Consider the following 103,583-nt stretch of genomic DNA (forward strand, 5'->3'; position numbering starts at 1 on the left):
CCGCCAACATGAAAGATCAGATGTCCCTCGCGGTGGGCATGCACATTGAATGGCCGATTGAGCTGATAAACCGTCGCGCGGCCGAAGCGAGCATGAAAGACGGCGAGCGCCCTACTCATCACTTCCTCACCGAAATGGTTCTTATTGTTCGTCAGCGTCGATCATTGTTTTGCAGAAAGCAAGAGACGCGACGACGCGGCCCGAGCCCGCTCGAGCCGCGTCGCTCTCTGCAGAAGGTCAGTACTTCTTACATTCGGGCACGGTGCGGCTCGGCAGGCCGATCTTGGCGAAGGTGGCGGCGTCGTATCCCAGCGTCTGGTTGACGTCGGGAATCACCTTCACGACCTTGCTGAACAGCGCGCCCTTGCCATCGTCGACGACCTCGGTGACGAAGTTGGTGCCGATCGCCTGGCGGTTGGCGTCGAGCTTGATCTTGCCGTTGGGAGCATCGATCTCGATCTTCGCCAGCGCCGCCTTTAGCTTGGCCTGATTGTTCGACAGATCGCCATTGACCTCGCGCAGCGCCAGGATCAACGCCATGGTCGAGCCATAGTAGTTGGTGGCAAGCAGCGACGGGCTCGGGAAGCGCTTCTCAGGCGGGAACGAGTCCTGATAGGCCTTCACGAACTTCTGCCAGCGCGGATCCTCCCAGGTATCGGCCTGCCCCGATGCCGCAATCGTACCGATCAGAGCGTTCTTGGCATTGCCCTTCGACGACAGGATGGTCTGGTCGATCATGATCGAGCCGCCCATCAGGTGCGCCTTGCCGCCGGCCTGTTGATACTGGTTGAGGAAGTTGACGGCATCGGCGCCGCCGAGACCGAGATAGATCGCATCGACATCATCGGGCAGCGCCGCGATCACCGACGCGAAATCCTTGGTGCCGAGCGGCACCCATTGCCGGCTGGAGATCTTGCCGCCCAGGCCGCAGAACTCCAGCGCCAGGCCGAACACCTGGGTATAGATGAAGGAATAGTCCTCGCCGACGGTCGCGATCTTGCGATAGCCCTTGGTCTCATAGGCATATTTGCCGAGGCCGACCTGCCATTGGGCGCCATCCATGTTGAAACGGAAGAAGTTCGGCGCGGGATCGACATAGGTCGTCTCCTGCGCACCGGACGCCGCGTTGACGAATGTCAGTTCCGGGTGCGTCTTGGCGAAGTTCTTGACCGCGATGCCCTCGTCGCCCGACAGCGGCGACAGCAGTATCTGCACCCTATCCTGCTCGATCAGCTTGCGCACGGCACGGACGGCCGAGTCCGGCGTGGCATCAGTCGACGCGACGACGAACTCCAGCTCCTTGTCGCCGACCTTCTTGCCGAGCACGTTCAGCGCGGTGACATGGCCGCGCATCCCGTCCTCGCCGAGCACGGTATAGGTGCCCTCCAGCGTCGCCGTGACGCCGACCTTGATCTTTTCCTGCGCGAATGCCGTGCCGGACAGCAAAAGCGCCGTGAACACGGCGATACCTACACTTCGCATGTGCATCGAACTCCTCCCTTGTCGCCCATTGCTGGGGCACACGAGCGTGTGCCGGCCACTGTTTTGTTGGCCATGTTGGCAGCGGACCTTCCCGACGCCTCGCGTGATCTCTGACGAGCGACGGTGAGCCCCCATCGACCGCGGAGGCTAGCGGATGAGCCGAGGCCGGGCGCAACCCGCCCGGCCTCGGCCTTGACGACGAGTCTCATTTTCCATGATGCGACGCGATAAGCCTGTGATGCACTCCGCGTGCATCGCGGTCCCGTCAGGGCTTCGGCGGCGTGGCAGCGGCCTGGCCGCGCTGGCAGAGCACGGGCAACTCAACTGCCTCGGCCCGGCTCCCTTGGGATCGTCTTGGAGTTCAACCGACGCGATCGTACGGCCACCCGAGACCGCCGGATGCGCCGCTTCCGAAATTCCAATCCGCACATGGCAATATCGATGCTTTCGTTCGGATGCCGTAGACGGCGTCCGTGGAACGCGAGCCATTTCTCGACCTGGCGCACGACCACGCGGCCGAGTCCCAGTCGCCGCACCAACTCGTCGCGCGTATGCAGCGAGGCGATGTCGACGATGTAATCGAGCCGTTCCGACATGGTCCGGCCGACGAGCCGCGCGTATTCACTCGACACTAGCAAGGTTACGACCCGCTCAGGCAGATGCGGCTCACCCATTTCCAATCCTGCACTCCACCGTGCCCGCCGGCCGACACGAGATGTCGGTCATCCAGCAGTTGCAGGCACGGCGCCCCCCGATGACAATTCGACCGTGACACGCCAGGGACGGCCAGGTCGTCGCAAAGATGCCCTTTCGGCCTCAATCCACGACGTCGCGCGCGGCGCGCTCGTCGCGGCTCCGCATTCGGCTTTCCATCACGAGTACACGCGCTCGGCCCGGTCATGCGAGGACGCTGCGTCCTGTTCTCTCGCCGTTGTCGACACGAGCGACTTCGTGATCTCCTGAGCCCGCATCGGCAGCACCGAGAGCAGCGTATCGCTGAGGCCGTGCGAGGTTTCGGCGCAGCCCTGCACATAGACGTGTGGACGAAACGCGGGACTTGTCTGCAGACGATAGTCGCGATCAAGCGACGCCGACTCGATGTAGCGGCTGATCGGATCGAGACACCCCGGGATCGGAGATCGCTCGTAGCCGGTGGCGAGCACGACGGCATCGTATGCCGCTCGGCGGCGGACCTCCTCGTCCTTGTTATTGAACTCGAGCACCACCCCGTCCGGGGAGGCATGAGCTGCGACTATCTCGCTGCGCGGATGAAGCGCCAGCTTCCGAGCTCCGGCAACGCGCTGCTGATACGTCATCCGGTAGAGCTGATCGAGCAGGTCGGGGTCGACCACCGCATAATTAGTATTGCGGAAGCTGCGGACGATTGTCTCGCGCTGCCCGTCGGACCGCGAATGGAAATAATCGGTGTAGTCCGGGTTGAAGATCTCGTTTACGAACGGGCTGCTGTCGGCCGGCTTGAGCGCATGCCCGCGGAAGACCAGATCGATCTGGGCGCCCGGAATCCGCTCGCTGAGATCGAGGGTGACCTCAGCCGCACTTTGCCCGCCGCCGATGACCGCCACCCGCGGCGAGCGGCCGTCCGATCCTGCCGCAAGCGTCGAGCCGAGATAGCCGCTGGTGTGCACGACCCGCGGATCCATCGCGACCGCTCGAAATACGGACGGGATGTGCGGCACGCCGCCGACGGCGGCCACGAGGTGCCGAGTGACGCGTGACCGTTCTTTCCCGTCAAGCAGGCGCGTGAGCACGCGAAGCGCGGTGACGGACTGACCGGCGTGCACGGGCTCGACAGCCTCGACTGTCTCTCCATATGCGACCACGGTGCTGAACTGGCCGGCGACCCATCGGAGGTAGTCGTTGAACTCGATCCGGCTCGGATAGAACGTCTTGCAGTTGGTGAAGTCGAGCAGCCGGCCGGATTTGTGAAGGTAGTTGACGAAGGTGAACGGACTGGTCGGATCGCGAAGCGATACCAGGTCCTTGAGGAAGGAGATCTGCATGCTGCTGCCGGGCAGCAGCATCCCGCCGTGCCACTTGAAGTCCTGCTGCCTTTCCACGAACAGGGACCGGCATTTCAAGCTTTTCTGCCTGGCGCAATCGTCGAGTGCAATCGCCAGTGCGAGGTTCGATGGCCCGAAGCCAACGCCGACGACATCATATTCAGGGGCAGGATGATACGACATGAGTGATGCTCCGTCCGCGCTAGGCTTCTATGGGTGCTTCCTTGGGCGCCGGCTGCCACAGCCGGTCGCCGAAGAAGCGCTCGCGCAGCAACATGACCAGGGTTGCCCGCTTGTGTGGGAAGTCGAAGTTCTTGATCCGCGCAAAGCCCGCCAGATCCAGGTTACGCAGCTGCTGGGAATGCGCCGCCGCCGGCTCGCCGACGATGCGCTCGGTGCGGCAATCGTCGAGGAACATGTAGTGCATGAGCGAGGGAAGCCAGGCCGTGATGAAGCGGCGGCCCCGGAAGCCGTCCTCGCCGACGATCACGTGCCAGCCGCGATCATAGTCCGCCGCCTCATAGAACGGCGCGATGCGATTTTCCTTTGCCCAATAGAGCTCGAAATAGCCGAAAGGCTGATCACCGAAGGAGCCGATCAGCGGCACCATGTGCGGGTCCGACATGATCCGCGACAGATACTGCCGGTGCTTGTCGATGTCCCCCGCCTCGTTCCAGAACGAGTCCACCCGCGGGTCGTTGAGCCAGCGGTGCACCAGCGGGAGATCGTGAGCGATGTCGACGACGCGAAAACTAATGACGTCGGACAGCCAGGGAATGAAACGGGCGTAGACGGTGCCGACCGGCTTGGGCGGTCGCCGTGGATGGCGCCTGCCATCGGTCATCGTGTAGGATAGTGGAAACGGCGGACATGCGGCGTCCGTCAGCCAGTTCTCGCGTCGCTGCATCACCATGTCCGGACGCAGCGTCAACCTGCCGTCGGTGACCACCGCAAGGCCGTCTCTCGCCAAGGCCGATGCTGCTGCCGGGTTGTCGTCGAGCGCAAGGACGAGCCTCTCCAGCGACGGCGTCCAGCCGAAGACCGCTTCGGCCATTGCCGCGACTCCGCGCGACACCCGGCGAAAATCACGGGGTTCGTCGCCCACAGTCAGCCGCATCAGCTCGCCGTCTGACCGGAACGACAACAGCGCCGCGCCATCCGCGATCACCTTTATCCCGTCATCGTCGCGCACGACCGACATTGTCGCGTCAATTGCGACGGGAAATGTCCTGGCGCTGCCTGCAGCGCTCGCGGTCGCGCTCATGCGAAACCCTCCCCCTTCATTGATCTGCACGGGCGTCATCCCTGTCCACTCCCGTTCAGGATGTAGATCGGCCGGCACGACGAAAACAAGAAGGTCCGAGGCACCGCGTTTAGATTAACTACAAAGCTGCGCATCACGGCTTCGTTGCCTCAAATGACTCAATGGACTCCTGCAGAGCCGGCGTGAGCGAGCGTTGCCTTCGTGCCGGCTCGCGGCGCTCGGAGGGGTCGCCCACGTCAATATTCCCGTTGCGCAGGCGCACGATCCGATCGGCGCAGTGGAAGTAGCGATCGTCGTGTGAGATCACGATGATCGTCTTGCCGAGGCGTTTGAGGTCGGCGAGCAGCTCGGTGTAGAAGATTTGACGGAACGCCGGATCCTGATCGGCCGCCCATTCGTCGAACACCAGCACGGGCCGTCCCTCGATCCAGGCATTGATCAAGGCGAGCCGCTTGCGCTGGCCTGTCGACAGGTCGGTGGTGGAGAATGCGCCGCCTTCGATGGAGACTTTGTGCGCAAGCTCGAGGCGGTCGAGATAGCGCTGTGCGATCTCAGATCGCTGATTGCTCTGCTGTGCAAGGGTGTCGAACAGGAAATAGTCCGAGAACACGGTGGTGAAGAGCTGCCGGTAGTCGTCGCGGGTCTCGCTGACGACAGGACTGCCGTCGCGCAGCAGCACGCCCCGGTCGGGCACATAGAGTCCGAGCAGCAGCTTGATCAGCGTCGTCTTACCGCTGCCGTTCTCACCGACGATGAAGACGATCTCGCCGCGGCGTATGCGAAGGTCGATCGGTCCGATGGCAAAGGGCCGTTCGGATGAGGACGCCGGGAATGCGTAGGAGACTCCGCGCAACTCGATCGATTCAATCTGGTCGGCAGTCCGACCGGCCGGATCATCAAGCAGTTCCGCCTCTTCGGTGGTGAAACGGTCCGACAATTCGGCGATCCGACGCATCGCGACCTGGGCGCGGCCGAGCGACGGCAGCATACCGATCAACTGGTCGATCGGTCCGCGCATGAACAGCAGCACCAGAACGAAGCCGCTGGACACCGAGGCCGGGCTGTCGGGCCACAGCAGCGGACGCAGCACGAGCGTGGTCCCGATCACCAGAAACAGGAGAACCGTCCCGAGCGCACGCGCCGTCACGAGCAGATTGATGGCCTTGATCTGGACGTCGCCGATCCGGTCGACGGTCTGCCCGATCAGATCGACATGGACGTGGCGCCGGCGCGGGCGGTGCAGCCGCAACTCCTTGGCGCCGTCGGAGATCGCGCGGTAATGCTTCTGCAGGTCGTCTTCGTATTGGCGCGCGAGATTGAAGCCCGTCATTCCGCGCTTGCGAGCGAGATAGTGGACGAACGATCCGAGCGCGATCAAGGCTGCCGTGACCAGGAACAGCGGCCACGAGAGCACCGCCAGGTAGATCAGGCAGCCGGCGACGATGACGCCGGACACCAGGAAGGCCGGAAAGAAGAACGCGAAATCGCTGATGGCGTCGACATCCCTGGTCAGGACCGGGATGAGGCGGTGCGACCGATAGGATTCGAGCTGGTCGATCGGCGCCATCAGGATCTTGGCGGCCAGCGACTTGCGCAGCGAGGCGACGATCCGCTGTCCGACGACGTTGGCGCTGATGTCCGAGCCGACGGAGCCGACCACGATCAGGACACAGAGACCCGCGAACGAGGCGACCAGCCCACCAATGTCGCCTGGCCCTGCGTAAAGGCCGCGGTTCACCACGGCGAGCAGACCCGCAACGCTGGCGCCGCCGAGGAGACCGAGCAGGATGGCTGCGACGAGCAGCAACCAATAAGGCCGCAGCAGGCTTCCGACGTTGGCAAGTCCTGGATTGGATGACGTCATCATCGGTCGCCAGCTCCCATTCCCATGCCGAAGACGGTAGCGAGCTTATCGCCGATGTCGGCGCGGGCCCGCAGAGCGTCCGGCACGACGTTGCCCATGCGCAGGAACTCGTGGATCATGCCGGGATAGACCTTCAGATCCACGGCGACCCCGGCCGCGCGCAAGCCTTCAGCATAGGCCCGCCCCTCGTCGGCCAGCGGATCGAACTCGGCGAGCACGATCAGCGCAGGCGCGACGCGCGTGAGATCGGATGCCGCCAGCGGCGCAAATCGCCAGTCGTGGCGATCGGCGTCCTGGGGGAGATAGTGGTCGAAGAACCAGTCCACGGTCTCGCGCTCGAGCAGATAGCCCGAGCCGTATCTTTCGTAGGAATCCGAGATCTGCTGCGGGCTGAGGCCGGGATAAGCGAGGACCTGAAGAGCAGGCTGCGGCAAGGCCCGGTCATCGCGCGCGGCGATCGCCAGGGCTGCAGCGAGCGTGCCGCCCGCACTGTCGCCACCGACCGCGACACGCCGCGGGTCCAGACCAAGCGCAGGCCCCTCGCGCCCGATCCAGGCGAGCGCATCCACGCAGTCCTCGAACGCGGTCGGAAACCGATGCTCCGGCGCCAGCCGGTAGCCGATCGACAGCACCGCCGCGCCGCTGTCATCGGCAAGACCCCGGCACAGCGGCTGGTGCGAGTCGAGGCTGCCGACGACGAAGCCGCCGCCATGCATGTAGAGCAGCACGGGCATCGGATCGGCGACGTCCAACGGCCGCGGCGCATAGAGCCGCGCGGCGATCTCCGTCCCGTCGCGCATGGGCAGCACAAGCTGTCTCTCGCATGCGAGCGGCGGCGGATCGATATCCAGCAACGGCGAGGAGGCGTCGAAATCGGCACGCGCCTGCGCCGGCGTGAGTTGCCGAAACGGAATGCGCGCGCCGGATTCCGTTCCGAGCTGAATCATCTCGAGCAGCGCGGCGATATCAGGATGAAGGCTCATGATCACCTCATTCAGCCGGTTCGGGCTGCAGATCCGGCGATGTCTGCGCCGCCCGGACGGGCTCCAGCCACGCGCCGAGCGCCGCCAGGAAGGATTCGTTGCTAAGGATCGAGAAGTGGTCGTCGCCGGCCACGCCACAATCCGCCGCGTGCGGCAGCCGCGCCGCGAGCCGATCGCGCTGTCGAAGCCGGCCGGACGTCCACCAGCAGCCGGGCGCTGCAACGAGATCGGCCGGCCATTCGGCCGCCCGAGCCAGTTGCGCGAGGTGGCGCCCGACCCTGAAGGCCGCGACGATGTCGTCGACGCCGAGAAGACCGTCGCGCGGCTGCAGCGGCGCCATGCCGATTGCATCGGCGACCAGGCGCCGGATCACCTCGTCCGTCACCGGCACATCGCCGGAACGAATCGCCGTCACCTGCGACGTGATGGCTGAAGGCTGCACGCCCGGCGCCGTGACCGACAGCAGCGTCAGCAAGTCGTCCGTCCAATGCCGCCCGGGCGACGGCTGCTCGTCACCATGCGGAACGAAGCTGTCGATCAGCGCCAGGCGCTCGACCCGCTCACCGCGCCGTTCCAGTTCGGCGGCCACCAGGCATGCGACCAGCCCGCCGAGCGACCAGCCGATCAGATGATAGGGTCCTTTGCTTTGCGTCCGCACGATCTCATCGACATAGTCAGCGGACATCGCCGCCAGCGACTGGTCGATGAAGGATGGTTCGATCAGCGTCCGGCACTGCAGTCCGATCAGTTGCCTCTGTCCCTCCAGACGGCGCGCCAGCGGCGCATAGTCGAACACCGTGCCGAATCCGCCGTGAAGGCAGAACACCCGCGGCGTGCCATCGACCAGCGAACTCAGGGGCAGCAGCGCCGACGGCCGCGTGGATGATGCTGCGGGGGTGCCGAGCAAGGCGCGAATGGTCGGCCTCTGCAGGAGATCGCGCAGCTTGATCTCGCCATCGAGGACCGGGTCGCAGCGAAGTCGCGCGATCACCTTGAGGCTGAGAATCGAATTGCCGCCGAGTTCGAAGAAGTTGTCGGTGACGCCCACTTGCGCGACGCCGAGAACCTCCGCCCACAGCTTCGCCATCGCGACTTCGGCAGCGCTTTCCGGCGCGATGAACGCGGCCACGGTAGCGGTATCCGGCGCGGGCAACGCCTTGCGATCGACCTTGCCGCTCGACAGCGTCGGCAGGCGCTCGAGCACGATGATGCGGGATGGAACCATGTAGGCCGGCAAAGTCCGGCGCAGCGCGGCAGTCAGCGCCGCGGACAGCCGCTCGGCCGCAGCAGCGGTGGCGTCGCATGGCGCTCGCGGCGCCACATAGGCCACCAGCTGATTGCCCCCCGCCCCCACCACGGCGAGCACGGCAGCCTGCGCGACTGCTGGGTCGCTCAGCAGAGCCGATTGGATTTCGCCAAGCTCGATCCGGAAGCCGCTGACCTTGACCTGATCGTCGCTGCGTCCGAGATATTCGATCGTGCCGCTCGCATCCCATCGCGCCAGGTCGCCAGTGCGGTAGAGACGTGCGCCCTCGTTCGTCGAAAATGGATCCGGCACGAAGCGTTCCGCCGTCATGCCTGGCTTTGCGTGGTACCCGCGCGCGAGCCCGAACCCGCCGATGTAGAGCTCGCCGGCGGCGCCCGCTGGAACGAGATTCAGGAAGGCATCGAGGATGTAGGCCGTGCGGCGGCCGACGGGACTGCCGATCGGCGCATAGGCCTTGTCACACTCCGCGCTGCCGTCGACCTTCCAGACGAGCGGTGTCACGACGGTCTCGGTCGGACCATATCCGTTGATCAGGATCTGCGGCTTCAGCGTCCGCCTGACCTTGTCGAAGCCGGCCTTCGGCATGGCCTCGCCACCGAACGAATACAGCCTCACCGGCGGCGGATTGCCAGTCTGCTCCACCCATTCGGCGACCTGCTGGAGATAGGCCGGCGGCAGGCCGATGTGCGTGATGCGCTGGGCATGAAGCGTCGCAACGGTCTGCTCGGGGGTCCATAGCTCAGCATCGCGCATGACCAGCCTTGCGCCCTGCGACAGCACCGTGAGCCAGCGCTCATGTGCGCCGTCGAACGCCAGCGACAGGAAATGCAGCTCGCTTGCGTGCTCATCGAGCTCGTAGAGCGAAGCGGTCGCCCTGCAATGCATCGCGAGCGGGCCATGCGCAACCGCAACGCCCTTCGGCCGCCCGGTCGATCCTGACGTGTAGATCACATAAGCGAGGTTCTCCGGATGCAGATGAGGATCCGGCGCATGATGCGGACCGGCTTCGAAATCAAACGAGGCGAGATCGATGGCCCGAACGCCGGCGATGGCGGCGACGTGACGCGAGCCGGACAGCAGGACCGTGATGCAGGCGTCACGCATCACAAAGTCAATGCGGTCCGGCGGCAGCTCGGGATCGAGCGGCACATAGGCTCCGCCGGCCTTCAGCACGGCGAGCAGCGCGGCCATCGTGGCGTCGTTGCGCTCGACGACGACCCCGACTCGCTGGTCCGGCCCGAGCCCGGCCTCGATGAGATGGTGCGCGAGCCGATTGGCGCGACGATCGAGCTCGCCGTAGGAGACGTTGCTGCCGCCGATCGTGAGAGCGACACGCTCAGGATTGCGCTGTGCATGACCGCCGATCATTTCGTGCACGAGCGGACGCGTCGCGGCAGACGCCGCCCGACCATTGCAGACACGTGCTCGCTGCACGTCCTGAGCAGCCGCCGCATCGATCGCGCCGAGCGGGGCATCCGGACTTCGCATCATGACCGCAAGCAGATGTTCGAACTGTGCCCTCACCTGCTCCGCCTGATCCGGCGTGAAGTGACTCGGCATATAGGTGAATTCGACCTGCAGCGTATCCTCGACCAAGACGGACAGATCCATCGGATAGTTGGTGACGTCGACATTGCGCAGCTCGCCGAATTGAAGCGAGCCGTCACCTTGCAGCAGGCCACGCTCGACCGGATAGTTCTCGAACACGATGATGCTGTCGAACATGGTTTCGCCGGCACGCCCGGCCCAGCTCTGGATGTCGTAGAGCGGCGTCTGCTCGAAGTTGCGCATCGCGGCGTTACGGTCCTGCATGGCGCGCAGCCAGTCACCGATCAGAACATCCGGCGGGGGCGCCTCGATCATCGGCAGCGTATTGATGAACAGGCCGATCATCTGCTCGGCGCCGTCGAGACCGGGCGGACGGCCAGCGACGGTGACGCCGAACGTGATGGTCTGCTGGCCGGTGTAGCGCTGCAGCAGCAGCGCCCAGACGCCCTGGATGAGCGTGTTCAGCGTGATGCGCTCGTGCCGTGCGAACGCCTTCAATTCCGCGGTCGCATCCTTGTCGAGCCGCGTGCAACAGCGGCGATGTCCGTGCGCATCGTGGCGCCGCGCGCCGAAGGCATCGGCCAGTTGCGTCGGCTGGTCGAAGGCCGTGAGTTGTCCTCGCCAGAAGTGCTCGGCCGCCTGCGCGTCCTGGGCCAGAAGCCAGGCAACATAGTCGCGATAGTGCGCCGAACGAGCCGTGAGCGCCCGCCCGGCATAGCGCTGCAGGATTTCGGCGATGAAGCGGGCCGAGCTCCAGCCATCCATCAGGATGTGGTGGTAAGTCCAGATCAGGCGATGGCGATCGTGGTCGAGCCGCAACAGGCGGACACGCTGCAGCGGCGGTACCGCGAGATCGAACTCGGCGTCACGCTCTGCGGCCAGGGCCGCTGACAGCCGCGCCTCATCGACGGCCTGTCCGCGCCAGTCTTCCGTCGTGAACGGCACGCTCGCCTCGCGATGGACCGCCTGCAGCGGTGCGCCGGACAGCTCGCGCCAGAGGAAACCGGTGCGCAACATCGGATGACAAGCAGAGACCTCCTGCCACGCGCTGCGCAGCCGCTCGACGTCCAGCCCTCGGATCTCGACGCTGACCTGGTTGACATAGACGCCGCTGCCGGCATCGCGCAGGCTGTGAAACAGCATGCCCTGCTGCATCGGCGAGAGCGGATAGACGTCCTCGATGCGGTCCCAGTCGACACCAAGTCGCGCGAGCTCCTCGCTCGTCAGCCCCGACAATGCGCCGCGCGCGAGGGTGACCGCGGGCTGGTCGTTCCGCGCCACCAGGCAGGCCGGCGCGAGCAGCTCGATCGTCTGCAGCCGGAACACGTCTCTCGGCTCCAGCTCGAGACCGGCGCGGCGTGCGCGACTGACCATCTGCAGCGAGATGATCGAGTCGCCGCCGAGCTCGAAGAAGTTGTCGGTGACGCCGACATCCACCTGGTGCAGCAGCTCGGCCCAGATCGCAGCGAGTGCGGCCTCGGTCGGATTGCGTGGCGCGATGCGCTGCGCCTTAGCGGACCGCGTGTCAGGCAGCGGCAGCGCCTTGCGATCGATCTTGCCATTGGGAGTCAGCGGCAGTTGTGGCAGCACCATCACACGCGACGGCACCATGTAGTCCGGAAGCAAGGAGATGAGCTGCGCGCGCAGCTCAGCACCATCGAGCGCATCGTCGCTGCTGACGTAGCCGACCAGTTGCCGACTACTGCCGAGTTCCTGCGCCACCACGACGCTGTCGCGCACGCCGGGTTGTGATCGCAACCGCGCCTCGATCTCGCCGAGCTCGATGCGGTGGCCGCGGATCTTCACCTGGTGATCGGCGCGGCCGACATAATCGAGCAATCCGTCGGGCCGCCACCGCGCCAGATCGCCGGTCCGGTACAGCCGCGCACCGGGATCGCCGAATGGGTCGGGAATGAAGCGCTCGGCGCTGAGCGCCGGACGGCTCCAATAGCCACGGGCCAGGCCCTCGCCACCGATGAAGAGTTCGCCTGTCACGCCGACGGGCGCGCGATTGAGACCGCCGTCAAGCACATGGAGCGTCGTGCTGCTGATCGGGCCGCCCAGGACGGGTGCGGGATCGCGCGCATCGAGCCGATGGCGCGCCGACCACACCGTGGTTTCCGTCGGTCCAAACAGGTTCCAGACCTCGTCTCCGAGCGCGAGCAGCCGGAGCGCCAGGTCGGGAGCCAGCGCCTCGCCGCCGCTCAGCAACCGGCAGCCCCGAGGCAGCCATCCGTGCGAACCGTCGTCGTGATCGAGCAGCATGCGCCAGCTCGACGGCGTCGCCTGGATCATGGTCACGCCCTGCCGGGCCACGATCGCCTTCAAGGCCGCCGGATCATGGGCCGAGGCGCGATCCGCCAGCACGATCCGAGCGCCACGCGTCAGCGGCAGCCAGAGCTCGAGCACCGCGATGTCGAACGACAGCGAGGTCAAACCGAGCACGCGGTCATCGCGCGCAATGCCGGGCTGCTCAGCCATCGTCGCCAGGAAATTCGTCACGGCGCCATGGCGCACCATCACGCCCTTGGGCAGGCCGGTCGAACCGGAGGTGTAGATGACGTAAGCGAGGTTTTCAGGATGGATGGCGACGTCGAGATTGCCTGCGTCGACCGTTTCTTCTCTAGCCACCTCGTCCAGCAGCCAAGCCTGGGCGTGGCCGCCTGCCAGCACCGGCGCGAGCCCGTCGTGGAGCGTCGCTTGCGTCAGCAACAGCTTCGCGCCGCTGTCGCCCAGCATGTGCGCTAGACGCTCGGCCGGATAGTCCGGATCGAGCGGCAGATAGGCTCCGCCTGTCTTGAGCACCGCGAGCAGCGCCACCATCATCGTGACACCGCGCTCGAGCGCCAGCCCCACCACCACATCGGGACCTACGCCATGCTCCCTGAGCCTGTGGCCGAGCCGGTTCGCGCGCGCGTTCAGCGCGCCATAGCTGATCGTCTCCTCATTGTGCACGAGCGCGATCGCATCGGGCGCGCGCTCTGCTTGCGCCTCGAACTGAGCGACGACGCTCGCTGTCGTCACGGCCCCCGCCGAATCGTTGACCCGCGCCAGCAGCGCGAGGTCTGCGGAATCATCGGCCGCAATGCAGCCGACCGCCTGCTCGGCATCGCGAGTGATGGCCGCGAGCAGTTGCACGAACGCCATCTGCAGCCGACGGATCTCGACTTCGTCGAAATGTTGCTGCTGGAAATTGAACACCAACCGCAGCTCTCTTTCGAGACCGACGCTCACGAACAGCGGATAGTTGCTCGTTTCGAGGATCCTCGTCCGGCTGACGCTCAGGCGGCCATCCTTGGTCTTCAAGGCCTCGTCGACCGGATAGTTCTCGAACACGAGAATGCTGTCGAACAGCGGACGCCCTGCCCGGCCCACGATCCGCTGGATGTCGGCCAGCGGCATCCAGCCGTGATCCCGCAAGGCGAGATTGCGATCCTGCAGGTCGCGCAACCACGCGCCGATCCGCTGCTGCGGATTCTCGGCGTCGACCACCGGCAAGGTGTTGATGAACAGGCCGACCATCTCCTCGGCGCCGGCGAGCCCGGCGGGTCGGTCGGACACCGTCACGCCGAAGCAGACCGTGTCCTGGCCGGTGAATCGACGGAGCAATTGCGCCCATGCCGCCTGCATCACCGTGTTCAGCGTGACCCGCTCGCGGGTCGCGAAACGTTGCAGTCGCTCGCTGAGATCGACGTCCACCGCCATGGTGAGCGAGCCATGGCCCACGCGCCCGTCGACCGCAGGCTGCGCCAGCAGGCTCGGCTCGTCGAGCCCGGCCAACGCCGCTCGCCAGAACTCGGCCGCAGCACCATGGTCCTGCGCCTGCAGCCAGGCGATGTAGTCGCGGTAGCGCGGCGGCTGTCCCTGCAGCGCCGCCTGCTCCTCGTGCTGCATCACCTCGGCGATGAAGCGGGCCGAACTCCAGCCGTCCATCAGGATATGATGATGAGTCCAGATCAGCCAGTGCGCATCGTCGGCGATCCGGATCAGCCTCACGCGCTGCAGCGGCGGCCGCGAGAGATCAAAGCCGTCGACGCGCTCGCGGTCTGCAACCGTCGTGAGCGCAGCATCCAAGGCGGCCGGAGCAAGCCCAGCCGCGCGCTCCCGCCAGTCCTCCTCGACGAAGGAAACGTCGGCGTCACGATGCACGATCTGCTGCGGCGTTCCTGACAATTCACGCCACAAGAAGCCGGTGCGAAGCACGGCATGACGATGGCTGACAGCCTGCCATGCGGCCCGCAGCTTGCCGGCGTCGAGACCGCGGATCTCGGCCGCGACCTGATTGACGTAGACCCCGGTGCCGTCGTCGTGCAGTGCGTGGAACAACATGCCCTGTTGCATCGGCGACAACGGATAGATGTCCTCGACCTCGCGCCAATCCAGCGTCAGCGCCTCGAGCTCGGCCTGGCTCAGCTTCGACAGCGGCACATCGGATGGCGTCACGCCGTGGACGCCGCTCGTGCAGTGATCGACCAGCTCACGAAGCGCCGCCTCGAAACAGCCTGCGACGCGGGTCACGGTCTCGCGTCGATAGCGCTTCCTGCTGAAGCCGAACGATAGCTCCAGACGACCGTCGAGCACCCTCGCATTGATGGCGATATGGTGGCGCAACGGGCTCGATGCCGCACGCGACGGGCCGGCGCTCTCGGGCGCGATCGAGAACAGCGCAGTCTCGTCCGTGCTGCCATCGACCTGACCGAGATAGTTGAACCCGATGCGCGGCTGCGCTCCCGTCGTCAGCGTCGCACGCTGGGCATCAGAACCCAGATAGCGCAGGACGCCGTAACCAAGTCCCCGGCTGGGGACTGACCGCAGCATCTCCTTGGTCGTCTTGATCAGCACCGCGGGTGGCTGCGATCCAGCTATCAGATGTACCGGAAACGCAGTCGTGAACCAGCCGATGGTTCGCGACAGATCGAGCCCGCCGCCCAGATCCTCGCGGCCGTGGCCTTCGAGCTCGACCGTCATGATTTCGCGGCCCGACCACCGCCACACCGCGCGCGCGAGCGCCGACAGCAGCAGATCATTGACCTGGGTTCTGTACGCGCCGTGCGCCGTACCCAGCAGACGCGCGGTCAGCTCGGCGTCGATCGCAAGCGGCACGTCGTCGGCGTCGGCGATCGTATCCCGATCCGCATGATCAGAATCGCATGGCACGTCGTCCGCCCGCCGGAGCCCTGACCAGTAGTCCAGCTCGGCAACCAGCGCATCCGAGGCCGCGTGTGCGCGTAGCGCTGCGCCCCATTGGGCGTAGGCGTGCGTCTTGGCCGGCAGTGTCGCCTCTTGCCCGCGCATGAGCTGCTCGTAGGCAGCCGCGAGATCCTCCAGCAGCACGCGCCACGACACGCCGTCGATCACGAGGTGATGGATCACCATCAGGAGGCGCTGCTCGCCCTCCGGCAGATCCATGCCGACCATCCGCACCAGACGACCATGCGCGAGCGAGAGGCTCGCCTGGACCTCTGCGGCGAGCGCGGTGACCGCCTCGCCGTCGGCGAGCTCGCACGACCGCAACAGGTCCGAGACAGCCGGCCCCGGCCCGTGCTCGGCGCGCCAGACACCGTCGATGCGTTCGAAGCGCAGTCGCAGTGCGTCGTGATGCGCGACGACGGCCACCGCTGCGCGTTGCAACACGTCCCAGTCGAGCCGCCGCCGCGGCCGCAGCAGCAAAGCCTGATTCCAGTGATCAGGGGCGTCCAGTTCCTGCTCGAAGAAGCGGAGCTGAATCGGCAGCAACAGAAGTGGCCCGGCGATGCGCCCCTGCTCTGCCGTCGTCTCCGGCCGGACGATCACCCGCGCGTCGCGCGCCAGGGCTTCCAACGTCTGGTGCTTGAAGACGTCTCGCGGCTCGATCAGAAGGCCGGCCCGCCGCGCACGACTGACCATCTGCAGCGAGATGATGGAATCGCCACCGAGCTCGAAGAAATTGTCGGTCATCCCGACATCCGGCTGATGCAGCAGCTCGGCCCAGATGGTGGCCAACGCAGCCTCGGCCGGCGTCCGCGGCGCAATCCGCATCGCTGCAACGGGCGCCTCCGGCGCCGGCAGCGCGTTGCGATCGACCTTGCCATTCACCATCAGAGGCAGGCGGTCGAGGACCATGATCCGCGCCGGCACCATGTGGTCCGGCAGCGTTGCGGACAGGGCCTCACGCAGCGTCGCAGCATCGAGCATGCCGTCGCCGCAGACATAGCCGACCAGCTGCCGGCCCACGCCGAAATCCCTGGCGATCACAACGGCCGCGCTGACCGAGGGCTGCTGCAGGAGTCGCGCTTCGATCTCGCCGAGCTCGATGCGGAAGCCGCGAACCTTCACCTGGTGATCGGCCCGGCCGACATAGTCGATGGCGCCGTCGCTGCGCCAGCGCGCCAGATCGCCGCTTCGATAGAGCCGCGCGCCGGGAGGTCCGAAAGGATCGGGAATGAAGCGCTCGGCCGTCAGCGCCGCGCGCCCGAGATAGCCGCGCGCCAGCCCGTCTCCGCCGATATGGAGCTCGCCCGTCGTTCCCTCGGCGACCGGATTGAGATCGGCATCGACAACGCGCAGGATCGTGCCCGGGATCGGGAATCCGATCGGCACGCCCGATCCGCTCGGCCCGCGACAGTTCCAGAAGCTGGCATTGATGAGCGCTTCGGTCGGCCCATACCGATTGTCGAACCGGATCGCCGGGAACACCGAATAGACTTGGTCCTTCAGCTGGACCGGCAGGGCCTCGCCACCGGAGAACAGGCGCTTCAAGGTCACGCACCGCTGAACCTCCGGCTCAGCCACGAATTGCGCGAGCATCTGCGGCACGAAATGCAGCGTGGTCACGCCATGCGCAGTGACCGCATCGATCAGCCGCTTCGGCTCGCGATGTGCGCCTGGCGCTGCAATCGCAAGCCGCGCGCCGACGATCAGCGGCCACAGGATTTCCCACACCGCGACGTCGAAGCTGAACGGCGTCTTCTGCAACAGCGTTTCGCTGGGATCGAGCCCGTACTCCTTCTGCATCCATCCTAGCCGTGCCGCCAGGGCGCCGCGCGTGCAGGCCACGCCCTTGGGCACGCCGGTCGAGCCGGACGTGTAGATCACATAGGCGAGGCTCTCGGCATGAACCGGAATCCGAACATCGGAGCCATCAGTGGCGCGCAAACCGCGACCCTCACGGGCGCCGTCGACCACGAGCAGCTCGGCGCCCACCCCTGCCGTGATCTCGATCAGCCGATCGCGCAGTTGCGCCTGCGTCAGCACCAGCCGGGCGCCACTGTCGCACAGCATCGCGGCGAGCCGCTTGGCGGGATAGTCCGGATCGAGCGGCAGGTAGCCGGCGCCGGCTTTCATAACGGCCAGCACAGCCACGACCAGGTCGGCGCTGCGCTCGAATGCCAAGCCGACCGGAGCATCCAGAGCGACGCCGGCCTGCCTGATCTGTCGCGCCAGGCAGTTCGCCCGCGCATTCAGTTCGGCGTAGCTGATCCTCTCCTGATCGGAGATCACGGCAATGGCCGCAGGCGACCGTGCGACCTGCTGCTCGATCTGCGTCACGACGTCGACGAAGTCGTCATTCACCGTCCGCGCGACGGGTCCCGAGCCCCAGCCGAGCACTCGATGCAAAGCGGCGGCGTCCAATCCATGCAGCTCTGCGACCGGTCGGCTGCTGTCGTCGGCAATGCGCGCGAGCAGACCGGCGAAAGCTGCCTGTATCCGCTCGATCTGCGCCTGGTCGAACCGGCTGCGATCGTAACGGAATCCAAGCCGGATGCCCCTGTCCGTCACGAACACCGCGACCGTGAGCGCATAGTTCGTGATCGAGATCTGCTCGGCGCGGCTGGCACGCGGCCCCTCGCCGGCCTGATCGCGCAGCGCCGCGTCGACCGGATAGTTCTCGAACACGAAGATGGAGTCGAACAGCGGCCGGCCGGCGCGGCCCGCAAGACGCTGGATCTCGTGCAGCGGCATCCAGCCATGCTCGCGCAGGTCGACGTTGCGATCCTGCAAACCGCGCAGCCAATCACCGACCGACGTCTGAGGTCTCGCATCCTCGAACACGGGCACGGTGTTGATGAACAGGCCGACGGTCTCCTCCACGCCCGCGATCTCAGGCGGCCGGCCGGAGATCGTGGCGCCGAAGCAGACGACATCCTGGCCGGTCAAGCGCCGCAGCAGCTGTCCCCAGGCCGCTTGCAGAACCGTGTTCAGGGTCACCCGCTCGCGCCGCGCCACGACCTGCAGCCGCTCCGTCGTCGCCGCATCGATGACGAGATCGATCGAGCCATGGCCGTCGGCAGGCGCGGGCGGCCCGCCCAGCGCATCGGCAAGCAGGCTCGGCTCGCCGACCGTCGAGAGCGAGCGTGCCCAGAACGCACTCGACGCATCGCGATCCTGCTGCTGCAGCCAGGCAATGTAGTCGCGATAGCGGCCGCGTGGGGCGGACAGCGACGCGCCACCGACATGCTGCATGATCTCGCCGATGAGCCTTGCCGCGCTCCAGCCGTCGAGCAGGATGTGATGATGTGTCCAGATCAGGCGGTGCACACCGCCGCCGAGATCGATGAGACGGACCCGCTGCAATGGCGGACGCGACAGGTCGAAGCCGGCCCGCCATTCGGCTGCGGCCACATCGGCCAGCGCCGCGTCACGCGCGGCCTGATCCATCGAGTCCACACGGTCGCGCCAGTCCTCCTCGACGAAGGGGACAGGAACCTGCCGATGGACGACCTGCTGCGGCGCGCCCGACAATTCTCTCCACACGAACACTGTCCGCAGCACCGCGTGTCTCGCCGTCACCGCCTGCCACGCCGCGCGCAATCGCGCCGCGTCCGCACCGCTGATGTCGACGGCGATCTGGCTGACATAGTTGCCGCTGTCACCATCGCGCAGCGCGTGGAACAGCATGCCCTGCTGCATCGGCGACAGCGGATAGATATCCTCGATATCGCGCCAATCGCGCGACGCTCCGAGCAGGTCGAGCTCCGGCTGGCTGAGGCCTGAGAGCGGAACGTCCGACGGCGTGAGGCCGTATACGCCGCTCGTGCAATGCGCGACGAGTTCGCGCAGGGCCGCGGAATAGCACGCGGCCAGCCGCTCGATCGTCGCGCGGCGATAGCGTCGGCGGCCGAAGCTGAATGTCAACCTCAGCCGACCATCAAGCACTTGACCGTTGATGCTGAGCCAGCGCCCGAGCGGCGCGCTGGCGCTGCGTGACGGCCCCGCGCTTTCCGGCGCGAGCGCGAAGGCAAGGTCGGAGCCGGCGCCGAACTGGCCGAGATAGTTGAAGACGATCCGCGGCTCGGCTCCGCCCGTCAGGGCGGCGCGCTGCTCGGGGCTGCCGCAATAGCGCAGCACGCCGTAGCCGAGCCCGCGCGCCGGGATGGCCCGCAACTCCTCCTTGATCGATCTGATCAGCGTGGCGTTATCGCCAGCACAGCCGGCGAGTCGAACGGGAAACGCGGTCGTGAACCAGCCGACCGTCCGCGACAGGTCGAAGCCCTCGAAAATGTCTTCCCGGCCGTGACCTTCGAGCTCGACCAGACATTCATCGAGCCCGCCCCAGCGGTTGACGGCGCGGGCCAGCGCCGCCAGCAGCAGGTCATTGACCTGGGTCCTGTAGGCAGCGGGCGCCTGCTTGAGCAGTTGCCCGGTCATGTCGGCATCGAAGGACACGACGACATCCTCGCCATCGGCGACGCGATCGGTCTCGCCGCGATCATCGTCGCATGGCACGTCGCCGGCGGCGGTCCGCTGTCTCCAATAGTCGAGCTGACCAGCCAGCTCCTCGCTGGCGGCGTAGTCTTCGAGACTGATGCCCCATGACGCCATGGACCGGCTCTTGGAAGGCAGAGCAATCGCGGCCGCGCCCTGCGCCACCTGTCGATACGCCGAGGCGATGTCCTCGAGCAGCACGCGCCAGGACACGCCATCGACGACGAGATGATGCACGACGATGAGAAGCCTCTGGCTGCCGTCGGCAACGTCCATGCCGACGAGCCGCAGCAACGGTCCCTGCAGAGACAGGCTTGCCTGCGCGGTCGCGCCAGCCGAGGTGATCTCAGCCGCATCGGCGACGGTGCGGATCCAGAGCAGATCGGCGCTCGCCGGCATCGCGCCGTATCTCGCCTGCCACTCTCCGTCGCTTTGCCGGAATTGCAGCCGCAGGGCATCGTGATGCGCCACCACGGCCTCGACCGCCTGCGCCATCACCCGCCAGTCGAGCCGCGCCGACGGCACGAGCATCAACGCCTGATTCCAGTGATGCCGTTCGCCGGCGTCCTCGGCAAAGAAGCGGCGCTGGATCGGCAACAGCGGCACCGGATCGCCATCACGCGCAAGCGGCTCAGCGGATGCAACGACGGCCCGATCGCGACGCGCGACCCGCGCCAGCTCCTGCAGCGTCTGATGCCGGAACAGATCGCGAGGCTCGATCGACAGGCCACGCTGGCGCGCGCGTCCGACCACCTGCAGCGAGATGATGGAATCGCCGCCGAGCTCGAAGAAATTGTCGGTCAGGCCCACCCGCGAATGGCCAAGCAATTCGGCCCAGATCGCCGCCAGCTCCAATTCCGCGGGGGACTGCGGCACGACGTAGTCGGTCTCGGCAGATAATTGCTCGGGCGTCGGCAAGGCGTCGCGATCGACCTTGCCATGAGCGGTGAGCGGCATCTGCGGCATCAGCACGATCCGCGCCGGAACCATGTAGTCCGGCAGCGCCTCCGAGAGCGCCGCCCGCAGCCCGGTCTCGTCGAGGCCGTCCCCGCCGCAGACATAGCCGACGAGCTGCTGGCGTCCGCCGATCTCGCGTGCCACCACCACCGCCGACTGAACACCCGCCTGCCGCGTCAGCCGTGCCTCGACCTCGCCCGGCTCGATGCGGAAGCCGCGGATCTTGAGCTGGTGGTCGGACCGGCCGACATAGTCGATGACGCCATCGGCGCGCCAGCGCGCCAGATCGCCGGTGCGATACAGCCGCGCGCCAGGCGCGCCGAACGGATCGGGGATGAAGCGCTCCGCCGTCAGCGCCGGCCGATTCCAATAGCCGGCCGCGAGCCCCTCGCCGCCGATATGAAGCTCGCCGGTGACGCCGACCGGAACGATGTTGAGATCGCCGTCGAGAACATAGGCCGAGCGCCGGCCGACAGGACGGCCGATCGGCGCATAGCCGCAGTCGATCTCGGCATCGGCGTCGACCTTCCAGACCAGCGGTGTGACCACCGTCTCCGTCGGACCATAGCCATTGATCAGCTTGCGCGGCCGCAGCGCCTGCCTGACCTTGTCGAAGCCCGATTTGGGCATTGCCTCGCCGCCGAACGAATACAGCGACACGGGCGGCGGATCGCCGCGCCACGCCGCGAAGTCGGCGAGCTGCTGCAGATAGGCCGGCGGAAAGCCGGCATTGGTCACCCGCTGCGCGCCCATCACGTCGAGCGTCTTCTCCGCCGACCAGAGATCGGCATCACGCATCACCAAGGTCGCGCCGCAGCCCAGCGCGGTCCACAACCGCTCATGCGCGCCGTCGAACGTAAAGGAGAGGAAGTGCAGCTCGCGCGACTGCCGGCCCATCTCGTAGAGCTCGGCGGTGGCCTCGCAATGCATTGCGAACGATCCGTGAGCGACCGCAACGCCCTTCGGCACGCCGGTGGAGCCGGACGTATAGATCACGTAGGCGAGGCTCGAGGGATGGACATCGACCGCCGGGTCGCTCTCCGTCGTCTCAGCCGCCATCGCGCCGAGATCGACGACCGCGATGCCCGGCATCGGCGGCCATTGCGATCGTCCCGTCGCATCGACCAGCACGACGCGCACGCCGGCATCGCGAACGGTTGCAGCGAGCCGCGCCGGCGGATGATCGGGATCAAGCGGCAGATAGGCGGCGCCGGCCTTGAGGACGGCAACGAACCCGGCGACGAGATCGGGCGAGCGCTGCATCGAGAGCCCGACGAGCTCGCCGGGTCGCACGCCGAGCGCCAACAGATGCTGCGCGATAGCATTGGCGCGGCGATCGAGCGCCTGATAGGTGATCGTCTCGGCCCCAAACACCAGGGCCGCTGCACTCGGCGTCTCCTTTGCGTGCCGGGCGAACATCCGATGCACCGGCTGGAACGGCACGAGCGCGGGAGGGCAAGCGTTCCACTGTCTGACGTCGTCGCGTTGCCCGGCCGACAACAGCTCCAATGCCGCGATCCGACGTGTGGGATCCGCGACCATCGCCTGCAGGATCGTGAGCCAATGCCCGGCGAACCGTGCGATGGTCGACCGGTCGAACAGCGCGGTGGCAAAGGAGAACAGCGCCGAGACGTCTCCCGACGGCGTCTCCTCGCTGTCGAGAGCGAGGTCGAATTTCACCGTGTCGATCTCGGCCGCGATCGTCTCGATCTGCAATTCGGACGCAGCCGGCGCATGCGCCGGCTCGCGCCGATGCTGATGGTTGTAGAGCACCTGGAATAGCGGCGTCTGGCTTAGGCTGCGCTGCGGCTGCAGCACGTCGAGCAGCCGCTCGAACGGAAGATCCTGGTGATCCTGGGCCTCGAGCGAGGCCTCGCGCAGGGCGTGAATGACGTCGGCGATCGTGCTCCGGCTGTCGATCCGTGTGCGCAGCACCTGGGTGTTGACCAGCAGGCCGATCAGACGCCGCGTCTCCGACCGGTCGCGATTGGCGAGCGGAACGCCGACGCTGATGTCGGGCTGGCCGCTGTAGCGATAGAGCACCAGCTTCAGCGCCGCCAGCAGCACCACGAACAGCGTCGTGTGCTGTCCCCGCGCCAGCTCGCGCAGGCGATCGGAAAGCTCCGCCCCGAGCGACAGCCGTATGGCATCGCCAGATTGATCGGCCTGGGCTGATCTGGGCCGATCGAATGGCAGCGGCAGCATGGCCGTGTCATGGAGACGGCCGGTCCAGTAGCGAAGCTGCCGCTCCTCCTCGACGGCACCGAGCCACAGTCGCTGCCAGGCGGCGAAATCGGCGTAGTCGATCTCGAGCGCCGGCAGCGAGGCCACCTCGCCGCGGGCGGCGGCGTGATAGAGCTGCCAGAACTCGTCGGTGAGAACCTGCATCGACCAGCCGTCGGCGACGATGTGGTGCAGCGTGACCGAGAGGACATGGTCGTGCTCGCCAAGACCCAGCAGCGCCGCGCGCAGCAGCGGTCCGGATTCCAGATCGAACGGCAACGCCGCTTCCTCACGCAGCAGCCGGCGCGCCTGCTGCTCGCGATCATCGCCCGCGATCTCGATGCGGCGAAGCGCGACAGGCGCCGGCAACCCTACGATCTGCTCCGGCTCGCCGTCGTCCTGCCGGAACGTCGTGCGGAGCGCGGCATGGCGCATGACGAGTTCATCGAGCGCCCGTTGGAGCGCACCAACATCAAGCCGACCCCGCAGGCGGATCGCGACCGGCATGTTGTAGGCGGAGCCGCCCGGATCCATCCGCCACAGGAACCAGAGACGGGCCTGCGCGAACGACAACGGCGCGCGCTGCAGATGCTGCCGGGCGATCGGCAAGATCGACAGATCGATCCCCTTGGCCGCCAACTGCGTCAGGAACGCGCGCTGCTTCGACGCATCGAGACGCACCAATCGACGCGCGATTTCGCCGAGCTGCTGGGCCTGGAGTCCGGACTGATCATTCATTGGCAAACTCGACTTCCTCAAGCAGATCGAACATGGCGGCAATGTCGTCGCTCCGCCTGCTCATCGGCGGGTCCGCGGCGAGCACAGACGCCGTGGCCTCGATCGTGGTCAGCTCGAACAACCGCTTCAGCGGCACCTCCCGCGCGAGATCGCGCTTGATGCGGCCGACGAGCTGGACGGCCACCAGCGAGTCGCCGCCGAGCTCGAAGAAATTGTCGGTGACGCCGACGTCCGGCCTGTGCAGCAGCTCTGCCCAGATCGCCGCGAGTGCGGCCTCGGTCGGATTGCGCGGGCCGATGCGATGCGCTTCGGGAGCCCCGACATCGGGCCGCGGCAGCGCCTTGCGGTCGATCTTGCCGTTCGGCGTCAGCGGCAGCTCCGGCAGCACGATCACGCGCGACGGAACCATGTAGTCCGGCAGCGCTGCTGCGAGCGCAGCGCGGAGGCCGCCGCCGTCGAGCGTATCCTCGCCGCTGACATAGCCGACCAATTGACGGCCGCCGCCGAGCTCCTGCGCCACGACGACGCTGTCGCGCACGCCCGGCCGCTCCCGCAGCCGCACCTCGATCTCGCCGAGCTCGATCCGATGTCCGCGGATCTTCACCTGATGATCGGCGCGGCCGACATAGTCGAGCACGCCGTCGGCCCGCCAGCGCGCGAGGTCGCCGGTCCGGTACAGCCGCGCGCCGTCGCTGCCGAACGGATCCGGGATGAAGCGCTCCGCGCTCAACGCGGCGCGTTTCCAATAGCCGCGCGCGAGCCCGTCACCGCCGATGAAGAGCTCGCCAGTGACGCCGACCGGCGCCAGATTGAGTTCGGTGTCGAGCACGTACAACCGGGTGTTGCCGATCGGGCTGCCGAGCAGCGGCACCGGATCGGTCGCATCGAGGCGGTGACGCGCCGACCACACCGTGGTCTCGGTCGGCCCATACAGGTTCCAGACCTCGCTGCCCAGCGCGCCCAGCCGCCGCGCCAGGTCCGAGGCCAGCGCCTCCCCGCCGCTCAGCAGGCGACAGCCCTTCGGCAGCCATGGAGCCGTCTCGTGTGTATCGGCCGCGTCGTGATCGAGCAGCATGCGCCAGCTCGACGGCGTCGCCTGGACCATGGTCACGCCGTGCCGTGCCACCATCGCCTTGAGCGCCACCGGATCATGGGCCGCGGCACGGTCGGCGAGCACGATCCGGGCGCCATGGGTCAGCGGCAGCCACAGCTCCAGCACGGCGATGTCGAACGACAACGAGGTCAACGCCAGCACGCGGTCGTCGGCCGCGATGCCCGGCTGCTCGGCCATCGTCGTCAGGAAGTTCGTCACCGCGGCGTGACGCACCATCACGCCCTTGGGCCGACCGGTGGAGCCGGAGGTGTAGATGACGTAAGCGAGGCTCTCCGGATGCACGTCGACAGCAAGATTATCGGTCTGGCCGAGGCCCTCGCCAGCCGCCACCTCGAGCAGCCATGCCTCGGCCTCGCTCCGGGCCAGCACCGGCGCGAAACCGTCGTGCAGCATGGCTTGCGTCAGCAGCAGCTTGGCGCCGCTGTCGTTCAGCATGTGCGCGAGCCGCTCGGCCGGATAGTCCGGATCGAGCGGCAGATAGGCCCCGCCCGCTTTGAGCACCGCGAGCAGCGCAACCATCATCGTGACGCCGCGCTCCAGCGCCAGCCCGACCACAACATCCGGCCCGATGCCGCGATCCCTGAGCCGCCGCGCCAGGCGGTTCGCCCGCGCATTCAGCGCGCCGTAGCTGATCGTCTCCTGCCCGTGTACGAGCGCGATCGCATCGGGAGTTCGCGCCGCATGCACCTCGAACTGCCGGTGCACGCAGAGCGTATCCGCGAAGCTGACAGCCGTCGCATTCCAAGCGCGCAGCAGCCGCGCGCGATCATCCACTGGAACGACATCGAGCTGGCGCACCGGCGTGTGCGGCGCCGCTTCGAGCGCCAGCGCCAGCCGATCGAGCGACTGCTGCATCATCGCGCCGACCCGCTCGGGCGCAACCGGCGCCACGGCCTGGACCGTCAGGTGAAGTCCATGACCGTCGTCATCCACCGCCAGCATCAGCGGATAGTTGGTACGCTCCTCGCCACCGAGCCATTCGACGCCACGCAGAGCCTGGATGGGCTGCGCGTCTGCCCGCGCGTCCTGCCGCTGGCCGTGCCGATAGTTCAGGATCGCGGAGAACAGCGGCGTCGGTGGCGCGACGCCGCTGCAGCGCTGGGCCATTGCCAGCGAGGCATGCTCATGCACCATCAGCTCCGCCAGCCGCGCATGCGCTGCGCGGACGCTGTCCTCAACGGACGTGCCGTCGAGATCGAGCCGCAACGGCAGCGTGTTGATGAACAGGCCCAGGCTGCGGCCGGTATCGTGGCCGGCCTGCATGCGGCCGAGCAGCACGGTGCCGAACACGACCTGCTCGCGCCCACTGCTGCGCGCCAGCACCTGCCCCCAGGCGACATGACAGAGGCTGGCGAGGCTCGCCCCCAGGCGGCGCGCCTGCGCGCGCAGCCCTGCATCGAGCGCAGCCGGCAGGGGCAGCTTTGCCTCGCGCACGCCGGCGCCGTCGCTGCGCACCTCGATCAATCCGAACGGCGCCGTCGGCGCATCGATGTCGGCAAGCATGCTGCGGAAGAAGCGCTGCTGAGCATCCTGTCCGCCCGGCTTGCGAGTCTCGGCGACGAGATTGCGGAACGGAATCGGCGGAGGCAGAGCAGTACGGCGTCCCGACAGGATCAGTTGCACCTCCTCATGCAACGCCTGCAGGGTGGAATGGTCGCCGACCATGTGATGCAGCACGACCAGCAGCAGCAGGCGATCACTTCCTGGGTCGCGGGCGACAACGAGACGCAGCAATGGCGCCTGGGTCAGATCAAGCCGGCAGGAGTTCGGATCGAAGCGGCGCGCCAGCTCGACCTGGGCCGGCTCGTTGCCCTCGAGCGTGACTTCGGTGACGCTTAGCGGTGCCTGGCGCCAGACCACCTGCGCCGGCACCGACAGCCCATCCCAGAGGAACGACGTCCGCAGGACGTCATGCCGGTCGATCACGTCCTGAACGGCCGCAAGATAGCGATCCAGCAGATCACGGCCCGCAAATGCCATCTGCGCGACCAGCACGTAGGGGTCGCCCTCGGTCGCGAGCAGATGATGGAACAGGATGCCCTCCTGCAACGGCGACAGCGCGTAGATGTCCTGGACGTTGGCGACGCCGCCCGGCACACGGCCCACCACGCGGTCGATCTCGCCCTGGCTCAGCGCGATCAGCGGCAGCATGTCCGGCGTGATGGCCGGGCTCTCCGCCGTGACCAGATTGGCGGGGATCGCGATCTCCTCGCCGTGCCGCAGGCTTGCCGCGAGATCGCGCAGCACCGGCCTTGCAAACACCGCTTGCGCATCGATCGTCAGCGCATGGCGCTTCAGTCGGTCCAGCATGCGGACGACGAGCAGCGAATGGCCGCCGAGCTCGAAGAAATGATCGTTGCGGCCGACGCGCTCGACGCCAAGCAACTCGCGCCAGATGGCAGCGAGCGTCTGCTCGGCTTCGCCCTGGGGAGGATCATAGGTGGCGTGCGAGAACGCCTCGTCGTCCGGCGCCGGCAGCACCTGCCGGTCGACCTTCCCGTTGGGCGTCAGCGGAAACGCATCGAGGTGAACGATCGCCGACGGAACCATGTAGTCCGGAAGACACGCCTGCAATTGCGTGCGCAGGCGCGCAGCCCATGCGCTGGGATCACCTGCATCGTCCGCCGGCACCACATAGGCGACGAGCGTGAGATCGCCCTGCGCATCGCGCCGCGCCAGGACTGCCGAGTCCCGCACGCCGGCCTGCGCATTCAGCCGATGCTCGATCTCGCCGAGCTCGATGCGGAAGCCGCGGATCTTCACCTGATGGTCGTTGCGGCCCAGGAATTCGATGTTGCCGTCGGCGAGATGGCGGCCGAGATCACCGGTTCGATACATCCGCGCGTCGGACGACAGCCCGAACGGATCCACGGCAAAACGCTGCGCCGACAAATCGGGACGGTGGAGATAGCCGCGGGCAACCCCTGCCCCGCCGATCCAGATCTCGCCGACGGCACCGCGCGGCACCGGCATGCCCTGGGCGTCGAGCAGATAGATCCGCGCGTTGGCGATCGGGCGACCGATGGAGACGACGCCGCCGGCGAAGCCGGGCGGACGGCGCCATGCGGTGGCGCAGACGGTTGTTTCCGTCGGCCCGTAGGCGTTGAAGACCGCAATCTCGGGCGGCAGCGCTTCGAACAGCTCCGGCCTTGGCAACTCGCCGGCGAGAACCAGCACCTCGAGCCCGGAGAGCCGGGCGAGGTCCGAGCGGCCCTGCAGCATCGCGGGCGGCAACGTGGCATGGGTGATGCGATGTTCGGCGAGATAGTTCACCAGCTCCGCCGCGTCGCGGTGCTCGCGGCTTCCGAGCAGATGCAGCTCGGCACCGGCACAAAGCGCCATGACGATGTCCCACACGCTTGCGTCGAAGCTGAAGGAGGCGAATTGCACGATCCGGCTGTGCGGACCGGTGTCGAACAGCCCGATCTGGGCCTGCGCGAGATTGACCAGGCCCTGGTGCTCGATCATCACGCCCTTCGGCTGTCCGGTCGAGCCCGAGGTATAGATGACATAGGCGAGGCTGCGCGGCGTCAGGCCACGGGCAACAACATCCGGTGCGCCCTCCGGCAGCCCGCTCCAGGCCGGCGCATCGCTCTCCACATCCACTACCGGACATGCCACGCTGCCGAGCGTACTGGCGCTCGCGCCGTCACAGAGCAGCATCGTCGGCTGAGCATCGGCCACGGTCTCGCGCAGACGCTGCGGCGGATAGGCAGGGTCAAGCGGCAGATAGGCCGCTCCCGCTTTGAGAACCGCGAGCACGCTGACGATCGCATCAATGCCGCGCTGCTGGCAGATCGCGACCAGCCGGTCCGGACCGGCGCCCAGCGCAACGAGATGATGCGCGAGGCGATTGGCGCGCTCCTCGAGCTCGCGATAGCTCAAGCTGACCGCGCCATGCACCAGCGCCACGGCGGAGGGGCGGCGGCGCGCCTGCTCTGCGACGAGCTCCTGGATGCAGCAGTCGGCTGGCGTGAACGACTGCGTGCGGTTCCAGACATCCAGCAGCAGCGTACGTTCCTCGGCCGGCAGCAGCTCGATCCGATCGACCGGCTGGCTGGTGTCGGCGACCATGGCGCGCAGCGCAGCCAGCAGATAGGTGCGATAGCGCTGCACGGACTCGGCGTCGAACAGCGCCGTCGCGTAGTTGAGCTTGCCAGAGATGCGGCCGCCGCTCTCGCTGAGATCGAGCTCGAGATCGAACTTGATCTTGTGCTGCTCGATCGCAAGGCGTTCGACCGCCAGGCCGGGCAGTGCGAACGAGCCGACATCGTTACTCTGCCACGCGAACACCACCTGGAACACCGGCGTGTATTCCGGATGCCGCGGCGGCTGGAGCGCCTCGACCAGGTGCTCGAACGGAAGATCCTGATGATCCTGCGCCGCGAGGACCGCCGTCTTGACGCGGTCGATCAGCTCGGCGACAGCAGGACCATGCGAGAGGTCGAGCCGCAGCGCCAGCATGTTGACGAAGAAGCCGGCTAGGCCTTCGAGCTCCGAACGCATCCGATTTGCGCTCGGCGTGCCGATCACGAGATCCTGCTGGCCCGCCAACCGCGACAGCACGATGGCCCAGGCCGCCAGCACGATGACGAACGGGGTGGCGCCGAGAGCGTGGCCCAGCCGCCTGATGTCGGCCGATAGACCGTCGTCGATCTCCACCGGCACCGCGGCGCCGGCGTTGGATCGCGGCGCAGAACGCGCACGGTCGGTCGGCAATGTCAGCAAGGATGGCGCATCGCGCAGCACGGCGGTCCAATGATCGAGCTGCCGCCGCAGCCGATCTGCCGTCAGCGAATGGCGCTGCCATGCTGCATAGTCCGGATACTGGATCGCGAGCGGCGGCAACGGATCATCGCCGCCTGCGGCGAAGACGCCATACAGCGCCGAGAGCTCGCGGACGATGACGCCCATCGACCATCCGTCGGAGATGATGTGGTGCTGGCTGAGCAGAACAACGTGATCATCATCGCCCAGACGGATCAAATGGCTGCGGATCAGCGGCCCCCGAGCGAGATCGAACGGCGCGCGCGTGCACTCATCCAGCACGTCGCCCAGCCGCTTCTCGCGGTCCGGCCGGCCGCGAAGATCATGCATCTCCAGCGGCAGGCTGGTGTCGGACGGCAGCAGCGCAATTCGCGGCTCGCCGTCCTCGGCGACAAAGACCGTCCGCAGCACCTCGTGCCGGGAGAACAGGCGCTCGAGGCTGCGGCGCCATGCGCCGATGTCGAGCCGGCCGCGCAACCGCAGCGCCACGTCGATGTGATAATTCGCGCTTCCGCCATCGAGCTGCGCCAGCAGCCACAGCTGCTGCTGCGCGAAGGAGAGCGGCAGCCGGCCCCCGCGATCGACGATCGGGATCGTGTTTGTGTCGCGTCTGGGGGCGTTGCGGCCGCGCTGTCGCGCGCGCGATGCCAACCGGCGCAGCGCCTCCGGATCGAGGTCACGCAGAAGAGGCTGTCCTGATTGTCCGCTCATGATAGCTCCGCCGTCATCAGTTCCTGGAGCTCACCTTCGGCGAACTCCTGCTCGATCAGACTGATCGAGAGGACGCGCGCGAATTCCGCCAATTCCGGATGAGCGAACAGCTCGGACAATTGCACCGACGTGCCGAACTCCTGCGCGACACGGCCGAGCAGCCGCACCGCCAGCAGAGAGTGGCCGCCGAGCCTGAAGAAGTGATCGCCCCGCCCGATGCGATCGAGGCCGAGCAGCTCCGCCCAGATGCCGGCCAGGATGATCTCGATCTCACCGACCGGAGCCTGATAGTCGTCTCCCGCTTCGCCTTGTGAGGCCAGCGGCAGCGCCTTGCGATCGACCTTGCCGTTCGGCGTCAGCGGCAGCCGCGGCAGCACGATGACGCGCAACGGCACCATGTAGTCCGGCAGCATGGCCGTGAGCATCGCGCGCAAGTCGCCGCCGTCGAGGGTGCTGTCACTGCTGACATAGCCGATCAGGTGTCGCCCGCCGCCGAACTCCTGCGCGACCACGACGCTGTCGCGAACGCCGGGCAGTGCGCGCAGCCGCGCCTCGATCTCGCCGAGCTCGATGCGATGTCCGCGCATCTTGACCTGGTGATCGGCGCGGCCGACATAGTCGAGCGTGCCATCGGCACGCCAGCGCGCCAGATCGCCGGTCCGGTACAACCGCGCACCGGGGCCGCCCAACGGATCGGGAACGAAGCGCTCTGCGCTGAGCCCGGCGCGCCGCCAATAGCCGCGCGCCAGTCCCTCGCCGCCGATGAACAGTTCGCCGGTCACGCCGGGCGGCGCCAGATTGAGATTGGCGTCGAGCACGTAGAGCGTGGTGTTGCCGATCGGACCACCCAGCACCGGCATAGGATCGTTGGAATCGAGCCGGTGGCGCGCAGACCACACCGTGGTCTCGGTCGGCCCATACATGTTCCAGACCTCGCCGCTCAGCGCGACGAGCCGCCGTGCCAGATCGGGAGCCAGCGCCTCGCCGCCGCAGAGTACGCGACAGCGACGAGGCAGCGCGGTCCCGTCATGATCGAGCAGCATGCGCCAGCTCGACGGCGTCGCCTGAATCATGGTCACGCCGTGCCTGGCCACGATCGCCTTCAGCGCCGTCGGATCCTGCGCCGAGGCGCGATCGGCCAGCACGATCCGGGCGCCCCGTGTCAGCGGCAGCCACAGCTCCAGCACCGCGATGTCGAACGACAGCGAGGTCAATGCCAGCACCCGGTCGTCGGACGCGATCCCCGGCTGCTCGGCCATCGTCGCCAGGAAGTTCGTCACTGCGCCGTGACGCACCATCACGCCCTTGGGCAGGCCGGTCGAGCCCGAGGTATAGATGACGTAGGCGAGGCTCTCCGGATGGATGGTGCTGCCGAGATTGTCGGCGTCGCCCGCATCATCGTCGCGATCGAGCAGCCAGGCCTCGGCTCCGCTATCGGCCAGCGCAAGCGCGAACCGATCCTGCAGCCCAGCTTGCGTCAGCAGAAGCCTCGCGCCGCTGTCGCTCAGCATGTGAGCAAGACGCTCGGCCGGATAATCCGGGTCGAGCGGCAGGTAGGCCGCACCCGCCTTCAGCACGGCGAGCAGCGCGACGATCATCTCGGCGTCGCGCTCCAGCGCCAGTCCGACCACGACATCGGCGCCGATCCCGCGCGCGCGCAGTCGCCGCGCCAGCCGGTTTGCGCGCGCGTTCAACTCGCCGTAGCTGATCCGGCGGTCGCCGCTGACGATCGCAACCGCGTCCGGGACAACCTTCGCCCGCGCCTCGATCTGCGCCACCACGCCGGGCGCTGCGTCGATCAACGGACGTGGGGATGACGTCTCGCCAATCGCAGCTCCACTCCAGCGCAAGAGCCACGCCAGCGCCTCCCCATCGACCATTCGAAGGCTGCCGGTCGGACGGGTGGCATCCGCCGAAATCTGCATCAGCCAGTCCCGCAACGACGCGCTCACCCGTCGAATCGCGTGCTCGTCCAATTGCGCACGATCGTAGTTGAAGTCGAGGCGCAGGCCCTCGGGTCCGTCGAACACGATGACCGCGATCGGATAACTGGTCGGCGTCACATGTTCGACCCGCCCGATCTGCGGCCCAGCACCGTTGCGCGCGGTGAGCGCCTGATCGATCGGATAGTTCTCGAACACCATCAGGCTGTCGAACAGGGGCTGCCCGGCCCTGTCGGCGAGGCGCTGGATCTCGTGCAGCGGCAGCCACTCATAGTCGCGCGCCGCGACGCTCTGCGCCTGAAGGGTTCGCAGCCAGTCGCCGGTCGCGGTCTGCGGGTGCGCGCGGTCGATCAGCGGCAGCGTGTTGATGAAGAGGCCGACCATGTGCTCGGCGCCGGCAAGCTCGGCCGGACGGCCCGAGACCGTCACGCCAAAGCAGACCGAGCTTTGTCCCGTATACTGCCGCAGCAATTGGGCCCAGGCCCCCTGCAGCAGCGTATTCATCGTGATGCGCTGTTGCGTCGCGAACCGCCGCAGGCGGGCAGCGAGATCGACGTCCACGCGCAGCGTCAGCCGGCCGTGGCCGCTCGCAGCGTCGATCGCGCAGCTCGCACGCAAGGCGTCGGCGAGCGGCGTTGGCTCATCGAAGCCGCGCAGCGTCTCGCGCCAGAAATCCACAGCCGCCGCGTGGTCGCGCGTCTGCAGCCAGGCGATGTAGTCGCGATAACTGGCTTGCGCCGCCGACGGCGCAGCGCCGCCGATCTGCTGCAGCACGTCTGCGAGCAGCCGCGCCGAGCTCCAGCCATCGATCACGATGTGATGATGCGTCCAGATCAGCCACAGCCTGTCATCGCCGAGCCGGACCAGCCGCAGCCGCTGCAGCGGCGGCCGGGTGATGTCGAAGCCGAGCTCACGCTCGCGCCGTGCCGCCTCCGCAAGCGCCGCCTCGATATCCGCCGCCGCGACCCCATCAGCAATACGGCTGCGCCAATCCTCCTCGACGACGGGCACCTCGAGCTGACGGTAGACGATCTGCTGGGCCACTCCGGACAATTGCTGCCAGACGAATCCAGTCCGCAGCACCGCATGCCGCGCACTCGCCGTCTGCCATGCCGCACGCAACCGCGCCGGCGTCACGCCCCGGAGCTCGATCGAGAGCTGGTTGACATAGACATCATCAGCGCCATCGCGCAGGGCATGGAACAGCAAGCCCTGCTGCATCGGCGACAGCGGATAGATGTCCTCGACGGAGTGACAGTCGATCGTCGCGCAGAGCCGGTCGAGCGCCGCCTGATCGAGCCCCGCGAGCGAAACGTCGGACGGCGTGAGACCGCCGGCGCCGCCGAGGCAATGATCGACGAGACCGTGCAGCGCCGCCCGATAGAGCTCCGCGAGCCGTTCGACGGTCGCGCGCCGATAGCGCCGGCTGCCATAGCGGAAACCGAGACGCAGCTGCCCGTCACGCACCTCGCCGTTGATGGTGAGCCAGGCCCGCAACGGCGTGTCGGCGGCTCGCATCGGTCCCGGGTTTTCCGGCGCAATCCGGTACGGCGCCGACGCGCCGAGCTGGCCATCGAAGCGGCCGAGATAGTTGAAGACGATACGCGGGTTCGGCACCGCGGCCAGCGCCTCGCGATGCTCCTTCGCACCGAGATGGCGCAGGACTCCATAGCCGAGCCCGCGATCGGGCACGGCGCGCAGCGTCTCCTTGACGCGGGTGATGAGCGCGCCGTCGGTCTCGCTGCCGCCGTCGAGACGGACCGGGAATGCGGTCGTGAACCAGCCCACCGTCCGTGTGAGGTCACAGTCCGCAAGGACATCCTCGCGGCCGTGGCCTTCGAGCTCGATCACGACGCCATCGATCCCACGCCAGTTCCAGACCGCACGCGCCAGCGCAGCCAGCAGCAGGTCGTTGACCTGCGTGCGATAGGCCGCAGGCGCGGCATCGAGCAGCCGTTCGGTCAGCTCCGCCTCAAGCTTCAGCACGACCTCCTCGGCGTCGGCTTCGACGTCGGTGCCACCATGGTCGTCGTCGCAGGGCAGCTCGCTGCCGTGGGAGGACGCCAGCCAGAACGGCATCTCGCCGACCAGCCGATCGGAGGCCGCATGCGCGCGCAGTCGCTGCACCCAGGAGGACGGCGTGGAGCTCTGGGGCGGCAGGTTGACGGCGCCCGCCTGCCCCGTCAGCTGCTCGCAAGCCGACGCGATGTCCTCGAGCAGAATCCGCCATGACACGCCATCGACGGCGAGATGGTGAATGGCGATCAGCAGCCGCTGGCTGCCGTCGCGCATGTCGAACCCGACGGCGCGCAGCAGAGATCCCGATGCCAATGACAGGCTCGCCTGCGCCGCCGACGCGTTCGTGCTGATGTCGGCCGGCTCCACTGCGGTGCGGAGCCAAAGCAGGTCAGGCGCGGCAGGCAGGTCGGACGGCACCGCCTGCCATTTACCCGCGACCTGCCGATACGTCATGCGAAGCGCATCGTGATGCCCCACAACGGCAGCGAGCGCCCGCTGCAACACGCTCCAGTCGATCCGGTCCCGCGGGATCAGCAGCACCGCCTGGTTGAAGTGATCGCGGTTGGAGATATCCTCCGCGAAGAAGCGCAATTGGATCGGCAGCAGCTCCGCAGCGCAGGCGTTCATTGCGTTACGTGCTGCTGCCGGCGGCGTGATGGCTGGCGCGGAGGTGGTCGCAACCACGCCGGCCAGCGCCGCTATCGTCTGCTGCGCGAACATCTGCTTCGGCGTCAGCATGACGCCGCGCTTGCGCAGCCGCGCGATGATCTGCAGGCTGAGGATGGAGTCGCCGCCGAGCTCGAAGAAATTGTCACTGCGGCCGATCCGCTCGCGGCCCAGCACGTCCTGCCAGACCGCGGCGATTGTCTCCTCCACCGCCCCGACCGGGGCGGCATAGGATAGCACGGCGTCCTCGTCCGGCTGCGGCAGCGCCGCGCGGTCGAGCTTGCCGTTGGCGGTCAGCGGCAGCCAGTCGAGCACGACGATGCGCGACGGCACCATGTAGTCCGGCAGCATCGCCGAGAGTTGCTGCCGCAGCGTCTCCGGCTGCAACACGGCGCCCGCTGCAGCGACACAATAGGCCACGAGCTCCTGACGCTCCTGCTCAGCATCGACGGCGCGGGCCACGACGGCCGCATCGGCGATGCCTTTCAGCAATGTGATCGCGCGGCTGATCTCGGCGGGCTCGACGCGGTAGCCGCGCAGCTTCACCTGATCATCGCGCCGGCCGAGGAACACGATCCGGCCCGCTTGATCACAGCGCACCAAATCGCCGGTCCGGTAGAGGCGTTCGCCTGCGGGTCCGAACGGATCGGGAATGAAGCGCTCGGCCGTCTGTCCAGGCGCACCGCGATAGCCGCGCGCCAGCCCGGCGCCGCCCACATAGAGTTCACCGGTGACCCCGGCCGGGACGATATTCAGCGTATCGTCGAGAACGTAGGCGCGCAGGTTGGCAAGCGGCAATCCGACCGGCAGCACACCTTTGGCCTCGGCGTCCGTCCACTCATGGGTCGTCACGCCGACCGTCGTCTCGGTCGGGCCGTAGTGATTGACGATCCGGCAGTGCGGCCGCAGCCGGCGGACCTCTTCGATCAAGCCGGGATCGCAAGCCTCGCCGCCGAGAATCAGCACGTCGCGCGGCAGAACGTCGGCCGAGCGCCGCGCCCGCAACAGGCCGCGCAGATGGCTCGGCACGATCTTGAGAATCCCGACCTCGCCGTCGCGCATCGCTTGCGCAAACGCATCCGCATCGAACGCGGCATCGGCCGGAAGAAGATTCAAGGTTGCGCCGCTCGCGAGCGCGCCGAACAGCACGGTGTGGCCGAGATCGGCGGCAACAGTCGAGACCATCGCCATGCTCGCGTCGGCGCGTGGCCGCAGCCGGGACAATAGCGCCTGCACATAGTTGGCAAGTGCACCGTGTGACACGGCGACGCCCTTGGGCGCGCCGGTCGAGCCCGACGTGTAGATGATGTAGGCAGTCTGCGCCGGATGAACGTGCGGGCGAATGAACTCGCCGCGAGACGCATCGCTGCGCGACTCGCCATCCAGCGCGACGCATTGCAACGCGCTCGCCGCAGCGAGGCATTCGCCGGTCGCTACCAGGGTGTCGATGCCACCATCGTGAAGAATACGGTCAACACGCGCCACCGGCCACGCCGGATCGAGCGGCACGGCGGCGCCGCCCGCCTTCAGGACGCCGAGCAGCGCCGCGACGAAGCTCGGCGACCGCTCGATCCACAGCGCCACCGGCGTCTCATGCGTGACGCCCGCCGCAACGAGCGTGCGCGCGATCTGGTCCGACCAGCCCACGAGCTCGGCGACGCCGACGGTGTCCTGTCCTTGGCGCAGCGCGATCCGATCGTCGCGGCCCGCGAACGCAGCGTCGATCAGATCGAGGATGTCCATCGATGGGAAGCTCTTCACCTCCGCCGCGACGACCTGCCTGACGGCTCGCGAGATTGCGAAGTCGCGCAGCGGCCGGTCGATGCCCGCCGCGATCTGCCGCAGGAAATCGACGAGCTGGCTCCCGATCCGCTCGACCGTGGCCGCATCGAACAAATCAGTTGCGAAATTCAGGCTCGCATTCATGCCCGTTGGGCCGTCGATGATGTCGAGCGCGAGATCGAAATGCGAGCCGGCGAGATCGACGATGCGCGGCTGGGCGTGCAGGCCATCGCCGAGCGCAAATCCGGCCGGCGCGGCCATGTAGTTGAACTTGACCTGGAACAGTGGATTGTGGCCGCCGGAGCGGGTCGGCTTCAGCGCATCGACGAGACGGTCGAACGGCAGATCCTGATGTGCAAGCCCGGAGATGACCTCCTCTTTCGCCTGCCCCAGCAGCTCGGCGAAGCTCATGCCGTCGGCCACGTCGGCCCGCAGCACCAGCGTATTGACGAAGCAGCCGATCAGCGACGCCAGCTCGGCCTGGCGGCGCCCGGCGACGGGCACGCCGACGCGCAGGTCGGAGCGGCCGGAGTAGCGGAACAGCAGCAACTGATAGGCGGCGAGCAGCAGCATGAACATGCTGACGCGATGCTCCCTGGCGAGCGCGCGGAGCCTCAGCGCCAGATCGGGCTCGATCTCGACGTGAATGGTGTCGCCGCGATAGCTCGGTAATGGCGGGCGCGGCCGGTCGAACGGCAATGCAAGCGGCGTATCCGCGTCGCCGAGCCGCCCGCGCCAGTAGGCGAGCTGCTGCGCAGCCTCGGGGCCGGAAAGCCAATCCCGCTGCCATGCGGCGTAGTCGGCATATTGGACGGCGGATGGGGACGGCGGCGCCCCTGCCCCGCGCCGGAGCCCGTCATAGAGCGCGGCGATCTCCGCCAGCAGCACGTCGAGCGAGAGGCCGTCGGCTACGATGTGATGCGCCGATAGCAGCAGCACGTGGCGGTCGTCCGCGAGCTGCATCAGCACGGCGCGCAGCAGCGGGCCATTGAGCAGATCGAACGGCCTTGCCAGCTCCTCGCGTGTCCGCGCCGCGACCCGCGACGCGCGCTCCGCCGCCGGGCTGCGCCGCAGATCCTCGACCGCGACCGGAATGTCGGGCGCCGCATGGATGACCTGCACGACGCGGCCATCCGGGGCGGAGAAGGTGGTGCGCAGCGTCTCGTGGCGGGCGACGATTTCGGTCAGCGCCTGCACCATCAGTGCCTGATCGAGCGGGCCGTCGAAATGCACCGTGCAGGCGATGGTGTAGGCCGTGCCGGCCGGATCCATGCTCCAGAGAAACCACAGCCGCTCCTGCGCGGGAGACAGCAGCTCGCGTATGCCCGCCGGTGCCGGCTGCAGCGGCGGGAGCACTTTCGCGTCCGCGCCGGCCGCATCGATAAGCTCTGCGAGCGCGGCGAGCGTAGGCGCATCGAAGAAGCCGCGCAGCGCGAGCTCGATTCCGAACTGCTCGCGCACCATCGCCGTGATCTGAGCGGCTGCGACCGAGTTGCCACCGAGCATGAAAAAGTCGTCGTCGCGATCGACGGTCTCGCGCCGGAGCACATCCCGCCAGATCAGCGCAAGACGGCGTTCGGTCGCCGTCGCGAGCTCCGGGGACGGCGATGGGTCCGCCGCCTCGCGTCGCTGCTCGAACACCATGAAGCTATCGAGCGTGCCCTGCACCCATCTGGCGCGACAGGCGGACCGCTGCAGCTTGCCGCTGGTGGTCAGCGGCATGCCTTGCGGGTTCAGCAGCACGACCACCGCCGGATATTCCTGCGTCTGCCGCATGACCGCGTCGCCGATCGCCTTGATCAGCACGTCGGCCGGCGTTCGCCGCAGCACTGCCCTGCTGAACTCGGCAGCTACGCCGATGCCTTCGACGCCATCGATCTCGACCGGGAAGGCCGCGACACGTCCCTTCCGAACCGAGGCCACCTCGGTCTCGACGGCCTGCTCCAGATCGAATGGATAGATGTTCTGGCCGCGAACGATCAGCAGATCCTTGAGCCTGCCGGTGACGACGAGATCGCCGTCGCGGACGAAGCCGAGGTCGCCGGTCCGCAGCCAGCGCGCGCCGTCGCGAACGACGAACGTCTGCTGCGTCGCCCCGGGATTGTTCCAATAGCCCTGCGCGACGCTCGGGCCTGCGACCCAGATTTCGCCGACCTCATTCGTCCCGGCGCCGGCGGACGCATCGACCCTCATGATGCGCACGGCATGGCCGTCTGCCACGGCGCCGCACGCCATCAGATCCGTGCCCTCGCCGGCGTCCGCAACGCGCCCGCCGGCGAGCGCTGCGGGATCGAGCGTGTGACAAACCGCCCGGCTCGCGCGGTCGCCTGCCGTCACCAGCAAGGTCGCCTCGGCAAGGCCGTAGCACGGCGTCAGCGCGCGAGGATCGAAGCCCGCCGGCCGGAAGCGCGCGGCAAATCGATCCAGCGTCGCGCGGCGCACGAACTCCGAGCCGGAGAACGCGAACCGCCATCGGCCGAGGTCCAGCCGCGCGATCGCTTCGTCCGAGATCCGGTCCGCACAGAGCGCGAACGCAAAGTCCGGCCCGCCGCTGCAGGTGCCGCCGTGGCGATGGATGGCGTCGAGCCAGCGCCGCGGCTGCTCCAGGAAATTGCGCGGCGACATCAGCACCGCCGTGAAGCCCGTGAACAGCGGATTCAGCAATCCGCCCATCAATCCCATGTCGTGATAGAGCGGCAGCCAGCTGACGAAGACGTCATCCTTGGTCCCGCCGAGCACCGCCTCTATTGCGATCTCATTGGCGACCAGGTTCCGGTGAGTGACGCAGACACCCTTCGGCTGCGACGTCGAACCCGACGTATATTGGAGGAACGCGATCGCTTCGCCGTGCAAGTCCGTCTCGCGCCACGATGCGGCGGCATCGACCGGCACCTCGTCGACGGCAACAACATGAGCATTGGTCTCGCCGAACGCAGCGACGACGGCGTCGCGCAGACGCGCCTGGGTGAGAATGAGCCGTGGCGCCGCATCGCGCAGGATGCCGTCGAGCCGGCTCGTGTAACGCTCCTTCCCGGTTTCCGGCGGATAGGCCGGCACGGCAATGACCCCGGCATAGAGGCACGCGTAGAACGCGACGGCATAGTCGGGACCGTTCGGCAGCAGAATCACGGCGCGCTCGCCTGCGCCGGCAAGCTGCTGCAGATGTGCGGCCGTTGCGCGAATGCGTCGATCCAGCGCCGCGAATGTCAGCTCGTCGACGACATCGTCGCCTTCGATGAAGCGCAGCGCCGGATGATCGGCACGCGAGGCGGCATGCTCGCGGAGTCGTTCGACGAGGGTCTGTGTCGGCATCTTCCGAAGGTCCGATAACAATGTGAGGATCGATCGCGCAGGCTCAATTCACGCGATGGGCTTGCGCCATCGCGACGATCACCCTGCGCGGCCCCTTGAACGGCTCGCGCGCGTGCGCCGTCAGCATGTTGTCGAGCATGACGACGTCGCCGGTCTGCCAGGGAAAGACGATCTTATGCCGGTCGAGCACGGCTCTGACCGTGGCCAGCGTCTCATCCTCGATCGGCGAGCCGTCGCCGTAGAACGCATTGCGCGGCAGCTCGAGCGGATCGCCGACGATGTCGAGAAGACTTTCCCGCACCTCGGGTGCGAGGCTGGAGACGTGGAACAGATGCGCCTGATTGAACCACACCATGTCCCCGGTCACGGGATGCACCGCCGTCCCCTGGCAGACCTGCCGCGTCCGCAGCTCGTCGCCATCCTTCCATTCGCAGGCGATCGCATGGGAGGCGCAATAGGCCTCGACCTCGGCCTTCGACCCGGTGCCGAACACCTGCCGCCAGTCGACGTCGAGTCCGCTGCCATAGTTGCGGACATACATGACGCCCCGCTCGGCGAAGCGGTTACGTATCGCGGCCGGCATGTCGCGATGGATCGACCGGCTGTCGGCGACCGGCGTCTCGCCGCCCTGCTGCGCCGCCTGCTCGCAATAGAACCAGATCTTCATCGGCCAGTCGCGCGTATAGGCCTGCTCGTTGTGCAGCGGGATGCTCTGGTGCGGCGGATATTCGGTCGAGGTGTAGACGCCGGCACTGACCTGCGATCGCGGCGTCGAGCCGAATTCATAGGACAGCAGCGGATGGCCGAAGCTCGCGGCGAAGCTCCTGAACGCCTCGGCGCCGTCGAGATGGAAGCCACGGAAGAGAATTCCGCCGCACGCATAGAGCTGGCGCTCGACCATGTCGCGGACCTCGCTGACCGCCTCCATCAGCGGCTGCTGCGTGCGGCTGGCCCGCAGAAGGAACGGCAATGATTCCTGTTCTATTTTAGATTGTATCGCGAACATGACCTCTCCCCGTCTCCCGTCGATTTCAGCATTGAAGTCTCTTCACCAGCCGGCTTCCCGGCTGGGTCCTGCTTTCGACGCGCCGCTCAAGGCCCCGCGCGAGCAACGGCGAGCTCCGGCCATGCCCGACGTACCAGCAATGCGGCAACAAGCTTCAGCAGATCCGCCTGCCGGCTGTGGATGAAGAAATGGTCGCCCGGCAGCATGTCGCGGCCGAACGTGCCGGAGGTCTCGGCCCGCCATGCCTCCAGTGCCTCGGCACGCGTTTCGTCGAGCTCTCCGCCGAACACGTGCAGCGGACACGGCAACGGCTGGCGCCGCCGATACACGTAGTTCCCGCACATCAGGAAATCGGCCCGCAGGATCGGCAGCGTGCTGCGCATGATCTCCATGCTCTGCAACGCTTCCGGCGGTGTGCCGTTCAGCCTGAGAAGCTCCTCGCGCAATGCGGCGTCACCGAGCGGCTCGCGCCAGCGGCTGCCGTCGCGCACGGCCGGCGCTTCCGTTCCGGACACGAGCAGCATGTGCGGCCTTGGTGCGCCGAGCGCGAGCAGCCTGTGCGCGAGCTCGAAGGCGAGCAAGCCGCCGAGGCTGTGCCCGAACAGGACGTAAGGCTCCGCCAACGGCGTCCCGATCAGTTCGGACGCGAGCTGATCGACCAACGCCGTCGCATCCGTTTGCAGCGGCTCGTCCATCCGTGCGCCCCGTCCTGGCAGCTCCAGGGGCTGGACCTCGATCCAGGACGGAAGACCTCTCCTCCAGCGCGCATAGACCATGGCGCTGCCGCCGGCATAGGGCAAACAGATGAGCCGCATCGCAGCGATCTCCTTCGCGTCAGGATTCGGCTGATGCGAGAGCGTTGTCCTGCATAAATTTGCGCAGCGAGAGCGGCCGCATGTCGGTCCACACCTGCTCGATATGGTCCAGGCATTCCTTCTTGCTTCCGGTCACGCCGACGGCCGTCCATCCGTTCGGAATGTCCTTGAAGGTCGGCCAGATCGAATATTGCTCTTCGTGATTCACGACGACGGTGAAGGTGACGTCATCTCTGTCGAAGACCATCATGCCCGGCTACTCCTACTAACAATCGACGTTGATGAACTACGAGTAATGCAGTTGATAATGACAGTCAAAAGGATACCGCCGATCGAAGTTTTTAATCTCTCCAAGGTGACACGCAGGTGACGATTCAACACGAGGATGTATCGGCTCCAACTAGATGATTTGCTGACCCGACCGCTTTGTCATCGCGGAGATGATCACGCCTCGACGCAATCGATGAACTACGCAAATTTTCATCAGATTGGAATTGAACGCCGTCCGCATCGCTCAGACTAACAAGGCCGCCGCACAACGGCCGTGCGGCGGCCCCATCATCGCCAACGCGTATCGACGTCCTAGAAATTGAACGTCGTGGAAACGAGATAGGTGCGCGGCGCCCCCAGGGTGATCACACCGCTATAGGCCGACGCCCAATACGCCTTGTCGAAGACATTCTCGACGCTCGCCCGCAGCACGATCGGCTTGCCGTTCCAGGGCGAAGTGAAGGTGTAGCGGGCGCCCAGGTCGACGCGTGTCCAATCCGGCAGCGAGAGTTTGTTGGCCGCGTCGACATATTGTGCACCGGTGTAGACGACCCGCCCCGTCAGCGTCAGATCCCGCACGAACGGTGTATCCCACTCGGCGCCGAGATTCACGGTGAGTTCGGGCACGCCGATCGCCCGCTTGCCGTCCGTCAGGCCGCCCGAGGTCTTCTCCTGTACGCCGTGAATATACGCGACGCCCCCCAGCAGCCGCAGCGTCGGCGTGACCTCGCCGAATACGTTGAACTCGGCGCCCGTATTGCGCTGCCGGCCATTCAGCTCTTGAGTCAGCACTCCCCCTGAACTCGTGGTAATCACGCTGGGGCGCGAGATATCGAAGGCGCTGACCGTGGTCGTGATTCGGCCGAAGTCGACCTTGATGCCGGTCTCGACCTGCTTGGTCTGCCCTGGCGGGAAGACCGTGCCGCTGTTGGCATAGCCGGCGGCGACGACGGTCGGGGTCTGCAGGCCTTCGATGTAATTGGCATAAAGCGACACAAACTCGACGGGCTTGACCACGAGTGCATAGGCTGGCGTCCACACCGACGTGTCCTCGAAGGGGCGGCTCGATGCTGGAGTAACGAGATTCGTGACTTCCGTTCCCGCGGTTTGTCTGCGCACACCGACGGTCAGTTGAATCCGCTTGTTCAGCAGCGACATCGTGTCGGAGACGCCGATGCTCCAGAGATTGGCGCCGACGGTCTGATTGGCCTGGAGCGTCGCAAAGCTTGGCAACGCGATGTTGGTCGGCTCGCTGTAAAGGCTCCACGTGGACGATCTGCCGACAACCACCTGCTGGTTGTAGGTGCGGTCGGTAACCGAATAGCCGACATTGATGGCATGGTTGATCGGGCCGGTATCGGCCGTCATACGCAGGCCAGCCTCCCCGGCGTACGTCTTGTACGTCTCGCTTCCCGTTCCAGGAGTCCCGGACAACAGGCCAGCGTTGCTCGAGAGCACCGGCGATGGATAGCGGTAGTTGATGTTGCTGTCGTGATAGCCGAATCCGCCATAGGCGGTGATACGATCGTTGAGATCGACTTCGCCTTTCACCGTCGAGAAGAAATCGGTCGGCGCATAATACGCCCACGGCACCTGGAAATTGGTGCCGGACGACGGTGGCGACGGAATGCTGGTGACAGCAGTACCCACGCCGAAAAATCGCAGCGGCGGATTCAGCTTGTCCGCCTGATAGCCGACATCGGCATCGATTCGGACATTCTCGCCATGATAGTCGACGGCGAGGTGGGCATTGCCGAACTCGTCGGTCTGCCGGTTCCAGGGGGTATCGCCGTTCGAATACTTGCTGTTCAGCCGGACGCCCCACTCCTTGTGCTCGCCATAGCGACGGCCGACGTCGATCTGCTCGCCGAATTGCGTCTTGGACGCATAGGTCGCCGTTAGCTGCGTGATGTCGGTGTCGAGCGCGTGCTTGGTGACGAGATTGACGCTACCGCCGACCGCGCCGCCGCTTGAGGCGCCAGTGCCGCCGACCGTCATGCCGTTGAGCAGAGCTGCGGGCCCCTTCAGCAATTCGACCCGTTCGATGAAATTGGCGCCCGTCGAATAATATGGCGCGATTCCGGCCAGCCCGTTCAGGGCGTAGTCACCGCTGTCGTAGTAGAAGCCGCGGATGAACAGGCTGTCGGCGCCGCCGCCGGCGGCTTGGATCGTGCGCACCGAGGGATCATTGATCAGCACGTCGCGGATCGTGCGCGCCTGCTGGTTCTGGATCAGTTGCGATGTGAAGCTCGTCTGATTGAACGGCGTGTTCATCACCCCGCGGTTGCCCAGCAGCCCAAGGCCGCCGCCGCTCGCGACCTGGCCGCCGGCATAGGGCGACGGCGGCGCGCCGATCGTGCCCGTCGACGGCGTCACGTAGGCCACCGGGGCGGTCGGCGGCAGGTTGCGCGGCGCGACGCGGCGCTGCTGAGCGGTCCGCGTCGCGGTCGTCTGCGGTCTCGAAGCGGTCTGCCGGACTTTCGGCTTCGGCGCGTCGACGGTCACATCGGGGAGCTTGGTCTGCGCGAAGGCCGATTGAACGCCTCCGACATTCAGCGAGAGCGCCAATGAGCTCACAAGTCCCAACGACATCGTCAATCCAACGTCTTTATCCCAAATGCGACAGACCATCCTGACACCCCGATCATTCCAAGTTCCAACTCGGCTCGTCGGTGGTCCTAACACACAGGTATTTGAGGATGGCGCCGCGCGACGTAGAACTCGTCTAACGAGCGACAGCTTCGCCGAATCGATCGGATCAACAGATTGTCGCTACTACGAGATTCTTTTCCCTCCGCTTCTTTGAAGCCTTCAAAAGAAGCGCATGTCGCGGGGAAGAGCGATGCGATCGCGTCGGCTGATACAACTCACGACACCGATCGTCTCGAACTCATCGAAATAATTTCGATCAATCATACGATGATAACTAATCACATTGCCACTTTTGAATCAATCTTTGCTTTCAAATGCGCCACATCTCCGCCGCGCCGCGCGCAGATCGGAGAAGGCATCGAGACATTTGTATCTGCTTGTTTCCAGGCCGGAGTGACGCCGCTCGCGTCGGCGCTCGCTGCGCGAGACCGATCACGCGCCGCCGACGCAGCGCGCTGCCATCGCAATGAGGCGCCGCGCGAGAGAGGACGCGTGAGAGAAGAGATGCGTGGGATCGTTGGCCGGCCGAGCGCATCAGGGTCGTCGCGCGGAGCGCGTCGTCCAGCAGCGCGGATCGAGGTCAATGATGCGGGGTATCTTCCGCCGACCGACGGAGGCGCTCAGAGCGGCAGATCCTGCGTCCCGGCCTGAGCGCCTTGCGCTCCGGCCTTCGCGCCGCGGCTTAGTTTCGTGCCGTACGCGAGCGACAGCAGAATCGGAATCGACAGTCCGAGCCAGCACAGGCCGTCCCAGAGCCCGTCGCCGAACAGTCCGAAGATGAGCCCGGCTGCGGCGACCAGGCCGATCAGCAGCGGCGCACGAAACACCTGCCAGGTCGAGAGTTGCGCGACGCGGGCAGATGGCGTCGCCGATGCGGCCGAGGAGCTCATGGCGACACCACCGCGGGCGCTGCCGACCTAACGACGCCGGACACCCTCCTGCGGAAGCCCCAGCGCTTGGCGGCCCACAGATAGAGTCCGCTGCACAGCACGATGATCGTGATGACATCGAGAACGGCCCAGATGATCTTCAGCGGCAGTCCGCCGTAGTCACCGAAGTGCAGCGGCCGCGACACCTGCAGCGCGGTGAGATACCAGGCGAGCTCGGGCGCGACCATCTTGCTGCTGTCCTGGGCGTCGACCAGAACCGGCTTGAACATGCGCGCGGCAAATGGCGTGCGGCCCTTGGTCCAGATCATCAGATGCTGCGGGCTGCCGAACCGCGTCGTCGTCGGCAGGGTGATGGACGTCACCAGCCGGTCAGGAAACGCGGTGCGGACGGCGCCAACGGCGGCCTCGATCGATTTTGCTTCCGCCAGCGGCTTGCCCCGATAGGGCGCGAGCAGTGCCGGCATGGTCTTTGCGCGCCAGAGATCGAACAGCGGCACGGCAAGCGTGTTGATGGTGCCGGTCAAGCCGACCGCGAGCGCCCAGCTCACCGTGACGATGCCGAGCAGATTGTGCAGGTCGAGCCATTTCAGCCGGGCCGAGCGATCCCGCACGGTGCCGAACTGCAAGCGCCGCATGAACGGCCAGTAGACGACGACGCCAGAGACGATGGAGGCGGCGAACACCAGTCCCATCAGTCCGAGAAAGAGCTCGCCCGGCAGGCCGGTGAACATGTCGCGGTGGATGCGCAGGATCACGTCCATGACGTCCTGATGCGGCGCCTCCTCGCCGAGAACGACGCCGGTGCGCGCATCCACGGTGAGGCGATGAAACTGCCCGGGCACCGGAATGGCGGTCGGCGACATCGCGACCACAATCAGCGGCTCCGCCTGCCTCAGGCTCACGAACAGCGCATGCTGCTCCGGCAATTGCTGCTTGGCCGCCGAGATCAGGCGGTCGAGCGGCAGCAGCGGCGTGTCGGCCGGCATCGCCGGCGCGGCGATCTCGTCCTCGAAGAGATGATCGATCTCGTCATGGAAGATCAGCGGAAGCCCGGTCAGGCACAGCATCAGCAGAAAGATCATGCTGATCAGCGACGTCCACGTATGGACCTGAACCCACAGCCGCATGCGCTCGAACCCACCCTTCTTCATCGACGTTGCACGTGATGATCCGAACGTCCGGCAAGAGAAGGGCCGCAGCAAACTGAATCGATCTAAAACCGTTGGAATTTCTTTAAAGTAGCGCGCCTGTCTGCCGCAACCAGCGGAGCTACAACGTGAATTTCGATCGCGCCTCGCACCATCGACACATATCGAAAAGCTGCCGCGCATGGCCGCGCGGAATGCAACCGGCTCTGGCTGCATCCGACGATGCGCCAGGGCCGGGCCGCAAACGCCGTCTCAGAATGGATAATGCCGCTCGCCGGTCTGCACCGTGATCCAGCGCAGCTCGGTGAACTCGTCGATCGCGGCCTTGCCGCCGAAGCGGCCATAGCCGGAGGCCTTGACGCCGCCGAACGGCATCTGCGGCTCGTCATGCACCGTCGGCGCGTTGACGTGGCAGATGCCGGACTCGATGCGCTTGGCGACGCCGATCGCGCGGGCGATGTCGCGGCCGAACACCGCCGACGACAGACCATATTCGGTGTCGTTGGCGACGCGCACGGCCTCGTCGACGCCGCCGACGCGCACGATGGTGACGACGGGGCCGAAGCTCTCCTCGCCATAGATGCGCATCGCCGGCGTGACGTGATCAACGATGGTCGCGGGCATGATCGTGCCGGTGCCGCGGCCGCCGGCGGCCAACACGGCGCCCTTGGCCACCGCGTCCTCGATCAGGCCGCCGACACGGTCGCAGGCGGCGGCGCTGACCAGCGAGCCCAGCACCACATTGCCCTTGCGCGGATCGCCGTAAGGCAGGCTGTTGGCCTTGGCGGCGAACTTTGCGACGAATTCATCCGCCACCTTGTCGTCGACCACGATGCGCTCGGTCGACATGCAGATCTGGCCCTGGTTCATGAAGGCGCCGAACGCGGCGGCGTTCACCGCGGCGTCGAGATCGGCATCGTCGAGAATGACCAGCGGCGCCTTGCCGCCGAGCTCGAGCAGCGCGCGCTTCAATTGCTTGGCACAGGCCATGGCGATGAGACGGCCGACGCGGGTCGAGCCGGTGAAGTTGACGCGGCGGATCGCGGGATGGGCGATCAGCGCCTCGACCACCGCCTGCGCATCCTCGGGCGCATTGGTGACGACGTTGACGACGCCGTCGCCGAGACCGCCTTCGGCCAGACACGCGCCGATCAGCCGGTGCACGCCCGGGCTCATCTCCGAGGCCTTCAGCACCACGGTGTTGCCGCAGGCGAGCGGCATCGCCACCGAGCGGACGCCGAGGATGACTGGCGCATTCCACGGCGCGATGCCGAGCACGACCCCGACCGGCTGGCGATGCGCCAGCGCGATGTTGTCGGGCACGTCGGTCGGGATCACCTCGCCCGCGATCTGCGTCGTCATCGCCGCGGCCTCGCGCAGCATGCCCTCGGCGAGATGCACGTTGAAGCCGGCCCAGCCCGCCGTGGCGCCGGTCTCGGCCATCATCAGCGCGATGAACTCCGGGGCGTTGCGCGCCAGCGCATCCGCAGCCGCATTGAGCCGCTTGCGGCGCTCGCCCGGGCCGAGCCGGGACCACGCCGGAAATGCCGCCGCGGCGGCATCGGCGGCGCGCAGCGCGTCATCGATCGACGCCGCCGCAACGATGGTTGCGATCTCGCCGCTGATCGGATTGAGCCGCTGGAAGGTACGCTGGTTGGTGGCGGACTGGTCCTTGCCGCCAATCAGGAGATTGATCGCGTTCATGGGGCGCTCCTAGGTCGATGGGGTTGATGCGGTTGCGGAAGCCGGCGCGCGCGACTGGCCGAGATAGGCGCGCTGGATGTCGGGATTGTTCTTCATCTCGGGCGCCGGCCCCTCGCCGGCATTGCGTCCCTGCTCGATCAGGTAGACGCGGTCGGCGATGTCGAGGCTGGCGCGCGCGTTCTGCTCGACCATCAGGATGCCGACGCCATCGCCGCGGATCGTCCTCAGCGCGCGGAACACCTCGCGGCTCAAGAGCGGCGACAGGCCGAGCGACGGCTCGTCGAGCAGCAGCAAATCGGGCCGCGACATCAGTGCGCGGCCGATCGCGACCATCTGCTGCTCGCCGCCACTCATGGTGCGCACCGCCTGCCCCATGCGCTCGGTGAGGCGCGGAAACAACGCGAGCACGTGCGCGAGCCGCGCGGCCTCGCCGTCGCGGGCGCGCGAAGGATAAGCGCCGAGCTGGAGGTTCTCGGCGACGGTGAGATCGCCGAACACGCCGCGGCCTTCCGGGACCAGCGCGATGCCGCGCTCGACGATCAGATGCGGCGCGAGCGAGCCGATGTCCGTCCCGCCGAGCCGGATCACGGCTCCGGGCGACGGCTGGATCAGTCCCGCGATCGCCTTCAGCAGCGTCGACTTGCCGGCGCCATTGGCGCCGAGGATGGCGACGATCTCGCCGCGCTCGACCTCGAGCCCGACATCGGTGAGCGCCTGGTGCTTGCCATAGGCGTGCGACAGCCGCTTGATCTCAAGCATCTGGCTCTCCGAGATAGGCTGTGATCACGGCGGGATCGGCCAGCACCTCGCCCGGCGTTCCGCGCGCGATCACGGTGCCGGCGCTCATGACGACGCAGCGGTCGCACAGCGCGCGGATCGCATCCATCACATGCTCGACCATCACGATGGTGATGCCGCGGTCGCGCAAGGAGGCGATCAGCTCGATGCCGGTCTCCAGCTCGGTCGGATTGAGCCCAGCCAGCCATTCGTCGAGCAGCACAAGACGCGGATGCAGCGCCAGCGCGCGGGCCAGCTCCAGCCGCTTCTGGTCGATGTAAGTGAGGTCGCCCGCCGGCATCTCCGCCATACCATCGAGGCCGACCAGGGCGAGCAGCTCATGGATCGATTCTGCGGCCGCACCGGCCTGGCGCGTGCGGAACAACGCCGCCGCCGCGACATTCTCGGCGACCGTCAGGTCCGGCATCACCCGCACCAACTGGAAGGTGCGGGCGAGGCCAAGCCGCGCAATCCGGTGTGCCGCAAGACCGCTGATGACGATGCCACCGAAGCGGATCGTGCCGGCCGAGGGCACGAGCGCGCCCGAGAGCATGTTGAGCAGCGTCGTCTTGCCGGAGCCGTTGGGACCGATCACGCCGAGGATCTCGCCCGCGCGGACGTCAAGGCTCACACTGTCGACGGCGCGCAGGCCGCCGAAGGATTTGCCGACGGCCTCCGCAACGAGCAGCGGCCGACCGTCCTGCTCGGGCTTCGCGGGCACGACCCGGCGCTCCCGCCGCCAGGTGCTGTCGACGAGGCCGATCACACCGCGCGGCAGCGCCATCACGATGCCGATGAAGATGAGGCCGAGCACGATGCTGAAATGATTGGGCAGCGCCGCGGTCAGCACCTCGAACAGCAGCACCAGCGGGATGACGCCGAGCACCGGGCCGATCAGCGATCCTGCGCCGCCGAGCAGCGCCATGATCACGACCTGGAATGAGATCATCGGGTTGAACGCGATCGCCGGATCGATATAGGTCCAGCGCGGTGCCATGATTGCGCCGGTCACCGACATGAACACCGCGCTGAGGATGAAGACTCCGAGCTTCACCGCGGTCGCATCGATGCCGGAATGGCGCGCGGCGGTCTCGTCGGCGCCGATCGCGCGCAGCGCGAGGCCATAGCGCGAGCGCGTCAGCAGAAAGCCGGCGAGGAAGACCAGCGCCGTCAGCGCGCAGAGCTGCCAGTACAGCATCTCCTGGGTGATGTCGCTGAACAGATAGCGGCCGACCGATTTGTGAATGTTGACCTCGTACCAGATCACGAGCTGGCGGATCAGCTCGGCCAGGCCGAACGAGAAGATGATGAAGTAGATGCCGGACAGCCGCAGCGTCGACAGGCCGGTGATGGCCGCGACGACAGCGCCGACACCCGCAGCGGTCATCAGTTGCAGCGGCCAGCTCAGCGTCTCGCCCGTCACCGCCGCCGTATAGGCGCCGATGCCGAAGAACGCAGCCGTCGCCAGCGAGACGTAGCGGGTCGGTCCGGAGAACATTGCCCAGGCAGTTGCCAGCACGGTGAAATAGAGAATGCTGATGCCGAGCGCGAGATAGTAGCCGTTGGCGTAGAGCGGCAGCGCAACTGCCGCGGCAACGCCGACGAGCCCGATGCACCAGGCGAGAATCTTGCCGGGGCTGATCACGACGCCGCCTTTCCGAACAGTCCGGTCGGCCGGATCAGCAGCACGGCCAGAAACATCGCAAACGTCGCCGCCAAGGTCAGCCCAGGATCGACCAGCCGCGCCACCGCGGTCTCGACGACGCCGAGCAGCAGCCCTGCGGCCAGCGCGCCCATGACGTTGCCGACGCCACCCATGATCACCACCACCAGCGCCTTCATCGTGAACACGACGCCCATCGAGGCATTGAAGGTGAGGAACATGCTGACCAGCACGCCGCCGGCCGCGACCAGTCCACCGCCGAACGCAAACGCCAGGCCTGCGAGCCAAGCGACATCGATGCCGACCAGCCGCGCGGCATTGGCATCGACCGCGACGGCACGCACGGCTGTGCCGATCCTTGTCCGCGTCAGCGCGAGATAGACGCCGGTGCCGATCAGCGCGGCGAAACCGAGCGCGACCAGCCGGTTCACCGCGAGCGTCGAGCCGAGCACCGTCACGGGAATGGAGAGATAGCTATAGCTGTAATACTGCCCGCCGAAGGCCACCAGCATGACGCCCTGGATCACGAACAGCACGCCGAAGGTGACGAGGATGCTGTCAACCTCTTGCGCGCCGGCGTCCTTGCCGCGGCGGATCAGGCGCTGCAGCAACAGCCTGTAGAGCAGCCAGTTCAGCAGTCCCGCGGCGGGCATCGCGAGCAGCAGCGCCAGCAGCGGGCTCAGCTGCAGGCCGGAATAGAGCGACAGCGCGCCAAAGGCGGCCGCGACCAGCGACTCGCCATAGGACAGGTTCATGATGCGCGCGACGCCATATTGCAGCGTGAGTCCGAGCGCAATCAGGGCATACATGCCCCCCAGCACCAGGCCGGGCAGCAGGATGTCGAACATCAGCATGGGGCGCGTGCCTCTTGCGCGAATCCCGCGGACGCACGCCGGATCACGCGCGCCCGCGAGCTCACGACCTCGTTCCGGCTATTTCCATTCCGGCTTCGGCACGACAGCGGCGCGTGCGCCCGGCAGCGAGGCCGGCGCCAGCGCATAGAACTCGCCGTTCTGCCACTGGCCGACGCCCCACACCTCCTGCAGCAGGCCGTCCTTCAGCTTCACCTTGCCGATGATCGTGTCGAAGGTGCCTTCGCGGATCTCCTTGGCGACCGCGGCGCGATCGACCTTGCCGACCTTCTCGATCGCCTGCTGCAGCACCTGCAGGCTCGCATAGGTGATCGGGCTCGCCCAGCGATCCGGCTCCTGCCCGGTCGCCGCCTTGTGGCGGGCGAGATAGTCCTTGAGCGCGGGCGCGTCGGCATTCCAGCCGCCAATGCCCATGACGCCGTCGCTGCCCGCGCCGAACTTGCCCTTGAACAGCGGGAACGCCGTGCCGACGCCGACATAGAAGACCTTCGGATTGTACTTCAGCAGTTGCGCCTGCTCGGTCAGCCCGATCGTATCCGGCGGATAGCTGAAGGCGACGAAGGCATCGGCGTTGCTCGCGATCGCATCCTTGAGCAGCGGCTGCAGATCCTGCGACCCCATCGGATAGGTCTTGTCGTAGGCGACGGTCAGTCCGGCCTTCTTGAAGGCCTCGCGCCCGGCGGCGGCGAGCTCGATGCCGAACTGGTCGGCGACGCTGACCATCGCGACGGTGCCGCCGATCTTGCCCTCGCTCTTGAGCTTGCCGAGCAGCTCGGCGAGCGCATTGGAAATCTGCGCCGACGTGCCGAGCCAGAAGGTGGCATTGGCCCAGCGCTTGGCGAGCTCCGGCGCCTTGTCGGTCACCGACGTCACCGCGAGATGCGGATAGCCGAGCCGGTTGAGAGTCGGACCGACCGCGAGGTTGAGACCGGTGCCCCATGGCGGCAGGATGAAATCGACCCTGTCCTGATTGGCGAGGCGCTCGATCGCCTTCACGGCTTCTTCCGACGAGCTGCGGTCGTCATATTCGACGATCTCGACCGGCAGGCGCTTGTCGCCGAGCTTGATGCCGCCGGCCGCGTTCACGTCCTTCACCCAGAGCTGATAGTTGGGCAGCGTGGTGATGCCGGCGCCGCCGGCATAGGGGCCGGTCTTCGAGATCGCATAGCCGATGCGGATCTTGTCCTGCGACTGTGCCTGGGCGGCCGATACGGCAAAGCCGGCTGCGATCGCCGCCGCTCCCGCGATCCGCAACACCTGACGACGGTTGGTCGAAGTCATCTGTCTGTCCTCCTCCCATGTTCACGCGCGCGGACCGCGCGGGTGAATCGGTGACGTTCCTCTGCCCCGACGTCGTCCGCGGTTTTTGTTTGCGGTCGTCGGGACTTGACGAGGGAAACACCGCAGGCTTGGGTGGCGCAATGGACAGTTCCGGTAAAAGAGTGCACTTTTCTGGGGCGGCGATTGCGCGTAATGCCGCGCCTCGGACGCTGCCGCCGACGGCCCGTGGCACCCCGGCGGCGCTCGGGGCCGAAGCCATTCCCTCGCATTTCGAGGCACGGCGCTGGGCCCTGCGCTCGGATGCCGCGCGGCCGTTCGTCCACCTGCTCTGCCTGACCGCCGGAACGGCCTCGGTGCGCTTCGCCGAAGACGAAATCCAGATCTGGGCCGGTGCGGCGCTGGTCTGGGTACCGGCGGGAGGGGCCGAGCATCTCGACGTCGCGGCCGGTTCCGCCGGCCATCTCCTGCGGCTGCGCTCCGGGCTCTGGCACCGCCACCTGCCCTCCTCGGCCGAGCCCGCCTATCTCGACCTCGCAGGCACGGAGGCCGTCCTGGCCTTCTCCGTCACGGCCGAGTTCGCGGCGATCATCGCGCGCTCGATGGCGGCGATCGCAGCCGAGATCGAAAATCCCTCACGGCGCGGCGCGGCCTCGATCATGTCATCGGAGCTGACCCTGTGCGTGCTGCGCTTCTGGCGGCTGTTTGCCGACGAGAGCGCCGGCGAGGCGCAAGGCTCCAGCGCCGAGATCTTGAGCCGCTTTCGCCGGCTCGTCGAGGAACGCTTTCATCAGCAACTGCGTGTCGCCGACTACGCTGCGCTGCTCGGCGTCACGCCGGATCGCCTGCACGCGCTGTGCACCCGCATGCTGCAGCGGTCACCGAGCGCGCTGATTCAGCAACGCGTCATTCAGGAGGCGGCGACCCGGCTCGAAACCACCACCGCGACGATCAAGCAGATCGCCTTCGCGCTCGGCTTCAAGGACAGCGCCTATTTCAACCGCTTCTTCGTCAGGCACACCGGTCAATCACCGGGCGCGTGGCGCAAAGGTGTTTCGTCGCAGCGGACCAAAGGCCAGTCACGGGCCATCCTCAACTTCGCCGACTGGCCGTGACAGAGCGGCGCAGCCAGGCGCCTCGGTCGTCCTCTTTGTCAGTCCAGGACGACGTGTCAGCGTCGGAGCAGCAAATCTCGAGTTCGGACGAGCGGCGCAACCGAAGGATGCTCAATGCGCCGAGAAACTGATTTCCGCTGCGCGATCAAGCTGATTTGGCCTGTCCAGTCCCCGCGCCAAAAATATTCTACTTTCGTTTTTCCGGAAATCATGGTTCTATCCCCCATCCCGTCTCGAGCTGAGGGGCGTATCGCGGTCGTCACGAGACGCGAGGCGGGGAGCGGTGGGCGTGGTGGATTGCAGCGCGGGTTGCTCGCGCCGACGAACAATTCGCCACGCACGGTCAAGTCGCGCGGTCCTGATATCCCGATGCTGATGTCAACTCACGTTGAGGCTTCGCTTCGCGTGGGGATGGTGGCCAGAAAGCCCGGCGCACCAGGGAGAAAGCGAAGCAGCCGTTCAACCATCGCGCAGGGAGGGCCGGATTTCCGGCTGACCTGTGGTACCTGCCGCCTGCATTTTTTTCGCAGGCGGGCCACGGGCCTCAGTCGAGGTCCGGCCTTCCCTGCGCCCTCACGCTTTCCCGGGGGCCTCACGATGTATCACCCGGACGGGCCATCCGCCGCGGGATCGCGAGATCATGCGCGACTCTCTCCGCAGGAGAGGCGACCTGTTGTGCCCACATCGAAGGCAAATCGTCGCAGCCTTGAACGGTCCCGCCAGCATCGAGGACTCCTGAGGGAGCCGTCCGACATCGTTCCCGCTCCCCGGAGCGATCGCGAGTATTGCGGCACCGTTGCTACCTTGCCACGAATGCGCTATGAGTTGGACATGATCAGCCGGTCCTGGTCGCGCTCAAAATGCCAGTACCGCAAACCGATGCATCGCGCTCGGCGCGCGACGTCGGTCGATACGGACGCCGTGACCGCGCCCGCATCGCCAGCTCCGCGCTTCGCGCTCATTCGCATTCCGTAGCCGTGTCCGGGAGCCCGAACGCAGATGGATTGTGAAACCTGTGGTCGCCCCAATCCACCGGGCTCGGACGTATGCGGCGGGTGCGGCGGGGTGTTGCGGCAGCCGTCATCCGATACGACGACGAGTTCGCGCCTGCTCGGCATGCATCGCGCCGAGCGGCGGCAGGTCACGGCGCTGATCTGCGATCTCGTCGGCTCCGTCTCGCTCACCGTCAGGCTCGATCCGGAGGATATGACCAGCGTCATCGACGCCTTCCTGACGACCTGCGAAAACGTCATCGGCCGCCATGGCGGCGCCATCACGCAATATGCCGGCGACGGCGTGCTCGCGTATTTCGGCTATCCGCGTGCCGGGGAAGATGATGCGGCCACCGCGATCCGCGCCGCCATCGCCCTGCGCGACGCCGTCGGCCGGCTCGAGGCGCCGCACGGACAGGCGCTGCGTCTGCGCATCGGCATCGCCACCGGCCTCGTCGTGGTCAGCGACCTGCTGCCCCGCGCCGACGGCCGCCCGGTCGACATCGTCGGCGAGACGCCGAACCTCGCGGCGCGGCTGCAATCGATCGCCGCCCCCGACAGCATCGTCGTGGCCCGGACGACCGAGCGCATCGCGCGCGGCATGTTCGACTTCCGCGATCTCGGCACGTTCGCGCTGAAGGGATTCGCCGCACCGGTCGAGGCGTTCGAGGTGCTGGAGGAAGCCGCCGTCGCGAGCCGTTTCCACGCCCGCATTCGCGGCGAAAGCTCCCCTCTGGTCGGACGCGACCAGGAGCTGGCGCGTCTGTTCGATTGCTGGGCGGCGGCGCGGTTCGGCAGCGGACAGGTGGTGCTGCTCCATGGCGAGCCGGGCATTGGCAAGTCGCGGCTGGTCGAGGAGCTGCGCCGGCGCGTGGCCGACGTCTCCCAACTGCAGATGATCTGGTACTGCAGCCCCACCCGCTGTGACAGCGTGCTGTATCCGATCTCGGAACAGCTCGCGCTCATCGCCGGCTTCGACCGCTCCGACGGCGCTGCGACGCGTCGCGACAAGCTCGATCGCTTCATGAACGAGCACGGCGTCGGCGACGCCACGGCGCGCGCCGTGCTCGCCGATGTCCTGGGCGTCGCTCCCGAGCCGGACGGTCCCCTGCAGACGATGACCGTCGAGAAGCGCTCGGAGGTCACGCGGGAGACGCTGCTCCGGCTGATCGACCTGATGGTGCCGACCGGGCCCGCGCTGCTGGTGCTGGAAGACGCGCATTGGAGCGACACGACCACGCTGGAGCTGCTCGATCGGGCGATCCGGCGCGCCGGACAACGCCGCTGGCTGATCGTGGTCACGGCGCGGCTCGAATATGAGCCGCCCTGGGCCGCGAGCCCGCAGGTCACGCGGCTCCAGCTCGGACGATTGAGTCACGGCGACGCCGAGCGGATCTGCGCCCATGTGGCCGCTTCGGCCGCGCTGCCCGCGACGACGCTGCACCAGATCGTGAGCCGCGGCGAGGGCATCCCGCTGTTCCTGGAAGAGCTCGCGAAGTACGTCATCGAAGCCTCGGCGGCGCCGGCTTGGGACGGTCATGCGAGCGTGGCCATCCCCGCCTCGGTGCAGGATTCCCTTGTGGCGCGGCTCGACCGATTGGGACCGGCGCGACGGATCGCCAATCTCGGCGCCGCCATCGGCCGCCGCTTCAGCTACGATCTGTTGTCGGCCATCGTGGCGGAGCCCGAAGCCAGGCTCGGCGAGAGCCTGGATCAGCTCGTCAAGTCCGGCCTCGTGGAGAGCAGCGGCGCGCCGCCCGACAGCCTCTACACGTTCAAGCACGCGCTGATCCGCGACGCCGCCTACGAGTCCCTGCTCCGGCGCGAACGCCAGACATTGCACGGCCGGATCGCGGCCGTGCTGCGCGATCGCTTTCCCGAGACGCGGGACACCGAGCCGGAGTTGCTGGCCTACCATTTCACCGAGAGTGGCGCGATCGCCGAGGCCATCCCATTATGGGCGGCCGCGGGTCGGCGTGCCGCCTCGCGCGCCGCGCATGTCGAAGCGGCACGACATCTGCAAACGGCGCTCGACCTGCTGCGTCATCAATCCGCCGAGGGCGAGCGCGCCGGACTGGAGCTCGAGCTCCTGATCGGGCTTGCCGTCAGCCTCGCCGCCTCGCGCGGCTACACCGTGCCCGAGGTCGGCAAGGCGCTTTCCGAGGCAAGGGCGATCTGCGACGCGCTCGGCAACACCGCCGGTCTGTTCGCCGTGCTGCGCGGCATCTGCAGTTTCCTGATCATCGCGGGCGATCTCGACGGTGCCGAGGAGATGGCGCATCTGTGCCTGGGGATCGGCGAACAGACCGGCCTCCCCGAGCACCGGATCGAGAGCGGCATTGCCTTGGGCTACATTCTCTTCGCCAGAGGCGACCTCCCGGCCGCGCGCCGGCTCCTGGCCGCCGCGGTGCAGCTCTATCAGGTGTCGGACGGCGCGCGGCTGCCGCAACTGTCCTCGCAGGATCCGCTGGTCGCCGGCCAGGCCTCGCTGCTGCAGGTGCTGCATGCGATGGGAGACGATGCCGGCGCGGCCGCGATCGCCAGCGATCTCATCGCGCATGCGCGCCGGCTCGGACGCCCGTTCGACCTCGCCTGGGCGCTGTCGTGGCTCGCCTTCTATCAGCTCGCACGCGGCGACTATGAGGATGTCCTCCTCGCGACCGAGGAGGCCCTGAGCATCTGCCGCGACCATGGCTATCCGCTCTATCAGCTGGTGGCAGGCAGCCTGCAGGCGCACGCCCGCGGCCATCTCGGCAAGAATCCAGACGAGGCGCTCGCGGCTGCGTGCGAGGCACTGCCGGCGTTCCAGACGCTCGGCATGATGCATTTCTCCTGCTTCTATCTCGGCGAGGTCGCCGGCCTGCAACTGATCGTCGGCAAGACGGCCGAGGCGATGCAGACGATCGACGCGGCGATCGACGCCGCGCGACGCTATGGCGACGGCTATTTCCTGTCGCCGCTGCATCGGCGGCGCGCCGAGATCCTGGCCGCCCTCCCCGACACCGCACCGGGGCAGGTGACGGCCGCGCTACGCGAGGCCGTCGCGGTCGCCGAGGCGCAAGGCGCGTCGGCGTTCCTGCGCCGGGCAGCGGCGCGGCTCGCCGCCATCGACGATGACGCGCCGAGGCGACAATCGGCGTGACGACCTGCTCAGGCCATGGGGCTGGCCCTGGCGACGGTGAAATCGATCTCGGCCCAGATGCGCGTGGTCGCGGTCAGCACGAGCTTGCCGTCGACGGGCGTGCCGAGCCCGAGGTCGCGTATGAACGGCAGGCTGTCGAGAGCGCTCATCTCGATCGACCAGCTGCCCGACTGCAATTGCCAGCTGCGCAGCCCCGTCAGGTCGAGCGCGCCGTTCAACAGCGTCTTGTAGCTCGCCGCGGTGAGGCTGTCCGCCGACCGCGCCTGCTTGAGATAGAACACGGGGATCGGCAGGCCCCAGACGCCGCCCAGGAACGACGCCATGCCCGGCCCGCTCGTGAGCTGCTTCATTCGCTCTTGGTCGGCCCCGGCACAGAGCTGCCGGAATGCATCCGCCGGAGAGGCCGCTGCCGTCGGGGTCGATCCCGCCGAGCCTTCGATTCGGATGATGCGCTGCTGGGAGGCGTGGGCCTCCGGCCCGTAGCTGGCAATCGCCAGCCCCGAGACGTCGAACGGATCGTTCGATGGTGCGCTGGCGGGCTGGGCGATGGTCGCGTGATATTTGGGAAAGCCCCAGAGCTCCTGCCCCGCAACCACCGACCAGGCATTGTCCACGAACAGATAGGCCGGCACGAAACCGATCGATTTCGGCAGCAAAGCGCCCCGCTCGTAGCTGCCCACCAAGAGCCACAGCCCGATATCGGTCTCGGACATCGTCCCCTGCTCCGCGAACGGCGGCGTGGCGGCCTGGCTCTTGCGCACCTGGATGACGTTGACGAAGGCCATGTCCAGCATCACGCGGAACTGGTCGCGGCCGGCGACGCGGTTGAAGGAGCGGTCGAGAAATCGCTGGCAGGCGCCGAGGTCGGCCGGCACGGCGAAGCCGTAGAAGGTCGAGTCGTTGCAGAGGTAGGGAGCCGGCGGGAGCGTGATCCATCCGGCGTAGTTGACGTAGGCGTTGGTGATGTAGGGTTCGGGACTGGTCGAGACGATCGGAATGTAGACGCCCGACAGCGCCGAGGCGGCGGCAAGACCGGACATCGCCGCGACCTCCACGCATCCGGCGTTGATCTCGGGCACGCGGGTCCAGTCGCCGGCGAGGAAGAGATTGTCGTAGCCGGACTTGCCGGGCTCCATCCGATGCCGCAGCGTGCCCGGCAGGCTCAGCACGTAGCGCTCGCTCGGATTGATGTTGGCGCGCCAGAACTGAAAGTCGAGCCGCGCCGATCCGCTGATGTCGCTCGGCGCGTGCAGGAGATCCCATCGGAACGTGCTGCCGCTGTCGATGTTGGTCCACAGCGTGTCGAGCCACGAGGTCATCCAATCGTTGGATGCGCCCTTCACATAGTCAGCAGCCAGCTCTTCATTGTTCGGCGCGCTCTCGTCGCTCATGATGGCGCAATAATAGGCGACCGAGCGCGGCCCCGGCGCCGGCCAGTCCTCGGCCGGCAGCAATTGCGACATGTCGGAATAGGTGTCGAGCGGCGGCTTGCAGGTGGTGACGATCGGCCCCATCGTCTCGAGCGACGGCCCAGGCGCCACATAGGGACCGCCGAGATCTGCGACCGCGCAGTCGAGCCAGAGCTGCAGCGCCATGGTGCGCACGGTTGGGAGATTGTCGACCATGTCGGCCCAGGCCGGCTTCTGCTGCACCAGAGACTGGCAGATCTCATTGAGCGCGCCGACCGAGATGCCGAGGACCACCTTGTCGAAATCCTCGCCGAGCTGCAGGCTGAGCCGCGCCGCCGGGGGCGGCTGCGGCGGGTTGGGAGGACCATAGGCGTTCTCGAAATTGTAGCCTTTCAGCGCGTAGTACTCGCCGTTCTCGATCTCCTTCCATTTGGGCTCGGACGGCCAGCACCAGTAATCCTTCACCAGGACCAGGGGATCATATTTGCCATCGACGAACTCGACCTGCTTGTCGATGTGGATGGTCGCGATGTTGCTGCCGTCCTCGGTCGGCTCGAGACTCGTGACCTTGTGAAAGAACTTGAAGCTCACGCCGCGCCGCGCCAGCACCTGGTAGATCGGCGTGCAGATCGTATCCCCCATGCCAACGACGGATTTATAGAAGAACGCGCCCTTGTAAGTGAAGAACAACCGCAGCAGTCCCTGAACGGCCGAGCAGGCCGACACCTGCTGCTGCGCCGGCTCGCGGGAGCCGTTGCGAAAGGCGAAGATGTATTCATAGAGAGCGGTCACGATGGCGTTGTTGGCAGCCTCTTCATCCTGCTGCGCCAGAAAGCTACGGAATTCGTACCGGTCGAGAACCTCCAGGCCGTCCGTCAGGCAGTCGTTCTCGATGATGCCGAGCAGCATGCAGATGCCGAGATTGGCGAGGATCAACAGCCGGCGCAGGCCTTCCTCGATGCCGTCGATCGTCTGGTGCTCCTTGACGATGCCGCGGAACGCATGGAGCAGCGCCGCCATGTCGCCCTGGGCATCGCGGCGGATCGCTTCGACGTCACTGTGCAGCTTCTCGCCGACGCGGTGGGCCAGCAGCAGCAGCGGATGGCCCTTGCCATCAGGCGAGACGGCCGCCAGCCGGGCCCGCCGCTCGGCGGGCATGGCGGCGATCACCTTCGCCAGCTCGGCATTCTGGTCGCCCGGCCAGTCGTCGAGGTAGTAGTTCAGGTTGAAGATGATGCTGGCGATGGTCCGCAGCAGCAGGGTCGAGAGCGGCGGCACGATGTTGTCGGCGGGTGCCCACAGGCTGTCCCGGCCAGGATAGACCGATTCATCGACATCCGGCTGGAACCAGAACGGCCAGGGCAACCATTGGCCATCAATGTCCTCGGCGTAGAAGATCTCGTTCTGCCGCTTGAACGCATCATCGATCGTCCTGATCGGATCGCTCGGCGGCGCATCGAGCGCCTTCAGCGCTGCACGCAGGATGGTGAAGGCATTCTCGTAGAAGCCGGCCCAGATATGCAGCCCGTGCTCCTCGATGCGCTGGCCCTGCTTGGCGTTGCGTCCGCTGGCAGTCTTGCCCCCGAGGCGCCAACCGAGCTGATACAGGGTGATCTCGTAGCGCTCGCCGCGCGGATCGATCTCGCTCAAGGCAAAGGCTGCGCTCAACGCGCCGATGCCGCCGCCCAATATCGCCACGCGGGTTTTTCTTGCTGCCATGTCGATGATCCTGCCCTGACCTCGGACGTTCGTGCCCGGGCGAGCCGGTACGACGTCGTCCATCGGCGCACGGGTCCGCGGTCCGCGCGGCCCGTGCGGTTGAATGACATTCGGTACTATGGGTTTACAAAATCGGCGCCGCGCCCAGTTCAATCCGCGTGGCGATGCAATGAGGATGCATCGAATACCTATCACAATCTCCACGCGATCATCAAGCGGCGCAAGGCGCATCGTCGACCTCACGTGAGGCGACGACGGAGGCCATGGCATCCTTCCCGCCGGCTACGTCGTCATCCTCAACTTTTACGAGAAGAACGGCGGATTGCCACCGCTCAAAGACAGCGCCCCGATCACGCCGCCGTCGATCACGCCGGATCGGAATGCACGTCGCCGGGTCCGTCGAGAAACAGCGGCAGCCGCACGACGATGCGGGCGCCGCGCGGCGCGTCGGTGATCTCGATGCTGCCGCGATGGGCCTCCACCAGCGTCCGCACCACCGCCAGCCCGAGCCCGGCTCCGCCGGTGCCGCGATTGCGCGACGTGTCCAGGCGCGTGAACGGCTCCAGCATGGCCTTGCGCTGGTCGCGGGGAATCCCAGGCCCCTCGTCATCGACCGTCAGCACGGCGTGCTCCGGCTGGCGTTGCAGCGAGACGTGCGCCGCCTCGCCATATTTGAGCGCGTTATCGATGATGTTGGCGACGATACGGCGCAGCGCGACGCGATCGCCCAGCATCAGCAGCTCGCGTCCGTCGCCTGCATTGTCGAAGCGCACCCGCGCCCGATGCGCGCGGCGATCCTCAACCTCGGCGCGCACCAGCTCGTCGAAGGCGATAAGCTCTTGCGGCAGCTCGCCGGCACCCGCCCTGCTCGCGAGCAGCGCGTCGTCGAGCAGACGGATCATGTCGGAGATATCGACCACGGCGCGCTGCCGCTCGGCGTCATCCGGAATCAGGTCGGCACGCAGCCGCAGCCGCGTGGCAAAGGTGCGAACGTCGTGAGCAATGCCGCCGACCAGCGCCATGCGCGCCTGCATCAGATCGGCGAGCCGGTCCTGCAGTCGTCCGAACGCCGTGACCACGGCGCGAACCTCTGGCGCATTGCGGCGGACGTCGGGCAGCGGTACCGGCGCCCCGCCGGGGTCGACCCGGTCGACGGCGGCCGCAAGGCGCACCAGCGGCCGCGTCTCACGCTGCATGATCAGGAGCGCGAACAGCGCGACCACCGTTCCGAACAGGCCCGCGCCGAAGCCGATCGGCAGCCCCTGCTGGGTCAGCACCAGCGACGAGCGCGAGTCCACGACGAGAACATCGCCGCCGTTCAGGCCAATGCGAAACTCCAGGGCATTCTGCGGCGCCCGCGCGAGCCGGGGCAACCACCGACCCTCCGGCTCGGGCACGGAGGTGATGGTCAGCGGGCGCGCACCCAGCGCGCGGGCATAGGCGTCGCGCAATCCGGACCGGACCGGCGCGGGCTCTGTCCGCGGAGGCCGGACCGCCGCGTCAGCCCCGACCAGCCGGACCTCGAAGCGGTCGGAGGACACGGCATCGACGACCCGGCCCCGCTCCGTCCCGGGCGTTCGTTCGATCAGCTCGGCGAGCGCGGCCAGCCGCGTCGGCGGCGGCGTCGCGCCTTCGAGCTCGGCGGTACGGGCGCGGTAGAACCGCGCCAAGGTGACGATCCAGATCGCCAGCAGGCCGATGATGACGATGAGGCCGATACGCATCGCAAGCGTCAGCCGCATCATCACGCCACCGGCCTCACCGTCGCCGTGAACAGGTATCCGCCGTTGCGGACGGTGGTGATCAGGTTCGTTCCCGGGCTTGCGGCATCGAGCTTGCGCCGCAGCCGCGAGATCAGCATGTCGACGGTGCGATCGAACGGGTCGGCGGAGCGGCCGCGCGTCCAGTCCAGGATCTGGTCGCGGCTCAACACCCGCCGTGGCCGCTGCACGAAGCAGGCGAGCAGGTCGAATTCCGCCGAGGTCAGCTGGATCGGCGCGGCCTGGGCATCCACGATCTCGATGCTGCGGGCATCGACATCGACCACGAACCGGTCGAAACCGAAACGCCGGCTCGCGTCACGCGGCGGGCTCGCCTGGGAGCGCCGCAGCAGCGCGCGAACGCGGGCCAGAAGCTCGCGCGGTCCGAAAGGCTTGACCATGAAATCATCGGCGCCGAGCTCCAGCCCGACCACGCGATCGATCTCGTCGCTCTTGGCCGACAGCATCAGGATGGGAATGTCGTCGATCTGCCGCAGCCGGCGGCAGATCGAAAGCCCGTCCTCTCCCGGCAGCATCAGGTCGAGAATGATGAGATCAGGCCGCAGCCTTCGCAGCACGGCATCCATCGCCGGCGCCGTGGCGGCGACCTCGATCTCGAACCCTTCCCGGCGCATGAAATCGCTGACCAGCCGGCTGATCTCCGGGTCGTCCTCCACCATCAAAAGCGTGGCCGCAGGCATGCTCATCGCCAGGACTGATGCCCAAAACCCGCGGCTTGGCAATGGGCCGGGAGCGACTGTTACAAGCCGTTACGCGGCAGCCAAATACCGGGATGCGGACGACCAGGACGCCGCCATCCGGCCGGCCGAGAAAGCCGCCGCAGGCGCAAGGCACGCCCTCCACGCAGGCGACATTTAATTTTGCAGAGCCACTTGCTGAGCAAAATCAGATTTAATATAAATTAAATCGCGCGGCACTCCAATATCATTTAATGGTTATAAAACAAGATCCTCGTTCTCGCAGGCAACCGGGCGGCTCCGACGTCCGAAGCGCAACTGAAAAGCCTCACAAAAATGCTGCACAATCCTAACGCGAGCACGGTTGCCTCCCCCTCTCCACAGGAGCAAGGTTGGGAACGTAGCGGACCCGGACCGTTCGACATGGCGCTGGGATTCCTGCGCCGGCACTATCTGGTGATCGCGATCACCACCGTGCTTTCGCTCGTGGCCAGCTTCGCCCTGCTGAAAATCCTACCGCCCACCTATTCGGCGGACGTCAAGATCATGCTCGGCACCTCGAAAGCCGCAGTTGTGCAGCCGCAACCGCCGGTTCAGGACGAGCCGCCGCTCGACATGGAATCGCAGATCGAGATCCTTAAATCGAAGTCGATCGCGACAGCGGTCATCGACAAGCTCAACCTGGCGGACGATCCCGACTTCAACGGCAAAGCCAGCCCGCTGCATGGTGCGGTTGATGCGGTTCGCCGCCTCGTGAGTTCGGCGCCGCAGCCGAACGGGCCCTCGATGGACGATCTCCTCGACGAATTCCAGCGCAGGATGAACGCCTTCAGAATTGGCACGAGCACGGTCGTCGAGGTCGATTTCAGCGCCAGCGACCCCAATCGGGCGGCGATGATCGCCAACGCCATCGTCAAGGAGTATTTCGATCAGCAGTTGAAGGCGGAGGCGAACGAGCACCGCACAATCACCGCCTGGCTTCACGACCGCCTGCAGGATCTCGGCAACGACGCGACCGCCGCCGAACGCTCCGTGAACGAGCTGAAAAGCCGGTACAACATCGTCTCGGCCGACGGCAGGTTCATGGACCAGCAACAGGTCACCGAGCTCACCAACCGTCTGGTGGCGGTGCGCACGCGTACCGCCTCGCTGATGACCCGGCTCAATCGGTTCGACGACATGCTCGCGACGAGCAATGCCGATATGACGATCGACCGCGTAGCCGCGGTCTCCGACTTCTCCCCGGCAGAGCTCAGCGGCAACGTCAATCCGCCCGACGGTCTCTCCTTGAGCAATTCGAACAGCACGCTCATCATCAACAGCTTGCGTCAGCAATATCTCGATAGCGCCAAGCGCGAGTACGAGTATTCCGCCAAATATGGCAAGGATCATATCGCGGTCGTCAATATCCGCGCGACGATGAAGAGCATCCGCCAGGCCATCGTCGACGAGGTGCGGCGCCTTGCCGACGTCGCCAAGCACGATTACGAGGAGTCCAAGCAGCAGCAGCAGGAGATCGAGAAGCAGCTGGCGCAGGCCGTTGTCCGGTCGCAGGATACCAGGGCGGCCGAGCTCAGCCTCCGCGAGCTGGAGACCAGCGCCAAGAGCTATCGTTCCCTCTACGACACCTTCCTTCAGCGCTACATGGGCTCAGTCCAGCAGGGCTCCTTCCCGATTGCGAAGGCGCGGGTGATCTCAACGGCCACACCGCCGAAGAAGAAGATCAAGCCGAAGTCCATCGTGCTGATGGCGATCGGCCTGTTCGGCGGCCTGGCGCTCGGCGGCGGCCTGGGCCTGCTCGCAGAAGTCAAGGACCGCAGCTTTCGGACGACCGACCAGGTCGAGGATCGCCTGCGCCTGCCCTGCCTCTCAGTCGTCCCTCTGCTCAAACGAGGCGAAGTCGACAGGTTCACCAAGAAGGCGACGGTCAACGCCGTTGCCAAGGCCGACCCCAACAAGGCCGAACCCGACAGCAGCCAGCGTATGGTCTCGAGAGGCCCCGGGACCTGTTGGGCCGCATCCGCCATGCCCACCTCGCGCTTTGCCGAATCCATCCGCTCGTTGAAAGTCGCCATCGACCAGGATCCGAGCCGGACGTCGCGGAAGGTCTTCGGACTGACGTCCGCCCTGCCCAACGAAGGCAAGTCGATCATCGCCGCGTCGCTGGCTCAGCTCATCGCAAATTCAGGCAAGCGGGTGATCGTGGTCGATTGCGACCTCAGGAATCCGTCGCTTTCCGCCATGCTGGCCCCCGATGCCGGCACCGGGATCGCCGACATCGTCCTGGGAGGATGCCAGCTCGCAGACGCAGTCTGGACCGACCCGGTGACGCGCCTGGATTTTCTGCCGGGAATGGGCGCCGCACAGCGCGACACCAGCGATATCCTCGGCAACGAGCAGATGCGCAAGCTGTTCGAGCAGCTGCGGGCATCCTATGACTACGTCATCGTCGATCTTCCGCCGCTCGCGCCCGTTGTCGACGCGCGCGCCATCTCCGCGCTGCTCGACAGCTTCGTCCTCGTCGTGGAATGGGGACGCACGCCGGCCGAGGTGGTCGAGCACGCGCTGAACACAGCTCCCAACGTCTACGATGCCCTGTTCGGCGTCGTGCTCAACAAGACGAACATGAAGGCGCTGAAGCGCTACGCCAATCACTTCGGCGACTACTACAACCATAAATATTACGCTCGTTACGGGAGCGTGATGGCCGAGTAGGTCTGTCAGCGCGCGCCATCGAATGAGCCGGTGACAGAGAAGAGATCGGCCGTCAGCGCTGGTGCTCGGGGCGAATGGAGGGATGGGCGATGCCGGCACGCTCCAGAGCGCTGCGGACATAGACGCCTGAGAGATAGCCCACCTGGACTGCAATCAGACCGGCGCCGGCATACAGCGCGGCCGACAGCCCGCTGACGATCGAAGCCGCGATAGACTCCATGAAGACGATCGCGGCGAGCGCCAGCAGCGTGCGAACCGTGAACATCGTCCCGGCAACGACCCCGGCTGCAAAATGAAGCGTTATCACCCACATCAGTTCATGCCTCCTCGGGCGTCTCGAGAGGCTAGCGGCCAATGGTTAGCGATGAGCTAAGCCGCCCGGGAGGATTCGAGCAAGCGCACTGGAGCAACACTTCCAGGCGAAAGACGCCGCTACGGACCGCTGAGCGGGTGCAGCACTGTCTGGCGGTTCTGCCAGCGTGCCCGGTAGAGCCAAAGCACCGCGGTCACCAGGACCACATCGAACAGGCCCATCATTGTCTGGCCGTAGACCTGCGGGTGAACGCCCCCCAGGAGGAGCGCGAGTTTGACCGCTTGCCGCACCACCTCCGACCCCAGGAACGCGATCAGCGAGTTCTGGCCGACGTTGAGGATGAGCGCGACCGCCGGCGATCGCCGGGTGCGCGCGAACACCGCCCACAACATCGCCAACAGCAGCGGCAATGTCCAAAGCAGGTTGAGGAGCTTGTCGAACCGATAGGGGTATTTTTCGCCATTGCTGGGAAAGCCGAGTCCGTAGTCGAGCAGCAGCCCGAAGATGAAGATCCCCGCCAGCGCCGTGTAGAACGCGGGTCCGATCAAGCGGTTGGACCGATGGAGATCTCCGAGCCAGATGCCAATCATGAAAAACATCTGCGCCTGGAGCGAGAACAGCAACAGAATGACGGCTGGATTCTCGAACTCGGTTGCCGTGGTCGTATTGCTGAACCAGGTGCAGGCCACGAAGATCGCAGCCGACAACGCCAGCACCAGGAGCCTGCGGCGCTTGAACACCAGCAGAATCAACGGAAGCAGCAGGAACATCAACCCGTAGAATTTGAGGATCGTGATGCAGGTCGGCTCGGACTGGAACGTCAGAACGTCGAAAATCGCCTGCCCCACCGGTTCTCGCTTCTTCCCCAGGACAGCCATGCCCATCGCGACCGGCACCGAGATGACGAAATAGGCGGCGAGCACCTTCAACCCGCGGACAACGAGCTCTCCGTGTCTCTCCTTGTGCAGATAAACGTACCCGACCATGAACCCCGAGATCACGACGAACAGTTCGGCGAAGGGGTTGAATTTCGTGAACAGATCGACGGAGTCCGGAAAGACGTTGGCTGTGTGATGATAGAATACGAACAGCATCGCGCAGCTTCGATAGAAGTCGATCAGAAGCTCGCGTCCTTTTGGACTTGCAGCGCTCAACGCTCAATCTCCGAACACGATTCACTCCATGGGCGGCGATCAGCCGAGGGGCGCTGGTCGGACTCACGGCTCAGGCAATCCTTCGCAACGCCGGCGAGCGCCGCGGCGGCGATCATCGAACCACCGATTGCGGGAGCTGTGATGCGATCGGTGACGAGCCTCCCCCTGTCATTGCCGGTCCAGTCCGCCGAAGCGGAAGATGCGGGCCATCAGCGGCGAAACGCCCACGAACGTCGCTATGCAGCCGTGGGCTTCCAGTTGCTTCCTCAGCATCAGCAGCAATCCGAGGAAGCGCGCATCGATGGCGCAGACGTTCGAGAAATCGAGCGTGACCGGCTTGCGGGACGCAGCAGCGGCACGGAAAACCGGGATGGCCCTGTCCACGTGGCGCGCATCGGCGGGCCCCGACAGGCTGAGCGTGACCGCTCGCGCTCCATGGTCCTGCGTGATGGTCAGCGCCTCACCCCGCTCGTGCGTGCGCCGCATCCACCAGGTCCAGACCACGAACGGCAGCACGTGGGTGAGCATGAGGCCGAGCATCGCCGTCCCATCGTTCCAGTAGCGACGCCAGAGATAGGGCTCCTCCTTGATGCGCCACAGCCATTCGAAGCCTGATCGACGCAGGATTGCAGGTGCACGCTTCACCGTCCCGGCCTGGAAGTTGAGCGCGGCGCCGAGGTGGGCGCGGACCGGAATCTCGAGACGCTCATGATTGCGCTGCAACCATGATTGTCCCTTCACGCTGCTCAGAGAGGCAACCAGGAAGTCGGCCCCACTGGCATTGATCTCGTCGATGATGTGATCCCGGCTCAACTCCTCGGCCGACAAGTAGCCGGGGTTCGACCAGCCGACGCATTGCAATCCCGCCGACTGGCCGTTCAGCGTCCGGGCGGCCCGTTCGGCGGCTCCCTCCGGGCCGCCGAAAAGAAAGAGCTTCAGCGCGTTCGCTGCTCCGGCCTCCGACTTCAGCGCGTCGAAGATGTCCGCGCCGGCCGTCCGGCTCTTGATCGGAATCCCAAGCAGCCGGGCGATCCAGACCACCGGCATGCCGTCCACCGTACAGAGATCGCTCAGGATCAGCGACTCCCTGAAGCTCCTGTTCGACTGGCTGGCGACCAGGAAGTTGAGATTGGGAGTCGAGATGAGAAGCCGCGTTCTGCGTCGGGCAGCGTCGCGGATGCGGCGCAGCACGCCGCGCATGCCGATGGCATCGACCGGTATCCCGAGGACGCAATAGACGTCGCGCGCGAGGTCGTCGGGAACTGCGGGGTCGGACATGGCTGCAGCATCGGCCTCCGGCCGACCGCGACCCGTCCCGGAGCGCCCTACGCGATAGAGGGCGGATCCCGGCTCCTGCAATTCATGCGTGGTCAGCATCAGCCGCTCTCCCTCAATCTGCCCCGCCGCACGAAGATGCCGGGTTGCGGACCCCGGCCGCACCTCCCTGACGGAGGCGGGTGACCAAAATATCACTATTTAATTTTAAATCACACGACGCATTTAATACGATTTATTTGTGAATACCAGAGCAGATTTGCGGCGCAGTCGCAGCAATGTCTCCCAGGCGCACAACGAGGCGCTTTTATTTAATTGCATCTCTGGATAATATCGCTCGACAATATTCCTGGCGGCTGCCGGCCCGGCCGCCCCGTTCGAATGTCTGAGCCAGATTGTGATGCCGAGAATTTCAGCGACGACGTCGATGTCGGCCGGGCCGCGGGCCTCTGCGGGGACGTTCGACGTCTGCGCGCTGATACCGGTGCTGGCCTTCGCCTACTCGTCCCTCATTCAGCCGCTGATCTATTTCAGCTTCCCACCGTCGGCGGGGCTCCAGGGCCTGCTCGAGAGCCGGATTGAGAACCGGGTCTTCTGGCCGGTCCTCGCAGCCGTCGCCATCGTCGTTGCGATGCAACGCCTGGCCCGCGGCGACCGGCTTGCCCTTCCGCCCAACATCATCGCTCTCTGCGCTTACTTCGGATTGGCAGGCGCCAGCATCGGATGGGCATTCAAACCCGAGTTCGCCTTCGTCCGCTTCGTCCAGGAAGCGATGGTTCTGACCGCCGTCGTGCTGCCCGCCTTGTTGTCGAACCCGAACGCCAACATCATGCACGGGGTGTTCCTCTGCTTCGCGGTCGGCGTGATCCTCAACATACTGTTGCTTCCCGGCGGCTATGCGACCTACGCGCTATACGGCAACACGCTGGTCGACATCGGCTACCAGGGCTATTTCTCAGGAAAGAACCTGCTGGGCGAGTTTGCCGCCATTGCGTTCCTGCTCTCGGTTCACGAGTTGCTCTATCCCGGAACGCGCCGCGCGCTCGGGATCGTCGTTGCCGTCGCTGCCATCGCCCTGATCTTCTTCTCGAGCTCGAAGACCGCGCTCGGTCTCGCTCTGGTCGCTCCCGTCCTCGCCATCCTGACGCTCGCGATCGCGAGAACGCTGCGGCTTGCGCCGATTCTGATTCTCACCGCGATGATCCTTGGCTACTTCATGTTCGGCGAGCTCGCGGGCTTCACGACCGGCCGCATCGCCTATCTGCTGACGGGCGATTCCAGCTTCACCGGCCGGACGACCATATGGGCCTTTTCGGAGATGGAGATCGCGAAGAGGCCGCTCCTGGGATGGGGCTATCAGAGCTTCTGGCTGGTCGGGGCAGACGCACCGAGCATCACCGAGGCACCTGGCTGGGTGAAGGCCATGCCGAACTCCCACAACGGCTATTATGATGCGATGCTCGAGCTGGGCTATGTGGGTCTTGCCTTTCTCCTCGTCTTTCTGGCGGCCACCGTTCACGTCATCGGTCGCGTGGCGCGCTACGACTACAAGCGAGCGTGGATCCTGCTGTCCGTCGCCTTGTTCGTCATGTTGTATGATTTTCTCGAGACCTTGTGGCTGCGCGCTTTCGACGTGTCCTGGGTCGTGTTCGTGCTCGTCACGGTCGAGGCCGCGCGATACTGGCGGAGGTCGCAACAGAGCATGCCCGCCTCTCCTCAGCCGGTGAGCTGGCGACCGGCTCGTTGGAGCCGCACACGACCGGCATGGCGGCCGCGACTCGGTGTCCGCACCTGACGGAACCCCGTTGAGGCCTCACGCCAGCTCTATTGCGTTGTTCCCGGCGCCGCCGCGAACGGCGTGCCCGCATCGAATCTCGCTTTGGCCGGCAACGTATGCAGCTTCGTATCGCCGGTCGGATCCACCCAGGGCCACGGATGATTGCCGAAAAAGCCCGGCTTGGCGCTCAGATACAGCGACGCCGGGAGCGGCTGCGCCGCGAGGCCGTCGGTCCAGACCACCGTGCTGGTGAGATAGTCGAAATTGCCACCGCGGATCACCGTGGCCAGCGTCTTCGGGTCTGGCGCCATGGTCCATCGCTCCGGATCGTAACCAAGCATCCAGACGTTGCCGACACCGCCCTGCCCCCAAACCGCCGTGCCGACCTGCATCGAAGGATCGTCGTAGGTCCAACCGCTCATGTGTCCCGGCCGACCCAGCACGTTGCCGGCGAACGAATCCCACCACGAGCCATATGCGAGACCCACGGCTCGAATGCCTGAACGATCGACGAAGCGCTGGCGTTGCCCCGTGAGATGGTTGCGGAAAAAGGTCAGATAGATCGCGTTGCCATGGGTGTAGTCGCTGTCGGCATTGTGGGACAGATTGCCTTCGAACAGGACGTGATGGGCGCCGGCCATGTGCGATGCGTTGATGCCGACCTCGACCCAGCCGGGGTTGTCGAAATCGAACGAGTCGTCGACATAATTATAGCCGACGACGCTGCCGGCGCCGGACGACCGGAACACCATGTTCTTGCAGACGTCGACGAGGATGTTGTTCTCGATCAGGACCTCCGAGGAGCCCGCCGCCAGGCTGATCGCGTATCCGGCGCCGCCCGGCTGCGGCCACGAGCCGGTATGAATGTAGGAATCGCGGAGCTCGACCCGGAACGAATTATTGATCGCCACGCCCTCGCCGAGCCACTGCGTCACCTCGACGGATCTGGCCCAGGAGTAAGCGGCGGCTTCGAACCGCAACGCGCCGTCCGCTCCACCTACGATGCTCAGATCTTCGACGCCCACATTGGCAACGTGGATGTCGCGATGATTGGCGGCGTGGCGACCGCTGTTCGGGTCTGTGCTGTAGGGCGTGAGCTGCGCCTGGTGATCCCTGCGATAGCTGATCGTGAGCGGCGAGGTGAATGTCACCGCGCTCCCGGTCACCGAGGCGATCTCCTTGATTTCGGCGGTCGCCCGGTCGGCGCGGGCGAACCACGACATCGGCTTCGGCAGCACACCAGGGGTCTGGTCAAAGGGACCTCCGGCATTCGCCCCGCCATTGTCATCGCCCGGCTGAACCGGATCGTGCATGTTCCAGGCGACGCGATCGCCTTGCCAGACCTTCGCTCCCGCCGGAAAACCGGCAGGCGTCGCCTGCCACGATGCGCCTGAGACCTCGTCGAGCAGGACGAAATCGCCCGGCTTCATATTCGCGGCGCTGGCGAGGGTGACGGTCGACGTTCCCTGATCGCCGTCGGCCAGCAGGTTCTGCGACGCGCTGCTGTCGGGGCCATTGTTCCAGCGCGAAGGTCCGACGATGATGACAGGCTTGGGATCATAACTGTACGAGCTCGGGTCGACCGGCGTGAGGATTCCCTTCGTGCCGGCAATCACGGCTGACGTTCGTGCGCGTGCGCCGTTGGTTTTCACCAGCCTGGTCGCACCTGCGCCCGCGCCGCGCAGCGTGACCGGGCGACTGATCAAGAGCGGCTCGTTGACGATGAACGTACCGGGGTTGAGCATCACCACCCGGCCGGCGGGCGCAGCGTTCAAGGCGGCCTGGATCGCGCCGCTGTCGTCTCTCCCGCTCGGAGACAGCGTGCGATAGATGATGTTGCGGCTCGGAATACCGCCGGCTGACATCAACCCCGGATTCCAGGCGGCCAGGCGCTCCGCCGGCAGGAGACTGCCGGCCAATGCCGGCCGGATGGACGCGGCCGGCTCGGCGGCCTCGGCAGCTCCGCTGAGGATCAGCAGGGCAAGCGCGGCCGTGCAAAGCGCCCGGATGCCCACGGCATCGATCCGGCGCGACACCCGTGCAGACGACCGGGACGGAGCCTGAGTGCAACCGGGGATCACGAGGCGGACGCTATCCATGGGACCTTCTCGCAGGACCGACCACACATTGAAATGGCGCGCCGATCTAAAAACACCATGACTTTGACACGCGACATGACATAATATTAAATCACGATTTAATTTATTGAAAGGCGACCGGTGACTCCCCTGCTCGCAGCAGCTTTGCATCGGTCCTTCCATCTTCCGCAAGGGATTCGATACGTGACGCCATCGCGCCGCTACCTGCTCGTCTCGCCCTGCCGGGATGAGGGCCAGTACCTCCGCCGGACTCTCGACAGCGTCGCTGCGCAATCGGTGCCGCCGGCGCTATGGATCGTGGTGGACGACGGATCGACCGACGACACCCCCGCCATTCTCGAGGAGTACGCCCAGCGCCTGCCCTATCTGCGCGTGATCCGCCGCGCCGATCGCGGCGGACGCAAGGTCGGTCCTGGCGTGATCGAGGCGTTCTATTCCGGCCTGGAGACAGTGCGGCTGGAGGATTTCGACTATCTCTGCAAGCTCGACATGGACCTCGATCTGCCCGAGCGCTACTTCGAGCTGCTGATGGAGCGAATGGAGAGCGATCCGCGGGTCGGGACCACCTCAGGCAAGCCGTGGTTCGTCCACCCGCAGACCGGCGCCCTGGAGCCTGAGGTCTGCGGCGACGAGATGTCGGTCGGGATGACCAAGTTCTACCGCGTCGCCTGCTTCCAGGAGATCGGCGGCTTCGTGCGCCAGGTCATGTGGGACGGTATCGACTGCCACCGCTGCCGCATGCTCGGCTGGATCGCCGAGAGCATCGACACCGAAGCACTGCGCTTCATCCATCTGCGGCCGCAGGGCGCCAGTCACAAGGGCATCTGGACTGGACGCCTGCGGAAGGGCTTCGGCCAGTACTTCATGGGAACGTCGCCGCTGTACCAGTTCGCGGTGGCGGTCTATCACCTGCCGGCCTATCCGGCCTTGATCGGCAGCACAGCGATGCTGTGGGGCTATTTCCGGAGCTGGCTGGCGGGCCTGCCGCGCTACGACGATCTCGAGTTCCGGCGCTTCCTCCGCGCCTATCAGCACGCCTGCCTGCGCCTGGGCAAGCGCGCCGCGACGGCCCGGATCGATGCGGAGCGGGCTCAGCTCTGGCGGGCCAGCCACGCCGCAGCCGATACGCGATGACGCTCGGCGGACAGATCGCCGCGGTACTGACGCGAGAATTGCGAAGCTAGGTGTTTCTCCGACTCCATTTGGACAGCATGGCCAACATTCTCGAGTTCAGCCGCCGTCGTGATGCTTCCGCCGTGCCGCCGATGACGTCTGTCGACGGCGGTGGGACCGCGCCGATAGCGTCACACGGGATGAACGCTCATGGCAGCGCATCCCTGCTCATTCCATCACTCGACGGCATCCGCGCGCTGTCGGTGCTGATCGTGGTCCTGGGCCATTCCGGACTTCAGGCCATGGTACCCGGCGGCTTCGGCGTGACCATCTTCTTCTTCCTGAGCGGCTTCCTGATCTCCACGCTCATGCTCGCCGAGCATGAGCGCACCGGCGCGCTCGACGTTCCCAGCTTCTATGCTCGGCGCGTGTTCCGGCTGATGCCGCCTTTGCTGCTGTCCTTGGCGATCGCTTACGGTCTCACCGCCGCGGGCCTGCTGGACGGCGGAATGACCGCCAAGGGGCTGGCGGCCCAGGTCCTGTATTTCGCCAACTACTACGGCCTGTTCTTCGATCCAGGCAATACGGTTCCCGACGGCACCGGCATTCTGTGGTCCCTGGCGGTCGAAGAGCACTTCTACATCGTCTATCCCTTGCTGATGACCCTGCTGCTCGGATCGGTGCTGCGGCCGCGCACCATCGGCGCGCTGCTCGGGCTCGTCTGTCTCGGCGTCCTCGCCTGGCGCATCCATCTGGTGCACGCCCCGGAATTCTTCTCCGACCGCACCTATTACGCCTCGGACACCCGCATCGACTCGATCGCCTATGGCTGCATTCTGGCGCTGGTCATGAACCCGGTGCGGCAGCGCTCTTCCTCCGGACGGATGTCGGCGGCTCAATGGGCGCTGCTCGTCGGCGCAGCGGCGGCGCTGCTGGTCTCGCTGGTCTACCGTGATGCGGTGTTCCGGGAGACCGCCCGCTACAGCCTTCAGGGACTGGCACTGATGCCGTTGTTCTTCTTCGCGGTCCGCTTCGCCGACGCACCGCTGTTTCGTCATCTCAATCACGCCTGGGTGATGACGCTCGGCACCTATTCCTACGCGATCTATCTGATCCATAACGTCGTGATCCGAACGATCGACAAGAACTTGCCGGCGATCGGCGCCAAACCCTACATCCTGTTTCCGCTCGCGCTCCTGATCTCGGTCCTCTACGCGGCGGCCATCGAGCGCTTCATCGAGCCGTATTTCAAGCGGCTCCGGCACAAGTTCAGGCCGGTGCCTGCCGCAGGCCGAGCGCAGGATAAGTCCGGCGCAGACTGGCCGCTTGGCGACCGTCTCGTCGAGAGTGCGACGACACGCGCATCCTGAGCGCATCGGCCCTCGTCAACGCTCACCGGCTGCTGCAGCCGGCACCAGGAGCGCGTGCACGGCGCCCTTATGAACCGATCGGTGCACCCACCCGAACAAATGCGGCAAATTGTGCAATTCAATTTATTTAATCGCGCATTTAATACTCGACCCGAGCCAACGAATACTTTCGGGGGACGGGTGGATGCGGATCGCGAGCGCAGTTGCACGACGAATTCGACGAAATACGCTCGGTCCCCTGCCGGACGATCCGGCGCTGAGACCGTTGAGGTCACCGCTCCAGATCGATCTGTCGGGCAAGGTCGCGCTGGTCACGGGAGCGGCCGGAGAACTCGGCCGTCCGATCGCCCGGACGCTGGCGGCCTGTGGTGCCAAGGTCGCCATCCACTATCTGACGGCACGCGCTGCTGCCGAACGACTCTGCGATGAGCTGAACGAGCTTCAGCCGCAGCACGCGTGTACGATGTCGGGTGATGTTGCCGTGCTTGAAGATGTCCAGGCGATGCGCCGCATCGCCGAGAGCACGCTCGGCCCCGTCGACATCGTCGTGAACAATGCAGTGACATGGTTCGACGAACGTCCCGTCGTCGAGCAGACACCCGACCAGTTCGACAAGGTGTTTCGCTCCTCGGTCCTGCAGGCCTGGGCCACCGCGCGGGTGTTTTCCGGCCCCATGATCGAGCGAAAATGGGGACGCCTGATCTCTCTCGGCACGGAGATGACGAGCCTGGCTCTGCCCAACCGAGCGCCCTACACGGCAGCCAAATGCGCCACGGACGGCATGCTGCGGTCCCTGGCTCGGGAGCTCGGACCGCATGGCATCACGGTCAATCAGGTCGCCCCGGGCTGGGTCATCTCCGACAAGGACCGTCGTGACCGTGACGAGGTGCAGCCGCTCTACGAGCGGTCCGTGCCGCTCGGACGGCGCGGCTACGATCAGGACGTCGCCAACATGATCGCGTTTCTGGCTTCGGACCTCGCAGGCTTCGTGACCGGCGTTCGCGTGCCGGTGTGCGGCGGAAGCGTCATGCCGGAGGCCTGAGCACGCGCATCTGGCGCCGGCTCTTCTGATGTCGGACATCAGCGGAAGACGCGGTGACGGTGGCACCAACGCACGAACACATAGATCGACCATACGCGCGACCAATAGATCCCCGGAGCGCCATCGAGGAAGGCGCGCCAGAGGCGCTCCACGGCCGTGGGGTCCAGCCCCACCGGCGCAACGGCCTGCGGGTCCCGCAGGGTCCGGTCCATTGCATCCTGCAGGCCGCGCCGGATCCAGCGATCGAGCGGCAGCACGAAGCCGCTCTTCGGCCGGTCGAACAGCGACGGATCGAGGCCACGCAGGCCGATCCGCCTGAGCATCGCCTTGCTTCGCAGCGGCTGATAGCGCGTCGCATCGGGCAGCCGGTCGACGCTTTCGAACAGCACCTGATCGACCAGCGGCACCCGCTGCTCCAGCGAGGCCGCCATGCTCGCCACGTCATTGTCGCGCAGCAGACGCTCGCCCAGAAACAGGCGCTGCTCCATGACGCTGATCGCCGACAGCGGGGCGCGTGCGCGGGTCTCCGCGGTGATCTTCGCTCTCATCGCGGCCGGAAGCCCATCGCTCAGCGTATCGACGAGGTCCGGCGCGAGCAGCTCGCGCTGAAAACCGGGCAGGAACAGCGCATAGGCCATCTGGTAGAGCGCCAGAAGATCATCGCCGCGTCGAACCATCTCCGGGAGCTTGGCCCAGCGCGTCTGCGGCGCGACCGTCCCGCCCGAGGGTGACAGCATATTGGCAGCCAGCTTCGCCGCAGCAACCTTCAGGCCGGCCGGCACCCAGGCCGTATGCTTCGACCATTGCTGCAGGACCGGCAGGTCGCGAAACGACGTGTAGCCGCCGAACAGCTCGTCACCACCGGTACCCGACAGCGCCACCGTGAAGCCTGCGCCGCGGATGGCATGCGACATGTAGTAGGAGTTCAGGCCGTCGAAGGTCGGCTGGTCCAGGCTGTCGAGCGCCGCTTCGAGGTTGTCGACGAAGTGCTGCTCGGTCAGCACCACCTCGTGATGCTCGGTCCCGATCGCGGCGGCGATCTGCCGCGCGATCGGCCCCTCGTTCAGCTCCTGCTCCTCGAACGCCAGCGTGAAGGTGTGGATCCGGCTCTTGGCCGCACGCTGTGCCAGATTGGCCATGACCGAGGAATCGACGCCGCCCGAGAGAAACACCGCAAGCGGCACGTCGCTGGCGAGATGCAGCCTCAGCCCCTCCTCCAGGATCGCGGCAAGCTGATCCTCATCCATCGTCGGGTCCGGGGCGCGCTCGGGGATCGACCAGAAATCCTCGTCGCGGATGGTGTTGCCGACGCCGTCGAACGCGGTGAGATGGCCGGAAGACAGCAGCTCGACCCCCTTGACCGCCGTGCCGGGGCCGACCACGAAGCCGTTCCAGACGCCGCTGGCGACGGCCTGCGGATCGAGCTGGGGCCTGCCCAGAAGACCGGACGCCAGGAGAGCGCGCAGCTCGGATGCGAAGGCCACCGACCAGCCCGCATCGGGCTTCGACGCGCGGGCGACGTACAGCGGCTTGATGCCAAGGGGATCGCGCGCCAGCAGCAGCCGGCGCTCCTTCGGGTCCCAGCAGGCGAACGCAAACATGCCGCGCAACCAGGCCACCGCCTTTGGCCCATGCAGGCCGAGCGCGCGCAGCATCACCGCGGTATCGCCCGTCGAGCTGAACTGCTGGCCGTCGTTGACCAGACGCTGCCGCAGATCGGCAAAATTATAGATCTCGCCGTTGAAGACGATGACGTGCCCGGTGACCGGATCGATCATGGGCTGCACACCGGCGGGCGACAGATCGAGGATCGCGAGCCGGCGGTGCGCCAGCAGCGCGCCCCAGCCACGCTCGTCCGCGGCCGAGGCCCAAATTCCCCCGGCATCCGGACCGCGATGGAGCATGGCGTCGTTCATCCGCTGCAGCGCTGCGCGGTTGTCGTCGTCCACCCGTCCGATGATCCCAGCGATGCCACACATCAGAACAATCCGCTTGAGACGCGCGACGTCAAAATGGCGGACGCGGCCCTCAAATGGAAGCAGCCGTTCCAGACGACCAAGACGCCGGCGCTGCCGCCAAAGCCGGCAACGGACCATAGGTCCGCGCCAGACATTGTTCGTAGTCGAGCGGCGGCGTCCAGCCGAGCGTGTCCCTCAGCTTGCGATTGTCGAAGCGCAGCGGCTTGAGCATCGCGTCGAATTTCTTGGGCGTCAGGATCGCCGGCACTTTGGTCGCCCGCCTGAACACGGTCGCAAACGCCAGCCGTACGGTGCTGCTGGCGAGCCAATGCGGGATGGGCAACCGGAGGCCGCGCTCGCCGGTGCCGCGCATGTAGTCTGACAGATAAGTCCAGACCCGCTCGCCGGGACCGTCGACGACGTTCAGCGTCTGGCCGATCGCCCGCGGATCTGCGGCGGCCAGCGCGAAGACATCGGCGCAGTTCTCGACGTGGGTCATGGGGATGCGGGTCAGCGGCCCGATCACGACGTGGTGGCGCCCGATCTGCTGGCCGAGCGCCGCAAGATAGCCGTGACCGCGTCCCCAGATGAAGCCGGGACGTAGGACGGTGAGGTCCCAGCCGTGCTTCTCGACGTAACGGCGTGTCACCCGCTCCTGCCACCATTTGGCGACGGTGTAGCCGCCGCGGGTGTAGACATCAGGTGTCTGCTGGAGCGGTGCGCTTTCGTCGAGGATATCGCGCGTCGCCGTGTAGTCGTACACCGAGAAGCTGCTGCACAGCACGAGCCGGCGGCAGGCGCTGCCCGCCATCGCCTCGAGCAGCCGCTCGGTGCCGCCTACCGTGCCGGCGAATTGCGCATCCTCGCCGCCGGCGACCACCGCCGCCAGATGGATCAGCACATCCACATTCTCGAACGCGCGAACAAGGTCGCGCGAGGTGCGCAGGTCGGCCCTGACGATGTCGACCGACGACGGCCAGCCCAGCGCGTCAACGCGCGTCGCCGGACGCACCATGGCGCGAACCTCGATGCCGCGGGCCAGCAGCGCATCGACGACATGCCGGCCGAGAAACCCGTTGGCGCCCGTGACCAGGGCTTTCATATCGCCAGCTTCCTCATGTCCGCCTGCTCCGTCGGCTTCATCGCTTCGACCATCCGATTGACGGCCAGGACGTCCTCCATCGTGATCGGCAAGGCCGTTCCCGAGCCTAGCGCCTGATAGGTGCGTGCCAGGCACTCCCACAGCCCCTCATAGGCGCCTGGGCCCTTGAACTTGCGCAGCAGGGTCGACAGCGCCGCGCGGCGGATGTCGCGGCCCTCGTCCAGTCCGCTGAAGAACGGGCGCAGCGGCTTCGGCACGTTGCGGGGGCCGTCGAACGTCAGCCGCGTCTCGAACAGATTGGCGGTCGCCTGCATCCGCTCGCCATAGACCCGCAGCCAGAACGCGTCGGGCTGAGTGCTCGCGCTGAAGCCGAGCGTCGCCGTGCCACGCTCGGCCTCGACGACGCTGCGAAACTCGTCGAACGGAAGCGGCGACGGCTTGCGCTTGCTCCAGACGGTATGCGCGTTGCGATGCGGGCCGACGAATGCATGTGACAGCGAGGCGAGATGCGGCAGGAAGTCGGCGATCGCACCGCCCGCAAGGCTGAGCGCCGGATGCGGCGAGTTCGGATCGGCAAAACCGTCGGGACCGAGGATGTCGAGGCAGATCTGCACGTCGACATGGGTGACGGCGCCGAACTCGCCGGTCTCGATGCGACGCAGGATCTCCTGCGGTGCCCGGTTGAAGACGTAGTTGTAGTCCTCGACGACATGGCGGCCGGTCTGCTTGGCGCGCAACGTCAGGGTCTGCAGCTCGTCGAATGTCGAGGTCGCGGGCTTCTCCACGATCACATGCGCGCCGGCCTCGAGCGCGTCCATCGCCAGCCGAAAATGCGAGGTCGGTGGCGTCGTCACATGCACCACATCGGGCCGGACAGTCTGCAGCATCGCACGATGATCGGTGAACCAGGACGGAATGGCGTAACGCTCGGCTGCGGCCTCCGCCGTCGCCGGCGACAGATCGCAGATGCCGGCCAGTTGAACGCCCGGCAAACTGTTGAGACAGGCCAGATGCTGGCGGGCGATCTGCCCTGCCCCGATGAGCGCGGCCTTCATCACGATCTTGTCTCCAGGATCTCGCAGTAGAAATCTTCAAGCGCCTGAGCCGCCGAGCTCCAGGCATACTTCTCGACCGCCACCTGCCGCGCCGCGCCGCCGATCCGCGCCGCGAGATCGGGCTCGGCCAGCAACCGATCGACCGCATCCGCAAAGGCGTCGGGCTCGTCTGCGATGAGGATGTCGCGCCTGGGCATGGCCTCGATGCCCTCGGCACCCAGGCTGGTCGAGACGATCGCCTTGCCCATCGCCATGGCCTCGACGATCTTCAGCCGCGTGCCGCCACCGAGCCGCAGCGGGACGATCACCGCCGCGGCCGCGGCGAGGTGCGGCCGCAGGTCCGGCACGAAGCCGGTCAGCTCGATCCGCGGCCCGGCCAGCGCCGTCAATGCCGGCGGCGGCCGTCCGCCGATGATCTTGCAGCGCGCATCCGGGTGCCGGGCGGCGATACGAGGCCAGATGTCGTGTACGAAATGCGTGACCGCATCGATGTTCGGCACCGTCGACAGCAGGCCGAAATAGACCAGCGTCCGGCCGTCGGGCGCGGGGTCGGTGCTGCGCGGCTGATAGAAGTCGATATCGGCGGCGTTGGGAATGACCGCAGTGCGGGCGTTCGGAACGTCGTCATGCAGACGCTTCTCGTCGTCCGCGCTGCAGAGATAAACGCCATCGGCTTCGCGATAGGCCGCGATCTCCTCGCGGCGCAGCTTGCGCCAGTTCGCACCGGCGTAGAGCCGGCGGCCCAGACTCGCGCCCGTGGCGGCGAACTGCCGCGCCAGGTCATAGGCGATCTCATGCGAGTCCACGATCAGCCGCGGCGGCGACGCGCCGGCCGGCGCCTGACGGAACAGGCAGTGGCCGAGATAGGGAAATTCGAGATTGACGATGTCGAACGGTGTCGTCCGCAGCACCCGATCCAGCGCCCGCTGCAGCTCCGGCAGGGCCACGCGCAGCCGATCGAAACTACGCAACGAGACCAGCGAGCGCAGCTGCAGCAGCCGCTTCGCCAGACCGTCACGGCCGTAGGGGTTCGGCACCAGCACCACGTCGCGGCAATAGGCCTGCATGGCCCGCCGACACTCGTCGATGTCGAAGGCGTCATCGACCAGCGTCACCGCCGTGAGGTCGTGGCGGCGCGCGAGCTGGGTCATCAGCCCGTGCATGCGCGCCTGTGCCCCGAACCGCGGCGGGCTCGCCGGCATGTGCGAGACGCTGAGGATGCTGAGCCGCCGTCGGTCGGCGAAACCGGCTGCGGACCATTCGGGTTCGCGCTGCGCCGATGGCGCAGGATCCGCCTCCATCACATCCAAGTCCGGGTGGTTGTCGCTGGCCATGACCATTTAAAGCATTTAAATCACGGGATGTTTTATATGGGGTATTCAATGATTGCGATAGTTAATCGCGACGTGCGGTGCTGTCCGAGCCTCCTTTCGCTCCCTCTCAGCGCTTGCCGGCGAAATCCTGCACGATCGTACCTGCGATCCTGAGCGGCTCGCGGACCCGAAACACGCCGACGACGATCGCGAGATAGAGACAGCCGCAGAAGCACCCGGACAGGAACATGCGCAGGAGGACGGGATAGGCCCCTAGAAGCGCGGCTTGCAGCCACCAGCCGGCAGCTGCAGTCGCGACGGCGCCGATGGTCTGCGGTCCGACGGCCCGGATCACGACCTCCGCACCGATGCCGATCGGACGTCCGGCGTACATGACCGACGGCAGGGCGATCAGCGAGTATCCGACCACGACGCCCCAGGCCACGCCGACCGGCCCAAATGGCAGCCCCACCAGCACCGCAACGACCTGCGCGACGAGCGAGATGATCCCCCAGGTCTGCCACCGGTCCGCCCGTCCGAGCGACAGATGCAGCCAGCCCTGCGAGCCCTCGACGACGTGCGAAATGCCGCGCAGCGCGATGATGCTGAGCAGCGCTCCCGCAGCCTGCCACTTCTGCCCGAGCAGGACGACGGTCAGGTCCTCGGCGGTGACGGAGAGGATCGCCGCCGCCGGCATCACGAAGAAGGCCAGGATCGAGAGCGCCGCCTCGTACTTCTGCCGCAGCGCGACCGGATTGGTCTGCAGCTTGCTGAGCGCCGAGCTTCCCACCGCATGCGTCTGATTGAGCGCCGCATAGATCGAGTTGTCGTACAGGTTCATCGCATTCTGGTAGTACCCGACCTGATCGGGCCGGTAGAGCAGACCGAGCGCGATCCGGTCCACCGCCCGTGACAACGTATAGGCCACGGTGAATCCGACCACGTGGAGGCCAAAACGCACCATCGATCGCACCTCGGCGTCGAACACCGGCGCGCTGGGCCGCCAACGGCATGCCGACCACGCGGCGACCACGACGCAGATCGATGTCACGACGGGGCGAATGACCAGCGCCCAATAGCCGTAGCCCTCGAACGCCATGGCGACGGCGGCAACCGTCCCCGCCAGCGTGCCGAACAGCTGGATCCGACCGATGCGGCCGAATTGCAACGTGCGCCGGAGCAGCGCCATGTGCTGATTGGTCAGCCCGGACAGCACGAAGGTGATCGCGACGCAGAGCGCGATCGGCTCCAGTCTCGGATCACCGTAGACCCAGGCAATCAGCGGACTGGATGCAGCGACGACGATCGCCACCGCCGCGCCGATGCCGGTGCTGACCCAGAACAGGCCGCTGACCTGGGCCGGTGTGATCCTGCTGCGCTGGGCGGTGGCGTCGAGCAGGCCGAAGTCGATGAGGAGCGGCGCGAAGCTCGTCAGCACGGTGATGATGGCGACGAGCCCGAAATCCTCCGGCGCGAGCAGCCGGGCCAGCACGATGGCCGCTCCGATCTGGAGCACGGCATTGCCGTATTGGATGACGATGGAAATCAGGCCGCCGCGCAACGCGCGGCGTCCGAGATCGTTCAACTCCCGATGTTCCTCGAAATAGGCGGCGACGGCTTCCGACATCTTCGTTCAATCGCTTTCAAACATTGCAACCAACTTTCCTATTCCCAGTCACGGCCAAACAGATCCGTACAGGGCAATGAAACATCCGATCGTCGAAATGCAGCCGGTATAAAATCGTCTGCAGCCGAAACATGGGCCGCCGGGGCGCGATGACGCCAATTTGTGGCGGAGAAACGGATTGAAACATCACTGCGCCAACAATGCCGGCTCGCGATCTAATTCATGCTCGCGCGCCACCCCCGGACCGGCCGCCATCTCGGCCAGCCTCTTCAGCCGATCCTTGCGTGCAGCGACGCCCGGCATCGGCTGCAGACCCGTGGCCTCCAGGATCGTCTCCCACCGATACACCCAGTCGTGCCGCATCAAGGTCTGGGCCATGCCGCTTCGCCGCATCCGGTCCTGCCGGACCGGGTCACCGTCCAGCTCCCTGATGACCCGGTCGATGTCGGGCGACGTGTGCGGCACGTCGACCATCGCCTCGGGCCAGTCGAACAACCGCGGAAAGAGTTCGTTGTCGGGACGCTCACCGAGCATGATGGCTCCCGATGCCGCGCCCTCGAAATACCGGTAGCCGAACTCGACCTGCCGCCCGGTCTCCTGCGGCTCGTCGAACTTGCCGGGATTGACCAGAAAATACCTGCTCCTCTTGGCGAGGTTTGCCATCTGGGCCCGGTGTTCCCGGAGGTCGATGGCCTGGCTGCCGCCGATCGTGTCGTGGAGATAGAACAGGCCGCTGTCCCGCGCCATCGCGAGCAACGTTTGGTGCGTGACGCGGGAGCGGCGCCCCATGCTGAAGACGTCGATGACCCTTTCGGGGGGATCGGGATAGGGACAAAAGCGGATCGCGTCGATGGCGAGCGGGAGATGCACGCAAGCCTGGCCGATCTCCTCGCTGAGCGGCTGCACCGTACTGATCTGGAACGGCATCACGACGTCGAACTTGGCGAGTATCTTCAGGAAATGCCGGTGCTTGGCGATCTCCTTCACCCATAGCTCGTCCAGCAGACACACCGAGGTCCTGGACGCACCTCTCAGATCCTCGATCGCATCGAACATGATCAGGTCCTGCGGGAATCCACAGATCGCGAACAGAACGTCGTATTGCTGCCGCGGCTGGATCCGCGCGATCCCAGGATTCAACAGCACGGGCGCGTGGTAGCCCAGCCGGGTGGCGAAGCTCGCCCGTCTGCGCGACGGATCGAGCTCGGGCGCGAACAGCTCGGCGGAATCGACCTCGCAGATGATGTCCTCGAACTCGACGTGGGGGCCGCGATTGAGCGCCTTACCGAAGATGTTTCGGAGTGAAAAAACGGCGATGCGGGGCTTGCCCGGTTGCGAACTCATGACGCCTCACTCTGGTCTTGTCGGCTCACATGCTCCGGTGCTGACGGAGAGGGCGATGACGTTACGATAACGAGGCCGGCGTCCAGCGCGATCCGTGCGGCGGCCTCGATTCGCGCGAACGGAACGTCGGCCCGGACTGCCATGTCGAGCAGGCTGTGCCTGCCATCCGCCAGATTGAGGACCCAGAGGAGGTCCATCTGCGTCGCGCCACCTGCCTCGCGCTGACCGGCAATCGCGCGATACAGACCACGCCGTCCCAGTTGCGGCTCCCCTCGCCCATCGACGCGCTCGTAGATGCAGTCACGATCGAGCAGATCCAGCACCTCCTCGATGACGGCGTAGGATTGGTCGAGACAGTCCGGCTTGACGAAATTCAGATTGTCGGCCGAGGTGTGATATTCGGGGAATGTGCCGTGCACGCCGCGCATCAGGCACCCGACCGGTAGATCGAATCCCGGTGAGCAGAACTGCCGCTCGTCATATCCATAGGGACTGAATGGCAGAATCTCGTGAGGATGCCCTGATTGCTTCAGGACATGCGCGACGACGCGATCGATGGTCGCGCCCCGCCGGCTTTGCTTGTAGTGAAATCCACTGGGGTCGCCGAGACAGGTGAGGACGAGGCCGTGTTCGACACGGTCGAGATCCCGCTCGTTGCGATCGAGCCATGCAAGCGCGCCGATCGTTGCCGGCAGGAATAGAAATCGGTACCCGAGCCGGCGGGGCCGTTGCGCTTGCCGCATCGCCAGCGCCGTCATGACGGCAATCCCTGAGAGATTGTCGTTGGCGAGGCTCGGATGGCAGACGTGGCAGGTGATCAGGACTTCCTTGTCCGTCTGTCCGGGGACGAAGAATTCGCCGTAGGTCAACGATCCCTGCAAGAGCTCGCTGTCGATCTCGACGTGGTAGCTGTCGTCCGTCATCTCCCGCCAGAGACGATCCGGCAGGCAAAACCCCCAATCGTCGGCATAATAGCCGGTCCGGTATGGAATGAGATCAGGCTGCTCCGGCAAGGTATGAACGTGCTTCGCAAGCTCAGCGCGGCTGAGCACCGCCTGGACCGGCCTGCTGTAGCCCATCACATGCAGATTGCTGTCGGCGAAGTCGACGAGACGGCGACCGGACAGGGTCGAGATCGTCGCGCGACGAATGTTCCACTCCGCCGGCACATGCCAGTCGAGGACGGGCGTTCCGGACGGCACCTCGTGAATCACGAGGTCGACATAGCGTGAGACGATCTCGAGCGTCTGACGGACCCCAGCTCCCGTGAGGCTACGGTTGATTGGAAACAGCTCCGTAATCAGATCATGGAGATCGATCGCCGGCGCCCGCGGCCCAATCGATGATGTGAGGATGTCCAGCATGACCTGCGAACCTTGCATCATCCGTCAGGCCGATGCCTGCGCGGCATCGGCTGCGAGACCGCCTGTCGCCAGCGGCACGATCGTCGGCTGATAGATCAGATGATCGCGGGGCGCCTCGACCTGATCATACGGCGCGACGACCTCCTCAGGCAGCCGCGCGAGATCGGTCACCCGCAGGAAATCGCGCAGGTTCGTGCCCGTCGACTCCGAGTCGACGTTGACGGCGCCGCGCCTGCCGCTGACGTCGGCAAAATGCACGGTACGGAAATCGATGCTGAACCGCGTCACGCCCGAGGTATTCGGCACCGACGAATGCAGATGCGATCCGGAGAAGATCGTGACACCGCCGCTCGGCGCGATCACCCGGATCTGCGGATCCAGTGCAATCTCCTGCTCCGGCTTCGGCTGCACCCGTGTATCGGTCTTGATGTGCTGCGCCGCCGATGCCCGCGAGGTCCGGTTCCACTCGTAATAGTTATAGTTTCTGGAGCCGTTCTTGATCGCTTCGTCGAAATAGCGCGGGTGGAATGCAAGGCCGTTGTCTGGCGCGATGTCATACACCGGCAGCCACCAGTTGAGCTGGCACGGCGGCGCCGAGTACCAGGTGTCGCGATGAGGGTGGAATGCGAATGCGATCCCGGTGGTGAGATAGTCATCGCTCGTTGCCGACCGCAGCCGCGGCACGTCGAAATAGGTCAGCTCGGGATCGCAGCCAAGCTCGCGGAGCGCTCCCTGCACCAGCTCCTTCGACCGGGCGTGATGAATGAAGAATGGCTTCAGCCTGACGAGAATCTCGACGTAGCGCTCGACAGGAAGCTCGAATTGCGCCGTCCGCGGATCGTAAGGATGAAACGCCTCCTCGATCAGCTCCCTGGCAAACGCGACCAGCGCATCGAGCGAGGGCGTCGGCGAGTACAGGAACAGCGCACCCTCGTACAGTTTCTGGCGCCGCTCGTGATCGGGCATGATGGCATCAACGAAAATGTTCGTCATTCCGTGATCCTCCTCGACAAATAGTCAGAACCTTCGAGGCGATCGGGCCGCTCCGGGGCCGCCAGATTCCTCCCCCAAGACACCGAGCTGCCGTCATGCTGCTTCACCACAGCTCCCGCTCAGCAAGCGAGGGCCAGGCGGCATCCTTGGCCGACAACACCGTCACCGGCTGCGGCCATCGGATGCCGATCATCGGATCGTCGTGCCGGAAACCGTCCGAGAGCTCCTCGACATAGTCCTCACCCATCAGATACTCGACCGTCACGTCGTCGGTCAGCGTCTGGAAGCCATGGGCAAAGCCCGCGGGGACGTAGAGCATCCGCGCCGTCGAGGGACCGAGCTCACAGGCATAGACCTCGCCGCGCGTCGCAGAATCCGGTCTGATGTCGACGATGACGTCATGGATCAAGCCGGCGCTGCAGCGGACGATCTTGGCGTCGGGCTTCGGCGCGCGCTGGAAATGCATGCCGCGGACGGTGCCGCGGAGACGGGTCACCGAGCTGTTGCCCTGCACCGGGATAAACGCGACGCCCTGCTCCGCAAAGGTCTTCGCGCACCAAGTCCGCGTGAAGCTGCCGCGCTCGTCGGAGCGAACGGTAAGCTCGATCAGCCGCGCATCCGACCGTCCCAGCTGGACAAACCTCATGGCTCAAAACTCTTCGCGCAATCGTGCGGCAATGCCCTGCTCTACTCCTCGATGGTCGCCTTGGGGACCGGCACGATGAACCGGCCGCCCCAGTCGCGGATGGCCGCCATCTGCGCCTTGATCTCGCTCTTGATGTTCCACGGCAGGATCAGGACGTAGTCGGGCTTGGCTTCGAAGATCGCTTCCGGCGGCAGGATCGGAATGCGAACGCCCGGCATGTAGCGGCCCTGCTTGGACGGGGCGCGATCGACCGTGAAGTCGAGGAAATCGGTGCGGATCCCGCAATAATTGAGCAGCGTCACGCCCTTCGCCGGGGCACCGTAGCCGACGATCTTCTTGTTGTCGCGCTTCAGTGCCGTCAGCAGCTCGAGCAGAGCCCGCTTCGTCTCTTTGACCTGCTCGTTCCAGGCCATGTAGATCGCGTCGTCATGCAACCCATAGGCCCGCTCTCGTGCCAGGACGTCGGCGACGTTCGGGCTCTCCGCATGAGCGGCGCCCTCGTGACAGACGAAGAACCTGATCGAGCCGCCATGCGTTTCCGGGAGCTCGACGTCGAAAACGCGCAAGCCCGCCCGTGCGAAGATGCGCAGGCCCGCGATCAGCGACAGATAGGAGAAATGCTCGTGATAGATGGTGTCGAACTGATGCCGCTGCATCAGGGTCAGCAGGTGCTGGACCTCGAAGGTCGCGACGCCCTCCGGCGCCAGCAGAATTTTGACGCCACCGACGAAGTCATTGATATCAGGAACGTGCGCGAGCACGTTGTTGGCCGTGAGGAGATCGGCCGACCAGCCCTCCTCCCGGAGGCGGGTCGCATAGTTGCGGCCAAAGAACTCGATGCGGGTCTCGATGCCCTTGGTACGTGCAGCCAGCGCAACGCTTTCGCAGGGTTCGACGCCAAGGCAGTCGATCCCCTTCTGGAGGGAGTATTGCAGCAGATACCCGTCATTCGACGCGATCTCGACATGCCGCGAGGCCGGACCGAGCTTGAAGCGATCGGCCATGGCTTCGACGTAGCGCCGCGCGTGCTCGAGCCATGAGGTGGAGTGCGAGGAGAAATAGGCATAGTCGGCGCGGAAGATCTCGGACGCGGCCAGGAGGTCGCGTGTCTGCGCCAGACGGCACTCGCGGCAGACGAAGGTCTCCAGCGGATAGAACGGCTCCGCGCGCATGTAGTTGGCCGGATCGATGTAGTCGTTCGCGACCGGCGAGGCGCCGAGGTCGATCAGCTTGAGGGTCAGGTCGTCGCCGCAGTGCCGGCACTTGGGCGCGACGCCGACGGCGGTGGGAAGGGTCAGTTCCATGGTGTCTCCGTCACTGTCTTTGCCGGCAGAGGCGAGCGTCTGCCCGGCGCAATCACGTCCATTGCAGCCTGTCGTTGATCCTGGCCGTCTCCATGTGGTCCTGCAGGACCTTGAGACGGATCAGATCGGACGAACGAAACTCGGCATCCTTGAACTGCATTCTCTTGAGACCCTCGACCAGGTTCTGGATCGACTGGTCCAGGGTGACCTGCGGTTGATGATCGGGTGCGAGGGAGCGGTACAGGCCGAAATCGACCTTGTAGGAGCGGCTGTCCACGGGCGCGGAGGTGTTGATCGATACGCTGGTCCCGGGCACTCGCGCAGCCACCGCATTGGCGAGATCCTTGACTTGGTAGTTGCGGTCGTCGGAGCCGGCATTGATGGTGAGGAAGCGGCCGCCCGTCGCCGCCGGCCGGTCAATCGCCCAGTCGATCGCCCGCGCCATGTCGGCGACGTCGATCAGAGGGCGCCAGGGGGTGCCGTCGGAGAGCACGCTAATCTGGCGACGGGTGAGCGCGCAGGCCACGAAATCGTTGAGGACGAGGTCGAGCCGCAGCCGATCCGACATGCCGCAGGCCGTCGCAAAGCGCAGACAGGTGATGGTCATGCCGGTGTCGATGGCGGCGAGCTCCTGCTCCGATCCGATCTTCGACTTGGCGTAGGCCGTGATGGGATTGAGCGGATCGCTCTCCTTGCGCGGCGGTCCGTCGGCGATGCCGTAGACGCTGCAGCTCGACGCGAACACGAAATTCTTCACACCAGCCGCCGCAGTCCTCCTGGCGAGCGATACGGTGGCGTTCTGGTTGACGTCGAGCGTCACCTCCTGGAAGCGATTGCCCATCGGATCGTTGGAGATCGCCGCCAGCTGGACCACGGCGTCATAGCCACGGAGGTCGAGCGACATGTCGCGGACGTCGCCATGGATCTGCTCGTCGAGACATCGCTCCGGAACAACCGGCGCTCCGGTCAGGCAGTGCGCGAAATAGGCGTTGTCGAAGCCGTGTAGCGTCGCATCCGGGCGCTGCGCCCGCAGATGCCGCGCGACGACCGGACCCACATAGCCCATGTTTCCGGTGATCAGTACCTTCAAAATCGCACCCTCTATGTCACCAACCAAAACGAGAATTTAAATCACCCTCCAATAGATTATAATTTAATTTTCTAGCCAGCGTCCAGTGAATCCGTCAGCAAGCGACGTCGCCAGCCGTTTTCTCCGGCGCGCACATAAAACTCCGTGAAAACCCGTGTATTTACCCCGATCCGCCTGATGTCGCGACCATCCGGCCGGCGCGGCATCAGGCGCCCTCTTGATTTAATTAATTGGCTCAAATTAAATAACGCCACAAAAGGGACAAATGTTGACCGCAGATCTCGGCAGCTTTAATTCGATCACTGGCAAATGAGGCGTCCCGCGCGGGATGCCCCGCCCGCCTCGATGACGCATTGATTTAAGCATTGAAAGACAGAGCATGACATTATCCGCCGGCGACTGGGTCGAAGTGCGCAGCAAGGAAGAGATCCTAGCCACTCTCGACGCAAACGGGCGCCTGGAAGGGCTGCCGTTCATGCCGCAGATGTTCAAATGGTGCGGTCAACGCTTCCAGGTCTACAAGCGCGCTCACAAGACCTGCGACACGGTCACCGGATACAACACCGGAGAATGGCTCGGCCGGCGCCTTCCCAACGCGGTGCATCTGGAGCACCGCTGTGACGGCGAGGCTTATGGCGGCTGCCAGGCGGCCTGCCTGATCTTCTGGAAGGAGGCGTGGCTCTCCCCGGTGGATGCGGCCAAACCCGCACCGGCCGGCCCGGACCGCGCGGCTGCGCCTCAGCCGTCCGGCGGATGCACGGTGCGCGCGGTGTGGGACGCGACGAAGTCGCCGGATCAGCAGCCGGGAAAAGGCCCGCGCTACGCCTGCCAGGCAACCGAGCTGCCGACCTACACCCAGCCGCTCAAATGGTGGGACGCCCGGCAATACGCCGAGGATGTCGCGTCCGGCAATGTCTCGCTCGCGAAGATGTTGAAGGGCTTTCTCTACTTCGCCTATGTCGGCGCCACCATGGCGCGCCGTCCGCGGCTCGGCCGGCCCGCGCGCTGGATCTACGACCGCGTCCAGTCGCTGTGGGGCGGCATACCGTTTCCGCGCAAGCGCGGAGATCTCCTGACGGACAAGGACGCGCCGATCGCCGATCTCGGGCTGCAGCCCGGCGATCTCGTCCGCGTCCGCCCGCACAAGGACATCCTGGCCACCATCGACAAGCAGACCAACAACCGCGGCATGGGCTTCGACGCCGAGATGGTGCCCTATTGCGGAAAGGTGTTCCGGGTGCGAACGCGCGTCGAGAAGTTCATCGACGAGCGCACCGGCTACATCCGGCGGATGAAGACACCGGCCGTCATTCTCGACGGCGTCTATTGCCAGTCGCGCTACAGCGAGAACCGATTGTTCTGCCCGCGTGGCATCTATGCGTGGTGGCGCGAGGTCTGGCTGGAGAAGGTGCCGGCCACCGCAATCGAGCGTCCGCCGGCAGAGGAGATCGTCGAACTTCCCCGACGGGCGGCCGGCTGACTGCCGGCCGCAGCCACGCATCGCGGCCAAGCGCCGATCATCTCCTCGCAGATCGGACATCGCCGATCGGACATTGATGCGGCGTCCGCGAGGACCTCACGGCGAGCGGATTCGGCCGCCGTTCACCCCAAGGACAGCTTGCGCACGACGAATGCTTCGGCATAGCGCTCGGCGGCGCGGCACTCCATGCCCCGCAGTCGCGCCAGACCCATGAACGTCTCCGGATCGAACCACTGCTTGGAGCGCTGGCTGCCGAAATGCGCCATCAGCAGCGCGACCTTCCGCTTCATGATCCGCTCGGAGACGGGCATGTAGACATTGGGCCGTCCGAGATCGCCATCCCATTTCGGAATCTCGTACTCCAGGACGAGATGATCGCGGAACGTGTTCCAGACCAGGCGGTTGACCTGCCGATGATCCTGATGGGCGTCGTCGCGGCGGTGAGCGAGAATGACGTCCGGGTTGATCCGGCCCTTGAGCTGCTCGAACCAGGCCTTGATCTCCTCCCCCTGCTCGGGGAAGAAGCCGTCGCGGAACTGCATGATCTCGAGATTGCGGCCGGCGGCTTCGGCAAGGAAATCGTCGGCAGATGCTCGCGCCTCGACGCCGCGCTCGCCATTGCCGCTGAGCACGCACCAATGGACATCCAGGCGGACGCCCTGATCGAGCCAGGACAGCAGCGTGCCTCCGGCCCCGATCTCGATGTCGTCGGAGTGCGCACCGAGACACAGGACCGACAGCCGGTCGCCGCGACCGGCGAGCTGCAGCGCCCTCATCCGTTCACCACCGCCGGAAGGCTGGCGCCGAGCTGCCAGGGCGTGTCGCCGCGCTCGATCATCTCCTCGAGCACCTGGCGGTCACGGAGCGTGTCCATGGCGCGCCAGAACCCTTCGTAGCGATAGGCCATCAGCTCGCCGCGGTCGATCAGCCGCTTGAACGGCTGCACGACGAGCTCATCACCCTCGTCGATATAGTCGAATATCTCCTTGCGGAAGATGAAGTAGCCGCCGTTGATCCAGATGTTGGAATCGTTGCTCGCTGCCATGCGGCCCACGGTGCCGTCGGCGTCGAATTCGGCGAGGTGAAAGCTGATCGGCGGGTGGATGGCGATGAAGCAGCCGATCTTCCCGCTGCGCTTGAAACGATCGATCATCTCCGGCAGCGGCGCGTCCGTCAGGCCGTCGCTGTAGTTGGCGAGAAAGATCTCCTCGCCCTCGACCATGTGCCGGACCGCCCGCAGTCGCTGACCGATGTTGCGCCAGATGCCGGTGTCGACCAGCGAGACCCGCCAATCCGGGGGGCGATCGCCCAGCAGCTCGACCTTCTTGCCGAACTGCGAGATCGTGCAGTCGGTGGTGGACGCCTGATTGTAGTTCAGGAAATAGTCCTTCACCACATTGGCCTTGTAGCCCAGGCACAGAACGAAATCCCGGTGCCCGTACTGGCTGTAATACTGCATGACGTGCCAGAGGATCGGCTGGTGGCCGATCGGAATCATCGGCTTCGGAATGCTCTCGGAATATTCGCGGATCCGCGTCCCGAGCCCTCCACAGAACAATACGACCTTCATGGCGCGACGTCCTTCGGGTTCTCAATCTTTGAAATGAGCATCATGATCTTCCAATCTCGCCGGCCGGCCTCGAAGACAGCTCGCCGTGCCCTCGCTTCGCCCTCTCGGCTGCACGAGGAAAACCTCCCCCTGCATTCGGTCGGCTGCGGACGCGTCACCCGCGTCGCGGGCGCCCGGCACCGGATTAATAATCCAATTATATCTCTTTTTAAATGCCATTCTTGGCCGCCCGCATTGAAATATCCGTTTCATGAACATTAAATCGTCACGCGGGCATTGCCAGGGCCGACTTGGAGGGGGGCGAGCGGCCTCGTTCCGTCCTCCAGAACCGGCATTCCGGCGTCACCGGCCTCGTCGCGGTATCGGGAGACGTCCGACGGCGCGAATAAATCCCAATGGCAGTTTTTAATTGTTTAAATTAAATACCAAAACATATAATGACGGCTAACCGCTATTTAACCGAGTTTCGAACACCGACATCCCATGCATTACGTGGATCAGCCCAAGACTCTCGATCGAAATGGCATGCCGGCCGTCCTCTTGGAACGACAATTCCAAGGGCGGAAATGGCCCGTCCACTACGACTCGGTGGAGCCCTTCGCGATCGTGGCGGACATTGCAACGATTACCATGTCGAGCGTCCTGTCCGGGTTTCTGTATCATCTGCAGGATCCGGCGGGAGCCAACGACGTCAGTAAATCGCTCGGGTTGGCGATCCTCGTGTCGGCGCTGTTCGTCTCGCTGATGAAGATCCGCGGGATGTACCGGCCGGCCGAGCTCCTGATCCTGCCGCGCCAGATCCGCGCGGCCTGCCTGACCTGGGTCACGGCGTTCCTCGTGCTGGCCGGCGCACTGTTCGCGCTCAAGATCGGGAGCGAATTCTCGCGCGGCACCAGCATCGTATTCGCGATGTTCGGGCTCGCGGCGCTGATCCTGCATCGCCGCACCACCGCATATCTGCTGGCAAAGGGGCTGGCAGAGAGACGATTTTCCGGCCGAAACATCGTTCTGATCACCGATGAAGCAAGCAAGGACAACGCCGGGCTGACCCAGGTGCTCACCGACACCGGCTTTCGCGTCCAGCGACACTTCCTGCTTCCTGAGCCCGACGCGGATCCGGATCAGCGGCAGCGGATCGTTTCGAGCGTGATCGATTATGTGCGCGGCTCCGATATCGAAGAGATCGTCGTTGGCGCCAATCCCGAACCCTGGTCCGATCTGCGAACGCTCGGCGCGGAGCTGAGAGTCCTGCCGTTTCCAGTGAGTTTCGTGCCGGTCGGAACGGCTTCGGACATCTTCAAGCGGCCGTGCCGCGAACTCGGCAATGCGGTCTGCATCGAGCTGCAGCGCGGCCTGCTGAGCCCGCTCGAACACGCCACCAAGCGGCTCATGGACGTCATGCTGGCGGGCATCGCGCTGGCATTGATGTCGCCGTTGCTCCTGCTGGTGGCGATCGCCATCAAGCTCGACTCGGCCGGGCCGGTGCTGTTCCGGCAGCAACGCTGCGGATTCAACGGCCGATCTTTTCAGATCTACAAGTTTCGCACGATGTCCGTTCTCGAGGACGGGCCTTCGATCGTCCAGGCCCAGATCGGCGACAGCCGGTTCACCCGGCTCGGGACCTGGCTGCGCCGGACCAGCATCGATGAGCTGCCGCAGTTGCTCAACGTCCTGGACGGCAGCATGTCCCTGGTCGGCCCCCGCCCCCACGCATTGGCGCACGACAATGAATTCGACAAGCTCGTGCGCAACTACGCGTTCCGTCGCCGTGTCAAGCCCGGACTGACCGGCTGGGCGCAGGTGCATGGCTGCCGCGGCCCCACGCCCACGCGTGCGTCGATCGAACAGCGCGTCGAATTCGACCTCTGGTACATCGACAATTGGAGCCTGTCGCTCGACGTCGCGATCCTGCTGAGGACGCCGATCGAGCTGATCCGCGGCAACAATGCCTATTAGGCGCATTCGCAACAGATGATGATCGCGAGCCAATCGGCGGAGCCGTGCGGGGCAGATCGGACGGGCCCACTTCGGTCAGGTCTTGATCGGCGGATCGCGACGTTGCGGCGTCAAACCGCTCACATGTCGTTCGTGGATGCTGAGAGGGCGAATCAGGCCCAGTATCGACGCGCAGCGTCGCTCAACTATCGGCTCGGCGAGCTTGATTGAAGCTACCCCGATCAGGCGCGCTGACGGCGACTTTTCGAAGCGCCAGCCCCATTGATCGCAAATTCCTCGATCCGATGCCCGGTCTTGATCGCCGCCACCAGCCAACGCGGCTGCTTGCCTCGGCCGGACCAGGTCTCGGAGGTCTGTGGGTTGCGATACTTCGGCAGGACCCGGGGATATTTCCGCCGCGCCTTGCCGCTGGTGGTGTAGGACTGCCCACCCTCGCTGCCGGCGCCTTCGATGGCACCGCGGCTGCGGTTGAGAACCGCCAGACGACGTTCGAGTTCGCGCTTCTCCGACGTGATCCTCACAGCGAGGATCTGACTGATCTGCTCATGGAGAGACCAGAGGTCATCGAAAGACATCGCCTCGAAATCGATCTTCTTGGTGGACATGCAGCGACCTTTGTCTGTGATCTCTATCCTGCCGAATTAACGTCATATAATTCGGTATTTCGTTCCGCAAGTGGCTCACGCTCGGAAAAACTGAATATTTGAGTTTATACCAATCCGGCTAGACCTAATGGTTGTAACTCAAACAATTATCAACCCGCAACCCCCTTTTCCGAAATTATGTCGCACCGCCCCCAGATTGTGGCAACATTCGTATGCACGCTGGAAGAAGTCGCCGAATCAACACGATTTGCAACGGATTCGCTGCTTATTGAGGCAAGATCGCGTCAAAGTGACGTAGGTTTGATGATCAAACGGTGCCGAATTCGGTCGCTGAACATTTTCACCGCGCCATGTTTTTCAAAGCTGCCGCGAGGGCTTACAACCTATTTGGGCGAGCACCCCGATAACCCGGATCGAGATATTTTTGCATGCGCACAAAATGTCGCGAGCTGGTTTAATTGAGCCCGCATCGTGAACATGCCGCAAAGCCGCCGACATCGATTCGGCGAATCAAGCGCCTTCGCCAAACACGGGATCCTTCAGGCGCGCTCATGCGAATCAGACTCAAACACGTCGCGCCGACGGCATCCGGGGTCGCGCGGCGTGAGACAGGCACACCACCGGCAGCGGAAACTGACTGCCGCGCGATCGGCTGTGGCGTGGAGGACGGCTGCGGTCACCCGGCGGCCCGATCCCCCGCCCACCGGTGACATGGGTTCCGGCCGGCACTGTCGCGGGGCGCCGTCTTTGCGCGATACGACGGCTGAAGAACGTTCCGATGACATCCGGCCGTCGCTGCCAGCGACAGCAGCACTGGGCGATCTGATGTGCCGTCGGGGTCGATGCTGAGCGGCTGTCGCCCCGCGCCGGCAACCGGCGCGACCATGACGGCCGGCCGCCGCGCCGATCAATTTCCGATGCGATTATTTCTGCTGCCTGGTCCGACCCGGCACCGCCGGCTGGGGCGCGATCAAATGAGCCGTCCCGCGGCGGCGCCGCGTGGCCATCGGGCGACGCCTGGGAGCCGCGGACTTCTTCGCGCGCTTGCCCAGGCTGCTGCTGATGGATTGGATCTCCTCGAGCAGGGCATCACAAAGCTCGATCTGAGACCGCAGCGCGGATTGCGGCGAACGGCCCGACGATGGCCGGCCGAAACGTGATTTCGCAAGGCGCATCTTATTCAGCGATTTCAGGACAGCATTCAGAGCGCCACCGCCGCCATCCGTCTCAATATCCTCGATCAACGCGGTACCAAGCTCGTCACACAAGGACGGACCCCACTCATTGGCGAGTTTTGAGGGATTTTTCTCGACTTCCGGCAAACCGTCATCGCGACGATGCACGGATTCGATTTTAGAAATTAAATTAACCACTCGCGACAAGTTAATTTACCATCTGGCAGCAAGACATTAAATACCTCTGGCACTCGCTACGGTTTGCAGTAAAATGCTACCGCATTGCCAGAAAGGACTTATTAAGCACCTTTGGTCCGGTACAATTGAAGCTTTAGTTTGTTCAGTCTACCGTTTTATGTCTCCGACCGCGCGTAATCGTCTGGACACGATTAATTTAATTTCAGATCACGTAAAAACACGGTGCGGAACTACCCATTTAATCGTCTGCGCGATGATCGACACTCCCGAACACGGCTGGGGCGGGCGCCAGCCGTCGGAACGAGCACGGCCCGCATCAACCATCGCGGCCGCCATCTCGCGCCAAGCTTGACCATGAAGCTGCCGAGCAGAGCGTCCAGCGCCCTTCGGAGACGCCGAGGAAAGAGCCGAGGTTACCACATCATGGGCCGTTCCGGCGCTCCGCACACCACCGCGCGGCGGTACAGCACGCCCCGGGGCGTCTGGACGGCGACACGCCGAATGCACCCGGGATGAATCGCGAGATTGTAATGAAACGGAGTGGCCTCGAATGCCCCGTGCAGCCGGCAGAGTCTGCTGAGATCCGGCCCGCACTCCGTCAGCGGATAGAGGCCGCGCGCGGACGCGGGATCGGATAGGCCCGTGAAGGCGATCGCGAAAGCAGCTGCGGCGATCCTGATCACGTTCGACAATTGCGTGCTCCGTTGCAAAGAGCCTCAAGGGCTGGCGCAGCAGCATAGACTTGATCGGCGGCCTTGGACAGCCGGCCGCCCGCTTGCGGTCCCGGCGCCCCGTCCGACGGCCTTGGCTCACCGACTCGTTGCGCGGCCTGCGATGTCGTCGCCCCCTGCCTGAGCGAAGCGACTCAGGCTAACCGTTGCGCAACGGCTTTGTGCTTAAAATTGCTGGGCTCCTGTTAGGTCGAACGGATCATCCGTCCACCATGGACCTCCGGCGGAGTTGACAGCTCGTTGCGGTAATATGGTAAGGTCAGACTGTGACCTAATTGGCACGGCCGGGCAAAAGCGGACCAACCCGCCCGGCGGTGCGCTTTCGTCCAGTATGGCCGCCGGGTAGGTTGAAATATGTGGGACGTTCTCCCTTCTTGGTGGAGGGAGCAGCGTGGGGAAACGTATTTTTGCTGTATTCGGGGATGGGTTTGAAGGCCTTGATCAATCCGCGCGGGTCGACCGGCGGCGGGGGGTCTCCTGTGCGCAACAGCGCAGTGGACCCGAGCGGCTTTCATAGCCTTTGCCGTGGCTCGCGCGCGCTCCTAACTCTGGTGATCTTGGCGCTTCTGCCAGCTTGTTCCTTGCTCCCCGGAACAGGACCGACCAGCGACGCAGTGAACGACAATGCCACGGCCAGCGTGCGGTCGAACACGGCGCTTCCCTATGCGCTGGTCGACATCAGCCCCGAGACGATCGGCTTCCTGTCGCAGCCCAACATGGTCACGTTCCAGGGCGTGTTTCCGGACAAGCGGCCGAAGCCGGTGCAGGTCGCCGGTATCGGCGACGTGCTGAACGTTTCCATTTTCGAAGCCGCCCCAGGCGGACTGTTCACGCCGCCCACGGCCGCCGGCGCCCGCCCGGGCAACTTCGTGGATCTGCCGGCGCAGGCGGTAGACCAGCAAGGCAATATCCGCGTTCCCTATGCGGGCGAGATCGCCGCCGCCGGCCGGACTCTGCCGCAGATCGAGCAGGACATCGTCTTCCGGCTCCAGAAGCGCGCCCTCGAGCCGCAGGTCGTCGTCAGCCTGAACCAGCAGCATTCCAGCGTGGTCAGCGTGCTCGGCGACGTCAATACGCCGGGCGTGCTGGCCCTCAACAGCGTGGGCGAACGCCTGCTGGCGGTGATTGCACGTGCGGGCGGCCCGAAGCACGAGGCCATCGAAAGCTACGTGACCCTGCAGCGGGACGGCAAACGTGTGCGCGTGCTGCTCAGCCGCGTGGTGCAGGATCCGCGCGAGAACATCTTCATCCGCCCGAACGACGTCGTCTACATCACGCGGGAATCCCCCACCTTCACGGCCCTCGGCGCCCTCAATCAGAACGTCTTCGGCTTCAATTCCGAGATTTCGTTCGATACGGAGACGCTGACGCTGGCCCAGGCGATCGGCAAGGCGGGCGGCCTGAACGATCAGCAATCGGATCCAGCCGAGGTCTTCCTCTATCGCTACGAGGAACGCCCGCTGCTGCAGAAGCTCGGCATCGATACCAGCCGCTTCATCTACGACCGCATTCCGACCATCTACCACGTCAACCTGCGCGACCCCTCCGGCATGCTGCTGGCCTCGGGCTTCCAGATGCGCAGCAAGGACGTGATGTACGTCGCCAACGCCAAGGTCGTCGATTACTACAAGCTACTGACCCTGATCAACAACACGGCGACAACCACGTCCAACACGGCCACGGCGGTGATCAACGTCAACACGGCGACGAAGACCAGGTGGTGAAGCACACCGACGGGCCGGTAGCGGCCTGAACAGGCGCCGGAACGTCGAGGGTGCGGCTGGACCAGAGCCCGCCGCGCCGCTCGATGTTGCGGTATCGGACGGCGATCGCGTGACAAGCCGTTACAATCCGGCCAATCACCGCGACCAAACGACACCGGCGGTGCATCCGCCCGCGACATCCAACGCACAGTATCCCTCTGCAGGCGACGCGATCGCCGGCGCGAACGAATTGGGAGACTGACGTGAAGACATCCATCGCGACCTTTTTGCTCGTGGCAGTCCTTTCGGCGGCAGCCGCGGTCGACGCGAATGCCTGGACCCGCAGCGGCTCGGTCGCCGGACCGCGCGGCACCACCTCATTTGGCGGCTCCGGCAGCTGCTCCGGCGGCGCCTGCGCCTGGCAGGGTGGCGGCACAGGTCCCGCCGGCCGCAGCTGGTCGCGCTCCGGCTCCGCGAGCTGCAGTGACGGCAGCTGCACCCGGCAGGGCCAGGGCACGGGACCGCGCGGCAACTCCTACAGTTACAGCCGCACCGTCACGCGCTGAACGGACGCCGTAGCGTTGCTGCTCGCGGCCTCCCTGAAGCATCGATGTCGCCGGTCCGCCTGCCTCTCCGGGGCGGACCGGCGCGCCGCCTCCATTCGATGAGGCCGGATGCGCGCCATGCCCATCTTCTCTTCCCTACCGCCGTCGACGCGCATGATCGTGCTGCTGACGGCGCTCGGCTTCATGACGCTGGAATATGGGCTCGGCCGGCTAGCAGGCCGCGAGACTCACGACCTGCGCGAGACCGCAGCCTCGTTCGCCATCGCGATCGGACAGCATCTGATCCGCGCAATGGTCGCGCTCGTCGCGGCCTTTCCCTTCACCATCGCCTATCGCCACAGGATCTTCGATTTCGACGCGAGCCGGCCGCTCGCCCTGCTCGCATTGTTTCTCGCCAGCGAGTTCGTCTACTACTGGCACCATCGCGCCTCGCATCGGGTTCGCTGGCTGTGGGCCACGCATGCCGTGCACCACTCTTCGACGCATCTGAACCTGACCGCCGCCATTCGTCTCGGCTGGACGAGCGAGATCTCCGGTCATTTCCTGTTCTATCTGCCGCTGGCGCTGCTCGGCTTCCATCCGCTCGCCATCATCGGCATGCTCGGCGTCAATCTGCTCTACCAGTTCTTCATCCATACCGAGCTCGCGCCGCATCTCGGTCCACTCGAATATGTGCTGAACACGCCGCGACATCACCGCGTCCACCACGCTGCCAACGAGTCCTGTCTCGATCGCAACTACGGCGGCGTGCTCATCATTTTCGACCGGCTGTTCGGTAGCTTCGCCGAGGCCCCGGCCGGCGAAACCTTGCGCTACGGCCTCGTCGGCGTTGCGCCGAGCTTCAATCCGTTGCGGATCGCATTTGGCGAATGGATTGCGATCGCCCGCGACCTCGCGGCAGCCCGGAGCTGGGCGATGCGGCTGCGCGTGCTGGCCGCTGCGCCCGGAGAGAAGCCCCACTGCGGGGAGTCACCCGACAGCCGAGAAGGATGCTCATGACGTCACATCTCCGATCGTTCATGGCCGCTGTGGCGGCCGCTCTGCTCGTCTCGACCACGGCGGTCGCCGCGGAGCGCGGCATCATCATCGACACAAGCGACGGTCCGCGTCATGCGCTGGTGATGACCACGGGCAAGACGCCGCAGCCGACCGTGATCGTGCTCCATGGCGCGCTCGGCAGCGGCGCCGGCACCGCGCGCACGACCGGTTTTGCCGAAGCCGCGAGAGCTCATGGCTTCGCCGCGGTCTTTCCCGATGGCCTCGACCGGCAATGGAATGACGGCCGCGACGGCCGCTCCGGCGGTCCCGATGATGTCGGCTTCATCCGCGCCTTGGTGCGGCAGCTCGTCGCCGACGGCACGGCCGCCCCCCGGCGCATCTATCTTGCCGGCATTTCGAATGGCGGCATGATGAGCTTCACCCTGGCCTGCAAGGCGCCGGAGCTGTTTGCCGGGATCGGCACGGTGATCGCCAACATGCCGGACGGCATCGCGCCCTGCGCCGCGCGGCCGGTGCCGGCGGTCATGATCAACGGCACGGCTGATCCGATGGTGCCCTATCGCGGTGGCGAGGTCGGGCTGCGCGGCGGGCGCGGCCGGGTGTGGAGCGCTGAAAAGACGGCGGAGTTCTTTGCGCGGCGCGACGGCTGCGGCGCGCGCCAGGCCGCGGCGCTGCCGCATCGGGATCTCGCCAGCGACACCTCCGTCACGCAACTCAGCTGGCGCGATTGCCAGGTGATCGGCGGCGTGTCGCTGTCTCGCGTCGAAGGTGGCGGGCATGCCCTGCCCGGCCGCCGCCCGCTGGCGCCGCGCCTGCTCGGCCCGAGCAATTTCGACATCGATGCCGCCGAGGTCATTCTCCGCGCGTTCGATCTCGCGCGCACGCTGTAGTCCGGCAAGTCCGCCCAGGCTCCGACCGTGCGGAGACGGCGCGGTCACCAGTGCGCGCGCGAGCTCAGGCGGCGATCGTCGGCGTGGTGTTCGGCTCGCGCGGCAGCTCTGCCTCGCCGTGCGAGGGAAGATTCTCGCCGCGGATGCCGAGCGGCTGTCCGATCCACAACGCGTGCGCGGTGTGATCGGCCAACGGCTCCGTCGTATTCGGATGCACCAGCACGCTGAGGCGGCCATGATTGAGCATCAGCCATGGCACCAGCACTGGAAACACGTCGACCGCGAAGGCGACTTGATACATCGGCCGCTCGTGAGGCCCGACCAGCGCGTCATGCCAACGCCCGAGCGTCACAAGGAAGCGGTCGGCAATCCACTGCCGCAGCTGCGCGGCTTCGGTTCGGGTGGCATCATCGAAATAGATGTGGGCATGAAAGTTCGCAATTGCGCTCAGACGATGCGGCTGCCCCGCCGAGGTCGTTTCCATCCGCGCCTCTCGATCATTTTCAATCGCGTTGGCCGCGCGGGCGAACCGATGCGGCATGGTCATCCTAGCATCGCTAGCCCGGCCTCAGTCGCAGCGCGAGTCACCGCCGGCGGACTCTGGCCTCGAGAGCTCCGCGGGGCTCGAGCTTCGACCCCGGCAGCATGTCGCCGCCCGAGCTGACGCACCAAGACAAACGACAACGCCGCGCTGAGGTTTCAGCGCGGCGTTGTTGTTGTTGGGGTGTGAAGAGGGGATGTCCTTTGCAGGCCTGGCAGCGACCTACTCTCCCAGGGCTTGAGCCATAGTACCATTGGCGC

At 65.9% G+C, this 103,583-nt stretch carries 58 protein-coding genes (1 of these 58 only partly in view); 13 read left to right on the forward strand and 45 right to left on the reverse strand.

Going from position 1 to position 103,583, the window contains the following annotated elements; translation table 11 throughout:
* From QX051_RS17510 to QX051_RS17610, 21 genes are all read right to left on the reverse strand, one after another.
* Window positions 1-119: the beginning of an AraC family transcriptional regulator gene (locus QX051_RS17510; protein ID WP_315776979.1), read on the reverse strand. Its footprint begins 706 nt before the window's first position; only the first 119 of its 825 coding nucleotides appear in the window; it begins with the start codon at window positions 117-119; its stop codon lies beyond the left edge, outside the window.
* 118 nt (window positions 120-237) lie between these two features.
* Window positions 238-1,488, reverse strand: a complete 1,251-nt coding sequence (locus QX051_RS17515) for an ABC transporter substrate-binding protein (protein WP_315776980.1) — start codon at window positions 1,486-1,488, stop codon at window positions 238-240.
* A 314-nt stretch (window positions 1,489-1,802) separates the two neighbouring features.
* On the reverse strand, window positions 1,803-2,156 hold the full coding sequence (locus QX051_RS17520) for a hypothetical protein (RefSeq protein ID WP_315758258.1): 354 nt from the start codon (window positions 2,154-2,156) through the stop codon (window positions 1,803-1,805).
* A 198-nt stretch (window positions 2,157-2,354) separates the two neighbouring features.
* Window positions 2,355-3,686, reverse strand: a complete 1,332-nt coding sequence (locus QX051_RS17525) for a lysine N(6)-hydroxylase/L-ornithine N(5)-oxygenase family protein (protein ID WP_315776981.1) — start codon at window positions 3,684-3,686, stop codon at window positions 2,355-2,357.
* A 19-nt stretch (window positions 3,687-3,705) separates the two neighbouring features.
* Window positions 3,706-4,767: a GNAT family N-acetyltransferase gene (locus tag QX051_RS17530; protein ID WP_315776982.1), complete on the reverse strand. Its 1,062-nt coding sequence runs from the start codon at window positions 4,765-4,767 to the stop codon at window positions 3,706-3,708.
* Window positions 4,768-4,900: 133 nt separating this feature from the next.
* Window positions 4,901-6,634, reverse strand: a complete 1,734-nt coding sequence (locus QX051_RS17535; RefSeq protein WP_315776983.1) for a cyclic peptide export ABC transporter — start codon at window positions 6,632-6,634, stop codon at window positions 4,901-4,903.
* Window positions 6,631-7,614, reverse strand: coding sequence for an alpha/beta hydrolase (locus QX051_RS17540; protein ID WP_315739519.1), 984 nt, complete (start codon window positions 7,612-7,614; stop codon window positions 6,631-6,633). The genes QX051_RS17535 and QX051_RS17540 overlap by 4 nt, the downstream gene beginning before the upstream one ends.
* Window positions 7,615-7,621: 7 nt before the next feature.
* Window positions 7,622-24,031, reverse strand: coding sequence for a non-ribosomal peptide synthase/polyketide synthase (locus QX051_RS17545; RefSeq protein WP_315776984.1), 16,410 nt, complete (start codon window positions 24,029-24,031; stop codon window positions 7,622-7,624).
* A complete protein-coding gene (locus QX051_RS17550) occupies window positions 24,024-30,623 on the reverse strand; it encodes a non-ribosomal peptide synthetase (protein ID WP_315776985.1) in 6,600 nt (2,199 codons plus the stop codon). The genes QX051_RS17545 and QX051_RS17550 overlap by 8 nt, the downstream gene beginning before the upstream one ends.
* Entirely contained in the window at window positions 30,620-40,345 is a 9,726-nt protein-coding gene (locus tag QX051_RS17555) for a non-ribosomal peptide synthetase (RefSeq protein WP_315776987.1), read from the reverse strand. Before QX051_RS17555 ends, QX051_RS17550 begins: the two co-directional genes overlap by 4 nt.
* 43 nt (window positions 40,346-40,388) lie before the next feature.
* Window positions 40,389-41,315, reverse strand: a complete 927-nt coding sequence (locus QX051_RS17560) for a TauD/TfdA family dioxygenase (protein ID WP_315776988.1) — start codon at window positions 41,313-41,315, stop codon at window positions 40,389-40,391.
* 122 nt (window positions 41,316-41,437) lie between these two features.
* Window positions 41,438-42,166, reverse strand: a complete 729-nt coding sequence (locus QX051_RS17565; RefSeq protein WP_315776989.1) for a thioesterase II family protein — start codon at window positions 42,164-42,166, stop codon at window positions 41,438-41,440.
* Between the two features lie 19 nt (window positions 42,167-42,185).
* Entirely contained in the window at window positions 42,186-42,416 is a 231-nt protein-coding gene (locus QX051_RS17570) for an MbtH family protein (RefSeq protein WP_315776990.1), read from the reverse strand.
* A 332-nt stretch (window positions 42,417-42,748) separates the two neighbouring features.
* Window positions 42,749-45,028, reverse strand: coding sequence for a TonB-dependent receptor (locus QX051_RS17575; protein WP_315776991.1), 2,280 nt, complete (start codon window positions 45,026-45,028; stop codon window positions 42,749-42,751).
* 680 nt (window positions 45,029-45,708) lie between these two features.
* Window positions 45,709-45,978 carry a hypothetical protein gene (locus tag QX051_RS17580; protein ID WP_315776992.1) on the reverse strand — a complete coding sequence of 90 codons (270 nt, stop codon included), beginning with the start codon at window positions 45,976-45,978 and terminating at the stop codon, window positions 45,709-45,711.
* Window positions 45,975-47,105 (reverse strand): PepSY-associated TM helix domain-containing protein, encoded by a 1,131-nt coding sequence (locus QX051_RS17585; protein ID WP_315777027.1) that lies wholly within the window; start codon window positions 47,103-47,105, stop codon window positions 45,975-45,977. The genes QX051_RS17580 and QX051_RS17585 overlap by 4 nt, the downstream gene beginning before the upstream one ends.
* A 273-nt stretch (window positions 47,106-47,378) precedes the next feature.
* Window positions 47,379-48,830, reverse strand: a complete 1,452-nt coding sequence (locus QX051_RS17590; protein ID WP_315776993.1) for an aldehyde dehydrogenase — start codon at window positions 48,828-48,830, stop codon at window positions 47,379-47,381.
* Window positions 48,831-48,839: 9 nt separating this feature from the next.
* A complete protein-coding gene (locus QX051_RS17595) occupies window positions 48,840-49,589 on the reverse strand; it encodes an ABC transporter ATP-binding protein (RefSeq protein ID WP_315776994.1) in 750 nt (249 codons plus the stop codon).
* Window positions 49,582-51,252: a branched-chain amino acid ABC transporter ATP-binding protein/permease gene (locus tag QX051_RS17600; RefSeq protein WP_315776995.1), complete on the reverse strand. Its 1,671-nt coding sequence runs from the start codon at window positions 51,250-51,252 to the stop codon at window positions 49,582-49,584. The genes QX051_RS17595 and QX051_RS17600 overlap by 8 nt, the downstream gene beginning before the upstream one ends.
* A complete protein-coding gene (locus QX051_RS17605) occupies window positions 51,249-52,124 on the reverse strand; it encodes a branched-chain amino acid ABC transporter permease (protein WP_315776996.1) in 876 nt (291 codons plus the stop codon). Before QX051_RS17605 ends, QX051_RS17600 begins: the two co-directional genes overlap by 4 nt.
* Window positions 52,125-52,202: 78 nt before the next feature.
* Entirely contained in the window at window positions 52,203-53,423 is a 1,221-nt protein-coding gene (locus QX051_RS17610) for an amino acid ABC transporter substrate-binding protein (protein ID WP_315776997.1), read from the reverse strand.
* Between the two features lie 161 nt (window positions 53,424-53,584).
* On the opposite strand from QX051_RS17610, the gene QX051_RS17615 reads away from it, so the two are divergent.
* A complete protein-coding gene (locus QX051_RS17615) occupies window positions 53,585-54,535 on the forward strand; it encodes a helix-turn-helix domain-containing protein (protein WP_315776998.1) in 951 nt (316 codons plus the stop codon).
* 1,065 nt (window positions 54,536-55,600) lie between these two features.
* Window positions 55,601-58,669, forward strand: coding sequence for an ATP-binding protein (locus QX051_RS17620; protein WP_315776999.1), 3,069 nt, complete (start codon window positions 55,601-55,603; stop codon window positions 58,667-58,669).
* An 8-nt stretch (window positions 58,670-58,677) separates the two neighbouring features.
* Here the strand turns inward: QX051_RS17620 and QX051_RS17625 are convergent, their stop codons facing one another.
* The 3 genes from QX051_RS17625 to QX051_RS17635 form a co-directional block, all read right to left on the reverse strand.
* Entirely contained in the window at window positions 58,678-61,797 is a 3,120-nt protein-coding gene (locus tag QX051_RS17625) for an NAD(P)-binding protein (protein WP_315777000.1), read from the reverse strand.
* A 365-nt stretch (window positions 61,798-62,162) separates the two neighbouring features.
* Window positions 62,163-63,542, reverse strand: coding sequence for an ATP-binding protein (locus tag QX051_RS17630; protein WP_315777001.1), 1,380 nt, complete (start codon window positions 63,540-63,542; stop codon window positions 62,163-62,165).
* Window positions 63,542-64,264 (reverse strand): response regulator transcription factor, encoded by a 723-nt coding sequence (locus QX051_RS17635; protein WP_315777002.1) that lies wholly within the window; start codon window positions 64,262-64,264, stop codon window positions 63,542-63,544. Before QX051_RS17635 ends, QX051_RS17630 begins: the two co-directional genes overlap by 1 nt.
* 414 nt (window positions 64,265-64,678) lie before the next feature.
* On the opposite strand from QX051_RS17635, the gene QX051_RS17640 reads away from it, so the two are divergent.
* Complete coding sequence (locus tag QX051_RS17640; protein WP_315777003.1) at window positions 64,679-66,970, forward strand: polysaccharide biosynthesis tyrosine autokinase; 2,292 nt, start codon at window positions 64,679-64,681, stop codon at window positions 66,968-66,970.
* 52 nt (window positions 66,971-67,022) lie between these two features.
* Here the strand turns inward: QX051_RS17640 and QX051_RS17645 are convergent, their stop codons facing one another.
* From QX051_RS17645 to QX051_RS17655, 3 genes are all read right to left on the reverse strand, one after another.
* Complete coding sequence (locus QX051_RS17645) at window positions 67,023-67,283, reverse strand: hypothetical protein (RefSeq protein WP_315739498.1); 261 nt, start codon at window positions 67,281-67,283, stop codon at window positions 67,023-67,025.
* Between the two features lie 119 nt (window positions 67,284-67,402).
* A complete protein-coding gene (gene opgC / locus QX051_RS17650) occupies window positions 67,403-68,437 on the reverse strand; it encodes an OpgC domain-containing protein (protein WP_315777004.1) in 1,035 nt (344 codons plus the stop codon).
* Window positions 68,438-68,605: 168 nt separating this feature from the next.
* Window positions 68,606-69,637, reverse strand: a complete 1,032-nt coding sequence (locus QX051_RS17655; protein ID WP_315777005.1) for a WecB/TagA/CpsF family glycosyltransferase — start codon at window positions 69,635-69,637, stop codon at window positions 68,606-68,608.
* Between the two features lie 475 nt (window positions 69,638-70,112).
* Between QX051_RS17655 and QX051_RS17660 the strand changes: the two genes are divergently transcribed.
* The gene (locus QX051_RS17660) at window positions 70,113-71,507 is read left to right on the forward strand and encodes an O-antigen ligase family protein (protein WP_315777006.1); all 1,395 of its coding nucleotides are present in this window, start codon (window positions 70,113-70,115) and stop codon (window positions 71,505-71,507) included.
* Between the two features lie 29 nt (window positions 71,508-71,536).
* On the opposite strand, the gene QX051_RS17665 is transcribed toward QX051_RS17660, so the two are convergent.
* On the reverse strand, window positions 71,537-73,861 hold the full coding sequence (locus QX051_RS17665; RefSeq protein WP_315777007.1) for a glycosyl hydrolase family 28-related protein: 2,325 nt from the start codon (window positions 73,859-73,861) through the stop codon (window positions 71,537-71,539).
* On the opposite strand from QX051_RS17665, the gene QX051_RS17670 reads away from it, so the two are divergent.
* The 3 genes from QX051_RS17670 to QX051_RS17680 all read left to right on the forward strand — a co-directional run bounded on the left by QX051_RS17670 (window position 73,772) and on the right by QX051_RS17680 (window position 77,113).
* Window positions 73,772-74,722 carry a glycosyltransferase gene (locus QX051_RS17670; protein ID WP_315777008.1) on the forward strand — a complete coding sequence of 317 codons (951 nt, stop codon included), beginning with the start codon at window positions 73,772-73,774 and terminating at the stop codon, window positions 74,720-74,722. The two genes, QX051_RS17665 and QX051_RS17670, sit on opposite strands and share 90 nt — an antisense overlap.
* A 179-nt stretch (window positions 74,723-74,901) precedes the next feature.
* The gene (locus QX051_RS17675) at window positions 74,902-76,071 is read left to right on the forward strand and encodes an acyltransferase (RefSeq protein WP_315777009.1); all 1,170 of its coding nucleotides are present in this window, start codon (window positions 74,902-74,904) and stop codon (window positions 76,069-76,071) included.
* Window positions 76,072-76,336: 265 nt separating this feature from the next.
* Window positions 76,337-77,113: an SDR family NAD(P)-dependent oxidoreductase gene (locus tag QX051_RS17680; RefSeq protein ID WP_315739490.1), complete on the forward strand. Its 777-nt coding sequence runs from the start codon at window positions 76,337-76,339 to the stop codon at window positions 77,111-77,113.
* Window positions 77,114-77,151: 38 nt separating this feature from the next.
* Here the strand turns inward: QX051_RS17680 and asnB are convergent, their stop codons facing one another.
* The 11 genes from asnB to QX051_RS17735 form a co-directional block, all read right to left on the reverse strand.
* Window positions 77,152-79,092: an asparagine synthase (glutamine-hydrolyzing) gene (gene asnB, locus QX051_RS17685; RefSeq protein ID WP_315777010.1), complete on the reverse strand. Its 1,941-nt coding sequence runs from the start codon at window positions 79,090-79,092 to the stop codon at window positions 77,152-77,154.
* Between the two features lie 49 nt (window positions 79,093-79,141).
* Complete coding sequence (locus tag QX051_RS17690) at window positions 79,142-80,173, reverse strand: NAD(P)-dependent oxidoreductase (RefSeq protein WP_315777012.1); 1,032 nt, start codon at window positions 80,171-80,173, stop codon at window positions 79,142-79,144.
* A complete protein-coding gene (locus tag QX051_RS17695; RefSeq protein WP_315777013.1) occupies window positions 80,170-81,228 on the reverse strand; it encodes a Gfo/Idh/MocA family oxidoreductase in 1,059 nt (352 codons plus the stop codon). The genes QX051_RS17690 and QX051_RS17695 overlap by 4 nt, the downstream gene beginning before the upstream one ends.
* Complete coding sequence (locus QX051_RS17700; protein ID WP_315777014.1) at window positions 81,228-82,529, reverse strand: glycosyltransferase family 4 protein; 1,302 nt, start codon at window positions 82,527-82,529, stop codon at window positions 81,228-81,230. The genes QX051_RS17695 and QX051_RS17700 overlap by 1 nt, the downstream gene beginning before the upstream one ends.
* Window positions 82,530-82,668: 139 nt before the next feature.
* Window positions 82,669-84,168, reverse strand: a complete 1,500-nt coding sequence (locus tag QX051_RS17705) for a lipopolysaccharide biosynthesis protein (protein WP_315777015.1) — start codon at window positions 84,166-84,168, stop codon at window positions 82,669-82,671.
* A 186-nt stretch (window positions 84,169-84,354) separates the two neighbouring features.
* Complete coding sequence (locus QX051_RS17710) at window positions 84,355-85,512, reverse strand: glycosyltransferase (RefSeq protein ID WP_315739482.1); 1,158 nt, start codon at window positions 85,510-85,512, stop codon at window positions 84,355-84,357.
* A complete protein-coding gene (locus QX051_RS17715) occupies window positions 85,509-86,876 on the reverse strand; it encodes a DUF4910 domain-containing protein (RefSeq protein ID WP_315739481.1) in 1,368 nt (455 codons plus the stop codon). Before QX051_RS17715 ends, QX051_RS17710 begins: the two co-directional genes overlap by 4 nt.
* Before the next feature lie 24 nt (window positions 86,877-86,900).
* Window positions 86,901-87,869, reverse strand: a complete 969-nt coding sequence (locus QX051_RS17720) for a phytanoyl-CoA dioxygenase family protein (protein WP_315739479.1) — start codon at window positions 87,867-87,869, stop codon at window positions 86,901-86,903.
* Window positions 87,870-87,972: 103 nt separating this feature from the next.
* Window positions 87,973-88,515 carry a dTDP-4-dehydrorhamnose 3,5-epimerase gene (locus tag QX051_RS17725; protein ID WP_315739478.1) on the reverse strand — a complete coding sequence of 181 codons (543 nt, stop codon included), beginning with the start codon at window positions 88,513-88,515 and terminating at the stop codon, window positions 87,973-87,975.
* Between the two features lie 41 nt (window positions 88,516-88,556).
* Window positions 88,557-89,819 (reverse strand): class I SAM-dependent methyltransferase, encoded by a 1,263-nt coding sequence (locus QX051_RS17730; protein WP_315758300.1) that lies wholly within the window; start codon window positions 89,817-89,819, stop codon window positions 88,557-88,559.
* Window positions 89,820-89,871: 52 nt separating this feature from the next.
* Window positions 89,872-90,909, reverse strand: a complete 1,038-nt coding sequence (locus QX051_RS17735) for an SDR family oxidoreductase (protein ID WP_315777016.1) — start codon at window positions 90,907-90,909, stop codon at window positions 89,872-89,874.
* 379 nt (window positions 90,910-91,288) lie between these two features.
* Here QX051_RS17735 and QX051_RS17740 point away from each other — a divergent pair, with 379 nt between their 5' ends.
* A complete protein-coding gene (locus QX051_RS17740) occupies window positions 91,289-92,389 on the forward strand; it encodes a hypothetical protein (RefSeq protein ID WP_315777017.1) in 1,101 nt (366 codons plus the stop codon).
* A 122-nt stretch (window positions 92,390-92,511) separates the two neighbouring features.
* On the opposite strand, the gene QX051_RS17745 is transcribed toward QX051_RS17740, so the two are convergent.
* Both QX051_RS17745 and QX051_RS17750 read right to left on the reverse strand, forming a co-directional pair.
* Entirely contained in the window at window positions 92,512-93,165 is a 654-nt protein-coding gene (locus QX051_RS17745) for a PIG-L deacetylase family protein (protein ID WP_315739471.1), read from the reverse strand.
* Entirely contained in the window at window positions 93,162-93,959 is a 798-nt protein-coding gene (locus QX051_RS17750) for a glucose-1-phosphate cytidylyltransferase (RefSeq protein ID WP_315777018.1), read from the reverse strand. Before QX051_RS17750 ends, QX051_RS17745 begins: the two co-directional genes overlap by 4 nt.
* A 483-nt stretch (window positions 93,960-94,442) precedes the next feature.
* Between QX051_RS17750 and QX051_RS17755 the strand changes: the two genes are divergently transcribed.
* A complete protein-coding gene (locus QX051_RS17755; protein WP_315777019.1) occupies window positions 94,443-95,915 on the forward strand; it encodes an undecaprenyl-phosphate glucose phosphotransferase in 1,473 nt (490 codons plus the stop codon).
* A 221-nt stretch (window positions 95,916-96,136) separates the two neighbouring features.
* Here the strand turns inward: QX051_RS17755 and QX051_RS17760 are convergent, their stop codons facing one another.
* The 3 genes from QX051_RS17760 to QX051_RS17770 form a co-directional block, all read right to left on the reverse strand.
* The gene (locus QX051_RS17760) at window positions 96,137-96,520 is read right to left on the reverse strand and encodes an H-NS histone family protein (RefSeq protein ID WP_315739468.1); all 384 of its coding nucleotides are present in this window, start codon (window positions 96,518-96,520) and stop codon (window positions 96,137-96,139) included.
* Window positions 96,521-97,443: 923 nt separating this feature from the next.
* Window positions 97,444-97,902, reverse strand: coding sequence for a hypothetical protein (locus QX051_RS17765; protein ID WP_315739467.1), 459 nt, complete (start codon window positions 97,900-97,902; stop codon window positions 97,444-97,446).
* Window positions 97,903-98,306: 404 nt separating this feature from the next.
* Window positions 98,307-98,576 (reverse strand): hypothetical protein, encoded by a 270-nt coding sequence (locus QX051_RS17770; protein ID WP_409998109.1) that lies wholly within the window; start codon window positions 98,574-98,576, stop codon window positions 98,307-98,309.
* Window positions 98,577-99,061: 485 nt separating this feature from the next.
* On the opposite strand from QX051_RS17770, the gene QX051_RS17775 reads away from it, so the two are divergent.
* The 4 genes from QX051_RS17775 to QX051_RS17790 all read left to right on the forward strand — a co-directional run bounded on the left by QX051_RS17775 (window position 99,062) and on the right by QX051_RS17790 (window position 102,782).
* Complete coding sequence (locus tag QX051_RS17775) at window positions 99,062-100,348, forward strand: polysaccharide biosynthesis/export family protein (RefSeq protein ID WP_315777020.1); 1,287 nt, start codon at window positions 99,062-99,064, stop codon at window positions 100,346-100,348.
* A gap of 242 nt (window positions 100,349-100,590) precedes the next feature.
* Entirely contained in the window at window positions 100,591-100,893 is a 303-nt protein-coding gene (locus tag QX051_RS17780; RefSeq protein ID WP_315758308.1) for a hypothetical protein, read from the forward strand.
* Window positions 100,894-101,010: 117 nt separating this feature from the next.
* A complete protein-coding gene (locus QX051_RS17785) occupies window positions 101,011-101,892 on the forward strand; it encodes a sterol desaturase family protein (protein WP_315777021.1) in 882 nt (293 codons plus the stop codon).
* Window positions 101,889-102,782, forward strand: coding sequence for an alpha/beta hydrolase family esterase (locus QX051_RS17790; RefSeq protein ID WP_315777022.1), 894 nt, complete (start codon window positions 101,889-101,891; stop codon window positions 102,780-102,782). Before QX051_RS17785 ends, QX051_RS17790 begins: the two co-directional genes overlap by 4 nt.
* A 64-nt stretch (window positions 102,783-102,846) precedes the next feature.
* Here the strand turns inward: QX051_RS17790 and QX051_RS17795 are convergent, their stop codons facing one another.
* A complete protein-coding gene (locus QX051_RS17795) occupies window positions 102,847-103,266 on the reverse strand; it encodes a DOPA 4,5-dioxygenase family protein (protein ID WP_315777023.1) in 420 nt (139 codons plus the stop codon).
* Window positions 103,267-103,583 lie beyond the last annotated feature (317 nt).

It is taken from the genome of Bradyrhizobium sp. SZCCHNR1053 (genome assembly GCF_032381235.1).
Classification (GTDB): domain Bacteria; phylum Pseudomonadota; class Alphaproteobacteria; order Rhizobiales; family Xanthobacteraceae; genus Bradyrhizobium.

Coding starts and splice junctions, on each gene's coding strand:
- QX051_RS17515 (WP_315776980.1), bottom strand. CDS start 1,488: ATGCACATGCGAAGTGTAGGTATCGCCGTGTTCACGGCGCTTTTGCTG.
- QX051_RS17520 (WP_315758258.1), bottom strand. CDS start 2,156: ATGGGTGAGCCGCATCTGCCTGAGCGGGTCGTAACCTTGCTAGTGTCG.
- QX051_RS17525 (WP_315776981.1), bottom strand. CDS start 3,686: ATGTCGTATCATCCTGCCCCTGAATATGATGTCGTCGGCGTTGGCTTC.
- QX051_RS17530 (WP_315776982.1), bottom strand. CDS start 4,767: ATGAGCGCGACCGCGAGCGCTGCAGGCAGCGCCAGGACATTTCCCGTC.
- QX051_RS17535 (WP_315776983.1), bottom strand. CDS start 6,634: ATGATGACGTCATCCAATCCAGGACTTGCCAACGTCGGAAGCCTGCTG.
- QX051_RS17540 (WP_315739519.1), bottom strand. CDS start 7,614: ATGAGCCTTCATCCTGATATCGCCGCGCTGCTCGAGATGATTCAGCTC.
- QX051_RS17545 (WP_315776984.1), bottom strand. CDS start 24,031: ATGAATGATCAGTCCGGACTCCAGGCCCAGCAGCTCGGCGAAATCGCG.
- QX051_RS17550 (WP_315776985.1), bottom strand. CDS start 30,623: ATGAGCGGACAATCAGGACAGCCTCTTCTGCGTGACCTCGATCCGGAG.
- QX051_RS17555 (WP_315776987.1), bottom strand. CDS start 40,345: ATGCCGACACAGACCCTCGTCGAACGACTCCGCGAGCATGCCGCCTCG.
- QX051_RS17565 (WP_315776989.1), bottom strand. CDS start 42,166: ATGCGGCTCATCTGTTTGCCCTATGCCGGCGGCAGCGCCATGGTCTAT.
- QX051_RS17570 (WP_315776990.1), bottom strand. CDS start 42,416: ATGATGGTCTTCGACAGAGATGACGTCACCTTCACCGTCGTCGTGAAT.
- QX051_RS17575 (WP_315776991.1), bottom strand. CDS start 45,028: ATGTCGTTGGGACTTGTGAGCTCATTGGCGCTCTCGCTGAATGTCGGA.
- QX051_RS17580 (WP_315776992.1), bottom strand. CDS start 45,978: ATGAGCTCCTCGGCCGCATCGGCGACGCCATCTGCCCGCGTCGCGCAA.
- QX051_RS17585 (WP_315777027.1), bottom strand. CDS start 47,105: ATGCGGCTGTGGGTTCAGGTCCATACGTGGACGTCGCTGATCAGCATG.
- QX051_RS17590 (WP_315776993.1), bottom strand. CDS start 48,830: ATGAACGCGATCAATCTCCTGATTGGCGGCAAGGACCAGTCCGCCACC.
- QX051_RS17595 (WP_315776994.1), bottom strand. CDS start 49,589: ATGCTTGAGATCAAGCGGCTGTCGCACGCCTATGGCAAGCACCAGGCG.
- QX051_RS17605 (WP_315776996.1), bottom strand. CDS start 52,124: ATGCTGATGTTCGACATCCTGCTGCCCGGCCTGGTGCTGGGGGGCATG.
- QX051_RS17610 (WP_315776997.1), bottom strand. CDS start 53,423: ATGACTTCGACCAACCGTCGTCAGGTGTTGCGGATCGCGGGAGCGGCG.
- QX051_RS17625 (WP_315777000.1), bottom strand. CDS start 61,797: ATGGCAGCAAGAAAAACCCGCGTGGCGATATTGGGCGGCGGCATCGGC.
- QX051_RS17630 (WP_315777001.1), bottom strand. CDS start 63,542: ATGATGCGGCTGACGCTTGCGATGCGTATCGGCCTCATCGTCATCATC.
- QX051_RS17635 (WP_315777002.1), bottom strand. CDS start 64,264: ATGAGCATGCCTGCGGCCACGCTTTTGATGGTGGAGGACGACCCGGAG.
- QX051_RS17640 (WP_315777003.1), top strand. CDS start 64,679: ATGGCGCTGGGATTCCTGCGCCGGCACTATCTGGTGATCGCGATCACC.
- QX051_RS17645 (WP_315739498.1), bottom strand. CDS start 67,283: ATGTGGGTGATAACGCTTCATTTTGCAGCCGGGGTCGTTGCCGGGACG.
- QX051_RS17655 (WP_315777005.1), bottom strand. CDS start 69,637: ATGCGCGGCGTGCTGCGCCGCATCCGCGACGCTGCCCGACGCAGAACG.
- QX051_RS17660 (WP_315777006.1), top strand. CDS start 70,113: ATGCCGAGAATTTCAGCGACGACGTCGATGTCGGCCGGGCCGCGGGCC.
- QX051_RS17675 (WP_315777009.1), top strand. CDS start 74,902: ATGAACGCTCATGGCAGCGCATCCCTGCTCATTCCATCACTCGACGGC.
- asnB (WP_315777010.1), bottom strand. CDS start 79,092: ATGTGTGGCATCGCTGGGATCATCGGACGGGTGGACGACGACAACCGC.
- QX051_RS17690 (WP_315777012.1), bottom strand. CDS start 80,173: ATGAAAGCCCTGGTCACGGGCGCCAACGGGTTTCTCGGCCGGCATGTC.
- QX051_RS17695 (WP_315777013.1), bottom strand. CDS start 81,228: ATGAAGGCCGCGCTCATCGGGGCAGGGCAGATCGCCCGCCAGCATCTG.
- QX051_RS17700 (WP_315777014.1), bottom strand. CDS start 82,529: ATGGAGGCGGATCCTGCGCCATCGGCGCAGCGCGAACCCGAATGGTCC.
- QX051_RS17705 (WP_315777015.1), bottom strand. CDS start 84,168: ATGTCGGAAGCCGTCGCCGCCTATTTCGAGGAACATCGGGAGTTGAAC.
- QX051_RS17710 (WP_315739482.1), bottom strand. CDS start 85,512: ATGAGTTCGCAACCGGGCAAGCCCCGCATCGCCGTTTTTTCACTCCGA.
- QX051_RS17715 (WP_315739481.1), bottom strand. CDS start 86,876: ATGCTGGACATCCTCACATCATCGATTGGGCCGCGGGCGCCGGCGATC.
- QX051_RS17720 (WP_315739479.1), bottom strand. CDS start 87,869: ATGACGAACATTTTCGTTGATGCCATCATGCCCGATCACGAGCGGCGC.
- QX051_RS17725 (WP_315739478.1), bottom strand. CDS start 88,515: ATGAGGTTTGTCCAGCTGGGACGGTCGGATGCGCGGCTGATCGAGCTT.
- QX051_RS17730 (WP_315758300.1), bottom strand. CDS start 89,819: ATGGAACTGACCCTTCCCACCGCCGTCGGCGTCGCGCCCAAGTGCCGG.
- QX051_RS17740 (WP_315777017.1), top strand. CDS start 91,289: ATGACATTATCCGCCGGCGACTGGGTCGAAGTGCGCAGCAAGGAAGAG.
- QX051_RS17745 (WP_315739471.1), bottom strand. CDS start 93,165: ATGAGGGCGCTGCAGCTCGCCGGTCGCGGCGACCGGCTGTCGGTCCTG.
- QX051_RS17750 (WP_315777018.1), bottom strand. CDS start 93,959: ATGAAGGTCGTATTGTTCTGTGGAGGGCTCGGGACGCGGATCCGCGAA.
- QX051_RS17755 (WP_315777019.1), top strand. CDS start 94,443: ATGCATTACGTGGATCAGCCCAAGACTCTCGATCGAAATGGCATGCCG.
- QX051_RS17760 (WP_315739468.1), bottom strand. CDS start 96,520: ATGTCCACCAAGAAGATCGATTTCGAGGCGATGTCTTTCGATGACCTC.
- QX051_RS17785 (WP_315777021.1), top strand. CDS start 101,011: ATGCCCATCTTCTCTTCCCTACCGCCGTCGACGCGCATGATCGTGCTG.
- QX051_RS17790 (WP_315777022.1), top strand. CDS start 101,889: ATGACGTCACATCTCCGATCGTTCATGGCCGCTGTGGCGGCCGCTCTG.
- QX051_RS17795 (WP_315777023.1), bottom strand. CDS start 103,266: ATGGAAACGACCTCGGCGGGGCAGCCGCATCGTCTGAGCGCAATTGCG.